We start from the raw sequence: 83,718 nt of genomic DNA on the forward strand, positions 1-83,718 counted from the left end.
ACCGCGGTTGTTGCCGCCGCCGCGTTCCTGCTGTTGCTGCCCGCCGCCCTGGTTGCCGCCCTGGTTGCCGCCACCGCGACTGTTCTGGCCGCCTTCGCGGCCGATGTCAGCCATGTGCTGGCGGTCCTGGCTCACTGCTTCGCCGCCCTTGCGGCCGGCTTCGCGTGCTTCTTCCGAGCTGAATTCGTGGGCGTTGCCTGACTCGTGCGCGGCACGTCCACCCTTGGCGGCGATCTCGCGCTGCTTGTCCTCGTCCATCGAAGCGAAACCGCGGTTGCTGGTGCCCTGGTTCTGGTTCTGGTTGGCCATGGAAGTCTCCTTGGGTTCAGCCGCCTCATTGGCGGCAGCGACCATCTTCCAGATCCGGCGCTAGACGGCGGTGGCATGACCGCCAACGTCGTGTCATCCGGAAGGCTCTGATTCCTCATCCGTCCTCCACGAACATCCCTGCACGCGTGCGCACAGTGGCAGACACACGTTCCGCGGCCCAACCGTGCGTCAACGCGATGCGGAAGGTACACGCCACAGTTCGACGCAGCCTCCACACCGGTCTCACCGCGCGTACGATCGGTGTGGCTAAGGTAGAGCGGTCTGCAACAACCGGTGGTGCCATGCCCTTCAGAGCGATTGCCTATGTAAGTGAAGCCTCCCGCAACCTGACGGAACAGCGGCTGCAGCAACTCGTGGCGGAGGCGGTGCAGTTCAACGAGTCCGCCGATGTCACCGGCACATTGCTGTTCGATGGCTCGCGCTTCCTGCAGTACCTGGAAGGCCCGGACGCAGGGGTCAAGGCGGTGTACACGCGCATTCTGGCTGCAAGCAGCCACAGCGGAATCGTCGAACTGAACCGGGGCAGGGTGGGTCGCCGACAGTTTCCGCGCTGGCGAATGCGCAGCGTGCGGGTGGATGAGCTCGCGCTGGGAAAGATCGCCATTTCCGACTGGACCGGCTTCGTGCGCAGCGCCTCGGCGCTGCAGTCGGGCACCAGCGCCCTGGATCGACTACTGTCGGTCTCGCAATCGCAGACGGAAGCAAGCGCGGGTGGCATCATCGAACCAGACGGGCAGCTGGCACGATGAAGGCCACAGCCGCCCCGGTTGCGTCCGGCCCAGCACGCGTCGGTTGTGCGGGATGGTCGCTGCCGCGGGCGGATCAGGAAGCGTTCGGCGCGGGCGACAGCCTACTGCAGCGCTATGCCACTCGCCTGTCGATGGTGGAGATCAACTCTTCCTTCTATCGATCGCACCAGCCCAGGACTTACGCGCGATGGGCGGCGAGCGTGCCGGAGGGCTTCCGGTTCGCGGTGAAACTGCCGCGAGAGATCAGTCATGAGCGTCGGCTGCGCGACCCAATGCAACCGCTCGAGCGGTTCCTTGAAGGCGTGCTGGAGCTGGGTGAAAAGCTCGGTCCGTTGCTGCTGCAGTTGCCGCCGAGCCTGGTGTACGACACGGCCACGGCCAGCGCATTCCTGCGGGGCCTGCGCGCGCGCACCCAGGCCGATGTGGCGTGCGAGCCGCGCCACCCCAGTTGGTTCACGCCGGAAGTGGATGCGCTTCTGAGCGCGCATGGTGTTGCACGGGTAGCCGCAGATCCGGCACGTGTGCCGGCGGCAGCGGTTCCCGGCGGTGATCGTGCGTGGAGCTACTGGCGCTGGCACGGCCAGCCGCAGATCTATCGCAGTGCGTACAGCGAACAGGCCCTGGCGGAACTGGCGCAAGGGCTGCGGCGCGAAGCTGATGCGCAACGGCCGGCCTGGTTCGTACTGGACAATACAGCACTGGGCCATGCCACCGGCAACGCACTGCGCCTGCAGGCGCTGCTGCAGGAGAACGCCCATGCCTGAAGGTCCTTCCATCTTACTGCTGCGCGAAGCCACTAGCCATTTCAAAGGGCACGTGGTCCGCACCGTCTCCGGAAACAGCCGCATCGACCTGTCGCCGCTGCAGGGCCGAAGGGTCAAGGCGGTCCGCAGTTGGGGCAAGCACTTCCTGCTGGAATTCAGCCGCCACACGCTGCGCATCCACCTGATGATGTTCGGCAGCTGGCGCATCGACGAACGGAAGCCAACCCCGGCGCGTGTATCCCTGCTGTTCGACAATGGCGAGCTGAACTTCTATGCGTGTTCCGTGCGGCTGATCGACGAGCCGTTGGACGATGTCTACGATTGGCGCGCGGACGTCATGAACGATGTCTGGGATCCGAAGTTGGCCCGGCGCAAGCTGAAGGCCCTGCCGGACGTCATGGTCTGTGACGCGCTTCTGGACCAAGCGGTCTTTGCCGGCGTGGGCAACATCATCAAGAACGAGGTGCTGTTCCGGATAGGCGTGCATCCCGCCACCCGCTTGGGCGACCTGCCGCCACGCAGGCTTACCGCGCTGATCGAACAGGCGCGCGCCTACAGCTTCGACTTCCTGGAATGGAAGCGGCGCTTCGAACTGAAGAAGCATTGGCAGGTGCACACGAAGAAGGTCTGTCCCCTGTGCGGTGGCCCAATCAGCAAGCTCTACATGGGGACCACGCGGCGGCGCACGTTCTTCTGCCCCAATGATCAGGTGCTCTACGGGCACTGAGGCCGCCGTCCGTGGCAGCCGGGTTCCAAGGCGCGCCGATCAGGCGGCCTGCGCGGCCTTGGCGTTGCCGCCGCCCTTGGCCAGCAGGGTCAGCTTTTCGTCGGTGGCCTTCTCTTCCTCAAGCGTCTCCAGCAGCAGCGGCAGGGCGTCCTTGTAGCCCAGCTGCTTGGCCAGCGCGGCAATGGTCCCGTAGGACGCAATCTCGTAATGCTCGACCTTCTGCGCGCCGCCGATCAGCGCAGCATCCCGCACCGGGCCCTTGTCGATGCTGTCGATCACTTCCTTGCCTTCCTCCACCAGGCCCTCCATCGCCGCGCACTTGATGCGCTTCAGGCGAATGCCCAGGATCTCGACAACCTGGTCGATGCGTTCGATCTGGCCCTGGGTCTCTTCCAGGTGCGTCTCAAACGCCGTGGCCAGATCCGGATTCTCGGCCGCACGGGCCAGGCGTGGGAGGGCCTTGGTCAGCTGCTTCTCGGCGCTGTAGATATCCGAGAGTTCGTGGATGAACAGGTCTTCCGCCGTCTTGATAGCCATACTGGGCTCCGCAGTGAGTGGAGCGATCAGCGTAGGGTCTTCCCGGTTGCGATCAGGCAGGTGCCAGGTGAAGGCGGCATGTGAAGGTCCACGCGAACCGTGCGCGTGCCCTTCACGATGCGGGATCCGCCACTCGAATTGGCGCCGGTGCCGCTAGGCCTTCGCCATGGCTTCACAATGGCATCGCCTCGTGCCCATGTACCGGCCGGTACGGTCACTTCACGCCCGACCACGCGTGGAGACTCCCATGAGCGATGACAAGCAGAAGACCGGTCGCCCGGACCGGGATCGCATCAACGTCAACGAAGATTACGAGCTGCATTACTGGACCACCACGCTGGGCGTGTCCGCCGAGGAACTTCGTGCTGCTGTGGCGGCGGTAGGACCCACCGCCGTTGCTGTCCGCAAGCATCTGGGAAAATAGCGCGGAGTTGCCCATGTCCCTGGTCGAGTACCGCCGCAAGCGCAGTTTTGACAAGACCAAGGAGCCCGAGCCGGGCAAGGCGCTGCCGAAAGGGCAACGCGCCATTTTCGTGGTGCAGCTGCACCATGCCAGCCGGAGGCACTATGACTTCCGCCTTCAGGTAGGGGACGCGCTGAAGAGTTGGGCCGTGCCCAAGGGGCCCAGTTACGACCCGAAGGTCAAGCGCATGGCGGTGGAGGTGGAAGATCATCCTGTCGACTATGCGGCCTTCGAAGGCGAAATCCCCAAAGGCCAGTACGGCGGTGGCCATGTGGCCCAGTTCGACCATGGCGTGTGGGCGACGCAGGGCGACCCGGAAGCGCAGCTCGCCAAGGGCCATCTGCGATTCGAACTGTTCGGCGCCAAACTGAAGGGCGGATGGCATCTGGTCCGCTCCGGGAAGCCGGCGCGCCAGCCGCAGTGGCTGCTGTTCAAGGACGACGACGAATTTGCCAGCGACATCGAGGCAGATGATCTGCTGGCGGATGTCGCTGAAGCGCCCGCGGAGGATCTGAAGCGGGCCGGGTCAGGCAAGAACGCGAAGAAGCGGCTCACCGCGGTACCCGCCAAGCGTACCCGGCGAACGAACTGGGCGAAGAAGGCGCTGGCGCTCAGCAAGGCAAGAAAGGCCGCAGCGCCGTCCGGTCCATTCGAACCGCAGTTGGCCAAGCTGGGAGACGCGCCGCCCCAGGGCGAGCAGTGGGTCCACGAGATCAAGTGGGACGGGTACCGCATCCTCGCCACGGTCGCCAAGGGCAAGGTGCAGCTGTGGTCCCGGAATGCACTGGAATGGACCGGCAAGATCCCCGAGATACGTGACGCAGTGGCGGCGCTGGGCCTGACTTCAGCCGCACTGGACGGTGAGCTCATCGCCGGCGCCGGCACCAAGGAGGACTTCAACCTGCTGCAGGCCACGCTCTCCGGCGAGCGCCAGGGCGTGCTGACGTATGCCCTGTTTGATCTGCTGCATCTTGATGGCGTGGACGTCGCCGATGCGCCGCTCCTGGAGCGCAAGGCCTTGCTGCAGTCCATGCTGGAAGGGCAGGGCAGCCCGTTGGCGTTCAGTTCCCATGTGCAGGGCGATGGCGACGAGGCCTATCGCCTGGCCGGTGAGCAGCATTTCGAAGGCATCATTTCCAAGCGCGCCGACGGCAGCTACCACAGCGGCCGCAGTGATGACTGGCGCAAGACCAAACAGCTGGCCAGCGACGAGTTTGCGGTGGTGGGCTACACCGCACCCAAAGGCAGCCGTGCCGGCTTCGGCGCGCTGCTGCTGGCCCGTCCAGATGCGGAGCACGGCTGGCTTTACGCCGGCCGGGTGGGGTCCGGGTTCTCGGACGAGCTGATCGGCGACATCAGCAAGCGCATCAAGGGCGGTGGCGGCCGCAAGCCAACCGCGTACGTGCCCACCCAGGACACCGATCTGCGCGCTGCTACCTGGTTCGAGCCGCGATTCGTGGTGGAGGTCTTCTACCGCGGGATCGGCGGGCAGAAGCTGTTGCGCCAGGCGTCGCTGAAGGCGGTGCGCGCGGACAAGGATATCGCCAACCTCGCCGATTCCGATCGCGCTGGAACGGCCCTGGCGGCGGCGCGCACACCGGCACCCCCGCGGCCTGCGCGCAAGACCAGGCTGGCACCGGTGGCGGATCGCGCGCCGCCATCGCTGTCCTCGCCGGGCAAGATCCTGTTCCCCGGCGACGGTTACACCAAGCAGGACGTGTGGGACTACTACACGGCAGTGATGGAGCACCTGCTTCCCGAGGTGATTGACCGCCCGCTCTCGATCATCCGATGCCCCAGTGGCGCCACAAAGCCCTGCTTCTTCCAGAAACACCATACGGCCGGGCTGGAGCTGGTCGACGCAGTAAAGCTCAAGGAAGAAAGCGGGGTGAACGCGCATTACCTGGTGGTGCGTGACCCGGCCAGCCTGCTGGAACTGGTGCAGTTCAACGCATTGGAATTCCACCCGTGGGGCAGCCACGCCGAAACGCCCGACAAGGCCGACCGGGTGGTGTTCGATCTGGATCCAGGAACCGGCGTTCCCTTTGCCGAGGTCAGGAAAGCGGCCACCGACATCCGCAAACTGCTGGCGCAGCTGGAACTGGAGTCGTTCCTGCGGGTATCCGGCGGCAAGGGCCTGCACGTGGTCGTGCCGCTCGATCCGGGATGTGATTGGGACCTGACCAAGCGCTTCGCCAGAGGCTTCGCCGAAGCGCTGGCGCAATCCGAGCCCCAGCGGTTCGTGGCAACGGCCACCAAAAGCCTGCGCAACAAGCGGATCTTCGTCGACTACCTGCGCAACGGGCGCGGTGCAACGGCGGTCGCGTCCTACTCGCTGCGGGCCAGGCCGGGGGCGCCGGTGGCGCTGCCGATTGCATGGAGTGATCTGTCAAAACTCAAGCGCGCCGACGGGTTCACGATCAAGGATGTGCCGGCAAAGCTCAAACGACGCCGCAAGGACCCGTGGGCCGGCATCGGGCAAGTGAAACAGAATCTCGCGCGATGGGCGCAGTCAGACCCGTAGCAAACGGCCAGGGCCTCCATGGCCCGCCGGCCACGGAATCTCTCCGCTGCACAGATGGAGGTGCCCGGTGCGCATCACGCAGTACAGCCGGGCCTCCGGGTCCGCACTGGCAGCAATGTAGTCCAGCGCTTCGGCGAGCATGCGCATGAACTGCTGCTCGGGGTAGAACGCCGCCCATTCCGGCAGCATTTCCTCCATTTGCGCGATGATCAGGTCGAGCTCCAGGTGCGTGCTCACTGCGGGTTCCTCCTTCCGGGCAAGCTGGCAACCGCACCGCAAGGAGGGTGTTGTGGGCCGCACAGCGGACGCAGGCGTGCCGTCTACGCGACGTTCACCACCCCCTGTTCGGCATCGCTACGGCTACGCGTGTGAGGATTTTCTGCACGGACGCACCACGGCTGTTTCACCCCCGGCGGCGTATCAGGGAAGGCTTCCAGCTGACTCTGCAAGGGTGCATTTCATGACCGACCCGTTACCGCGCGCCAGCCTATGGTCCCGTGACAGCGATTCGAACAGCTTTCGCCCACTTGCCGGAACCACGCGGGCGGACGTGCTGGTGGTTGGCGCCGGCATGACCGGCCTGTTGACAGCGGCCCGCCTGGCCGATGCCGGGCTGGATGTGCTGGTGGTCGATGCAGGGCCCATCGGCGGGCGCAATACGGTGATGTCCACGGGCAATCTTTACGCGCCCGTCTCCCGGCTGGCAGAACTGGTCTCGCGCTGGGGCGGCGACACGGCCAGTCGTATCGTGCAGTGGCGGCAGCAGGCGCTGCGCGCCATGGAAACGCTGGTTCATCGCTACGATCTGCGTTGCGGCTTCGAACGCGTGGCCATGCAGTACGGCATGCAGGAGCGCACGCGTGAGGTCACGACGCGATTCGAGCGTGAACTGCAGGCCTATCAGCGCGTCGGCCTGCAGTGCGAACACCAGCAGTCCGGGCTGCCATTCGCATTGGGCCACGCGTTCCGTGTTCCCGATCAGGCGCAGTTGGATCCGTCGGCCTTCTGCAGGGAGCTGGCGCGACACCTAGTGGGCCGGGTGCGCATCCACGACTGGACCCGGATCAACAGCATCGAGGCATCAGCAGGCGTTGCCACCGCCCTTGGCGGCCGCATCCATGCCAGGCACTTCGTGCTCGCCACCCACTCGCCAGCAGGGTTCAACCTGGTGCAGGCCGAGATGGAGGTGTACCGCGAGTACGGCGTGGCGGTACCGGTTGCCAATCCTCCAGCGGCAGGTATTCATTGGATCGCCGATCGGCACCGTTCGCTGCGCGGGGTGCGCGGTACTGATGGCCGCGACTGGCTGGTGCTGGTCGGCGAGACACATCGCACCGGCGAAACCCCGGTGATGGATCCGGCACAGCATCTGGTCGCCGACGCGCGTCGCAACTTCACCGTGCAGGGCGAACCGCTGTGCTGGTCGGCGCAGCAGTTCCGTGCAGCCGACCAGTTGCCCTACATCGGCAGCAGCGCGCACGACAATGTGTGGGTCGCCACCGGCTATGGTCCCGATGGCTTGACCTGGGCGGGCGTGGCCGCTCGTGCGATCACCGAGGGAATCATGGGCACGACCAGCGAGATCGAGAAGCTGCTAAGCCCCATGCGCTTCACGCCAGTGCGCTCGGCGGCCGGCTGGGCCCGTACCAATGGCACGGTTGCACGGCACATGGTGGGAGATCGCCTTGGTGCTGCGCCGTCGCACTCACCCAGCGAGTTAAGCCGTGGCTGTGGCGCACTGCTGGACGTGGATGGAAAGCGGACCGCCGTCTACCGCGATGAGCACGGCCAGCTGCACGCGATGTCGGCGCTGTGCCCACACCTCAAGTGCGTTGTCCAATGGAATGGCCATGAACGCACATGGGATTGCCCATGCCACGGCAGCCGCTTTTCCGCCACCGGGGCGCTGCTGGAAGGCCCCGCCCGGCAGGGCCTCACGCCAGAACCGCTGCAGGCGGAGCAGCCGCTGCAGCGGTGACCCTCAGGCTTCGGCGGCCGCATCCGCCTCGCAGGGCATGCAGCGTTCCTTCTTGGACTTGATGTCTGCAGCGGTCTTCGCCAGTGCCTCGTAACGCTGGCGAATCTCTTCAAGGTGCGCCGGCTCCATCGACTCCAGGTTCAACAACTCCTGGTTGGCGTCCTTGCTGACCCGGATCAGTTCATCCAGCTTGATGTGCAGCGCGGCCGTATCGGCATTCTGCGTATGCTGGATCAGGAACACCATCAGGAAGGTCACGATGGTCGTTCCCGTGTTCACCACCAGCTGCCACGTATCATTGAAGTGGAAGGCCGGCCCGCTGGCGGCCCAGGTGATGATCACCCCCAGCGCCGCGACGAATGCGCCCAGGCTGCCGGACAATCGTGCCGTCGCGGCCGCGACCCGGGCGAAGCCGCGCCGGATCACTCGTCACCTCCCGCGGCCTCCTCATCCGTTCGACGATCTGGCAGCCTGACCCGCTCACCCAGGCGCTTGGCCTGCTCTTCCGGCGTTGGCGCGGCGACGAAGGGGGAGATCGGATCACTGGCAGGGAAGGTTTCCTGCAGCGCTTCGTCATGATTGCGGTGGTTGTGCAGCTTTGCCTGCAGCGGGCTGACAGGATCGGGGCGCTGCGCTTCCGCGTCCGGGTGGGGGAGGTCTTTCTGATCGCGTTGCATGGTGAATCTCCAGGTTGATCACCACCCCTCAGGTGGCGGGCCCAGCATAGGAGTGCGCTGTGAGCGGCCCCATCAAGGGCGGGGCAACGTGGCGTCAAACCTTCAGGCAACACGCGTTAACAATCAGCAGGGTGGAGGAGCCCGGCGTCGGCCGCGGCGGCGCCACGCCATCACCTGGCCCACCACCGCCGTCAACAGCAGCATCGCATTGGTCACCACGAAGACCACGCTCCCCAGCATCGCGCTGTACACCGTGAACAGCGCAGAAGCGGTCATCTGGCCCGCGAACAACCACCTGGATACGGCTTCCGGGTGGGACGACTGCCACTGCTTCACCATCTGCCGGATCAGGGTTGCCATCAGCACCGCCGTGGCGGCCCAGCCAAGTACGTCGGGGTGCATGAGGGCCTCCGATGTGTGGGCACCCCACGCTAGCCCCTGGCTGGGCAACGCCGTACGAAGGGGAGGTGAAGACAACATCCCGCCTCCGGCGCCCTCGCGCCATTCACTCCGCAGCGGCGACAATGGCCCCGCGGGCGCACCATGCGCGATCCGCCCACCGATTGCAGGAATGCTGAGATGTCCAACACCCCCTTTGGCGAGTCGTCATGTGCTGCCGCAGCAAGCGGCCGCATCGAGGTCCGCGGTGCGCGCGAGCACAACCTGAACAATGTCGATGTCTCCATTCCACGCAATGCGCTGGTGGTGTTCTCCGGCGTGTCGGGGTCCGGCAAGTCCTCGTTGGCCTTCGGCACGGTCTTCGCCGAGGCGCAGCGTCGCTATTTCGAATCCGTCGCGCCCTACGCACGCCGGCTGATCGACCAGGCTGGCGTGCCCGATGTGGATGCCATCGACGGGCTGCCACCGGCGGTCGCCCTGCAGCAGCAGCGCGGTGCCAGCAATGCACGCTCATCGGTGGGCAGCGTGACCACCCTGTCCAGCCTGGTGCGCATGATGTACTCGCGGGCGGGAGCCTACCCGGCCCACCAGCCCATGCTGTACGCCGAAGACTTCTCGCCCAACACCCCACAGGGTGCCTGCAGCACCTGCCACGGCCTGGGGCACGTCTATGAGGTGACCGAAGCGCTGATGGTGCCGGACCCATCGCTGAGCATCCGCGAGCGCGCCATCGCCTCCTGGCCACCGGCATGGCATGGCCAGAACCTGCGCGACATTCTGGTCACACTGGGCTACGACATCGATGTGCCGTGGAAGAAGCTCCCGAAGAAGGACCGCGACTGGATCCTGTTCACTGAGGAAACCCCGACCGTGCCGGTCTATGCCGGCTTCACGCCCGCCGAGACCCGCGCCGCGCTCAAGCGCAAGCTGGAGCCCAGCTACATGGGCACGTACACCGGCGCACGCCGCTACGTGCTGCACACCTTTGCCAACACCCAGAGCGCGCTGATGCGCAAGCGTGTGTCGCGCTACATGGAAGGCAGGCTGTGCCCCGCCTGCAACGGAAAGCGCCTGAAACCGGAAGCGCTCTCGGTCACCTTCGCCGGCGTGGACATCGGCGAGTTCCTGCGGCTGCCGCTGGACCAGCTGGCGGCGTTGCTCGAGCCCATCGCGCAGGGCGACTTCAGTGCGCACAGCCACGGCGCGCGTACCAGCAGGCGTGCAACGCCCCGCGATCGCGCCAAGCGGGCAGCAAGTGGCCGCGCGACCCACGAAGGCGCCCCCGACGTGCGCCTGACCTCAGCCTTGTCTGAGGAAAAGCGCCTGGCGGCACAACGCCTGGCGGGTGGGGTCATGGCGCGGGTGGGGCAACTGCGCGCGCTCGGCCTGGGCTATCTCTCGCTGGATCGCGCCACGCCCACGCTTTCGGCCGGCGAGCTGCAGCGCCTGCGGTTGGCCACCCAGCTCAGCTCGTTGCTGTTCGGCGTGCTGTACGTGCTGGATGAACCCTCGGCCGGCCTGCATCCGGCCGACAGCCAGGCGCTGTACGACGCGCTGGAACGGCTGCGCGACGGCGGTAACTCGGTGTTTGTCGTTGAACATGATCTGGAGCTGATACGCCGCGCGCAGTGGCTGGTGGATGTGGGCCCGCAGGCAGGAGAGCATGGCGGACGCGTTCTCTACAGTGGCGAGCCCGATGGCCTGCGCAACGTTCAGGATTCGCGCACGGCGCAGTACCTGTTCGACCGGGTGCCCGCGCCGGCCAGCCGGCAGCGCAGTGCCAACAGCTGGCTGGCGCTGAAAGGCATCCATCGCCACAACCTGCACGGTGTGGATGCGCAGGTGCCGTTGGGATTGCTGACTGCAGTGACCGGCATTTCCGGATCGGGCAAATCCAGCCTGATGGCGCAGGCGCTGCCAGAGCTGATACTGCTGCACCTGGGGCACGAGACGGTAGATGACAGCGCCGACAGCGCGCCCACGGATGGACCCACCGTGATCGAAGCCACGCGCGGCCAGCTGGCCGGCGACGTGGACGCCATCCAGCGCGTGGTGCAGGTGGACCAGAAGCCCATCGGCCGCACGCCACGCTCCAACCTGGCTACGTACACGGGCCTGTTCGACCACGTGCGCAAGCTGTTCGCCGCGACACCCGACGCGCGCCGCCGCCGATTCGATGCGGGCCGCTTTTCGTTCAACGTGGCCAAGGGCCGGTGCGAGACCTGCGAAGGCGAGGGTTTCGTCAGCGTCGAACTGCTGTTCATGCCCAGCGTCTATGCGCCGTGCCCCACCTGCCATGGCGCCCGCTACAACGAAGCCACGCTGAAGGTGCAGTGGAACGGCCGCAACATCGCCGAGGTGCTGCAGATGACGGTGGACCAGGCCCATGGCTTCTTCGCCGAGGAAGAGGCCATCGCCCGCCCGCTGCAGTTGCTGCAGGAGATCGGCCTGGGCTACCTGCGGCTGGGCCAGCCGGCCACGGAGCTTTCAGGGGGTGAGGCGCAACGCATCAAGCTGGCCACAGAGCTGCAGCGCAGCCAGCGCGGGCGCACGCTGTACGTGCTGGACGAGCCCACCACCGGCCTGCATGCATCAGACGCTGACAGGCTGCTGGTGCAGCTTCAGCGGCTGGTGGACGCAGGCAACACGGTAGTGATGATCGAGCACGACATGCGTTCTGTCGCACAGGCGGACTGGGTGATTGATGTCGGGCCTGGCGCAGGCAGCGCGGGCGGCACCATCGTGGCGAAGGGAACACCACAGCAGGTCGCCCGCGCCAAGGGCAGCAGGACCGCGCCGTTCCTTGCGCGCGAGCTGGCTCCACTGTAGAGCCGAGCCATGCTCGGCTAGCGCTCTCCAATACACAGCGCCACATCACCACAATCAGACACCTTGTCAGTGAGCATCTGCGGCACCCGATCCATCCGGCACATCAGCCAGCACCTGTGAGCCTATGGGCAATCAGGACATCCACTGCAGTGCAGGTTGTACTCAACTGGATCGGCAGTGATTCCTGATGCGTCTTTCAGCGTGACCCGCTCCCTCCAGGTGAGAGGCGGCGGTGGGATGACGGGAGGCGGGTAGAGCACGATGGGATAGAAGCAGGTCCATGTGTAGCTGAGCGGGGAGGGCATCTTGTCCGGCAACGTTTCCGTCGCGGGTTCGCAGGGCCCGCTCGGACACACGGGGCGCTCCAGTGTCAACTCTATTGGGAACTTGGGAACCCCCTTGTACGCAACCGGAACGGAAAATGGCCTGAAATAATTCTCTGTACGATCTGCGATGCCGGTAATTTTGAAGGCCTCCGTCAATACGGAAACGCCAAGCACTGAAACCCGCTCGATGGGCATGTAGAACAGGTCATTCTCAAATCCCGTGTCTTCACCGCCCCTGCCGTGAATAACGCCGACCGCCGCATTGTTCGAAAAGACCGGCCCACCGCTGTCACCTTCGACGCTGAGAGGGCCTGGGGAAAGGTTGCGCGCACGGATGTACCTGCCAATGGCTCCATTATGATTGGACCTTGAGTTCATATCTTCAATGGTCCCGCATGCGTAGTGGCCATGAATTCCACTCTTGCAGATCACATCCCCCACATGCATCGAACTGGAGGGGAGCGTGCTGGTTATTTCGAGCGTCTGCGACGGGCCATTGATCAGGGTGATTTCATTTTTCTGTGCGTGGCGTGGGCCTCTGGGCGGCTCCTTGTGCCACTGGACATCGTAGTCGCCTACGTTCTGCTCGCTCTGGAAAACGAGAGGCGCGGTAATGCCCTGATAGGTCAACGTATTGTCACAGTGACCGGCCGTGAGGACGCCGAGCTCGCGATCTGCGTCGAAGACGTTGAAGCCCGTGGTGCAATTGAAAGCAGTACCGGTCAGCTTATGGCCGCCGGAGATGGCGGTAGTGATCGTAAAGCCTTTCACTTGCTTGATCGATATGAAATCAACAGCGCCCAGCAGCGGCCGGAGTGCACGCCTAGCGGCCGCCTCATCCCTCACGTAAAAGGTCACAATGGACCGCTTGATATCGACTCCCGACTCGAACCCAACCTTCTTTGCGAGAAGCTGGGCCTCCGCCTCGGCCTGGGTCGCCAAGAGCATCTCGAACGATTGAGAGGACGTGCGGCCGGTAAAAACAGGATCCTGCGTGTACTTTGCCAGGGTCTCTCTCGGCTTCTTTGTGAACAGCACTACGATTTTGAATTCTGGCTTGTGCTCAACGTACAAGCCACCAAACGTGTCCGGCTCAGACGTCTGAATCCTGGCTTCCAGCGCTGCCGCAGAGATCGATTTCATCGATCTGTATTTTGCTTCGGCCTCAGATACATTGAAAGTTCGCGAGTAGGTGTGTGCCGTGGGGTTGCCAGTTATCGGCTGGCCATGCAGGGAGAACGCGAGCGCACCGAGGGCGGACAGTGCCAGGGCGCGAATGGATTTCGTGCGCAGATGGATCATGGCTGCTCCTTTGCCTGACGCATCAAGTGAATCGTCATGAGTGGGCCCGTGCAGCCGGCCGGGATGCTCGCAGCGAGACTCGAACGGAGCAGTTCGCTGCCATGCCCCCCTCCGAATGGTGCAACGAGCCCGAATTCCATTATTCCGCCAGATCGTACGTCCTGCACCCCTATGGGAGCACCTCCTTTCATGGCCAGCGTGTAGCCATGTGGCCATGCTGCAAGATATGCCGTGCCACCTGGGTCCACGAAGTAGACACAACCATTGATTGGTTTCAGCACCCCCCTGAGCAGTCCCGTTGCAAGGACCCTGCTTTGGGCAGGCGAGAGCGTGACAAGTACCAGTGCTCGGGCATCCTTGGCGCTTGCCGACGGGGCCGCGGATGCGCCGCAGGTAGCCATCAGAAAAAGTAGAGCCGAAAGCATTGCTGAAGAGCTGCCAGAGACCATGCACATCCCCCACCTCCATGTCACAACCGGTAGTTGCACCGCCTGGAATCAAATCGCAGTATCAGCAATTAAGTTGCAGCGGATCTGAAGGTATTGACTTTCCCTGTCATCAACTGTGACCACCTTCACGAACGTGCATTTTCGGGCTGCCCTCTCCATCCCTGTAGCGCGGATTTCTCATGCGAAGCAGGGGTGGGGCATTGCCGGCAGAAACCGAGGTTCTGGCATTACCATTTTCAAGCCCTTGCAGCCGGACCTGGATGAATCCCGCACCTTCCGAATCCGCGCAGGGCTGAGTCTGGCCTGGAACGGGCGCGCGCCAGGGCAGACACTCTGGTATGGGATTGGCTCCGGCGCAGTGCCGGAGCCCCTGCCACTCACTTTTCCTGCAGGAACGTCAGCAGGTTCTGGTTGACCTTGTCCTTGTGGGTGTCGGTCAGGCCATGCGGCGCACCCGGGTAGACAATCAGCCTGGCGCCCTTGATCAGTTTCGCCGACTGGCGGCCTGAGATATCGATCGGCACGATCTGGTCGTCGTCACCGTGGATGACCAGGGTGGGCACATCGAACTTCTTCAGGTCGGCGCGGAAATCGGTGGCCGAAAACGCGGCGATCGAATCGTAGGTGTTCTTGTGGCCGCCCTGCATGCCCTGCGCCCACCACGCATCGATCAGTCCCTGCGACACCTTCGCGCCGGGGCGGTTGAAGCTATAGAACGGGCCCGACGGAATGTCGCGGTACAGCTGCGCGCGGTTCTCCATCTGTGCCTTGCGGATGCCATCGAATACTTCGATCGGCAGGCCGTTGGGGTTGTCGGCGGTCTTCAGCATGAACGGCGGTACCGAGCTGATCAGCACGGCCTTCTTCACCCGCCCGGTGCCATGCCGCCCGATGTAGCGCGCCACTTCGCCGCCACCGGTGGAGAAGCCCACCAGGGTCACATCGTGCAGGTCCAGCGTATTGATCACCGCGGCCAGGTCATCGGCGTAGTGATCCATGTCGTTGCCGTCCCACGGCTGGCTGGAACGGCCGTGGCCGCGACGGTCGTGCGCGATCACGCGGTAGCCATGGTCGGCCAGGAAGATCATCTGCGATTCCCAGCTGTCCGAATTCAACGGCCAGCCATGGCTGAAGGTCACGACCGGGCCGTCCTTCGGGCCCCAGTCCTTGTAGTACAGCTGCACGCCGTCGGCGGTGGTGATGTAGCTGGCGGTGCGCGCGATGGCGGTGACCGGAACCGGCTTGGCCGGTTCGGCGGCCTGCGCGGACAGGCCGGCCTGGACCGAGAGGGCGAGGGCGGCAACCGCCAGCGTACGGGCGAAGGTGTTCATGCGGGAACTCTCATGGGTGGGTGGTGAGACGTACTTTGCGCCTGCAATCAGGAGCCAGGGATATGACAAGTCCGAATTTCTTGATAGATCGTCCTGAGTGCACGGATCCACAGTGGGGTCGACTGGATGATCATCCGAAGCTGCCCGACCTGGGCCTGCGCGCTACCGAACGAGCCAGAGGCGCTTGCAATGGTGGCATTGCAGCCGGTTCCGCATTGCTTCCCGGAACGCAACATGACGTACCCCTTCACGGCGCTACCGCACCTGCGGCGTACTGCCTAGGCTGATCCCACACGGCACCTGCCGTGTTCCGGGCCCATTGCCCGCGCAGTGGCCCGTCTTCCCATGAACTCCGCAGCGCTGGCCTGCCAGGCAACCGTGCCCTGGCGATGTCACTGCCTGCGCCATGGGCAAGCGCCCGGATTCGTTCGCGCCAGCCTTGCATTGCTGCCCGCCAAATGGCTCTTCGTGGAGATCCCTCATGTTCAGTATGGAAAACACCGCCGCGCCCATTGCCCCTGCCCTCGATGAACTGGTGCCCTCGCGCTACGCCCTGAAAGTGGGCGACGTCGAAGTGCTGGTGATCAGCGATGGCGTCCTGCCGTTGCCCACCCAGATGCTCGGCCACAACGTACCGGCGGCCGACCGTGCCGAATGGTTCGAAGAGATGTACCTGCCGCAGGATGCCTTCGACTGGGCATTGAACGTGATGGTGGTGCACAGCGGGGATCGCACCATTCTCATCGATGCCGGCCTGGGCATGGACCCGGACCTGCAGCTGCCGCGCGCCGGCCAGCTGATCCGTCGCCTTGGTGCTGCCGGTATCAACCTGGGCGAAATCACCGATGTGGTGATCACCCACATGCACATGGACCACGTCGGCGGGCTGCTGGTTGAAGGTGTGAAGGAACAGCTGCGCCCGGACCTGAAGATCCACGTGGCCGCAGCGGAGGTGGAGTTCTGGAAGTCGCCGGACTTCAGCCGCACCAACATGCCGCAGGGTTTCCCCGATGCGCTACGCGCCACGGCCAAGCACTTCTGGGCCGAGTACAGCAGCTATGTGCACACCTTCCAGGACGAACAGCAGATCGCCCCTGGCGTGACGGCCCGCCGTACCGGTGGGCATACCCCGGGCCACTGCGTGGTGCGCGTGGCGTCTGCGGAGCACGCCTTGACCTTTGCCGGTGACGCGGTCTTCGCGGTCGGCTTCGACCAGCCGAACTGGCACAACGGTTTTGAGCACGACCCGGAGGAATCCGCACGCGTACGCATCGCTCTGCTGAAGGAACTGGCCGGCACCGGCGAAATGCTGGTGGCTACGCATCTTCCGTTCCCGTCAGTGGGCCGGGTGTCGCTGGAGGGCGAGACGTTCCGCTGGGTGCCGGTGTTCTGGGACTTCTGATCGGATACAGCGCAAGCAGGGGTTTTCGACGGGGCGCATCGGCGCCCCGCTCGAATCCCGCAAGGGCGAGGCCGACAACGGACGCCATCCACACCTGGCGTGGAACTATTGGATGGCGGTAGGGCGAGCCAACCGCTGCAGCTTGTGCGGGTTGCGCTGCACCAGGACCTGCGTGATCCGCTCGCCATCGGTCTCGAAGGCCATCGCCGCCTCCAGAACGCCATCGAAATAGCGCAGCAGTCCCAGCCGTCCGTTGAGCATGGCCGGCACCATCCGCAATTGCGCGCTGCGCCGCAGGTGCGGGGCATACAGCAGCTGGGCAATGCGTGCGCCGCCGAGCATCGGCCCGGGAAAGCTCGTGACGATACCGCCGCCGTCACCCACCAGCTCGGCCGATTCGGCCATCAACGCCTTCATCGTGCGGAAATCTCCACTGGATGCAGCCTCGGCGAAGCGGCGCAGCAGTTTCTGGTGCACGTCCTGCGGGACGTTGTAGCGCGGACGCTCCTGCCTGAGCTGCTGGCGTGCGCGATGCACGATCTGCCGGCAGGCGGCTTCCGTCTTGTCCAGTGTGCGCGCGACCACCGCATAATCCTGATCGAACACATCGTGCAGCAGGAAAGCCGCACGCGCATCCGGGGCCAACCGTTCCAGCACACTGAGGAAAGCGACCGACAGATCGCTGGCGGTTTCCAGCACGTACTCGGGCGTGGCGGTGTCATCGGTCAGCAGCGGCTCGGGCAACCACATGCCCACATAGTGTTCGCGCGCATGCCGGGCCAGGCGCAGGCCATCAATGGCGCGACGGGTGGTGGCCGCCACCAGCCAGGCTTCCGGATTCTCGATCTGTGACTGGTCGGCGCCATGCCAGCGCAGCCAGACATCCTGCACCACGTCTTCGGCTTCGTGCGAAGACCCAAGCATGCGGTAGGCCACGCCGAACAGGCGTGGGCGGAGGCGTGAGAACAGCGCAGTGGATTCGTCCATGCCAGCGTAGACGGGACAGGTCCCCGGATTGTGACACCCGGGAACCTGTCGTTGGTGCCAGCGCCGGACGTGCGATCAGTGCGGCGGCAGCACCGCCGGCTTGCCGATGTCCTTGATCAGGAACACCACGAACTTCGCCGGCTCGGTGGCGCTGGCGTTGCGGCCTACGGTGTGCAGATCGGCCGGGCCCTCATGGAAGGCCTCGCCCGGGCCAAGGGTGACTTCCTTGCCGCCGGCCACACCCATCACGATCCGCCCTTCCAGGACATAGACGAAGCCATGGGCATCGTGGCGGTGGACAGGATCGGCGCCACCCGGCGGGTACTCCACGGTAAGGATCAGCGCTTCCTTGCCGGGCTGCTCCGGCAGGGCGCGGGTCATCACCTCGCGCACCCGGGGCTCGGGCGCTGCAGAGGGTGGGGTGGTGGCAGCGCCGCACAGTGGCAGCAGCGCAAACAGGGCCAGAACAGGACGACGCATGGCAGGTCTCCAAAGCGGTGGAGGAGGGCCGCTGCATGGGGCAGCGGCGGAAGGGTCAGGCCAGGCCGGCCTTGTCCAGGTCAAAGGCCGTATCCAGGGTGCCGGGCGTGGTACGGAAGGCGACATTGGCACGGTTCCAGGCGTTGATCGCCATCACCGCGTGGGTGAGGTCGACCATTTCCTGATCGGACAGCTGGCCGCGCACGCGCGCGTACAGCTCGTCGGGCACACCCTGCGCCGGCAGCTGGGTCAGTACTTCAGTCCAGGCCAGGCAGGCGCGCTCGCGCGGGCTGAACAGCGTTGATTCACGCCATGCCGCCAGGTGATGCAGGCGCAGCGGGCGCTCACCACGCACGGTGGCCTCCTTCACGTGCATGTCCAGGCAGAAGCCACAGCCGTTGAGCTGCGACGCACGGATGTTGACCAGATCGATGATGGCCCCTTCGATCGAGGCGGTGTGGGCGGCATGCGAGTACAGGCCGAGCTTCTTGAACAGTTCGGGGGATTGCGCGGCGTAATCCAGGCGTGCGGTCATGGTGTGTTCCTGTAGCGTGTGAAGGGCACAGCGAGGCTAGGCCTGCATTCGCAATGCCGGTAGGCGGGGGCCGGGCCGCACGCTGTTGCATGAAAAACACCAATGTCCTGTCACAGCGGCCGATGCTCGGCCGTCTGCCGGGCATGGACACCTCATCGCACCTGCGCACCGCATCGCGCCCTGCAAGCGAACAGGTCTGGCAGGCCTTCCTCGCCGCATTGCGCGAACTGCCGCCCGATGCACGTGCGGTGCTGTTGCTGCACGACGTGCTGGGTGCCGGATTCGAGGACATCGTGCCCCTGCTGGGGCTCGATCTTGCCGCGTGCAGGCAACGGTTGGCGCTGGCGCGGAGCCACCTGCACGCACAACGTGCCCGCCTGGAACCAGGCCACCCATGAACGCCCCAACGCCCCGCGCGGCCAGCGACAGCCACGATGCGCTCAATGCGTCCTTCTCCACCAGCTACGCCGGCGTGCTGGCCTTCATTGCAGTGGCCTCCGAGGGCAGTTTCGCGCGCGCGGCCGATCGCCTCGGCATCGGCCGCTCGGCCGTCAGCCGCAGCGTGCAGAAGCTGGAAAGCCAGCTGGGCGTGCGGTTGTTCCTGCGCACCACGCGCTCGACCACGCTGACCCGGGAAGGCGAGCTGTTCCTGGAGGGCTGCAACCCGGGCGTGACCTGCATCCTGCAGGCGCTGGAGGAAATGCGCGACCTGCGCGAGGGTCCGCCGCGCGGGCACCTGCGCATCAGTGCCAGCCACGGCTTCGGCCGGCGGGTGATCGCCCCCTTGCTGGCCGCATTCCGCGCCGAGTACCCGCAGGTCTCTGTAGAACTGCTGCTGGACGAGCAGGCCCCCGACCTGGCCGGTGACCGCATCGACGTGGCGTTTCGCGACGGCCTGCTGGAAGACAGCCAAGTGATCGCCAAGCAGCTGGTGCCGATGCAGCTGGTCGTATGTGTTTCACCAGCGTACGTGCAGGCGTACGGTCTACCGGTGTCGGTGGATGCGCTGTCCACACATGCCTGCATCGGGCGGCGCCTGCCGGGCGGACGCATGCAGCCCTGGGAATTCCGTGTCGACGGTGCCGAAGTGCACCTGCAGCCGCCGGCCACACTGGTGTTCAATGATGCCGACCTGGTCCTGCAGGCCGTCATCGACGGGCTCGGAATCGCCCAGCTGCCCAGCTATCAGGTGCGTGAAGCGCTGTGGGCGGGCAGGGTGGTGACCTGCCTGGATCGGCATGCGCCGCTCGATCGCGGCCACTACCTGTGCTACCTCAGCCGCCGCCAGCTGCCCAAGCGCGTGCGGGCCTTCATCGACTTCAGCACGCAGCGGGTGCGCGCGCTCGAGCTGGATGTGATCTCGCACTGGGAAGCACGCCAGCAGGGCGCCGCTCTAAAGCCAGGCGCACAGCCTGCCTTGGCCTGAGCGTACTGGTGCGTGCCGGGCAACAGTGCGCGGCCCGTCACGTACATACTGCCTCGCGCCCGCGCTACCTACGATGCCTGCACCCGGCCACACCCCAGTAGCCCTTTCACATTCCAGGAGACATGCAATGAAGTTCCTCGTCATCGGTGGTACCGGCCGCATCGGCAGCAGGGTGGTGGAGCGCCTGCGCGTAGCCGGGCATGAGATCGTGGTGGCAGCGCCCTCGACCGGGGTGGATGTGCTGACCGGTGCAGGTCTGGATGCCGCCATGGACGGCGTCGACGTGGTGGTGGACCTGGCCAACTCGCCCTCGTTCGAAGATGCGGCAGTGCTTTCGTTCTTCGTGACCGCTGGCCACAACATACTTGCGGCCGCTATCCGTGCCGGCGTACATCACCACGTTGCGCTTTCCGTCGTAGGCACCGACATGCTGGCAGCCAGTGGCTATTTCCGCGGCAAGATCGCCCAGGAGCGGCTGATCCGCGACTCGGGCCTGCCGTACACCATCATCCATTCCACGCAGTTCTTCGAGTTCTTGCCGGGCATCATCCAGTCCGCCGGCGATGGGGAGACCCTGCGGCTGCCGGCCGCCGACGTGCAGCCGATTGCCGCCGAGGATGTTGCCGAAGCGGTGGCACGCATCGCGCAGCAGCCGCCGGCCAATGGCGTGCTGGAAATCGCCGGGCCGCAGCGTAGCGCGATGGCGGATCTGGCCAGGCAGTATCTGCAAATGACGGGTGATTCCCGGCAGGTCGTTGCGGATGCCCAGGCGCTGTACTTCGGCGCGCCGCTGCAGATCGACACGCTGGTGCCGGTCGGACACGCGTGGCTGGGGCAGGTCGATTTCGACGCCTGGCTGCAGCAGTCCGGGCTGTTGCAGCGGCAGCCTGCCTGAGCGGCGAATCGATCGCCTGCCGCAGCTGCGCCTGATGGAGCCGCGCAATGACCGAGCTGAAGCCTCCTTCGCCCGCCATGCTGGACCGTTACCAGGGCGACGACGTGAAGCCGCTGTACACCGGCCGCGTGCGGGTGAGCGGTGGCCAGGCCCAGCACGGGCGGGCGTCCGGCGTCGTGCGGTCGGACGACGGTGCACTGGCGGTGGACCTGCGCCTGCCGCCGGAACTCGGCGGGCCTGGCGGCGGCGCCAATCCCGAGCAGCTGCTGGCCGCGAGCTACGCCGGCTGCTTTCATGGCGCTCTGGTGCTAGTGGCCGCGCGTGCTGGCCTGCTGCTGCACAACCCCAGCATCGAAGTGGCGGTCACCTTCGCCCGTGATCCGGCAGATGGGCTGTACCTGCTGTCGGCCGAGATCGTGGTACATCTTCCCGGCATGGATGAGAACCTGGCCTGCGAACTCGTTCGCAACACCGAACGCGTCTGCCCATACGCCAAGATGTTCCATCGCGGCGTCAGCCATGTGGTGCATGTTCGGGTCGGCCCGCAGGCTCCGCCTCTGTAGAATCGAGCCACGCTCGACTCCGGGAAGGTCCTGGCCCTGACGATTACACGGCTAGGCCGTATTCCGCCACAACCCAGCTCGGCTACGAGGGTGGCGCCGGCAACCTGGCCGGTGGGGCAGGGGATGCAATGGACATGCAGGCAGGGGGCGAATTCGATCCGTCGGCAAAGACCGATTCGCAGGAACTGACATTCCACTGGCTCTACCAGCGGGTGCAGGGACTGGTTGAGCACAGCATCTACCCCAAGGCGGGCAGGGTGGAGACGTGGGCGTTTCGCATCGGCGTGGGTGCGGCGATCATCGGCATTCTCATGGGTCAGCTTCCGGATCGATGGCTGCCTCTTGGCGTAGTGCTCCAGGTGGTTGTTGCCTGCCTGGCAATCGAAATCGGTGGGTTCATTGTCGGTGGCGTCCTGGCCGCCCGCAGGGGCATTCGCCAGTTCAGCCAGCCGCGGCTCTCGCACGCCCGGGAGATGGATGAAGACTTCGCTCACTGGCAAGCGGTGGTGACCGAGCTTCGCGGATTCCCGCGCGTCCAGCGCGAGCGGCGACTCAAGTTCGTCAGCACATTGCGCACAAACATGATGGAGCGCATGGGCATGATGTATGGGGGCCTGCAGCGGCTTGGGCCATTTCCGCTGCTGATTGCCCTCTACCTGCAGTTCCGCGGATGGAAATGGGGCGACTGGGCGGGCGCTTTTGATGTTGGATTGCTGGGCGCACTACTGATCTTCGCCATGGTGCTGCTGTACGTGCTGGGCTGGATGCTGATCGGCTTGCGTACCCGGCTGGATACCTACGTCGCCCTGCTTGAAGGGTCCATCCACGAACCCGAGCCCGCGCAGCCAACGCCGTTGTAGAGCCGAGCCACGCTTGGCTACTGTGCGCCGGATCGCGCCCCGTCAGGCACCTCACCAGCAACAACCCGCAGCATCCGATCCATCCAGACTCGTCGACTACGTCAACGTTGTCTCCTGGGCCACTTCCTTCCCCTGTTCTTGTTCTGCTTTTCGAGCGCGGTTTAGGAATCGGACGATGCGCTGGTGGTAGTCGCGACGATGGCTGGGTCGGCCTGTGGCTGCCAACGAATGGGTGCCTCCCGGGTATACGACCATCTGCACCGGTTGCCTCGATCTACATGCCAGGCCAGCCATGAGCTCTTCACACTGTCCCGTAGGGCAACGCTGATCTTCCGCTCCGTTGAGCAACAGTACTGGTCCTCTGGCGGACGACACATGGGACAGAGGAGAAAGTCTGCGGTAGCGGTCAGGGCACGCGTCCGGTTGGCCATCCATCGCATACGGGGTGACGTAGTAGCCCGAATCTGAGGTGCCGGCATGTGACTGCATGTTGGCCACGGGCGCGCTGACCACGGCCGCCGAGAAGGTGTCGCTGTGGCATATTGCCCAAGCGCTGAGAAAACCCCCGTAGGATTTCCCTGCACAGGCCACCGTTTCGCCAGCGATCCCCTCCAGGCGCAGCTGCTCAACGATGGATTCGACTTGAGGGAGGTCCAGTTCGCCCCACCGACCGATCAGACGCTTCTCGAAGTCCTTGCCGTATCCGTTTGAACCGACCGGATTGGGCGCCACCACGGTCCAGCCTTCCGCCACTGCCTGATAAACGTAGACGTGCGCAGCGAAGTCCATAAGTGCAACGCTGTGGGGGCCGCCATGGAAATCTACCAAGAGGGGTAACGGGCCCTTCTGCTGCTTTGTAGGCTGTAGAATCCAAGCGTCCACGGACTCCGCCGACCCGTTCCCACTCGGCACCTCAAAGGAGCGCAGGGTGCAGGACACCGGCAGGGTCGCGCTTAACTCTGTATTGAGCGAAGTCAGGCGGCGACGTTCTGCTTCCGGTGCCCACGCTGAGAGGTAGAGTTCGTCCAGCTGTGTGTAGCTAGATGCACCGAGCACCAACGATTCACCGCATGGACGCATCGTTGAAACCTGGTCCTGATGTGCCGGAAGCAAATAGTGTTCTCCGGATTCGAGAGCGACAACGGCCACTTCAAAGCAGCCTCGATGCGTGATCACGGTGGCAATTGATCGGCCATCGGGGGCCCACGCAATCTGCATGCCTTCCAAAGTGAAGGGCAGGACGGGGCCAACCACGCCTTCCTCGTGGGACCAGATGTAGAGAAACGTCGCTGAGTCGCCTTCCCGCTTGTTGCCGGCAAATGCAAGGCGCGACCCATCCGGTGACCAGCACACGCTGGCCACAGTCGCAAAGTCCGCGGTGATCTGCCCATGGTTCGATTCTGGCCCAACCAGCCACAGGTTCACGCGATGACGAAGGCAACCAGAAGATGTTCGTGCATAGGCCAACGTTCGTCCGTCTGGCGACCAAGCTCCCGACCGCACGTCGTAATCTCCTGCTGTCAGGGGAAGCGGCCTCGTGCAGCCTTGTGCGTCCAAGGAGAACAAATGGGTTCGGGTGCCGACTGTATACCCCGTTCCATCCAGCTTGTAGGGCAAGTGGTTGATTACCAGTGGGCGCTGAGCATGCGCGGCATCATCGTCGGGGTCCTCGGCATGGGGAAGGGAGACCAAGGCAAGGAGGCGACGGCCGTCGGGGTGCCATTGCAGGAGACTGGATACATTCAACTCGGACACACCCGCCAGCGCTTGAGCCTCCCCGCCAGTGGTGCGAATCAAATGGGGTTCTGGGCGACCGGCCGAGCCGCGGCTGGATAGGAAGGCGATTGATTGACCGTCGGGGCTTAGCTGCGGGGAGCTGACACCCCCCTGGGACGCCAGCAACACCGGGGCGACTGAACCGGCAGAGGGGGTAAACCAGAGCGAGGACCGATAGTCGTCTGTCCCAGCGTCAGGCGCAGACACTACGTAGGCAAGGCCCGCATTTCGGTGGTGCGAAGACAAAAAAAGCACCTTTCGGTGCTTGAAGAGGCTATCAATCGAGAAGTTCATGGCACCCTCCACCAGATTGGGAAAGGGCGGGTCAGTCGACCCGCCCCCGGCGTAACTCAGCGCTGATTGCGCTCGTTGCGCTGTTCCTGCTGGTTCTGCTCATTGCGCTCGTTGCGCTGTTCCTGCTGATTCTGCTCATTGCGCTCATTGCGCTGATCCTGGTTCTGCTGGTTCTGCTGGTTCTGATTGTTCTGTGCCATGTCGATCTCCGGTAGCACCAAGGAACATCCTCGGCTGCGGGCTCAACATGCGCCGGCGCAGCCTGAAGCGGCGTGTGCCTTCTGTCACCGCAGCGTGACTGACTTGCCCGTCGCTTTGACAAGCTCTAGATGCGGCTGGTGCCAAAGGTCTAGCCCTCAACCCTGTATTTGCTCCTTCCTAATCCCCCATGGCTGGCAATCCCGAGAAGGCACCCCACCCCCGCCAGCTGAGGCTCTCCCGATATGGCGGATTAGCGCCCCGTCCCATGTTCCAAGATCGCTCCATGCCCTGATGATGATTGGTCACAGTGGGACTAGTGGTCAGTACTGATCAGGGATGTTCATCGGGAAAAGGCGGGTGCCGATTTCCAGCCCATACAGGACACTTAAGGGGAACTACACTGCGGCCCGCTTCACCTATCCAGCTTCCACCACGCAACCAGCGCCGCAAATGCCGGCGACGGCTGCCGACGGTTCGGGTAGTAAAGGTGATAGCCGGGGAAGGGGACGCACCACCTGTCCAGCACCGCCACCAACCTGCCTTGCGCGATGTGCTCGGCCACCAGCGGTTCCGGTGCGTATGCCAAGCCCATGCCATCCAGTGCGGCATTGATGACGTGGGTCATGCTGTTGAAGACCAACGGCCCGTCGCCGCGCACGGTGAATTCCTTGCCCTTCTCTTCGAACTCCCACGCATAGATGGCACCGTTCGGGCGATGTCGGATGTGGATGCAGCGATGGTGCGTAATGTCGGCGGGCTTCTTCGGTTTCGGATACTTCTCGAAGTAGTCGGGTGAGCCCACCACGACCAGACGCCAATCAGGGCCAACCCTGACAGCAATCATGTCCTTGCTCAGTGCCTCTCCGAGCCGGATGCCCGCATCGAAGCGCTGCTCCACCACATTGGTGAAGCCGTAATCCACGTAGAACTCAAGCGTAATGTCCGGGTACTCGTCCAGGAATCCGGCAAGCCGCGGACGGATGATGGTCTCCATGGAATCATCCGTGCAGGAGATTCGTAGCGTTCCAGCTGGGCGGTCGCGCAGGTCACCCAGCGCCTCCACGCTGGCACCGATGGCCTCGAAGTGGGGTGCGATGGAACGCATCAGGCGCTCGCCCGCTTCAGTGGGAGAGACATTGCGCGTGGTCCGCGCGAGCAGGCGAATTCCCAGGCGCTCTTCCAGTAGGCGCATCGAATGGCTCAGCGCAGAGGGCGTAACCCCGAGGCGAACGGCGGCCTTGGTGAAGCTCTGCTCCTGCGCCACTACCAGGAACGCTTGCAGATCATGGGTCTTCACGGTGCTCATGGATCAATTGTGAGCGAAACTCAGCAATGCATCAACTTTCAACCGGCTTATCGATGTAGGGGGCGGGGCCTATCGTGGCGACCTGAGTCCCCCCAAACGAGGCCATAAGCCCATGAAACGCACCACGTTGATGCTGGCGCTGCTCGCCAGCCTCTACGTTCCGGCTTCAGCCATGGGCGCTGACACACCGGCGCCAGCCCGGTCCATGGGAGCCGACAACTTCTACCGCAGCCCCACGGTCAAGGGGGAGCGCGTGAGCTTCCACAACCAGTACCAGATGGAGGTGGTGGGTACGCTTTACCGCCCTCAAGGCCTGCCCGACGGCAACCGCGCGCCCGCAGTGGTGGTTGGCCACCCGATGGGCGCAGTGAAGGAGCAGAGTTCCCAGCTCTACGCGCAGAAGCTGGCCGAGCAGGGCTTCGTCACGCTGGCGATCGACCTTTCCTTCTGGGGCGAGAGTGCCGGCGCGCCGCGACACCTGGTGGCGCCGGAAATCTATTCGGACGACATCAGTGCGGCCGTGGATTTCCTGAGCACGCAGTCCTTTGTCGATCCGGACCGCATCGGCGGCCTGGGCATCTGTGGCAGCGGCAGCTTTGTGATCAGCGCCGCCAAGATCGATCCACGCATCAAGGCCATCGCCACGGTCAGCATGTACGACATGGGCGCGGCAGCACGGCAGGGGCTGAACAGTGGCCAGTCGCTGGAGCAGCGCAAGGCGGTGATCCAGGCCGCAACAGACCAGCGTCTGGCCGAATTCAAGGGCGGGCCGCCGGTGTTCGTGCCTGGCACCGTGAACCACCTCGATGCTGACACGCCCGCCATCCAGCGTGAGTTCTTCGACTTCTACCGCACCCCGCGCGGCGCCTATACGCCAAAGGGTGACAAGGCCGAACTGACAACCCAGCCGCTCTTCAGCAGCCTGGTCAAATTCATGAACTTCTATCCCTTCAACGACATTGAGACGATCTCTCCCCGGCCAATGCTCTTCGTCCCCGGCGACGTCGCGCATTCCCGCGAATTCAGTGAAGACGCCTACCGAAGAGCAGGGCAGCCGAAGGAGATCTACTGGGTGAAGGGTGCTGGCCACGTGGATCTGTACGATCGCATCCAGCTGATTCCCTTTGACAAGCTGGCCACGTTCTTCCAGCGCGGCCTGGCCGGAAAATGAGCCACACCGACGCCCTCGCACATCGCGCCAACTGGGGCGGCGTGCTCGCAATGACACTGTGCATCTTCGCGTTGATCGCCTCGGAATTCATGCCGGTGAGCCTGCTCACTCCCTTGGCAGCAGACCTGGACGTGAGCGAAGGCCTTGCCGGCTACGGTATTGCCATTTCGGGTGTATTTGCGGTGTTGACCAGCCTGTCGATCTCGCGATTGGCGGGTAGCGTGAACCGCCGAAAGTTGCTGTTGACCCTCACGGCGTTGATGGCGGTGTCGGGACTGGTGGTGGCGCTGGCCCAGAATTATCCGGTCTACATGACAGGCCGTGCGCTGATCGGCGTAGTGATCGGCGGCTTCTGGTCATTGTCCGCCGCAACCGCGATGCGGCTGGTACCGGAGGCCGAGGTCCCGCGAGCCTTGGCGATATTCAACAGTGGCAACGCCCTTGCAACGGTCGTTGCGGCGCCACTGGGCAGCTATCTCGGCAGCATGATCGGATGGCGCGGCGCATTCCTCTGTCTTCTGCCTGTGGCAGCTGTCGCCCTGGCCTGGCAGTGGGTTTGTCTGCCGTCCATGGAAGCGGAGGAAGGCCGATCACACAGCGGAGTCGTCGTGTTGCTGCGGCGACGCGTGGTGGCACTGGGCATGATGGCCTGCGCTGCGTTCTTCATGGGGCAGTTTGCCCTGTTCACCTACGTGCGGCCGTTCCTGGAGCGGGTCACGCATGCTGGGGTACCTGCTGTTCCGTGGGTTCTGCTGGCGATCGGAGTGAGTGGTTTCGTGGGCACACTTGCCATCGGGGCATTCATCAGGCGCGGACTCTACCGCACGCTGGTGATTGTTCCCGCGCTCATGGCGCTGATTGCCGTCACTCTGGTTCCACTCGGGCCCCATCTTTGGCCGACCGCCGCACTGCTCTCGGCGTGGGGTCTGCTGGCCACGTCCGCACCGGTCGGCTGGTGGAGTTGGCTGGCGCGCACCTTCACCGACAATGCCGAGGCCGGCGGCGGGCTGATGGTTGCGGTGGTGCAGTGCTCCATCGCGCTGGGTGCCACCCTCGGCGGACTGCTGTTCGACAGCCTTGGCTTTGCCAGCACGTTCTTGGCCAGTGCGGGCATCCTGTTGCTTGCCGCGCTGCTTGCCTACGCCACTGCGGCTGATGATGTGCACACGTCAGCCGCGGGGATTGCCACACAGGCCCCGAAGCGATGACACGCCTCACTTCCATAGCGGCGAAGCTGCTCGTGCTCCTTGTTGCTTTTGGGGCGGTAGCAGCTTGCTCAGCCTCGCCCGAACATCCAGCCGTGGCTGCCGCCAGAACTGAGGCCAATCAGGAGATTCATCCCATGAAAATTCGACTGATCATCAATGATCAAGTTCTGTCAGCCACTCTGGAGGACAGCCTTCCTGCACGCGAGTTCATTGCTCAGTTGCCGCTGACCCTACAACTTGAAGACTACGCCGCGACTGAGAAGATTGCGCAGCTGCCGCGCAGTCTGAACGTGGAGGGCGAGCCGGAGGGAATCACGCCCGTGGCAGGTGATATGGCCTTCTATGCGCCTTGGGGAAACCTGGCGATTTTTCACAGGCCTTTTGGCTATTCAAAGGGTCTCGTAAGGCTGGGTCGCATCGAAGGAGGGCTGCAGCTCCTTCGCAAGACCGGGGCCGTAGAGGTCCGCATTGAGTCGTTCTAGAGGCTGGCTGCCCATCTTGGCGCCCAGCCTTCTTGCCAATCTGCTGGGCGCGGCGACCTTGCTGCCGTTCCTGGTCAGATGGCTTTCGCACACGAAGGAATAGCGATGCACACCAAATCAAATCAAGCCCCCACAACTGAACTGGATCCGCGCCGGAAAGCCATCATTCCGATCGGCGCCTTCGCAGCGGCCGGCGACTTGGATGGCCTTCGTCAGGCGTTGAACCAGGGCCTGGACGCGGGATTGAGTTTGGCCGAAACGCGAGAGCTCCTGATGCAGCTCTACGCTTATGCGGGGTTTCCTCGGAGCCTGAACGCGTTGAGCGAACTGATGAAGGTGGCGGATGCGCGTAGACAGCAGGGCATCCAGGATCACGCCGGCCGCGAGCCCCGCAAGCCGATTCCCACAGGCGATGCCTTGCTCGCTGCAGGCACGGCAAACCAGACCAGGCTGGCCGGCGCTCCTGTCTCAGGGCCTTTGTTCGATTTTGCCCCGCAAGCAAATCAATACCTCCGTACGCACCTCTTCGGCGACATCTTCGAGCGCGACAATCTTGATTGGCAAAGCCGCGAATTGGCTACGGTCAGCATGCTGGCCGCCATGTACGGGGTGGAGCCCCAATTGCAGTCCCACATTGGAATTAGCATGAACATCGGCCTGCGGCCGGGGCAGCTATACGATCTGGCCGATGTGCTTGAGGAGCGCGTCAGCCTCGAGGCTGCCGAACGTGTTCGCGTCGCGATTCAACGTCAGCTTGAGGTTCGAAAAGAATGATGGTCGGGAAAGTGCTCCTTCGGCTGCCTTCGAGTTTTGAGATTAGGGATGTTTAACGGGTCGGGTAGTAGAGCTGGTAGCCGAGGAAGGCCAGTAGGCTCGGCCGATGATGCCGGCGCGCCTCCGACCGACTTCACAGACCTGTACCCCGCAGATGGGCATAGTGGCCCTTGGGTAGTGTGAGCGCGTCCATCCAGCCACGGGATTTTCCCGAACGCCAGGAGGTCACTGTGCCAAGTTGTGATGAAGGAATGAAGTTGACGCGTCGCCAGGTGATCGCCGGCGGCGTCACGACCGTGGCAATGTCCGCCGCACCGGGGGCGTCATCGCTCGCCGCCGAACTGGCGACGCCACCGCCGCCCAGGCCGCCGGTCATCAACACGGTGGCCTTCACCATCAACGGCAAGCGGCGGGAGCTTGAACTCGACACCCGGACCACGCTGCTCGATGCCCTGCGCGAACATCTGAAGCTGACCGGGACCAAGAAGGGCTGCGATCACGGTCAATGCGGTGCCTGTACCGTGCTGGTCAACGGTGAGCGCATCAACGCTTGCCTCAGCTTGGCGGTGCAGCACCAGGGCGATGCCATCACCACCATCGAAGGCCTCGGCACCCCCGATGACCTGCATCCGATGCAGGCCGCCTTCATCAAGCATGACGGCTACCAGTGCGGGTATTGCACGCCGGGGCAGATCTGCTCGGCGGTGGCGGTACTGGACGAGATCAAGCGGGGTGTCCCCAGCCATGTACAGGCAGACGTCAGTGCACGGCCCCGGGCCACCAACATGGAGATGCGCGAACGCATGAGCGGCAACCTCTGCCGCTGCGGAGCCTATTCCAACATTGCCGAGGCGATGGAAGAGGTTGCTGGCGTGACCTCTGCAGGGAGGCGCGCATGAGGGCCTTCAGTTACGAACGCGCGAAATCCCCGGCCGAGGCCGCCAAGGCCGTCGCCGGTACCGAGGGCGCGAAGTTCCTGGCCGGAGGGACCAACCTGCTCGACCTGATGAAGCTGGAGGTCGAGACGCCAGCGCATCTGGTCGATGTGCAGGACATCGGCCTGGACAGGATTGAACCCACCGACGAGGGCGGCCTGCGCATCGGCACGCTGGTCACCAATACCGCGCTGGCCTCGCATGAGCGCGTGCGCCGCGACTACGCGGTGCTGACCCGCGCGATCGTGGCAGGCGCCTCCGGGCAGTTGCGCAACAAAGCCACCACCGGCGGCAACCTGCTGCAGCGCACGCGCTGCCCGTACTTCTACGACCCCAATCTGCCCTGCAACAAGCGCCTGCCCGGATCCGGCTGCGGCGCACTCGAGGGGTTCTCCCGGCAGATGGGCGTGATCGGCACCTCGGACAGCTGCATCGCGACCTATCCGGGCGACATGGCGGTGGCCCTGCGGGTGCTGGACGCCTCGATCCAGACCGTCAGCGGTGACGGCAGTACGCGCAGCATCCCGATTGCCGATTTCCATCGTTCCCCCGGCGACAGGCCGCAGCAGGACAACGTGCTGCAGCGCGGTGAGCTGATCACCCACGTCACGCTGCCGAAGCCCCTGGGCGGTCGGCACGTGTACCACAAGGTACGGGACCGCGCGTCCTATGCGTTCGCACTGGTGTCGGTCGCCGCAGTCGTGCAGCGTGACGGCTCGGCGCGGTTCGCCTTCGGTGGGGTCGCGCCGAAGCCGTGGCGCGTCGAGGCAGCCGAACCGCTGCTGCGCGACGGCGTAAAGGTCGCGACCCGGCAGGTGTTCTCCGGCGCCCGTCCGACGCCGGAGAACGCGTTCAAGATCGCGCTCGCCGAGCGCACCCTCGCGGCCGTGCTGGTGGAAGGAGAGCGCTGATGCCCCTTGAGTTCAACGCCCCCGCCGGCGACAACCTGTTCGACAAGGCCAAGGTCGTCGGCAAGTCGACGCCGCGCATCGACGGTCCACGCAAGACCACCGGCACCGCCCCCTATGCCTACGAGCGCCATGACGTGGCGCCGAACCAGGTCTACGGCTTCATCGTCGGTGCGGGCATCGGCAAGGGGCGCATCATTTTGATGGATGCCTCCCGCGCACGTGCCGCGCCCGGCGTACTGGCGGTCATCACCGCACCGGAAACCAAGCCGGTCGGCACATCGAACTGGAACAATGCACCGCTGTTCGGCGGGCCCGAAGTAGCCCACTACCACCAGGCCATCGCCTGCGTGGTGGCAGAGACCTTCGAGCAGGCCCGCGCCGCCGCGGCGCTGATCCGCACCCGCTACGAGCGCGGCAAGGGCCGCTTCGATTTCCCCGCCCTGGCGCCGTCCGCGCCGCTGGCAAAGGGGCGCGGTGGCAAGCCCGACCGGCAGACGCTCGGCGATTTCGACACCGCCTACGCGAGCGCCGCGGTCAAGCTCGACCAGACTTATCACACCTCCGACGAAAGTCATTCGATGATGGAGCCGCACGCCACCATCGCCGCCTGGGAGGGCGACACGCTCACGCTGTGGACGGCGAACCAGATGATCGACTGGGCCAGGCAGGGCATGGCGGCGATCCTCGGCATCGATCCTGCCAAGGTGCGCGTGGACTCGCCCTATATCGGCGGCGGCTTTGGCGGCAAGCTGTTCATCCGTGCCGACGCGGTGCTGGCCGCGTTGGCGGCCAAGCAGGTCGGGCGACCGGTGAAGATCGCGCTGCAACGCCCGTTGATGCCCAACAACACCACGCACCGGCACGCCACCCTCCAGCGCGTGCGGATCGGCTGCGGAAAGGATGGCCGGATCTCCGCCATCGCCCACGAGAACTGGTCGGGCAACATCAACGGCGAGGACGGCGAGAACGGCACCCTGCAGACGCCCAAGCTCTATGCAGGCGCCAACCGCCTGGTGGCCAACTACATCGCCACGCTCGACATGCCCGAAGGCAATGCGATGCGCGCACCGGGCGAAGCACCGGGCCACATGGCGCTGGAAGTGGCGATGGACGAAATGGCCGAGAAGCTGGGTCTCGACCCGATCGCGTTCCGCATCCTCAACGAACCCGAGGTCGTGCCCGGCGATCCGTCCAGGAAGTTCTCCGACCGCAACCTGGTGCGCTGCCTGCGCGAAGGCGCGGAGCGCTTCAACTGGAACAAGCGCAACGCCAGGCCGGCGCAGGTCAGGGAAGGGCATTGGCTGGTCGGCATGGGCGTGTCTGCGGGCTATCGCGGCGCACCGACGATGAAGTCGGCGGCGCGGGTCCGGCTTGACGGCCAGGGCGGGGTGATTGTCGAGACCGACATGACCGACATCGGCACCGGCTCCTACACGATCATCGCGCAGACGGCAGCCGAGACCATGGGCGTGCCGCTGGACCGGGTCCAGGTGACCCTCGGTGACTCCCGTCATCCCGCCTCCGCCGGTTCCGGCGGCCAGTGGGGCGCGGCAAGCTCCACCGCGGGCGTGTACGCGGCGTGCGTCAGCCTGCGCCGCAAGGTGGGCGAGAAACTGGGCTTCGACGGCGACACCGCAGACTTCGCCAATGGCCGCATCCAGGCGGGTGGGCGGACGATCAAGCTGGCGGAGGCGGGGACACTGTCGGCGGAGGACGGCATTGCCTTCGGCGACTTCAAGCAAGGCTACGACGTCGGCACCTATGCAGGGCATTTCTGCGAGGTCGCCGTGCATGCCTACACTGGAGAGACGCGCATCCGCCGCATGCTTGCCGTATGCGATGGCGGCCGGATTCTCAATCCGCTGTCCGCACGCAGCCAGGTCATCGGCGGGATGGTGATGGGTGCGGGCGCGACCCTGATGGAGGAGCTGGTGGTCGACAAACGGCTGGGCTTGTTCATCAACCACGACCTGGCCGGCTACGAGGTTCCCGTGCATGCCGACATCCCGTACCAGGAAGTGGTCTTCCTCGACACGCTGGATCCGGTGATCTCGCCGATGAAGGCCAAGGGTGTGGGCGAACTGGGCATCTGCGGGGTTGGCGCCGCGATCGCCAATGCGATCTACAACGCAACCGGCGTGCGCGTGCGCAACTATCCCATTACCCTGGACAAGCTGTTGCCCGGCTTGCCCGACGTGGGCTGATCCTTGCGCATGGACCGACCCGCAGCCTCGCCCACTCTGGAGGCCTCCGCCGCAGGCGGAGGGGAGCCCGGCGATCTTGCCGGGGACCTGTCCGCAGCGCCGGGCTTCCTCGCCGAAGGCAGCCCGCGCGGCGTGCTCGAGACGGCCTTGACGCGCGTGCGCGCGGGGGAGCACGCCGTGCTCGCGCTGGTTCTGGAAACCGATGGCTCCACCTACGCCGGTGCCGGCGACATGGTGCTGTTCTGCAACGGCAGCCAGGTCGGCTGGCTGAGCGGCGGATGCCTGGAGCCCGAGCTCGCGCGACGCGCGGAGCAGGTGAGCGCGGCAGGGCAGGTCGACTGGATCGAAATCGACACCCGCAGTGACGACGACCTGTTGAGTGGGTCCGCCCTCGGGTGCCGCGGCCGGCTGCGGATTGCGCTCCTGCCGTTGCGTGCCATGGCCGGCATCGACGACGTCATCGAGGCCTGGCTCCGCGAGGGCGTGTCACTCCAGCGCCACCTTCGCACGTCGGGGCAGGTCGTTTTCCGCGCCGGCCATCGCGAGCAGGCGTGGCAGCTGCATCCGATGGAGGGTACGCAGTCCTTTGGCGAGGGTGCGTGGCGTTTGCCGTTGCTCCGGCTTCCGCGGGCCCTGGTGTTGGGGGGCGGCCCCGAAACGCCCTTCCTGGTTCCGTTGCTGCGCGGCCTGGGGTGGCGGGTCAGCGTGGCCGAACGGCGAGCGCGCTGGGCCTCAGCCGGGCAGTGCGCGGATGCGCATCTTCAGACCAACCCTGCCGAAGCCCTTCATGGCGACCCGTGCGACGCGGCACTGGTGATGCATCACGATTTCGAACTGGACCGGGAGACGCTGGTGGCCCTGGCTGATACCGAAGTCGCGTTCATTGGGCTGCTGGGTCCGCGGCGAAGGCGCAAGGACCTGTTCAAGCTGCTGACACCGGATCAGCGCCACCGCCTTTCCCCGAGACTTCGGTCACCGGTCGGCCTGAACATCGGCGGCCGAGGGCCAGAGGCGATTTCGCTCAGCATCGCCGCGCAGCTGCAGCAATGGCGAAGCGCGCACGGCAGGTGACTGACGCGCATGCGGTCGTCGTGCTGGCTGCCGGCGGGAGCACCCGACTTGGCCAGCCCAAGCAGCTTCTGACCCGGCAGGGCGAGACCCTGGTGCATCGCGTGGTGCGGTTGGCGCGGGAGCTCGCGCCAGCGCAGGTACTGGTCGTGGTGGGCGCGAACGCACAGGCGGTGACATCCAGCATTGCCGGGCTGGATGCCACCCCGGTAACCAACCACCATTGGGAACGCGGCCTGGCGAGCAGTCTGCAGGTCGCCGGCGCACACCTGCTGCCCACGGTGACCGCGGTGATGGTCGTGGCATGCGACCAGCCCGCAATCGAGCGCTCCCATCTGCAGGCGCTGCTCTCGGGTGCCCGCGCCGCAGCGTCAACGTGCGCGGGCACCCGCCACGGAAATGCGCTTGGCGTTCCCGCAGTCGTGCCGCGCGCCTGGTTCACCGCTGTCGGTGCAGCCGGTGACCGCGGATTCGGAGCGCGCCTGCGGCAACTTCCTGTCGATACGGTGCATGTCCTGCAGGCGCCTGAACTGGCCCTGGATATCGATACGCCAGAAGATCTTGCGCGTGCGCGCGATGCGGGCTGGATCGATGCCGGGAGGTGACCCGCATGATCACTGGACCAATGCCTGTCGCGCACGTGACGAGCGGAAGGACTGGAGCCCGAACCCTCGCTGCCCGCAGCCCTGTAGAGTCGAGCCACGCTCGACTACGGCACGCCACATCGCGCCCCGTCAGGCACATCACTGGCAAGAATCTCCAGCACCCGATCGAACAGAACAGGCTCCGGCACGCCAGCCAGTACCTGCTCCAGGTAATCCAACGGCTCCAACTGCCATTGGAGGAGCGCCCGCAACCGCACAACAGCAGGCGCCCGCTGCTTCGCGTCCAGTGAGGCCTGCAACAGCAGATGGTGCGAGCGCCTCTCCAGCCACAGCACTGGAACGCCTCCACAGTGAATCTGGAATCCGGCGTTTTGATGCCGCTCGACGAGCTGGAAGCCCTGTCGTGGCCGAGCCTCCACGAACTGCACGGCTTGGCGGCGCAGTTGTGAGAATCGATGGTCGTTGATGCTTTGGAACGCGACAGGCGAGTGCACCGGCGGCGCCGGCCACAGCGTCTGTGCCGCAACCACCACCACAAGACAGAGCGCGGTGGCCGCCCAGCGCCACCAGGCCACTCAACCCTCCGGATGCAGTCGGGTACTGGCGTGTGCGGTAAGGCCGATTCCGGCCATGATCAGCCCTTCCATCACGCGCGGGCCAACGTACTGCTCCAGCTCGCCATTCTCGCGGGCGCGCTGCGCGGCCAGCAGAATCTCCAGGACCACGCGAAGCCCGGCCAGCGAGCAATCGGTATCCGCCAAGGCGATGCGCCGGCCGGGCATCTGATGGCGCTCAGGCCAGGGCTGGCCATCGGAGGCGGCGCCGGCGCCGATGCTGTGCAGCAGGGCGATGAGGGTGTTCGGGTCCAGCGCCGGGCCGTAGGCAGGCGCGTCGTGGATGGGGTGCGGGGCAGGGGAGTGGGGCTGGGTCATGGCTGGGCTCCTTGCGTGCATGCAGAAGCCGCCACCGATAAAGGTGGCGGACGGTGCGAGGTTCGAAACCCGGTGTGCAATCAGACCGGCGGGCGCAAGGCCCCCACGCACCGCCCGCCATAGCCGGCTGACGGATTGCCAGTCGGCACCACGCGGAGCGGTGCCGACTGGCAAGCGCTTTTTACGATTGCACAACCTGGGTTTCGAAGCCCGGCCACCTGTTCAAGGTGGCACAGCAAGGAATACGCCCGGTTGTGCGCGATGCCAATGCAGTAGGGCTGATGACGTCACTACTTTCAACATTTTCAGAATCATTGCATATGGCGCAATGAGGCTGGAGCGTTGCGCTGCAATGCTATCGACCATGTCGGTGGTGCAGCTCTGCGCGCTGTCGGCATCCGCCCGGCGGGGCTGTGAGCGAGGCAAATGCGACAGACCTGTCCAGCAATGCGCTGCCGACTGCGTGTGACGCGTCACGTTAATAGGTGAAATCTGCGAAGCAACGCGCTGCATGTCACCATGTGGCGGGGCGAATCATCTGCAGAATGCCCCTTGGTAGCTAATGGACGCATCCGCCCAAGAGGGTTTTCATGTCTGGCATGACTGACGGGCAGCAACTACGCAACGCGCAATGGGGCAAGGTGTCGCGCCTGTTCAAGCCTGCGATGATCATTAGCGCGGCGCTGACGGCAAGCGCAGAAACGTTCTATCGCACAGGGGCGTACCCGCGAGCCATCTTCGAGGCGGGCAGCGCTGATGCTCGAACCTGGTTGTATGTGGCATTGATGTACCTGATCGCCTTTCCAGTACTGTTTCTTTGGATGAGGCGACTGCTCGCAGGCTACCCCATGCCATGGAACCCGCCACTCAAGCGCTGGTTCCTGGGCGCGTTCTCCCTGATCCTCTGCAGCGGAATGATCATGCTGCCGGTCATCGTGCTGACTGTTGGGGGCAGCGCTGCAGGTCGCGGCAAAGGGCTGTATCAGCTGTTCACCGGCAGCCTCTTCGGCACATTCCTTGTGGGTACGGTGCTCGCCTACGCAGCGGCCCTGGGTGCATGGCTGCTGTTTATCGGAACCCCCAAGCTGCTCTTCCCCAAGCCGGGCTCCCGCTAGGCCGGCTGCGATAGTTTCCTGGAAGTGCAGGTGTTCGAGCCCGCCACCCGCTGCCGGGTCGTCAGTAGCCCTTCAACGCCGCCTTGGTTCGCTCCAGCCATGCGGCATTGTGGCTGCGCGCATGGCGCGACCAGTGCTGGGCATCATCGATGATGCTGGCGAACAGGCTGCGGGCTTGCTCGCGATCGTCGGGTTGCGGCTGCGCCATCAGCCATTCGGCGTACAGGCAGCGGGCGGCCGCATCGTTTCCGCATTCCACGGCGCGCTCGAATGCGGCGCGGGTGCCGGGCGCCTGGGTAGCTGCCAGTGCCTGCGCGTAAAGCAGGGTCTGTTCCGGTTTGCGGCGCACATCCGGATGGCGGGCGAACAGGCCGTCCAGCGTCTCCGCCGCAAGCGCGGGCTGCCCGGACTCAAGGCGAGCGCGGGCGAGGCCGGTCAGGATGTAGGGATCGTCGCCCAGCGGCGAGCTGGCCGCCTGCTCGAGCAGGGTTCTGGCTTCCTCGGCCTGGCCTGCATCCAGCAGCGTCATGCCCAGGCGAACCCGGTTCTGCACGGTGGGCGTTCGCGCCAGTTCGGCGCGGGCGTTGCGCAGGTCCTGGCCCGGGTCCATGAGCTGCTTGGCGGAGCGGATGGCCTGACGCGCGCCGCGCGAGTTGCGGGCTTCCGGGAAGTAGATCGCCAGGAAGTAGACGATGCTGCCGAGCAGTGGGAACGAGAAGAGCAGGATGAGCCAATAGAGGCTCTGGCCCGAGCGGATGGCGTGCACCGCGAAGTAGATGGCCGCCAGTACGTGGAGTCCGATTCCGATATAGGGCATGTGTGCCGCCTCGTCCTTGTGAGGGGTGGAACTATAGTGGGGGAGGGGTGGGGCGCCAATGGGGTGGTGGTCGGGCGTGACGCGTCACGTTAATAGGGTGGATTCTGCAGGACGGAGCGCTGCATGCCACTATGTGGCGGGGCTGCATCGATGGAAGGGGGATACATGGAGCGTACGAAAAAGACACTGACGATGGCCGATGTCGCTGGATGGGGTTCGGCGCTCGTCACGTTCGGATTGATTCAAGGGGCCTTGTATCTGAAGGCGTATTGGGGGCACTTCGGCCTGGATCCTTTTCAGTTTGTTGCGGTGAGTGAGCTTGCACTGGCAGGGCTTGCGGGGATCGGCATGGTGTTGTTCTTCATACTGATTGCGCTGCTGCTCGGAGGATGGGTCGAGGGGAAGGTGACAACGACGCCGTCCCAAGCCAATCTGCTGATGTGGCTGACCCTGGCTCTTTGTCTTGTTGGAATGGGTGCCTTGCTTTGGTGGTCCAATGCCTGGCCCGTTTTGATAGGTGTGGCGCTGACGGGCATATGTGCAATGGCAGTACGCCTGTCCCCAGTGTTGCCGGCCGCCGTGAAGGACTCGCCGTGGCTGGTCTATGCGCTCGTGATGATTGTTTATGTCCCGATCTCGTCAAACTGGCTTGGCTTCGAGCGCGCCAAGGCGATTACTTCTGGCGGCAGCAAGTACACGGTCAATGTGACTATTGATGAGAAGGTGCAAGGCGGCCTGGGCCTAGTGGGGCGTTTGGGTGATAGCTATGTACTTTGGGACCCGGTACAGAAAGCTGCAGTTCTTGTGCCAGTGGACAACGTGAGTAGGCTGGAGATTGCGCAAAAATCCGTTCTGCCTGCCAAACCAGTTCAGTCGCGATAAGGGCTCGTTATCGCTGACAGCCGCAATGCGGCTGTTTGCCCCGATCATTGGCTCTCACTGGTTATTGCGGCGAGCCGGCTCGTTCGGCAACACGTGATGACATTCATCGAGCCGAGCATTGCTGACCGCCTGTCGCGCGCCACAATGATCACAGGTGAGAACCGTGCCGCCGGGCATCTTTCTCAGGACATCCCCGCTGAGGTCGGTAATCCCGCCGCAGGCTGTGCAACGAATAGAGATGTGTCGCACGTGGACGATGTTGCCGTGCTCATCCCGGACAGGGTCTAGCGCAAGCACATAAAATTGACCGGTGTTGGGCATGTCCATGGTTCGATAGCGTTGACGATGCCATGGTTGCTGCATTTGCTGGCTTCAGAGCGTGACGTGGCGTAGCGATCTGCGCGCACATTGCTGAACACGTCAGGATCGGGGTCTCACTTCGGAACAATCGAGAAAACTTTAGTATTCATATTTGCTAAGGTGCTTCGACAATATAAAGAAGGGGCGCGCGATGCCCATTAGGGCGGTGGTGTATGTCAGCGAAGCTTCGGATCTTCTGATGGGAGACAAGCTGGGGTTGCGGGGGAGCAAGCTGGACGATCTCGTGGACGACGCAGCCCGCTTTAACCGAGACGCCGGCGTCAGCGGCATTCTTCTTTTTGACGGCGAGCGCTTCCTTCAATACTTAGAAGGGCCGTCAGACGGACTAGATGTTGCATATTCGCGCGTCCTTGGTGCCTCTAGCCACCATCACGTCCTAGAGCTCCAGAGAAGCACGGTCTCTGATCGCCGGCTTCCATTCTGGCCGATGAAATGGCTCCCCGTAGAGCCAAGCGAGCTGACTTCAACCGCGCTCGGCGATTGGGCCGGATTCAAGATGCGAGGCGACGGCGAGGCCATGAACGCGACAGCGATGGATCGGTTGCTCCTGTTGGTCTCCCGAGGCGCTGCGCTTGACGCAAGCTACGGCGTGCGGCACTCATCCTAGGTCCCCCGGCGGCAATCCACTTGCTCATGAATGGCCGTGGTGAGCTGGCGAAATCGGTAGGGCTTGGGAAGAAAACGGACGTTTTCAGGAAGCACCGGCAACTGAGACCGCTGAAGCCCTGACGAAATCACTACCTTCGCCAGCGGTTGGGACAAAGCCGCTTCAACCGCCACGTCCAAGCCGGTCGCAGAGCCTGGCATGCTGTAGTCCGTCACAACGATGGTGAACTTCCCCTCGCCGCGAAGGTATGCAATTGCCTCAATTCCCGTGCTGGCGATGGTGACATCGAAACCCTGGGCACTGAGGGCGTCGGCAACCACTGCGCGGAGATCTTCTTCATCTTCTACGAAAAGAACGTGGATCGGCATTTCAGTGGACTCGAATAGGGAAAAAAAGACTAACCCGGGTTCCTTTCCCGACTTCGCTGATCAATTCGGTGTAGCCCCCCGACTGGCTCGTGAACCCAAATACTTGGCTTAGCCCCAATCCACTTCCTTTGCCGATGGACTTGGTGGTGAAGAACGGCTCGAAAACCCGTTCCTGCAATTCCTTTGGAATGCCCTCGCCATCGTCACAGACCGTGATGCAGGCGTAATCTAACGGGCCATTCGTTGAGCTGGATGGGCTCTGTAGAGAGCGGACTGCCGCTGACACAGTGATTTGTCCACCTTGAGGCATGGCATCGCGGCTGTTGCATACCAAGTTTAGGATGGCGGCCTCCAGCTGGGCCCTATCAAGCTCAATCTCCACATCGTCCTCGGGCCATTGGATGGCCACGTCAACGTGGTCGCCAGCCGCGCGTTTAAGCATGCCCTCGAACTCATGCAGAAGGCTTCGCAGCCGGACCTTCTCCGGGACCAGGGTCTGCCCCTTGCCAAAGGTCAGCAGCTGACGCGTCAATAGTGTTCCCCGTTCGCCTGCACGCTGGGCGGTGTCAATGAGCGCCGCGGCTGCAGGGTTATCCACGTGGATACTGACCATGTCCAGACAATTGGCGATGATCGTGAGTAAGTTGTTGAAGTCGTGCGCCAGCCCCAGCGTGAATTTGCCAATAGCCTCCATCTTTTGCGCTTGAAACAGTTCGCGCTGCGCCTCAAGCAGTTGCTCTTGAGCCTGGTGGAGTTCGGTAATGTCACGGGTGATCTTGGCGAATCCGACGAGATCACCGTCAACCCAAATCGGATCGATGACCACACTCGCGCGAAACGGTGTTCCATCTTGGCGCAAGCGCCAGCCTTCGCAGGCGTATCGTCCTTCTTCAGCTGCAACGCGCAAATTGCGTTGTGGAAACCCCGCTTCCGCCTCCTCTGGAAGATAGAACCTAGAGAAGTGGGACCCTACAACATCAGCTGCGGTATAGCCCTTGATCCGCTGCCCTCCGGTGTTCCACGTCCGGATGAAGCCGGCGGTGTCCAGCATATAAATCGCGTAGTCCGTGACCGAATTCACCAGAAGGCTGAATTGCCTGGACTCATCGCTAAGAGCATCTGTGGAGCGTTGCTGGCTAATCATGGGTCATCCTCGTGGCGAGCCACCGGAGGCGACAGGTGGGGCAGTGTAGGGAGGGTCCACCGTTTGGGCGTTACGAAACCTTCACGTCCGCTGCGCGGGGCCGTCGAGACTCGCTAATGCAGACGATGTGGCTTGTTTAGCAAGGGTGGGCGATGGTGGGAGGGACGCGAGCGATGCAGGTCATGGAGCAAAGATTGATGACGCTGGGATATCAAGATAGCGTAGCGCTGGAGAGCATTCAGGGTGAGGCACGCCGGATCAAGGACCAGAGAATGTGCTGCATGTGGGGTCAGGACTCGCGTCGACCGTATTGCCGTCCCCAGTATGCTTCGCTACTGCTTGGGTGTAGGCATCCCGTGCGCATCACGCAGTGCGTCCTAGCGTCGGGGTCTGCGCTGACCGCGATGTAGCTCAATGCCTCAGCGAGCATCCGAAGAAACTGCCCTTCGGAGTAGAGCGCTGCCCATTCCGGTAGCTTCTCCTCAAGCTGAGCGATCATCAAATCGATTTCGAGACGGGTACTCATGTGGGTTGCCCTCCTGTATCCCACAATAAGAACCATCGCATTGCGTCCGGTGTCCAAGTTAAGGTCCCGGTCCCACGCCGGCTCTACTCTGCGCTCACGAGTTTTTTGCGAACCCAGTGGGAGGGGACTGAAGGTAAGCTGCGCGCGCCCGACGCCGTGAAAGCCCTTTTCGCTCCGTCGCCACTCGTTCTACACGGGCAGCCGACAGTGTAAGCGTCAGATAAGGGCACCTGAAACGACAGATAGATGTCCATGACAAACGACGCCGTTGCTCCCAATCCTGTAGACGCCGTCGTGATCGGTGGAAGCTACGCTGGCATGTCCGCCGCGCTTCAGCTTGCTCGGGCCTGTCGATCAGTGGTGATCATTGATCATGGGCTGCCAAGGAACCGCACCGCCAGCCGAGCCCATGGCTGCCTCGGTTGGGATGGCTGCGCCCCGGCCGATCTTTTGACAACCGCTCGGCGGCAACTTCAAGCCTACAGCCACGTGCGCTGGATCGCCGCCGAGGCGGTGGGTGCGCAGCGCTCTGCCCGGACCGGGTTCAAGGTCACCTGTGCCTCTGGGAGCACAGTGTCCGCACATCGATTGGTGCTGGCCCATGGGGTCGCGGACCAGCTCCCCGAAGTCCCCGGCTTGGAAGAGCGCTGGGGGAAAAGTGTCCTCCATTGCCCTTACTGCCACGGCTACGAGATCTGCGGAGGGTCGCTTGGGCTTCTGGTCGCCGCGGACGATGATGTGTTGGCGCATGCCAAGGCATTGCAGCAATGGGGGAAAATCATGATCTTCCACCGCGGAGATCGGACGGAGCAGGCATTGAACGCTCTGGAGAATCAGCTTAACGGCATTGATGCGGCCTTGGAGCGAACACCGTTGGTCGGCGTTTCTGAAGAAGCCACGGCGGACTTGGCCGACGGACGCCGGCTAGAGCTACGGGCCCTCTTTTTACACCCCGAAACGAAACTATGCTCCCCGATCGCACACCAACTCGGGTGTGAAACCGAATCCGTTGGCTGCATTTCAACGGACTCGGCGAAGCAGACCACCGTGGAAGGAGTGTTCGCCTGCGGGGATGCAGCCCGGTTCGCAGGCAACATCGCCCTGGCCATCGGAGAAGGCGCGCTCGCTGGTGTGGCTGTGCATCGCTCGTTGTTGGGGCTGCTTGACTAAGCAAGCACGGGCGTTCGCCATGCCTTCACGGTGGCATCGCCTTGCTGCCATGGGCGCCTCGTTAGGGTGGAGGTCCATTCCCTGACGGACACCACCATGGCAGAGCTCAAAGAGAACCTGTTGGATTGGCTGCGCGACGCACACGCGATGGAGCAGCAGGCGGAAACCATGCTCAAGGGCCAGGCTTCCCGGATCGAGCACTATCCGGTGCTGAAGGCTCGCATTGAAGAACACATCCAGGAGACCATCGGCCAGCGCGAACTGCTGGAAGGCTGCATCAAGCGGCTGGGCGGTTCCCCGTCGACCCTGAAGGATGTGATGGGCAAGATGGCCGCCTTCGGTCAGGCCGTCGGCGGCATGACGGCTTCTGATGAGATCGTCAAAGGCGCCATGGCCGGCTACGTCTTCGAGCACTTTGAAATCGCGTCCTACACGGCGCTTATCGCTGCTGCCAAGACCGCCGGTGATGCGGAAACCGTGAGGGTCTGTGAAGAGATTCTGGTTCAGGAAGAGGCCATGGCCGACTGGCTGGCGGCCCATCTGCCCGAGGTCACCGAAGAATTCATGGTCCGCGACGCCACCCCTGGCGTTGAAGCAAAGAAGTAAGCCACTGAGTCTCGTCGGCTGGGTTCACGCCCGGCCGACGGGGCCGGGCCTACAACGAAAGGCCCTTGGATAGGAGGCGGCTGGCATGCCCAGGCCCATCTGGAGCGGATCCCTGTCGTTCGGTCTGCTCAATGTCCCAGTTTCACTGATGTCCGGCGAGCGACGCATGGACCTCAGTTTCCGAATGTTGGACGCTCGCAACAAGAAGCCCATCCGATACGAGCGCGTCAATGCTGAGACCGGCGAAGAGGTGCCGTGGAAGGACATCGTCAAAGCCTTCGAATATGACAAGGGAAGCTACGTAGTCATAGAAAAGGAAGACATCGCTGCAGCCGCACCCGAGACTCACGAATCCATCGACGTAGAGGCGTTTGTCGACGCCAAGAGCATTGGCCTGCGGTTCTTCGAAAAGCCCTACATCCTGGTGCCAGGAAAGAAGGCGGAAAAAGGCTATGTGCTTCTGCGAGAGACCCTGAAGGAAACGGGCAAGGTCGGCATCGCCAGGGTAGTCATCCGCACCCGCGAATACATCTGTGCGGTGATGCCCGAGGACGATGCGCTGGTGATGATTCTGCTGCGCTATCCGCAGGAGCTGGTGTCGCCGGACGAATACAAGTTGCCTCAAGGCCAAGCATCCGACTACCGGGTGGCTCCCAAAGAACTGGAGATGGCCAAGCAGCTCATTGAGAGCATGACGTCGGAATGGCAACCGGACAGCTACCAGGACGAGTTCCGCGAGCGCCTGTCGGACATCATCAAAAAGCGGGTGAAGCAGGCCGGCGCCACGACCACCTTTGAGGAGCCCGAGCACCGCGAGGATTCGGCGACCAACGTGGTGGACTTCATGGCCTTGCTCCAGAAGAGCCTGGAAACCAACAAGCGCACCCCGGCGAAGGCAACCCCGGTGAAGACCGCCTCCAAGCCGTCTGCCAAAGACAGCAAGTCTGCCAAGAAGGCCACCCCCAGAAAGGCCCCGACGAAAAAAGCGGCGAAGAAGACTCCCACCAAGAAGGCTCGAAAGAGCGCCTGATCAGACTAGGAGAATCTCATGAGCGACGACAAGAAGAACACTGGCAGCCCAGACCGCGACCGCATCAATGTCAACGAGGATTACGAGCTGCAGTATTGGACCAAGGCTTTGGGTGTGTCCGCCGACGAGCTCCGGGCCGCAGTCAAAGCCGTGGGTCCTACCTCCGCAGCGGTTCGCAAGCACCTGGGCAAGTAACGGGGAGCCGTCATGTCCTTGGTCGAATACCGCCGCAAGCGCCGCTTTGATCAGACCAAGGAACCACGCGACCGATCTGGGTTGCCCGATGGATGGATCGGGCGTTCGCGCGCCAGCAGGCGCGTCAGAAGAACTAAACGCTCACGGGCAGGTTTCGCCCGGGATGTTCTCCCAGCCGCCCGGAATGCGCCGGAACGCAACACCTCCTATGCAGCGGATCTCTTCCCGGCGCTGCTTGACCTCTCGTTCTGCCTGTTCTCGGCGTGCGCGGATCTCCGCCAACGCTGCTTTTCGGTACGTGACTGGCTCGAGCTGGGGAGCCGGGTTGGCGCTGGCTGACTGAGCTGGCATAGGTTCGGCTTGGAAGCGCGCATTCCAAGCGTCGCCGGTCCGCAGATGCAGCCAGATTCCAGCACCGGCCATACCCAGTAGGATCACGGCCCACAGGCCGAGCCACGGAAATTCCCAGCGCGAGCGTGGGATGGGTTGCAGGTACTCCGGTCGTTCGCGTTCCATACGGCCCCCAAGGCGTCCTGCGCGCATTCTAGCCGGGGTGTAGGGGCAGCGCCCCTACGGCAGCGCCTCACACGCGCTGGCGAGGCCTCGGTCCTGGCACCGGCAGGCCAATGGATGACGGGATAGAATCGGACGAAATGGACCGCAAGAGGGGGGCGTAATGGACGACGTATCCATGATTTTTGGAGCAATGTGGGCAGGGCTGGAGGCCATCATCGGCAGCCCGTTGGTACAGACAATTGCAGGTGGCTTGATCGGTGCGGTCGCGGCTACAAAGGCCGTCGATCGCCAGATATCTGCTGACAGGGTCGCTGAAGCGAAATCGGACGAGGCAGCTATCGCTCGGCTGAAACTGGGTCTTCGCGTAGAAATGGAAGCGGTCCTGAAGATGGCGGAGCAATCACTAGGCCCTGAAATCGCCAAATGGAAGGCAGCGGGTGGGCGGGGGGTTTGGGTCCGTTTTTCCCCTTCAAAGCGAATACTTCACTTTGTTTGCGAAGAATGCGGACCAGTTGGGCTTGGTTGATGAGCGCACGGCGACCCTCGTTATCCAGGGATACATTGACCTCAAGGGTTCGGTGGACAGTTTTCTCTACAACAACCGTCTTCTTGAGGAATTCGAACAGGCTCGGCTTAAGCTTGGAGCGTCGACGGACAGTTCGTGGGTAGTCGAGCACATAGAGAGCATCGAAGATCAATTGCGCAGGTATGGTGCGCCGTTGATCCAGAATTACGATAAGGCGGTAGCGTCCGTAGGCGCCGCGCTGAAGAGCCTTAAGACTTGATGTCGGGGTGTAGGGGCAGCGCCCCTACGGAAGCGCCTCACACGCGCTGGCGAGGCCTCGGCCCCGATACAGGCAGGACTGCCGCTGGTGGCTCGGCGTCAGGGCCAGCCATCGCCACCGCCGAACGCTGTTTGCGCCGGCACACCACGTCCCGCAGATTGACGACAGTGGCAGGATGATGGCGAATGCCGGCGTCGCGATTGCTCACATTTTTGGAACTGTCGATCGACGGTACCGAGCGTGCAGCTTCCATCATGCGGCGCCATTCCTGCGCTTGGCAGGCGGTGAGCGACAGCCACGCCAGGTCTTCAGGCAGCAGCTCGCGACCTTCAGGCGTGATCAGGCGGTCACCGAGGAAAGAAAAACCGGCCCAAGGGCCGGTCGGGTCAATACGGTGGTGCGGGTCAAACCCAATCATGCCGCGATCTCATCCTTGGCCGGGGACTGAGGGCGCAGGCAAGAGCCGAGCCAGAGGCCCAGCCATTGCCACGCCGAGGACACGAACGCGGCCGTAGCCCGATACAGCATTTCGCATAATGTATATTATGTTCTCACTAGACTGACCAAGGCGAACGCCGCCCGGGCCCAACCCACGCTGCACGCTCCCCGTTCAAATGGCCGCCCAACATCCGCAGAACCGCGCCCCGCAGGCCGAGCCTTCTCACCCGGCATCCAAACGCCCTCGTGTAGGCTCGACGCACCACTTAAGGACGGGTTTGGCGATGCGCCTGGCTGATTTTATCGAACGGAATGCGCGGGAAATCCTCGAAGACGCGGTGGCATTCGCCGAAACGCAGGCGCCCGATACCGTCGAGTTCAGCGCAAAGCAACTTCGGAATCATCTTCCCCAGATTCTTCAGGCGGTCATAGACGATCTCAGATCGCCGCAGACAGACTCCCAGCAGCTCGCAAAGTCCCACGGGCTTGCACCGTTGAAACCCGGCCCCGAGTCCGCCGCGTCCTATCATGGCCGAACCCGCGCCATCGCTGGCTTTGGCCTCAACCAGATGGTGGCTGAGTATCGAGCGCTTCGGGCCTCAGTACTTCGGCGATGGGCATCCGACCAGCGGCTGGTCACTTCATCGATCGATGACATCCTTCGTTTCAATGAGGCCATCGACCAGGCGGTGGCCGAATCCCTTGCTCAGTTCTCTGCCGAGGTCGAATCTTGGCGGCAGATCTTCCTCGCGGCGCTCGGGCATGATCTCCGAGGCCCCTTGGCAGCGATCATCTTCTCGGCAGACACTCTGGCCAGTGGGCTGCAGGACCCAGCTTTAGCCAAGCAGGCCGAGCGGATCATCAACGGCAGCATGCGCATGAAGAAGCTGCTCGACGACCTGCTGGCTTACAGTCGCAGCAAGCTGGGCGATGGGATGGCCATTCATCCGGTGGACTGCGATCTTGCACAATCGCTTGGCGAAGAAGTCGAATTGCTTCGCGCTGCCATGCCCCACGTCCCCATCACGTATGAGGCTGAAGGCGATAGCCGCGGTTGCCTCGATGCCTCTTCGTTGCGCGAGGCGGTTCACAACCTCACGACCAACGCTGCAAAGTACGGCGAACACGGCACCGATGTGCGGATCAGCCTTGAGGGCCTCGCCGACCAGATCCTGATCACGGTGAGCAACACGGGGGCCGAACTGTCGGACGAAGTGTTCAACAGCCTGTTTGATCCCTTGCGCCGAGGCTCGCACAACGCGTCACAGGGGGAACACGCGAGCCTTGGCCTCGGCCTGTTCCTGGTGCGGGAAATCTGCCACTCGCACCGCGGCACTGTCCGTGGGCGGTGGCGTGATGGCCGCACCTCATTCGTCATAACGCTCCCGAAGAATGCTGATTGAGGCGACCGCCCTTGCGGCGGGACTACAGGAACCTGTGCATCACGAAGACATCGACCAACCCGCGCTGGCCATGCCGGAAGGCCTCTGGCAGCGTTCCAACCACCGCAAACCCCAGCTTCCGGTACAGCGCCACCGCCGGGCCGTTGGTGCTGACCACGTAATTGAACTGCATGGCCAGGAACCCTTCCGCCCTCGCCCGCTCCAGGCTGTGCTCCACCAGCGCCCGGCCCACGCCTTGCCCTTGTGCCGGCGCGTCCACCACATACGTGGCGCTGGCCACATGCGCCCCAAGGTCAGGGAAATTCGGGCCCATCTTGTACATGCCCACAACCCGGCCCTCCAGCACAGCTACATGAGGTGCCTGGGCCTGGAACCAATGCGCGCGAAACGTCTCGACAGCGAAAGAGCCAGCAAAAGGCAGCGCATCCTGCGTCGCAATGGCTTGCTTGAACATGCCCCACATCGCGTCGAAATCGCCTGCACGGGCGGGCCGGATATCCATGCGACTCCTGCAGATCTGTGGCCATGACCAGGCCGGACACTACCAGAATCCAGCCCCTGCCCCGTAGCTGCTTCACGCGCCACCACCATCGGCTCCGCAATAGTTGCAGATATTCCGGCCTTCAGAGCAGTAGATGCCCCCTGTTTCCGCGCACATCCCGCACCGGCTTCGACGGTGGAGGGTCCCTGCCTACGTTCTGCTGGGCATCTACCTGCTGTACCTGCTGGCCGGCAACATCTTCCTCAACACACCGCTGTTCGACCAGGTCACCAACCGCAAGCCGCACAAGTTCGTAATGACCACTGGGCCGGCCATTACGCTGTTGCCCGGCCATGTGATCGCCTGGAACGTGCACATGCGCGGCCACGTGAACCACACCGTCTACGTGTTGCATGCAGACCGCGCCAGCGCCCGATTGGCGGTGCTGCCCCTGTTCCAGCGCGAGGTGCGGGTGCCAAGGCTGCAGGCCACCGGAGTTTCCGCCGAGATCAGCCGCGTCGAAGAAGCCATCCCTTCACCGCCGCGCAACGACCAGGGCTGGACCTTGCGTTTCGACGCCATCCACAGCGACAGCATCCGCAGCGCACGCTTCGGCAAGCTGCTGATCATCGGCAAGGGTCAGGGCACCGTGGGGTTCCTGAAGCAGCTGCGTGGCGGCCCATCCGAACTGTTCGATTCCGAGGTCTCGTTCAGCAAGGCAGACACCAGCTATGACGGCGTGCAGCTGTTGGGCGACATGGATCTCACCGCGCGCTTCAGCTATCCGCGCCATTATCGGGACCAGGCGCCCGGCCTGGCCAAGTTGAAGCTGCTGCATGCCCAACTCGAGGTCGATGCCCGCAGCCAGGGCCTGCGCATGGACACCAATGCCACAACGCCGAAGATCTCCAGCGCACCAGTGCCTGGACGGCTGCAGGCGGCACTCCACCTGATCGATGGCCAACTGCAGCCCGGCGACCACGCGCTGTGGCATTTGCCGCTCTATCTGGGCGATGGCGCCCCCGGTCGCGGCATGCTGGCACTGCAGCTCAATGTAGCCAAGGACCTGCGCCTGCAGGCCCGCCTGCCGCCAAAGCCCGGTTCAGGCAGCGAGGTGGATGCCGATCTGCATATCAGTGGCCGGGACATTCCCTTCCAACAGCCCGCACAGCTGCTGGAACGCAGCTCTGGCACAGTACGCGGCGAATGGACGTTCACTTCGCTCAACTGGATCCCTGCCCTGTTCGTTCGCAAGCCGTGGCTGCAACTGGACGGTGGCGGCTCGCTGAAGGCGGACCTGCGTCTTCGCAACGGCGAACTGACCGAAGGCAGCACCGTGGACATTCCTGCGGCCGAAGCCGTGGCCGAGGTGGCGGGTGTGCGCCTGGCGGGCACGGCCAGTGCGCACGGCGAACTGAAGGCCGGCACGCCCAGCCAGGCGCGGCTGGCCGTCCGCTTGCCCCGCTTCACTGCGCGACCAAGCGATGCCGACAACGTCCGCCTGTTCGATGGTCGGGATCTGGCCTTGGACCTGACCGGCGATGGCCGCCTGCAGGAACTGCGCAAAGGCGTCCGCGCGCAGCTACGCTTCAGTGAAGCCACCATCCCGGATCTGACCGCCTACAACCGCTACCTGGGCTCGCCCCAGGTGCGACTGCTCCGTGGCACCGGCACCGTCAGCGGTGACGCGACCCTCGATACCGACGGGCGCGTCGGCCATGGCACGGCCCGGCTGTTGGGGCGCAACGCCAGTGCAAAGGTGGCAGGGCTGGACATGGGCGGCGATATCGACGTGAACGCAACACTGCGCCGGGGAGACTTCAATCAGCGTCATTTCGATCTGTCCGGCACCACGGTCGAGCTGCGCAACGTGCAGGTGGCGGGCACGCGGGGCTCGACGGCATGGAAAGGCCGCGTGGCCTTCAAGCGTGGGCGCATCGATGCGCAGTCGCCGTTCCAGGTGGATGCCACCACGGACCTCGATCTCAGCGATGCGCGACCGTTGCTTGCACTGTTCGCAGAGCGTACCGACTACCCGCGCTGGACCCTGTCGCTGCTGGATTCCGGCCAGGTGCAGGCACAGGCGACGCTGCGCTGGCGCCCGGGCCATCTGATCATCGATGGACTGCAGGCCGAGAATGATCGCCTTTCGGTACGCGCGCGGTTGGATCTGCTCGACCAGCGCAAGCGCGGTGATCTCTACCTGCGCTGGGGGCTGCTGGGTGCGGGCATCGAGCTGGACGGTGACCAGCGCCAATGGCACCTGGCGAAGGCAAGGGAGTGGTTTGACCAGCAACCTTCCCTGTTGCCAGCGAGCCAGGGAGCCGGTGCCGTCGGCTCTTCAGACTGAAGGCCGGCAGCCTGCATCCATTCGCTGCCCCTGTGCGTAGACAGGCAGCACAGGTATCAAGGAGCTGCACGGTATGAAGCGGAGTTCACAGGTTTCCGGGCTTCTGGGATGGGTGGCAATCACCTTCGTTGCCGCCACCCTGGGGGCGTGGGCGTCCACGTCCGCGGCAAGCTTCTACGCCACCCTCACGCTTCCGGCATGGGCGCCACCGGCCAGCGTCTTTGGTCCGGTGTGGACGATCCTCTACGCGATGATGGCGGTTGCCGCGTGGCTGGTCTGGCGCGAACGCGGTTGGCGCGACGCTCGGCCCGCGCTGCTGCTCTATCTGGTGCAGCTGGCCGTCAACGCGCTGTGGAGCTGGCTGTTCTTCGGCTGGAAGCTGGGCGCGCTTGCCTTCGCCGACATTCTTGTGTTGATCGTGTTGGTGTGCGCGACGATCGTCAGGTTCGCGCGCATCCGCCGGGTTGCGGCGGTCCTGCTGCTTCCTTACCTTGCTTGGATTTCATTCGCCTCGGCGCTCAACTTCGCCGTCTGGCGGGCTAATCCCGGGCTGCTGTGACAAGGTTCCCTGCCGCTCAGGCCTGGGCCACGGCCTGCGGGCGCCAGGTTCGCAGCAGGGCCGGCTTGAACGCCTGCTGCCCGCAACCGGTGGGGCATCGCACCACCCGCGCCGCAGTATGGCTGACCAGGCCCTGCCCTTCCTCTGCCTTGAAGATCGTCTCGCAGGACAGGCATCGGGCCACCAGCGAGTACAGATGCAGCAGCCGGCCACTGGCAGGGTCCTGCAGCGCATCCACATCCAGCAGTTCGAACTGGCAGCTGTCAGGCAGCATGCGATACGGGGGCAAGGGCACGCTCTGCAGATTCACGGGGCGGTCGCTCAGGGAAGTGGGTCCACCCTAGGCAATGACCTGTCGAGCTGATGTGCAGCGCAGATGTACTCTTCGCGAAAACTGCAAGTGCTCGACCTGGTCCTTACATGAAGAATTCAGCTTGGACAGAAACACGCTTCACACGCACACACTGGTAGGCGGATGCACGATTTTGCTTCACCATTGAAGGATACGGATGTATCACTGGCCTTTCCAGCCATCCACGAATCATGAGTCCCGCCCTTGATGCCTTCTGCTGAGCCCACGCACGACGCTGCCCTGTCGCGTTGCGCGCGCGAACCGATCCACACCCCCGGCGCGATCCAACCCTACGGTGTGCTTCTGGTCGTTGAACCGCAGTCCCTGCAGGTACGCGAGCGCGCCATCAGCCATCCGGGGCTGCTGAAGCAGTTCGGCGAACCGTTGATGCAGCACGTCACTGAGGTGCTGGGCGGCGTACTGGCGCCGTTCCAGGGCGTGTTGCAACAGGCGACGGTGGGCAGCAGCGCGCATGTCGGTGCCGTGCACCTGGATGGGCACGGCCGCCATCAGCTGCTGGTGCACCGCTCCGCCACGGACCTTCTGGTTGAGCTGGAAGCACCGGTTCCCGGCCAGCCCGGCTCGCTGGAAGAACTGTATCCAGCCATCCGCGAGCTGATGACCGGCATTGAATCGGCAGCGACGGTGGAAGACCTGTGCAGGCTTGCGGCCGCGCACATGCGCCGGCTGACCGGCTTTGACCGCACCCTGGTCTATCAGTTCGATGCCGGCTGGAATGGCATCGTGGTGGCCGAGGATGGCAACGGCCTGTTGCCATCCTACCTGGACCTGCGCTTCCCCGAATCTGACATTCCTGCGCAGGCCCGCGAACTCTACCGCCGCAACCGGGTGCGCCTGATCGCGGACAACAACTACACCCCCGCGCCGTTGATGCGGGCCGACGACCATCGCGACGCACCAGCCACCGACCTGAGCCTGGCCGTGCTGCGCAGCGTCTCGCCGGTCCACCTGCAGTACATGCGCAACATGGGGACCGGCGCGTCGATGTCGGTATCGCTGGTGCATGAAGGCCGCTTGTGGGGCCTGGTGTCCTGCCACACCGTGCAGCCACGCCGCCTGCCCTACCACGTGCGCACTGCCTGCGAGTTCATGGGCCAGATCCTGTCGCTGCAGATCGCGTTGAAGGAGCGCGCGCGTGCGATCGAAGAGCGCGTTGCCCGTCGTTCCATACTGGTCAAGCTGCTGGGTCGCATGGCCGGCGACGAGGACTTCATGGCGGCCCTGCGCCAGGACGAGGCCAGCCTGCTGTCGCTGACCGGCGCGGCCGGCGCGGCGATCGTGCACAAGGGCGATTGCCTGCGTGTTGGCCAGTGCCCTTCCGCCAGCGACGTGCTGGCCCTGGCGAACTGGCTGGCCACGCAGCAGGCCGGCCAGGAAGCCTACTGCACCGATCACCTGGCAGCCGACTGGTCGCCTGCCGCGCACCTGGCCGACGTAGCCAGCGGCCTGCTGGCGGTGTCCATTTCGCAGCTGCATGACAGTTACCTGATGTGGTTCCGCCCGGAAGTGGTGCGCACCGTGCGCTGGGGTGGCGATCCCCGCAAGGAAGCAGCACCGGGCGTGGCGCTGTCCCCGCGCAGCTCGTTCGAGGCCTGGAAGGAGACCGTGCAGCAGCGCAGCCTGCCGTGGAGCGACGCTGACTGCGACGCCGCACACGAGATGCGCACGGCCATCGTCGATATCGTGTTGCGCAAGGCCGAGGAAATGGCCGAACTGAACGAGCAGCTGCTCCGCAGCAACAAGGAACTGGAAGCCTTCTCCTATTCGGTCAGCCACGACCTGCGCGCTCCGTTCCGTCACATTGTCGGCTATTCCGAGCTGCTGGGCAGCTCGGCGGGCGAACGCCTGAACGATACCGAGCGCCGCTTCCTGGACACGATCGTGGAATCGGCCAAGTCCGCCGGAACACTGGTGGATGACCTTCTCAGCTTCTCGCAGATGGGGCGCTCCACGCTGGGGCGTGTACGGCTGGACATGACCGCGCTGGCCGAGGACGTGCGCCGGAGCCTGGCCTTGGACTACACCGGCCGCGACGTGCAGTGGACGCTCGCACCGCTGCCGGAGGTCGAGGCCGATCCGACGATGCTGCGCCTGGTATGGCAGAACCTGCTGGGCAACGCGATCAAGTTCACCCGCGAGCGCGAACACGCGGTGATCGAGGTTGGTCACGAGCGAAACGACGACGAAGACCACTTCTTCGTGCGCGACAACGGCTGCGGCTTCGACATGCGCTACGTGGACAAGCTGTTCGGCGTGTTCCAGCGCCTGCACCACGTCGAAGAGTTCGAAGGCACCGGCATCGGCCTGGCCAATGTCCGCCGCATCATCGGCCGCCATGGCGGCCGTACCTGGGCCGAGGGCGAGCCCGGCAAGGGCGCCACAATCCATTTCACCCTACCCCGCTTCACAGGAGAACACCCATGAGGGACCTGCGGCCGATCCTCCTGGTAGAGGACAGCCCCAAGGATGCAGAGCTGACGATGGCCGCGCTTGCGCGCTGCCAGCTGTTGAACGATGTCATCCATGTACGCGACGGCGCCGAAGCGTTGGATTACCTGCGCTGCGAAGGCAAGTTCGCCGGCGCCATGCACGGCGGCCCAGTGGTGGTGCTGCTGGACCTGAAGCTGCCCAAGGTCAACGGCCTGGAGGTGCTGGAACAGGTGCGTGGCGACCCGCAGCTGAGCAGCACGCCGGTGGTGATGTTGACCTCCTCGCGCGAAGAACAGGATCTCGTGCGCAGTTACGAACTGGGCGTGAACGCGTTCGTGGTCAAGCCGGTCGACTTCAAGGAATTCTTCGACGCCATTCAGGGGCTGGGCATGTTCTGGGGCATCACCAACCAGCCGCCACCGCATCGGCCCAATGGCTCGGGGCAGCACAACAATGCGTGATGGATCGCGCCGCAGCGAGCGCCTGCGCATCCTCATGCTGGAGGACAGCGCGCTTGATGCGGAGCTGATCACCGCACAGCTGCGGCGTGCCGGCCTGGAGTTCGAGGTCGAGCGCCTGTGGACGCGCAATGCGTTCATCGAGGCCATCGACAACCGTGCGTTCGACGTGATCCTGGCCGACCATGTGCTGCCCGGATTCGATGGCGATGCGGCCCTCGCGCTGGCGCGCGAGCGGATTCCACAGACCCCTTTCATCTTCGTCTCCGGCACACTGACGGAAGAGCTGGCCGTACAGGCGCTGACCCGTGGCGCGCGCGATTACGTCGTCAAGCAGCGCCTGCAACGCCTGCCGGATGCGATCCGCCGCGCTCGCCAGGAAGCCCATGAACGCGCCCAGCTGATGCATGCCCAGGCGGCGCTGAACGAGAGCCAGGCGCAGCTGCAGCAGGTCACCGATGCCGTACCCGCGCTGATCGCCCAGCTCGACAACGCGCATCGTTACCGGTTCGCCAACAAGGCGTTCCTGGACTGGCATGGATTCAGCCTGGCCGAGCTGCTGGGCCGGACCGCGCGCGATGTCAGCGGCATATCCGCTTTCGAACACGCCTTGCCCAGCCTTGAACGGGTACTGCAGGGCGAACGCACGAGCTTCCAGGTCGAGCTCGTCCATCGCAGTGGCGAGTCGCGTTTCGTACAGATGGAATGCGTGCCGGAGCATGCCGCCGATGGCAGCGTGGCCGGCTACATCTGCCTGGGTAGCGACGTCTCGCAGCTCAAGCAGGCCGAGCTGGCCCTGCGTGAGGACAACCAGCTGCTCGAGCAGCAGGTGCAGGCGCGCACGGCCGAGCTGCGCGCCAGCAAGCGCCGCCTGCAGGCGATCTTCGAGTCCAGCTTCCAGCATCAGGTGCTGCTGGATCTGCGCGGATGCGTGGTCGATGCCAATGACGCTTCCTTGGCCGCTGTACTGGTAGACAAAAAGGACATTGTTGGCCAGCGCTTCGCCGAATCGGTCTGGTTCGCCACCACCGAGGGCATGGGCGCAGCGATCGACCGCGCCGTAGGAGACGCGGCGCAGGGCCGCAGTTCACTGCATGCGCTGGAGCTGGAGCTCCCGACCGGCCGCCGCAGCTTCGACTTCTCGTTCCGTCCGCTGCTCGACGCCGAAGGGGCGGTCACCGCCGTTGTCTCCGAGGCCGTTGAAACCACCGCACGCCTGCAGGCCGAGCACGCGCTCCGCCAGTCACAGAAGATCGAGGCGGTCGGTCAGCTCACCGGCGGCATCGCGCATGATTTCAACAACATCCTGACCGTCATTTCCGGCAACGTCGAGCACGCCATGCTGCTCAGCGAAAGGGCTGGCGAGGCCGGTGCGCTGGTAGGCCGTGCGCTGGACAATGCGCTGAAGGGGGTGGGCCGTGCCGCCAGCCTGACCCAGCGCCTGCTGGCGTTTGCCCGCCGCCAGCCGCTGCGCAGCCAGGCCGCTGACCTCAATGTCCGCCTGCTGGACATGCACGACATGCTGCAGCGTGCACTGGGTGAACTGGTGCAGCTGGAGATCCGCAGCGCGGAGGATATCTGGTGCGTGGAGATCGACATCAGCCAACTGGAGGCCTCCGTACTGAACCTGGCGGTCAACGCCCGCGATGCGATGCCGCGTGGCGGGCGGCTGGTGATTGAAGTCGACAACAGCCACCTGGACCACGACTATGCCGCGCTGTTCCCGGATGCAACGCCGGGCGAATACGTGATGCTGCGGGTGCGCGACAACGGCCACGGCATGGATGCGGCGACGCTCGCCCGGGTCTTCGAACCCTTCTTCACCACCAAGCAGGTTGGCCGTGGCACCGGCCTGGGCCTGTCGATGGTGCACGGGTTCGTCAAGCAGTCAGGCGGCCACGTGCTGATCGATTCGGTGGAAGGCGGCGGCACCAGCATCACCATGATGTTCCCGCGTTCACTGCTGCCGTTGCCCAGCGAAGCGCGCACTCCGCAGACCGGCCTGGCAGGCTATTCGCCGCGCGAGGAAACCATCCTGGTGACCGAGGACAACGACGATGTCCGTGCCCACACGGTGGATGCACTGCGGCTGCTGGGCTACCGGGTATTGGAAGCCCACGACGGCCCTTCCGCACTGCGGCTGCTGGAACGCCCGGATACCAGGGTGGACCTGCTGTTCTCGGACGTGGTGATGCCCGGCATGTCGGGCTGGGAGCTGGTGCGGGAAGTCCGTGAACGCTGGCCGGAGGTCGCCGTACTGTTCACGTCGGGCTATCCCCGTGACCACGACCAGGTGGGCAGCCAAGGGCGGGCCGTTGCGCTGCTGCCAAAGCCGTTCACCCGAAGTGATCTGGCGACGGCCGTGCGCACCGCGCTGGAGGCAGCGCCACACTGAGGTCAGCACGCCGGATCGCGCCCACCGGCCGCGATCCGGTTGATGTCCGCGCACTCCACCGTCGCCGGCGGATGCTCCCTGGCGGCCAAGGCAATCATCGCCTGGCCCAGTGCCAGATTGCTGGTCATCAGCGATGGCGCAATCGCGCTGGCCAGCTTCATCAACGGCGCACCGCCCCAGTAAAGGGGCTTCAACAGGGCATGACGGGTGCCGGTGCCCGGGACCGGCCTGACACCGCCCGGGCGCAGCATCACGGTGCGCACCGGCAGGCCCTGCAATGCGACTTCGGTCTCGCCCTTGATCCTCAACGGCATCAGCCGGCTCCGAGGGTCCGCGCCGGCACCGGATACATACAGAAAGCACCCTTCGGGATTCGCAGCCGCCCAGGCAAGGGCCACCGCCAGAGTGGTGTCCAGGGTCACGCGTCGGTACTCGGCCTCTGCCGTGCCAACCGGTGGCGCCCCGGCACAGTAGAAGCAGGCATCGAACCCGGCCAGTTCATCCGACCGGTCCTGGATACGCAGGAAGTCCGGAACGATCAGTTCGCTGCCGGCGCCGCTCAGACTTCCCGGATGGCGGACCAGCGCTGTCAGGCCGGACACCTGTGGTGAGCGTTGGCAGGCCAGCGCCACACCTTGCCCGACCAGGCCTGCGGCACCGGTCAACAGAATCCGTAATGCGCCCGTCCCGGCCATCGTCATCCCCGCTAGAGTTTCACGAAACGCTGGATCTTCCGCGCCAGCCAGCCACTGAACACCAGCGGCGCATCCAGCGCTGACACGCAGATGCAGGGGACACCGGGCGCGGTCACCGGTTGATGCTCCACGTCTTCGTCCAGATCTGCCACGTCACCCGGCGCAAACAACCCCAGCGCATCGTTGTACGAACCCCGCAGGATCTGGGTCAGTTCGCTGCGGCCATGGCTGTGCATGGGCAGGCACTTGCCCGGGGCAATCTTCAGCATGATCAGCGAGGGCATCTGCTCGGCACGGATGCAATGCACGCCGGGCGCCATCCAGCGCCAACGCAGCTCGCTGAGCGATGCGCCGAAGTACGGGTGCAGTGATGCAGGAAGGTGGTCGGGGTCGGCCTCGGGCCGCTCCCTCGGCACAGGGCGCCTAGTTCCGGCGATGGCGCTCGGCGCCTCCGAGGCCAGCTGCATCAGCATGGCCTCGCGCAACTGCTCGCGACGCCCGTCGGCAGCGGGCGGTTGGGTCTGCTCCAGCAGCACCGAGCCGATTGCCTCGGCATCGCGCAGGCGCTGGCGGCAGTGGGGGCACTGCTCAAGGTGGGCACCGGCCACGATGCTCAACGGCGCCGGCAGCGCGCCGGCGGCATAGCTCATCAGCGTGGATTCGTGCAGGTGGTGGTGCGGATTCACAGCGCACCCCCCACTTTGGCCTGCAGCTGCAGGAACGCACGTCGCAGGTGTGACTTTACCGTCCCCAGTGGCATGCCCAGCGCCTGGGCAATCTCGCTGTGGCTCTTCGCCTCGAAATAGGACATCCGCACCAGCCTCGCCTGCACGGCGGGCAGCTCGTTGATGCGCTGGCGAAGGCGCGCCTGGTCGGCGAACTGCTCGGCACTGCTGCGCTCGATCACGTCCACGGCCGCGGCGTCTTCCACCGCTGCCTGCACCTGCATCCAGCTGCGCTCGCGACGGATGCGGTCGATCTGCAGGTTTCGCGCGATCCGGTACAGCCAGGTACTCAGCGCGCCCTGGGCCGCATCATACTCGGCCGCCCGCAACCACAGGCGCAGCAGGCACTCCTGCGCCATTTCCTCGGCCACGGCGTCGGGTGCCCCCAGGCCACGCAGATACACGCACAGCCGCGGCATGAAGTAGTCATAGATCCGCATGAAGCAGTCGCGGTCGCGCAGCCGCGCCACACTGTCCATGTCATCGGCCCAGTTCGTCGGCTCGCTGCTCGGCTGCTGGGAACTGGACACGGTGCGTGCGGTATCGAAGTTGAGGAGGGTGCTGGCGGCGTCAGGGTACATCTGCGTGAGCGGCGGGCAGGTGAAGGTCTGTCCTCTCTACGCGCAGGGGCGGCCATTGGATGCAGCAGGCACTGCGCATCCAAGCAGCCACGGCCACCGTATGACCTGAGCCTCCCTACCGGACGAATACCATGCGCACTGCCTGGCTGCTGCTATGCCTGCCCCATGCCGCGCTGGCGGCGCCCTGGCTGCGCAACGAAGGCGTGGCCACCTCGGCGCAGGGCGACCTGCTCTATCGTGAAGTGCACTGGCGGCGCGGCCCATCGGAGGGTGCCGAACGCTGGGTGCTCTATCAGTGCCCGGATGGCCGCCCCTTCGCCCGCAAGCATCTGCCGGCCAGCGCCCGCCCGCAGGCCCGGGGTTATTCGCTGCAGGACAGCCGTAGCGGGCAAACCGCTGAAGTCGACGCCAGTGGCGAATCGGTGTCCATCGCCTGGAAAGAAGATGCCGCCAGTGAGCTGCGTCAGCGTCGGCTTGAACTGGCACCGGATGCGGTGATCGACACGGGCTTCGACGCCGCGGTGCGCCTGCATTGGCCAGCGCTGCTGCGGGGTGAACGCATCAGCCTGCCCTTCCTGGTGCCGGGGCGGCAGCGCTTCTTCCCGGTGCAGGTGCGGCGCACCGAACCTGTTCGGTGGCAGGGCATCGACGCCCAAGCCATCGAGGTCAGTCTGGACACCTGGTACGGCGGCATCGCACCGCGCCTGTCGCTGGTCTATGCCAGCGCCGACCGCCGCCTGCTGGAGTTCCGCGGCACCAGCAACCTGCGCGATGCCCGCGGCACCTACCCACAGGTCACGGTGCGCTTCAGCTCGCCGGTTGCCGAGCGGTCCGCCAGCGAATGGCAACAGGCCTGGACGCAACCCCTGGTGGGGCGCTGCAGCGTGATGCCCAAGTGAAGCCGAAATTCCCCACAGCCGGCCGCATCCATTGCGCGCACTGCTGCGTAGAGGAAGACACGACACCCGCCGAGATCCGCCATGGCCTCTGTAGCGCCCCTCCCCCGCCGACCTTGGCGCCTGCTGCGCACCCTGAAGCGATGGGTCGACACCGGCAGCGCTGCAGACCACGCCGCTGGCGAGCCCGGACGCACCGACTGGCTGCGCGCCGTACCGTTCGCGTTGATGCACCTGGCGTGCATCGCGGTGATCTGGGCAGGTATCTCGTGGACCGCAGTGATCGTCGCCGCAGCCCTCTACGCAGTGCGCATGTTTGCGATCACCGCCTTTTACCACCGCTACTTCTCGCACCGGACGTTCCAGGCATCGCGAACGGTGCAGTTCGTGTTCGCGGTGATCGGCGCGTCCAGCGTGCAACGTGGGCCGCTGTGGTGGGCCGCCCACCATCGCCATCACCATCGGCATGCCGACCAGCCGCTGGACCCGCACTCGCCGCGCGAAGGCGGCTTCTGGCGCAGCCACATGGGCTGGTTCCTGACCCGTGAGGCATTCGCCACGGATCTATCGCGCGTGCCTGACCTGGCGCGGTTCCCCGAGCTGCGCTGGCTGGACCGCTTTGATACGGCGGTACCGGTACTGCTGGCTGCTGCGCTGTACGCACTCGGCGCCGGCCTGGAGCGCTGGGCGCCCGGACTGCACACCTCTGGCCCGCAGTTGCTGGTGTGGGGCTTCTTCATTTCCACCGTGGTGTTGTTCCACGCCACCGTCACCATCAACTCACTGGCCCACCGTTTTGGCCGGCGGCGCTTCGAGACCCGTGACGACAGCCGCAACAACCTCTGGCTGGCGCTGCTTACCTTCGGCGAAGGCTGGCACAACAACCACCATTTCTTTCCTGGCACCGTCCGCCAGGGGTTCCGCTGGTGGGAGATCGACCTGACCTGGTACGGGCTGCGCGCAATGGCGGCCTTCGGCCTGGTGAGGGGGCTCAAGCCCATCCCCGAGTGGGTACTGGCCAAGGCGAGGTACTGACATGCGCATCGCGATCATCGGCTCCGGCATCGCTGGCCTGGCCAGCGCCTGGTGGCTGGACGGCGAACACGAAGTGACGCTGTTCGAGGCCAACGATTACCTGGGCGGGCATACCCACACCCATGACGTGCAGGTGGCCGGCACGCGCATGGCGGTGGATACCGGTTTCATCGTCTTCAACCCCCTGCACTACCCGCTGCTGACGGCACTGTTTGAAGAACTGGGCGTGGCCTCGCAGCCGACCACCATGAGCTTCTCAATGCACAGCGAGCGCAGTGGCGTCGAGTACAACGCCACGTCGCTGGATGGCCTGTTCTGCCAGCGCCGCAACCTGGTTTCGCCACGCTTCTGGGGAATGCTGGCCGACCTGCGCCGGTTCTACCGGGATGCACCGCTGCTGCTTGCCGAAGGCGAAGGCCCGACACTGGGCCAGTACCTGCACAGCCAGCGCTACGGTGCTGCGTTCATCGACGAGCACCTGCTGCCGATGGCTTCAGCGCTGTGGTCGTCACCGACCGACACGGTCATGCAGTTCCCGGCCCGCTACCTGGCCCAGTTCATGGCCAACCACCAGATGCTGCAGATGACCGGGCGCGCACCTTGGCGGGTAGTCAGCGGTGGCTCGGCACGCTATGTCGATGCCCTGCGTGCCCGCTGGCGGGTACGCGAGCGGCTGGAATGTCCGGTCCATTCGGTCGAGCGCATGCCGTGGGGCGCGCGCGTGCACAGCGCGGCCGGCGTGGAGGGCTTTGACGAGGTCATCCTGGCGTGCCACAGCGACCAGGCGCTGGCCCTGCTGCGTGACGCCGATCCGGTCGAACGCGACGTGCTCGGCGCCATCCGCTACCAGGCCAACGAAGCAGTACTGCATACCGACGCATCGCTGCTGCCGCGCAACCGCAAGGCATGGGCCGCATGGAATGCACACGTTCCCAAGGAGCCAGGCGCGCCCTGTACGGTCAGCTATTGCATGAACCTCCTGCAGGGCCTGCCCGGTGACACCCCGCTGGTCGTGACCCTCAACCGCAGCGAGGCGATCGACCCGGCCAAGGTGCTGCGCAGGCTGCACTATGCCCATCCGGTCCACGACCACGCAGCGGTACGCGCGCAGCAGCGCTGGGCTGAGCTGCAGGGCCGCCGCCGCACTTGGTTCGCGGGCGCGTACTGGGGCTGGGGTTTCCACGAAGACGGCATCCGCAGCGCCCGCCGCGTGGTGGACGCGATGCGCGAGTGCACCCCGCACCGCGACACCATCGCATCCGGCGAGGTGGCAGCGTGAGTGCCAGCGCACTCTACTTCGGGCAGGTGATGCACCGACGGCATCATCCGCAGCCCCACGCGTTCCGCTATCCGATCGCGCAGCTGCTGCTCGATCTGGACGAGCTGGAGACCGTGTTCGCCGGGCGCTGGCTGTGGTCGGTCAATCGCCGCAACCTGGCCGAGTTCCGCCGCAGTGACTACTTCGGCAACCCTGCGCAACCGCTGGCCGATGCGGTGCGCGACCATGCCACGGCTACCCTGGGTTATCGGCCCACCGGCCCGGTGCGCCTGCTCACCCATCTTCGCTTCGCCGGGCACGTATTCAATCCGGTCAGCTTCTACTACTGCTACCGGGCCGATGGCAGCACCCTGGACTGCATCGTCGCCGAGATCACCAATACCCCGTGGAAGGAGCGGCACGCCTATGTGCTGCCGGTAGCTGCGGCCACCGGCGACGGGGCATCACTGCGCTGGACATTCGACAAATCCTTCCACGTCTCACCCTTCATGCCGATGGACTGCCGCTACGACTGGCGGTTCAACGCACCTGGTGATGATCTTCGCGTACACATGCAGGTCTGGCGCGACGGCGTTCGGCAGTTCGACGCCACCCAGTCCATGCAGCGAAGGGTGCTGGACGGCCCTGGGCTGGCCCGGGTACTGGCCTGCTACCCCCTGATGACCACGCAGGTGGTGGCCGCCATCCACTGGCACGCGCTGCGGCTTTGGCTGAAGCGCAACCCCGTGCACGACCACCCTGCTCTTGCCGAGAAACCACGATGAATTCGATGACTCCCCTGGTCGCCTTGCCACGTCCCGGCGCCCTGGATGCATTCCTGCGCCGACGCCTGCTGGCCCAGCTTGCCCCCATGCGCGACGGCCGCCTGTGCGTGCGTGATGCACTCGGCGAAGTCTGGCTGGGCGATGCGCATGGCGAACTGCATGTCACCGTCACCATCGATGACCCGGCGTTCTACCGCAAGGTTGCAGCGCAGGGCAGTGTGGGTGCAGGTGAAAGCTACATACAGGGCGAATGGCACTGCGATGACCTGGTGGCGCTGATTCGGCTGCTGGTACGCAATCGCGACCTGCTCGACGGCATGGAGCGTGGCCCGGCCCGCCTGGGCGGCTGGCTGTTGCGGGGCTGGAACCGCCTGCGCCGCAACAGCCGCGAGGGCAGCAGCCGCAACATAGCCGCGCACTATGACCTGGGCAACGACTTCTTTGCCCTGTTCCTGTCGCCGGACCTGATGTATTCCTCAGCCCTGTTCGACAAAGAAGACGAGTCGCTGGAATCCGCCTCCCGGCGCAAGCTGGACCGCATCTGCCAGCAGCTGAAGCTCAAACCGGGCGACCGCGTGGTGGAGATCGGCACCGGCTGGGGTGGTTTTGCGCTGCACGCCGCGCAGCACTACGGCTGCCACGTCACCACCACCACCATCTCCGCAGAACAGCATGCGCTGGCGGCAGAGCGCGTGCGCGCCGCAGGCCTGCAAGGCCAGGTCACGCTGCTGATGCAGGACTACCGCGACCTGCAGGGCCAGTTCGACAAGCTGGTGTCGATCGAGATGATCGAGGCCATCGGCGCCGAATACCTGGACACCTACATGGCGACGTTGCAGCGCCTGTTGAAGCCTGATGGCGTTGCCCTGCTGCAGGCCATCACCATCGAGGACCATCGCTACGAGCAGGCCCGGCGCAGCGTCGACTACATCAAGCGCTATGTGTTCCCCGGCAGCTTCATTCCGTCGATCAACGCGATCATGGTCGCCAAAACGCGGTCCAGCGACCTGCAGCTGATCGCCCAGCAGGACTTCGGCCACTCCTACGCGCTGACCCTGCGCGCCTGGCGCCAGCGCTTCCTCGTCCGGTTGCCCGACGTGCAGGCGCAGGGCTTCGATACGCGCTTCTGCCGCCTGTGGGAGTTCTACCTGGCCTATTGCGAGGGCGGCTTCCTGGAGCGCTCGATCGGGGTCTCCCATCTGCTGATGGCACGCCCGGGGCATCGCCCGGGCGCCTCATCGGGCCAAGGCAGTTGAGATGCGCCGGTTCTGGGCCAATCTGCTTGGCAACCAGCTGGTCTGGCTGTGCGCCGTGGCCGGCGCCGGGCGCGGCTGGCAGTGGCCGGCGTTGCTGGCAGCCTCTCTCTACATCGGCAGCCAGCTGCTGACGTCGCCGCAACCACGGCTGGACCTTCGGTTGATGGCGCTGGCGCTGGCCTGCGCCTGGCTGGTCGATGCCAGCGCCGCTGCGACCGGCACCGTTCGTTACGCCGCCGCCCCGCTCGCCTGGGCGCCTCCGCCGTGGATCATGGCGCTGTGGGCCGCGTTCGCGATGACGCTGACGACCTCGATGCGCTTCCTGCTGCGCCACCGTGCCCTGCCGGCGCTGTTCGGCCTGCTGCTGGCACCGCTGGCCTATCTGTCCGCGGCACGTGGCTTTGATGCAGTGCGGTTTGCTACGCCGGCATGGCAGGGCCTGCTGGTACTGGGTGCGGGCTGGTGCATCGCGCTTTCACTGCTGTGCCACTGCGCCCGTCGCGGCTCACGAGCCAGCTCGCCGCCCCTGGCTGGAGTTCCTTCATGAGCCATCTCCTGTGGGTCCTGCTGTACACCTTGCTGATGATGAGTTGGGGCTGGGCCTGGCAGCGCCGCCACCAGAACATCGGCGTGGTCGATGTGCTCTGGGCCAAGGGCGTCGGTGCATCGGCCCTGTTGCTGGCGCTGCTCGGCGACGGCGCGACGGTGCCGCGGATCGCGCTGGGCGTGCTCGGCGGCCTCTGGGGCAGCCGTTTGGCCCTGCACCTCTGGCACCGGGTCCGTAGCGAACCGGAAGACGGGCGCTACCGCTATCTGCGCGAACACTGGCAGGGCCACCAGGGCAAGATCTTTGGCTTCTTCATGGCGCAGGCATTGCTGGTGCTGCTGTTTGCCCTGCCCTTTGTCGCAGTGGCTGCCAACCCGAGCAGTCGCATGACGTGGTGGCCCGTGGCCGCCGCGCTGGTGTGGCTGCTGAGCGTCGGCGGCGAAGCACTGGCCGACCGGCAGCTGGCCCGGTTCCGCGCCGACCCGGCAAACAAGGGCCGCACCTGCCGCGAAGGGCTCTGGCGCTATTCCCGCCACCCCAACTATTTCTTCGAGTGGCTGCACTGGTTCACTTATGTGCTGCTCGCGGTCGGTTCGCCACTGTGGTGGCTGGCGTGGGCCGGCCCATTGCTGATGTACGTGTTCCTGCGCTACCTCAGCGGCATTCCATTCACCGAGAAACAGGCGCTGCGCAGCCGTGGTGACGACTACCGCGCCTACCAGCGCAACACACCGATGTTCTTTCCCTGGTTCCCCCGTTCTTCCAAGGAGCATTCCGCATGAGCGCGATCCCGTCACTGAATCCTGCCGAAGACGCGGAAACCGGGCTGATCGCCTGGGCTGAACGCGGGCTGGTCCCCGATGCGGCGGTGCGTGCGGGCATCCGCCGCTTGTGCGCACAACGCCTGCATGAGGAAAGCGAGGGTGGCATCGAAGGCCAGTCGGCGCGCTTCAGCCGGCGCATCGCCGAGCTGGCCGACAGCCCACTCGCATTGCACACCGACGCAGCCAACCGACAGCACTATGAAGTGCCAGCTGCCTTTTTCCAGGCCTGCCTGGGCAAGCGACTGAAGTACAGCAGCTGCTACTACCCCACCGGGCGCGAAACGCTGGACCAGGCCGAGGACGCGATGCTGGAACTGTACGGCCAGCGCGCAGGCCTGGTCGATGGCCAGCAGATTCTCGAACTGGGATGCGGCTGGGGCTCACTGACCCTGTGGATGGCAGAACGCTACCCGCAGGCCATCATCACCGCCGTTTCCAATTCGCACAGCCAACGCCAGCACATCATGGCGCAGTGTGAAGCCAGGGGGCTGCACAACGTCGAGGTGATCACCCGCGATGTCAACCAGCTTGAGCTGCCTGCGGCACGCTTCGACCGCTGCGTGTCGGTGGAGATGTTCGAACACGTGCGCAACTACGAGCGCCTGCTGGCGGGCATCGCTCGGTGGTTGAAGCCGGACGGCGCGCTGTTCGTGCACATCTTCGCCCATCGCACATTGATGTATCCGTTCGAGACAGACGGCGGCGACAACTGGATGGGGCGGCACTTCTTCACCGGCGGGCTGATGCCGGCAGCTGACACCCTGCTGCATTTCCAGCGCGACCTGCGGCTCGACCAGCGCTGGCTGCTGGACGGCACCCACTACCAGCGCACCGCCGACCACTGGCTGGCCAACCAGGATGCGGCCCGCCAGCAGGTGATTCCGGTGTTGATCGCAACCTATGGCCAGGCTGCAGCGAAGGTCTGGTGGCAGCGCTGGCGGATGTTCTGGATGGCCTGTGCCGAGTTGTTTGGCTATGACGACGGCCAGCAGTGGCTGGTGGCCCACTATCTGTTCCGACCCCGCTGAGGTGCAACATGAGCATGTTCTCGCTGCTTCCCCTGATCGCGGTCGGCCTGTTCGGTTCCGGCTGCAGTTCCAGCGACACCCGCCCGCTGCCGCGCCCGCCATCCGTGGATGTGCCGCGCTTCATGGGCGATTGGTATGTGATCGCGCATATCCCGTCGCGCCCCGAACGGGAGGCCTTCGACGCGGTGGAGAGTTACGCACTTCGTCCCGACGGGCGCATCCAGACCACCTTCACCTACCGCAAGGGCAGCTTCGATGCGCCGCAGAAGTCGATGCATCCCATCGGTCGTGTGGAGAAGGAAGGCAATGGCGCGATCTGGGGCATGCAGTTCATCTGGCCAATCCAGGCCGAGTACGTGATTGCCTGGCTCGACGAGAGCTACCGCCAGACCATCGTGGCGCGCAGCAAGCGCGACTACGTCTGGTACATGGCCCGCACACCACAGGTGTCCGAGCATGACTATGAGCAGGCGGTCGCACGGATTGCGGCCATGGGTTATGACACCCGCAAGCTCAGACGCGTGCCGCAGTCGGTCCGATGACACGCCACGACCCTTTGCGCTGGGCGGCATCGCCCGCCAACTTCTGAAGGGCCTGGATTCGGGCGTGGCGATCCATTACATCAATTAACACCCCTGGATTGATGGTTCGCGCACATTGACTCTTAGGAATAATCGCAAAAATCCAGCAAATTCGGTGCCCGGCGCGGCAGCAGCGCCAGAATGGTCGCCACGCCCTCCCGGGCGCCGATCACCTCCCAGCGCATGAATGGATACCCTGCACCGCGCCGTCTGCGGCTCGCACTGCTAGACGATCACGAAGTCGTCCGCCGCGGCACCGCCTTGCACCTGTGCCGCGACGTCCGCTTCAACATTGTCGCCAGCCACACCCACAGCGATGCGTTCATCGGCTGCCTGCGCAAGCTGGCAGTGGATGTCGCCATCATCGATCTCACCCTGGCGCCTGGCGACCGCAGCAGTGATGAGCTGGTTCCCCTGCTGCGGGAGCGCTTTCCTCATGTGCCCCTGCTGGCCTTCGCCACGCTGACGCCAACAACCCGCGTGGACCACCTTCTGGCGGCCGGCATCAGCGGCATTGTCAGCAAATCCGAGCCGCTGGAGATGCTGTCCGAGGCCATCGTGCGTGTGTCGCAGGGATTGTGCCGCCTGCCGGCCGATTGCCTGGTCCCGGCCTGCCGCGACGAACTCAGTCGCAATGAACGCGAAGTGCTGGACCTGCTCCTGTCCGGCCTGACCGTATCGGAGATCGCATTGCGCCGCCACCGCAGCGTCAAGACGGTCAGCACCCAGAAGGTGGCCGCCCTGCGCAAGCTCGGGCTGCGCAATGACGTGGAGATCTATGCGCTGCGAGAGCAGCGGAACCTCCGATGAGGCGCCGTGTTCGCCTCCGGTTGCATACCTTTGTGACCTCGTTGATGGTCCTGATCCTGCTGCCAGCAGCCTCGGCCGAGGATGCACATCTGCAGGCGTGGCCGGCGGGTCGCGAAGTGCGGGTCGCCACCGCGCCATCATTGCGCCCGCTGCCTGCACCACTGGCGGACTCGATCCCGCTCCCGACCCTCGCCCACGGCTATGCGCAGCTCGTGGCTGACCATTCCGGACTGCGCTTCCGTGACATCGCCTACACCAGCACGAGGGCAGCGGTCACTGCCGTCTGCCGGCACGAGGCCGATCTGGTGCTGGTGATGGGCGGCCCGGCGCATCGCCCACGGCCCTGCCCCGGCCTGATGGCATCCGGCGCCTTCGATGGCGGCAAGACGGTCCTGGCCGTGCGTAAAGGCGAGCACGCGCCACGTGACGTCGGCAGCGTGAAGGCGCAGGTGCTGGCCGTGATTCGCGGAGGCCCTTATGCCAGCTGGCTGGCAACCCACCATCCGCAGGTCCGCCTGCTGCACTTGCCCGATCGGCATGCAGCCCTGGCCGCCGTGGACAACGGCATCGCCGATGCTGCGATCGGCCTGGAAGCTACACTGCACGCGATGATCCGGCGGCACTTCGCGGGCAAACTGCAGCTTCTACCGTTCGAGAGCGACTTCTCCACCGATCTGCACCTGCTCGTGCGCCGCGAGGACCAGCAGCTGCTGACGCGCATCGACCAGGCACTGCACGACATCACGCTCGAAGAGCACGCGGGCCTGCTGGCATTGTGGGCGCAGCAGATGCTGCCCGCCTCCATCGAGAACGCGCTTGACCGGGTGCGCGCCCTGCACCTGCCCTGGCTGCTGTATGTGGCCGCAATACTCATCGGCCTGACCGTGTTCTGGCAGGCACTACGTTGGCGAATCGGTCGCACGGAACAACGCCTTGGGCGCGCGGCAGGAATGATCAGCCACGAAGTGCGCAATTCCGCGCAGACGATACTGGCTTCGATCGACCTGCTGAGCCAGTCGCGCCTGTCCAGGAGAGAGCGCGACCTGCTAGCGGCCGCGCGTGCCGCCGGCCACGCGCTGCGCAGGCTGCTCGACCGCTCGCTCGCGTTCTCGCGTCTGGCCAGCGGCAGCTTCAGGCCCCACGTCGTACCTTGCGACGTCGGCCAGCTCTGTGCCCATGCACTGGACGCGATCCGGCCGGAGGCACTGCGCAGGGGATTGTCCCTCAAGCTTGATTGCACGCCCGACCCCGCGCCGACGGTCGCACTCGATGCTGACGGGCTGCGCCAGATTGTCGACAACCTGCTGGGCAACGCGTTGAAGTTCACTGATGCCGGTGGCATCGAAGTGCGCCTGCAGCTGTCACCCATCCCGTCTGCCAGGGAGCTGTTGCTGGATGTGATCGACAGCGGCATCGGTATCGCCCCCGCGCAACTGCCGCTACTGTTCCGCCCGTTCCAGCAGGGAGAGGATGGCCAGAAGCGCGGCGGCACTGGCCTGGGCCTGACGATTGCGCGCGAGCTGGCCATTGCCATGGGCGGCAACCTGGCCGCGTACAGCGTACATGGGCGCGGCAGTCGCTTCACCCTGCGACTGCCGGCCCGCGCTGTCCCTCGCGATCCGCCCCCCATCGAGCGCCCGCAGCAGGCGCCGTTGACGGGCACAGAGCTGCTCCTGGTCGAGGACCATGCACTCAGCCGGCGCGTCGTGGCAGAGCAACTGCGTCGGCTGGGTGCCGATGTGTGCGCGGTTGCCGATGCGGAAACCGCGTTGGCCGAACAGACGCTGCGACCGCGCGGCACGGTGGTGCTGGATATCGGGCTCCACGGACGGGACGGCTACGGCTTGGCACAGCAGCTGCGCGCGCGGGCAAAGGCGCCCCTGCGAGTGATTGCCCTGTCCGCCCGCATGGGGCGCCGGCACGTGGCGCGCTGTCGCCGGGCCGGATTCGACGCCGTCCTGGTCAAGCCGCTGCAGGTGGCAGACTTGCTGCAGGCGCTGGGCCTTCCGCCTTCGGCGCACGCTGCCGCGCCTTGTAGCGCGCCGGGCGCCGACCCGGATTTCGCTGCGGATATCGCCCATGAGCTGGCCGGGATCGAACAGTCCCTGCAGGACGCCGATGCCGCGACATTGCGCCATCATGCGCACCGCCTGCAGGGCACGTTGCAGATGTGCCGGGCAATCGACCAGGCCGGCACCGCGGCCGCCCTGTGGGAGTTGGGGCAGCAGGCCACGCCCGACTGGGGCGAGGCATGGCGACTGCTGCAGGGATTGCAGCAGTGGCACGGCTCCCGCAAGGCGGAAGCCGTGCCTTCAAGCTGATCAGGCCGCCAGGCGCTCGACCTGGCGACGGGTCAGGTCGTTGAATCGTCCCAGCGACATCAGGTGCTGGTGGATCAGTGCCAGCCAGCCACTGCGGTGCCACTCGACCACGGTTGCTTCCGGCAGCGCGACGAACTTCTCGACGTCCACGACCAGGAAGCCGTTGAGATTGAACTCGCGGCCATCCGGAGTGCGCACGGTGGCGTTGCGCTCGACCAGCAGGCCGTTGTCGATCAGGGCCTTGGAGAAGGCCTGGGTCTGTTCGTGCTCGCGGGTGTACTGGCCGCAGAACTCCAGCGCCTGCTGCACCATGTCGGTGGCCTTGCCGTCCACGAACAGCGGCTGGCCTTCGTCACCCCCCTTGACCACGCGCGAGCTCTCTTCGTCGATGCCCAGCAGGAAGTCGTTGTCCGCACCGGTGTCGATGAAAATGAAGGGGTGGCGACGCAGGTAGGCCGGAATGTAGGCCTCGTCTTCCCACAGGCCGTCCTTGATGAACAGGTTCTGGTCGGACACACCGACGGCCGCCATCGGCACGGCGGTCGGGCCAGCAAACAGAATCGGGAAGTGGTGCAGGGCCAGCGAGAACTCGCCCAGCACCAGCGGAATGGCGTTGTTGCCGGCCGCAAACTCGAGCCTGCCCGGCAGGATGCGCAGATCGGCGTGCACATCGGCCTGCAGCGGCACCGGACGGGTATAGAACAGGGGAGCGCCGCTCGGCGCCGCTTCGGTGGTGGTGTCGCTGGTGGTGGTCATCTTGGGAACCGTTCAATCATGCGCGCCTGCCATCCCGGGCGCGCCAGCGGGAACAACCTGAATCCCGCATTATCAACAAGCTCGATGACAACGGCCACCCCACCGACGGCCTATTTCAGCTGCAAGGGGTAGCGCTGCCAGAGCACGTGCACCAGGAACCCGGCCAGCTCGGTGTCGCGCGCGCTCACCGCGGCACGGATCTTGTCCAGCAGCACCATGTCGCTGCAGGAACGCACGTCGGCATGGTTGGCCTGCCCCGCCCTGCGCGCACGATAGCGCGCCGCCCGTTGCGCATCGCTCATCGCGTACCCGAACTTGGGCGGACGGCCGCGCTTGCGCGGCAGGGTCAGCTCCAGGGTTCCGGGGTCTTTGTCATCACGCATGAGAGGGGTGCGGGCGGCGGCGAGCAACGGGGGGCGCAATTTATCGTGAGGCATCACTTTAATCCAGCTTTTTCTGCACTTTTGTTGCGATGCAGCGCCAATGTTGCCGTGTCGGTGCGGATCCATCCACGCATGGCGTGGATCTACTGCAGAGCTCGCGACCCGGTCACCCGCTAGATCCACGCCATGCGTGGATGCGGAAACCCGAACAAAAAAGTGGGAGCCCGCGAACGGGCTCCCCTCGTCTTCCTCATGCAGCGCGTACCGGTTCATAGCCGTGCAGGTGCGCTTCGCTGCTGGCCCGTCCCTGGCTGAGCGACCGCAGCGCGGTGGTGTACCCCACCAGCTGCGCCAGTGGCGCGAAGCCACTGACCTCGGCACGACCGTCCTGGTCGTCGATGCGGGCGATGCGGCCGTGGCGCCGGTTGAGGTCGCCGACTACATCACCGACCGACGCCGAAGGCGAATGCACCGTCACCGCCATCACCGGCTCCAGCAGCTGCGTGCCACCCTCGGCCAGCGCCGCCTTGATCGCCTCGGCGCCCGCACGGTGGAACGCCATCTCCGATGAGTCCTTGGCATGGGTCTGGCCATCGACAAGACTGACCTCGATGCCGACCACCGGATGACCCTGCGGCCCTTCCGACAGTGCGGCACGCACGCCCTTTTCCACCGCCGCGATGAAGCTGCGCGGCACCACGCCACCGACGATGCGGTCCTTGAACACCACCTGGTCGTCCTCACGCGGCGCCACGTCCAGCACCACGTGCGCGAACTGGCCCTGGCCACCGGTCTGCTTGACCAGCCGCCCAACGACACCCGTCATCGCGCGCATCGGCGTCTCCTGGTAGGCCACGCGCGGTGCACCTACGCCCACGTCGACGTTCCACTCGCTGCGCAGGCGCTCGACCATCACTTCCAGGTGCAGTTCGCCCATACCCCAGACCAGGGTCTCCGCCGTATCGCGATCGGTTTCAACGCGGAACGACGGATCTTCCTGGGCCAGGCTCGCCAGTCCCTGCGCCATCCGGATCAGGTCGGCCGCACGCGCCGGTTCCAACCGCCAGGCCAGCACCGGCGCCTGCGCCTGTATGTTCTCCAGGCGCAACGGCAGCGCACGGCCGCTCAGCGTTTCACCGCTGACCGCATCCTTCCAGCCCAGCACCGCGACGATGTCACCGGCCACGGCCTGTTCAATGTCGTGGGTCTGGTCGGCCTGCACCCGCACCAGCCGGCTGACCCGCCGTCCCTGCGGATGCTGCGAACTGGCCACCGCGTCGCCCACCTTCAAGGTGCCCGAGTACAGCCGCACGAAGCTGAGTGCACCGTGCTGCTGGTGGGTAATCTTGAACAGCAGCCCCGCCAGCGGGCCATCAGGATCCGGCGGCAAGACCACCTCGCCCTCATCGCTTTCGGCGCTGACGGCAGGGCGATCCAGCGGCGACGGCAGGTAATCGACCACGGCATCCAGCAGCGTCTCGATGCCCTTGTCCTTGAACGCAGCACCGGCCAGCACGGGCACGCCCGCACCCGCCAGCGTCGCCCGGCGGATCGCCGCGCGCAGCGCCCCGGCATCGATCACCCGACCTTCCAGCCAGGCATCGGCCAGTTCTTCGTCATGATCGGCCACGGCTTCGACCAGAGCATCGCGCTGGGCTCGCCACTGGACACGTGCCGCGTCGTCCCACGGTCTGATGGTCGTCGCACCGTCGCGCCACTGCAGCACGCGCTCATCGACCAGGTCGACCCAGCCGTTGAAGTCGCTCTCGCTGCCCAACGGCACGCCCAGCGCCCACGGCCGCGCCTGAAGCTTGTCCTGAAGCTGCTCCAGTACGCGCTCGAACGACGCGCCGACGCGGTCCATCTTGTTGATGAAGGCGATCAGCGGCACGCGATGACGGCGCGCCTGGCGCCACACCGTCTCGGACTGCGGCTGCACGCCATCCACGGCCGAGAACACGGCCACGGCGCCGTCGAGCACGCGCAGCGAACGTTCGACTTCGATGGCGAAGTCGATGTGGCCAGGAGTGTCGATCAGGGTCAGCCGATGCGGCGGCAGGTCACGCGGTGCCCACTGCGCCTGCACGGCGGCCGCGCCGATGGTGATGCCCCGTTCGCGCTCGATTGCCGAGAAATCGGTGGTCGCATTGCCGTCGTGCACTTCGCCGACGCGATGGATCTCGCCGCTTTTCCACAGCAAGCGTTCGGTCAACGTGGTTTTGCCGGCGTCGATGTGGGCAATGATGCCAAGGTTGCGACGACGGGAAAGGACTTGGGTGTTCATGAGAAAGGTTCCTGCAAAGCCAACTTCGGGGGCCGCGCACCCCGGTTGGCGACAGGGTGCGCGGCTAGCGTTCGGTCTCGGCGATCTGGTGCATGGCACGTTCTCCTTTGCAGTACTGGGTAGCGTCGAGTACGTAGAGTCGACTGGGTAGCGTCGACTGTTAGTCGACTCACAAAAAACAAAAACGAAAAGAGCGCCCCGGAGGGCGCTCTGTCGAAGGTCCAGCGATGGCCGTTTCAACGGTCTCGTGGGGCTCCAGGCAGACACGCCCGTTCCGCGCTGGCGCGGGTCAGGGTGAAAAACTTCAGGAGCGGCATCCGATTCATGGGGCGCATTCTAGACCTGCCAATCTGGCGCGCAAGTGAATATTGAACGCATAAATGGAACGATGCACACCACAGTAGAACCACCCCGCGGGTGGCTGTGATGAGTGCCTGACGCCTTACTTGCACCCATGCAGCGTGCGGGCATCCGCCACGGTCGCTGCCTGGTCATCCCCCATCGAAATCCACCCCTTCAACGACATCGCCGGATCCACATGCGGCTGCCGTGCGCCACCGTGGACCACCACTTCGGTCCAGCTGCCCACCGGCGCCAGTTCGGACAAGCGCGCCGCCTGGTCGTCCTCGGTGCTGAACATGTCGTCCGGACCCGCCGGCGGCGTGGCATTCACGGTTTCCGTCTTGCGGGTCCGGACCCGAAGTGCACCGTCCGGCAGCCGCTGGGTGATCACTTCGTATCGCTCAACACCATACGCCCAGCTATTTTCGCCAACGCTGCGGGTCTCGATGCCATCATCCGCCACAGCCACCCTCTCCCCTGCCGGCCCGACAACGCCCGCGACAGCCGCCAGGCCGGACATCAATGCCTGATAGACGATCATCTGCCGCTGCTCGGTGGTCAACGCTCCGGCCTTGAGCTTGGCCGCAGGAATCTTCAGATACGCCGTCTCCCTGCACAGCACCAGCACCTGCTGGTCGTCCCAACTCACCGACATTTCCTCGTTGGCGAAGTACTGCGTCTTCATCGACGTCACAGCGGCGCCCTCGCCACTGGAATGCCGGGTTTCTATCAGCGAGGCGTTCTCGGCCGCGTCGGTCAGCGAAACCTGGGAGGTCGAAGCTGCATGGGCTGCGCAAACGGAACCAATCATCGTGGCAAGCAGCACACTGCGCGTGGCGGTACGGAACATGGCATCAGCCCATTGAAGAAAACGAAGCAACCATGATACCCGGAGCAACCCGGCGGCCTTCGTTCAGGTCACCACAACCAGCGGCACCCCACGACGCGGATGCTCCAGCACCACCACATCCTGCTGGTAGACACGCTGCAGGTTGTCTTCGGTGAGCACCTGCAGCGGCGTACCATCGGCCGCCACCCTGCCCTGTTCCAGCAGCACGACGCGATCGGCGTAGCCAGCCGCCAGGTTCAGATCGTGCAGCACCACGATCACGCACGCACCGGCCTCGGCGCAGGCACGCACGCTACGCAATGTGCGCTCCTGGTGACGCAGGTCCAGCGCGGCGGTCGGCTCATCGAGCAGCAGCAGCGGCGTATCCTGCGCCAGCACACGCGCGAACGTGGTCCGGGCGGACTCGCCACCGGAGAGCTGCTGCACCTCGCGCAGGCGCAGCGCCTGCAGTTCGGCGGCATCGATGGCCGCTTCCACCCGGGCATCGTCCGTGACCGGGTCCGGCGGGTGTGGCAACCGGCCCATCGCCACCACCTCCTCTACGCTGAAGGCGAAACGAACGCCGTGCTCCTGCGGCATCACCGCGCGCTCGCGCGCCAGCGGCCCGGCCTTGTAGCTGGCCAGCGGTTTGCCCAACAGGCGCACCTCGCCCGCATCGGCGCGCAGGTCGCCGGCCGCTACCGCCAGCAACGTGGACTTGCCCGCGCCGTTCGGGCCAACCAGCGCGGTCACCGTACCCGGCTCGAACGCCAGCGAGATGCCATGCAGGATCTCGCGCTGCTGGCGACGCACCACCACCTCGTGCAGCTTCAACAGCACGCTCATGGGGCCGCCTTGCGGCGCTGCTGCAGCACCAGCCAGAGGAAGAACGGCGCGCCCAGCGCGGCCGAGAACAAGCCCAGCGGAATCTCCGCGGGCGGATCGAGCGTGCGGGCCGCGGTGTCGGCCACCACGATCAGCAGCGCACCGAGCAGCCCGGACAACGGCAGCAACCAGCGATGACCCGGGCCGACCAGCAGGCGTGCCACGTGCGGCACTACCAGGCCAACGAAACTGATCGAACCGGCAAACGCCACCGCCGCGCCCACCAGCAGCGCACTGAACGCCACCAGACGACGCCGCGTGCGGGTCACGTCCAGCCCCAGATGCTGCGCCTGGCGTTCGCCCAGCGCCAGCATGTCCAGCGGCGTGGCCAACCGCTGCAACGCGAACGCGCCGATCGCAAACAGGGGCACCACCGCCGCCACATCGGCCCAGTTGGCACGCGCCAGCGAGCCCATCTGCCAGAACACCAGCGACTGCAGTTCGCTTTCGCTGGCGATGTACGTGAGGAAACCGATCAGCGCGGAGCAGAACGCGGCCATCGCGATGCCGACCAGCAGCAGCGTGGCGTTGCCACTGCCTTTGCCGGGCCGCGCCAGCGCGTAGGTCAGGCCGATCGCCAACGCACCGCCAGCGAACGCCGCCACCGGCACCAGCCAGCCCGCTGCGCCCGCAGCGCCGAGAACAATGGCAGCCACCGCACCCAGCGCAGCACCCTGGCTGACACCGACGATGCCGGGGTCGGCCAGCGGATTGCCGAACAGGCCCTGCAGGCTGGCACCGGCCATCGCCAGCGATGCACCCACCATCGCGCCTAGCAAGGCACGCGGAATGCGCAGCTGCCAGACCACGGCGAGGTCGCGGCTACTGACCGCCTGCGGATCGAGCAGACCCAGCTTCACCGCCAACGCCTGCATCACCTCCAGCGGTGGCAGCCGCAGCGGGCCCACAGCGAACGAGGCCAGCACCGCACCCAGCAGTGCCAGCAACGCCACCAGCAACATCGTCCGCCCGCGACGGCGGCGCCGATCCGCCGGACTCATGCCTTCGGCAACGCCGCCAGGGCCTTGGCCAGCGCCAGCGCGCCAGCACCGGAACCGACACTGGTGTACTTCAGCTGCACGTCCGGCATCACCCAGACCCGATTGGCCTGCCCGGCCGGGGTCTGCTTCAGCGTCGGGTACGCCTTCCACAGGCCCTCGGCACCACCGAACAGCTGCAGGTCATGCTCGGTCACCAGGATCACCTCGGGCGCTGCGGCGACCACGCCTTCATTGCTCAGCTGCGAGTAGTTCTTCACTCCCGCCTCGGTGCCGATGTTGACGCCGCCAGCCAGCGCGATCAGCTGCGCCGAGGCGCTGTCGGCACCGGCAACAGTCGGTGAGCCGCCAGCGCCGGTGGCCGAGACGTGGATCAGTCGTGGCGCATGGCCCAGGCCCTTGCCAATCGCTGCAGCCTCGTCGAGCTGACGCTGCACCTGCGTGGCCAGTGCTTGCCCTGCCTCGGCCAGCCCTAGTGCCGCGGCGACCTTGCGCACCTTGTCCGGCGCTGGCTGCAGGTCATCGATGACCACCGCCGGCTCGCCCACTTCGCGCAGTTTCCTGGCCAGCTCGGTATGGCGGCGCAGGCTGTTGCCGAGGAACAGCGAGCCCTGCAGGCTCAGCACGCCCTCCACGCCAGTGGTCCGGTTGAACAGGAACTGGTGCGGCGCGGCCAGGCCGGCCTGGGTGGTGGTGTTGGTCGGCGCGGCAAATACCTGCTTGCCCAGCCCCAGTGCTTCGATCACCGCGATGACGTCGTCGCCACCGGCGATGATCCGGCTGGTATCGGCCACTTCGATATCGGCGCCATCATCGGAATGCACCTTGGCCGGCAGCACCGCCTTCTGGCCGTGCACGGCCGGCATTTCGGCTCCTGCCACGCGCTGCCAGCCTGCCGGCAGCGCGGTTTCCGCAGCGGCCGCCGTTGCTGCGGGCGACTCGGCAGGCGTATTGGCATCAGAGGGAGCCGACGAGCCACCACAGGCAGCCAGCGCCAGCGAAACAGCCAACGGAAGCGCACACAGGCGCAGACGGGACGCGATGTTCATGCACAATCTCCTTGCTGGCAGGGCGACGCGCACGCCGCCCCACCGTGTGACTTACTGCTTCGGGGTGATGCGGGTGATGCGGTCACCCTTCGGGTCTTCGCCGCCGCGCGACTTGTTCACCGCGAACACGTTGCCCTTGCCATCGGCGCGGACGTGGTTCGGCAGCGTGCCGCCATCAAGATTGGCGACCACCTTGCCGTCACCGTTCACCACGGTGACCGTGCCAGCGCCACGGTTGCTGACGTAGGCCAGGCCAGAGGCATCATCGAAGGCGACGTTCAGCGCGCCGGCGCCGACCGGCACATCGTGCAGCACCTTGCCGGCGGCCACGTCGACGATCAGCAGGTTGTCGGTGCCCTGCGAGGCCACGTACAGGCGGTTGCGCGCCGCGTCGTAGGCCACGCCCGAGGCACTGATCGAATTGCCCAGATCGATGACCTTCTCGACCTTGCCGCTGGCCACATCGATCACCGCCGCTTCCGGGGTGCCGATGCTGACGGTGAACAGCTTGCCGCCCTTCTCGTCCAGCACCAGGCTCATCGGGGTGAACGTGCCGTCGTCCACGCCGGATTCCAGCGTCACCTGCGGCAGTTCCTTGAAGGTCTTCGCATCGAACACCGACAGGTGGTCCTCGCCGGTGGCAGAAGCGAACACCTTGCCGCGCGTGCCGTCGACCACCACGTCGCGCGCGTGCGGCACGGTGTCGACGGGGAACTGGTGGACCAGCGACAGGTCCTTCTGGCGATAGACGGCGATCGAGTTCTGGCGGGTGTTGGTGACCCAGACATTGCCGTGGGTGTCATCCACGCCCACGCCGTAGACCGCGTACACCGCACCATTGGTGCTGCCCGGCACCTGCGCCGGGGTGATCGCCTTGGTCACCTTCAGCGACGTCGGGTCCAGCTTCAGCAGCTGCGACTGGGTCACCGGCGGGCGACCCACCGCCGAGGTCACGAACACCGCGTTGCTGGCGGCGCTGTAGGCGGACTGGTACAGGCCCGGCACCAGCTTGTTGGACTGGGTGGCGAACTGCGCCTGGCCGGACAGTGGCAGCTGCGGCGAGACGCGCAGCTTCAGGACGGTGGCCGCAGCCGGTTGGCTGGCGCGCACCACCACCGGATGGGTGCCCGGCACCGCGTCGGCCGGAATGCTCAACTGGGCCTTGAAGTTGCCATCCGCGTCGACCACCAGCGGCTGCGCGTTGAGCACGCTGTCACCGCGCAGCAGGCTGACCTTCTGGCACGGCACGAACCCACGGCCGACCACGTCGGCAGTGCTGCCGGGAACCACGTTCTCACCGCGTGAGACGACTTCACCCTTGAAGGTGGCGTTGGCCGGCTGGTCGAACACCGGCTGCGCGGTGGCGGTCACCGCCAGCAAGAGGCCGGCGGCGAGAGAGGTGAGACGGAAAGACGGACGGAACGACATGGAAGGCTCCTTGCACACGTAGGCCGCGCCACGCGGCGCGGGAGTCATCGGTTGCCTGGGCCGCTGCACGCCGGCAGCCTCGCCTGGGTAGTGGGGTCGCACGGCATCGCGTGCGAAGGCATTCATTCGGCGGCGTTGTCCCCGCCCCTGGGCGCGCCATCGCCGGCGCTGCGGTCGGTCACGCCGTACAGTTCATGCAGCGCGGCATGGAACGAGGCCGGCAGCATCGGGCCGTGTCCCAGCCCCGGGAACTCGCGGTACTGCACGCTCAGGCCCTCCACCTTGGCCAGCCGCTCGGACAACTGCATCGCCGCATCCGGCGTGGCACCGCCAATGCGGCGCAGGTGCGCGACCACCCGTGGATTGCTCAGGTCGCGCTTGCCACGATCACCAACACGCTCGGCACCGCCCAGCATCAGCCACAGCTTTGCCGGCTGGCCATGCACGTTCTGCACGAACTGCTGTTCCGGATCACCCAGCGCCGCGCCCTGGCTCCACCACAGCGAGGGACTGGCCGCCAGATAGGACTGGAAGGCGGCGGGGCGGGTGTAGAGCGCATTGAGCACGAACAGCCCGCCCAACGAGTGCCCCCACAGTGCTTGCTGCTGCGTATCGATGTGTGCGCGTCGCTCGACTTCCGGCTTGATGCGGCGTTCGATCACATCCAGGAAAACCGCAGCACCACCGCCAGCTGCCTGGGTCGTACCGCTCTCGTCATCGGCACGGTCGATCCACGCGGTGTAGTCGCGGGTGCGCGCCCTGGAATCGATGCGCAGGTCGTTGTCGTAGCCGATCAGCACCAGCACCGGCGGCGCCTTGCGCGCGGCCAGCTCGGCCAGCAACGGCTGATCTAGGACCATGGCGACGGCGTTGCCGTCCAGCGCGTACAGCACCGGAGAGGGCACCTTGCTGGCCTTGACCGGGATCGCCAGGTTCACCCGCCAACGGCGCTGCTGGTCCGGGCTGTCCAACACGAAATGCTCGAAGCGATAGCTGGCCGCCGGCTCGTCGAGCACGGTGTGGCCGATCTTCTGCAGCGGATTGCGCTGCTGCGCATGGGCGTACGGGGTGGCCAGGAGCAGACCCATCATCAAGGCGGCCATGCCGCGGGCCAGTGGACCACGGCGCAAAGGCGGGACGAAATGCTTCATCAGCGGCGGCACGAGCGGCCGATGGCCGCCGGTTCACAGGGGACCGCAGTCTACCTTAAACGCGAATGATTATCACATCGATCAAATGTCACACTGTGTCTCACGCGCGCGATGCGTTCATTTTCCCGGTTGCGCCGGAAACACCGAATCCACTATTTTGCCGGGCAGCGGGGCGCAGGAGCGCCCTTCCCTCGCAGGGCTGCGGATGGATGGGCAATCGAGCCATCGGCCGCGCCCTGTCCCTTGCCAAACCCATCCACGCATGGCGTGGATCTGTTCACCACCACCCACGGGAATGGATCCCGTGACTGCGAGAACATCTTGAAGCGCACCGCCCTGATCGCCCTTTCCCTCGGCCTGCTTGCACCGCTGGCCGCCCATGCCGCACAGGACCTGCCAACGCTCTACCAGGCCTTTGAAGAAGCCGGCAATTCTTCACTGGGCATGGACGAACTCAACCAGACGGTGACATTCACTGCCGTGGCACTGAGCGTTTCCAGCAACCTGGCGGGCGAACCGCTGATCGAGGCCGGCGATGACCAGGGCAATGTCCTGGCCCGGCTGACCAGCGACGATGAGCAGCAGGCGGCCAAGCTGGGCGCGCTGGAAGAAGGCGCGACCTTCACCGCCAGCTGCACGCTGCAGTTCAGCTCGGGCACCGATTACCTGTCCTTCGGCGATTGCACCATCAAGTAAAGATGAAGCCGGCAAAATGCCGGCTTCATTTCTTTGCCTCTGTAGCGTCGAGCCATGCTCGACTCATGCATCATCACGGCCCCGCAGGCACCGGACCATAAACGTTCTCCTGCGGCGTGCCCGGCAGCAGCGAGAAGATCATGATCACGATCCCGCCCCCCGGCACCAGCGCCAGCGTCAGCGTCAGCGTCAGCGTCAGCGTCAGCAGGAACAGCCAGCCCGACTGGTTGCAGTCATGTCAACGCCATTTGACCAGCTCAGCAACATCACTACGCTAGGCAAATGAAGAGCATCTTTATCGCGTTACTCCTGACGTCCACACCGCCCTCAGCAGAACCCGGACACATAGAGCCCGGCTACATAATGGGCAGCCTCAAGGCAAACCCGTCTCCGATGCCTGCCGCGCTCAAAGCAATGGATGCGAAATGGGAAATGGACTACAAAACGCTGCGCCGTTTCCTGTTAAAGGCTGGATGGGTCGCGACGCCACGCGAGTATTCTCACCCTACCGTCTACGGATTTCCCGAGGTCAATTGTGGCCAAGGTTGGCAGGCGGCCTGCTCGTCCGGCTTTCACAAAGGCAAGCAGGAAGTCTTTCTCTGGCTTCATCCAACAGACACCAACCTGATCCTAATCGGCGCAGATTGACGTATCCGCCACATGCACGGGCTCAGCGACCCTTCGCGGCCCGCGCCGCCTCACGCTCGGCGCGCAGCCGATCCAGCTTTTCCTTCAACTTGATTTCCAGCCCGCGCGGCACCGGGTTGTAATACACGCGCTCACCCATCGCATCCGGGAAACCCGTCTGGTCCAGCGCGATGCCCCCTTCGGCGTCGTGGTCGTACTGGTACTCGGCGCCGTAGCCCAGCTCCTTCATCAGCTTGGTCGGCGCATTGCGCAGGTGCAGCGGCACCTCTTCGGTACCACTCTGGCGCACGTCGGCCTTGGCCTGGTTGAACGCGGCGTAGCCCGCGTTCGACTTGGCGGTGCTGGCCAGGTACAGCACCAACTGGGCGAACGCGAGCTCGCCTTCCGGGCTGCCGAGCCGCTCGTAGATGTCCCAGGCTTCCAGCGCCATGCTCTGCGCGCGCGGATCGGCCAGGCCGATGTCCTCGATCGCCATGCGGGTCAGCCGGCGCGCGAGATAGGACGGATCGCAACCGCCGTCCAGCATGCGGGTCAGCCAGTACAGCGCAGCATCGGGGTTGGAGCTGCGCACGGACTTGTGCAGCGCCGAAATCTGGTCGTAGAACTGCTCGCCGCCCTTGTCGAAGCGGCGGGTACGATCGGCCAGCACCTGGGTCAGGGTCTGTGGCGTGATGCGCCCCCCCTCCCCGCCCGCCAGTTCGGCGGCGATTTCCAGCAGCGTCAGCGCACGACGCACATCACCGTCGGCGGCGGTCGCAATTTCCAGCAGCAGCTCGGGAGCGACCTCGATGTGCTCTTCACCCAGGCCGCGCTCACGATCACCCAGCGCACGCTCCAGCGCCTCGACGATGTCGGTCGGCGAAACGCCTTCCAGCACATGCACGCGGCAACGCGACAGCAGCGCCGAATTCAGCTCGAACGATGGATTCTCGGTGGTGGCACCGACGAACAGGATGGTGCCGCGCTCGATATGCGGCAGGAACGCGTCCTGCTGCGCCTTGTTGAAGCGATGTACCTCATCCACGAACAGCACGGTGCGGCGGCCTTCGGCGAAGCGTTGCGCGGCCTCGGCCAGCACCTGGCGCACCTCCGGCAGGCCGGACAGCACGGCAGAGATGGCGCGGAATTCCGCATCGGCGTACTCGGCCAGCAGCAGCGCCAGCGTGGTCTTGCCGCAGCCCGGCGGCCCCCACAGGATCATCGAATGCACGCGACCGGATTCGACCGCGCGGCGCAGCGCACTGTCCGGCGCCAGCAGGCGCTTCTGCCCGACCATTTCGTCCAGGGTGCGGGGGCGCATGCGCTCGGCCAGCGGGCGCATGTGTTCCCGATCGACGCTCAGCAGATCGGGTCCGGGGAATGAAGTGGAGCGATGTCTTGGCACCCGGTCATTGTACCGCGCCACCCAACGGTAGCGCCGAGCCGTGTCCGGCGGGCGGGACGCGATGTCTGGTAGTGCCGACCGCTGGCCGGCAGATCAACAGCATGTCAATCAAGG

At 65.0% G+C, this 83,718-nt stretch carries 86 protein-coding genes and 1 pseudogene; 49 read left to right on the forward strand and 38 right to left on the reverse strand.

Annotated elements, in window-relative coordinates; genetic code table 11:
* A partial coding sequence (locus N5C25_RS04850; RefSeq protein WP_279936531.1) for a KGG domain-containing protein occupies positions 1-309 on the reverse strand: 309 nt, incomplete at its 3' end.
* A 302-nt stretch (positions 310-611) separates the two neighbouring features.
* Here N5C25_RS04850 and N5C25_RS04855 point away from each other — a divergent pair.
* Genes N5C25_RS04855 through N5C25_RS04865 form a run of 3 tightly spaced genes read left to right on the forward strand, consistent with a single transcriptional unit; the run spans position 612 to position 2,570 of the window.
* Positions 612-1,079, forward strand: coding sequence for a BLUF domain-containing protein (locus N5C25_RS04855; protein ID WP_345781912.1), 468 nt, complete (start codon positions 612-614; stop codon positions 1,077-1,079).
* Positions 1,076-1,843: a DUF72 domain-containing protein gene (locus N5C25_RS04860; RefSeq protein ID WP_262213674.1), complete on the forward strand. Its 768-nt coding sequence runs from the start codon at positions 1,076-1,078 to the stop codon at positions 1,841-1,843. The genes N5C25_RS04855 and N5C25_RS04860 overlap by 4 nt, the downstream gene beginning before the upstream one ends.
* On the forward strand, positions 1,836-2,570 hold the full coding sequence (locus N5C25_RS04865) for a DNA-formamidopyrimidine glycosylase family protein (protein WP_262213673.1): 735 nt from the start codon (positions 1,836-1,838) through the stop codon (positions 2,568-2,570). Before N5C25_RS04860 ends, N5C25_RS04865 begins: the two co-directional genes overlap by 8 nt.
* 39 nt (positions 2,571-2,609) lie before the next feature.
* Here the strand turns inward: N5C25_RS04865 and N5C25_RS04870 are convergent, their stop codons facing one another.
* A complete protein-coding gene (locus N5C25_RS04870) occupies positions 2,610-3,107 on the reverse strand; it encodes a DUF892 family protein (RefSeq protein WP_019659711.1) in 498 nt (165 codons plus the stop codon).
* A 247-nt stretch (positions 3,108-3,354) separates the two neighbouring features.
* Between N5C25_RS04870 and N5C25_RS04875 the strand changes: the two genes are divergently transcribed.
* Together N5C25_RS04875 and ligD are read left to right on the forward strand one after the other, a co-directional pair.
* Complete coding sequence (locus tag N5C25_RS04875) at positions 3,355-3,531, forward strand: DUF3606 domain-containing protein (RefSeq protein WP_251101843.1); 177 nt, start codon at positions 3,355-3,357, stop codon at positions 3,529-3,531.
* Positions 3,532-3,544: 13 nt separating this feature from the next.
* Positions 3,545-6,094 (forward strand): DNA ligase D, encoded by a 2,550-nt coding sequence (gene ligD, locus N5C25_RS04880; protein ID WP_279936533.1) that lies wholly within the window; start codon positions 3,545-3,547, stop codon positions 6,092-6,094.
* On the opposite strand, the gene N5C25_RS04885 is transcribed toward ligD, so the two are convergent.
* Complete coding sequence (locus tag N5C25_RS04885) at positions 6,083-6,331, reverse strand: hypothetical protein (RefSeq protein WP_279936534.1); 249 nt, start codon at positions 6,329-6,331, stop codon at positions 6,083-6,085. The two genes, ligD and N5C25_RS04885, sit on opposite strands and share 12 nt — an antisense overlap.
* 223 nt (positions 6,332-6,554) lie before the next feature.
* Here N5C25_RS04885 and N5C25_RS04890 point away from each other — a divergent pair, with 223 nt between their 5' ends.
* Positions 6,555-8,072 (forward strand): FAD-dependent oxidoreductase, encoded by a 1,518-nt coding sequence (locus N5C25_RS04890; RefSeq protein ID WP_345781913.1) that lies wholly within the window; start codon positions 6,555-6,557, stop codon positions 8,070-8,072.
* 3 nt (positions 8,073-8,075) lie between these two features.
* On the opposite strand, the gene N5C25_RS04895 is transcribed toward N5C25_RS04890, so the two are convergent.
* From N5C25_RS04895 to N5C25_RS04905, 3 genes are all read right to left on the reverse strand, one after another.
* Positions 8,076-8,498: a low affinity iron permease family protein gene (locus N5C25_RS04895; RefSeq protein WP_005409684.1), complete on the reverse strand. Its 423-nt coding sequence runs from the start codon at positions 8,496-8,498 to the stop codon at positions 8,076-8,078.
* A complete protein-coding gene (locus N5C25_RS04900) occupies positions 8,495-8,749 on the reverse strand; it encodes a hypothetical protein (protein WP_005409683.1) in 255 nt (84 codons plus the stop codon). Before N5C25_RS04900 ends, N5C25_RS04895 begins: the two co-directional genes overlap by 4 nt.
* Before the next feature lie 123 nt (positions 8,750-8,872).
* Entirely contained in the window at positions 8,873-9,151 is a 279-nt protein-coding gene (locus N5C25_RS04905) for a hypothetical protein (protein ID WP_021202427.1), read from the reverse strand.
* Positions 9,152-9,328: 177 nt separating this feature from the next.
* Here N5C25_RS04905 and N5C25_RS04910 point away from each other — a divergent pair, with 177 nt between their 5' ends.
* Complete coding sequence (locus N5C25_RS04910; RefSeq protein ID WP_279936536.1) at positions 9,329-11,977, forward strand: excinuclease ABC subunit UvrA; 2,649 nt, start codon at positions 9,329-9,331, stop codon at positions 11,975-11,977.
* 122 nt (positions 11,978-12,099) lie between these two features.
* Here the strand turns inward: N5C25_RS04910 and N5C25_RS04915 are convergent, their stop codons facing one another.
* Together N5C25_RS04915 and N5C25_RS04920 are read right to left on the reverse strand one after the other, a co-directional pair.
* The gene (locus N5C25_RS04915) at positions 12,100-13,605 is read right to left on the reverse strand and encodes a S1 family peptidase (protein ID WP_279936537.1); all 1,506 of its coding nucleotides are present in this window, start codon (positions 13,603-13,605) and stop codon (positions 12,100-12,102) included.
* Between the two features lie 826 nt (positions 13,606-14,431).
* The gene (locus N5C25_RS04920; RefSeq protein WP_251101837.1) at positions 14,432-15,385 is read right to left on the reverse strand and encodes an alpha/beta hydrolase; all 954 of its coding nucleotides are present in this window, start codon (positions 15,383-15,385) and stop codon (positions 14,432-14,434) included.
* Positions 15,386-15,866: 481 nt separating this feature from the next.
* Between N5C25_RS04920 and N5C25_RS04925 the strand changes: the two genes are divergently transcribed.
* A complete protein-coding gene (locus N5C25_RS04925; protein ID WP_251101836.1) occupies positions 15,867-16,787 on the forward strand; it encodes an MBL fold metallo-hydrolase in 921 nt (306 codons plus the stop codon).
* A gap of 105 nt (positions 16,788-16,892) precedes the next feature.
* On the opposite strand, the gene N5C25_RS04930 is transcribed toward N5C25_RS04925, so the two are convergent.
* From N5C25_RS04930 to N5C25_RS04940, 3 genes are all read right to left on the reverse strand, one after another.
* Positions 16,893-17,774, reverse strand: a complete 882-nt coding sequence (locus N5C25_RS04930; protein ID WP_058983002.1) for an RNA polymerase sigma-70 factor — start codon at positions 17,772-17,774, stop codon at positions 16,893-16,895.
* A gap of 75 nt (positions 17,775-17,849) precedes the next feature.
* Complete coding sequence (locus tag N5C25_RS04935) at positions 17,850-18,254, reverse strand: cupin domain-containing protein (protein WP_058983004.1); 405 nt, start codon at positions 18,252-18,254, stop codon at positions 17,850-17,852.
* A gap of 55 nt (positions 18,255-18,309) precedes the next feature.
* Positions 18,310-18,789: a carboxymuconolactone decarboxylase family protein gene (locus tag N5C25_RS04940; protein WP_279936538.1), complete on the reverse strand. Its 480-nt coding sequence runs from the start codon at positions 18,787-18,789 to the stop codon at positions 18,310-18,312.
* An 89-nt stretch (positions 18,790-18,878) separates the two neighbouring features.
* Between N5C25_RS04940 and N5C25_RS04945 the strand changes: the two genes are divergently transcribed.
* The 5 genes from N5C25_RS04945 (at position 18,879) to N5C25_RS04965 (ending at position 22,533) form a co-directional block, all read left to right on the forward strand.
* Positions 18,879-19,187 carry a sigma factor-like helix-turn-helix DNA-binding protein gene (locus tag N5C25_RS04945; protein WP_058983009.1) on the forward strand — a complete coding sequence of 103 codons (309 nt, stop codon included), beginning with the start codon at positions 18,879-18,881 and terminating at the stop codon, positions 19,185-19,187.
* The gene (locus tag N5C25_RS04950; protein WP_058983010.1) at positions 19,184-20,215 is read left to right on the forward strand and encodes a LysR family transcriptional regulator; all 1,032 of its coding nucleotides are present in this window, start codon (positions 19,184-19,186) and stop codon (positions 20,213-20,215) included. The genes N5C25_RS04945 and N5C25_RS04950 overlap by 4 nt, the downstream gene beginning before the upstream one ends.
* 127 nt (positions 20,216-20,342) lie before the next feature.
* Positions 20,343-21,110 carry an SDR family oxidoreductase gene (locus N5C25_RS04955; protein ID WP_279936539.1) on the forward strand — a complete coding sequence of 256 codons (768 nt, stop codon included), beginning with the start codon at positions 20,343-20,345 and terminating at the stop codon, positions 21,108-21,110.
* A 47-nt stretch (positions 21,111-21,157) separates the two neighbouring features.
* Complete coding sequence (locus N5C25_RS04960; RefSeq protein WP_057494771.1) at positions 21,158-21,673, forward strand: Ohr family peroxiredoxin; 516 nt, start codon at positions 21,158-21,160, stop codon at positions 21,671-21,673.
* 128 nt (positions 21,674-21,801) lie between these two features.
* The gene (locus N5C25_RS04965; RefSeq protein WP_058983014.1) at positions 21,802-22,533 is read left to right on the forward strand and encodes a hypothetical protein; all 732 of its coding nucleotides are present in this window, start codon (positions 21,802-21,804) and stop codon (positions 22,531-22,533) included.
* Between the two features lie 96 nt (positions 22,534-22,629).
* Here the strand turns inward: N5C25_RS04965 and N5C25_RS04970 are convergent, their stop codons facing one another.
* The 3 genes from N5C25_RS04970 to N5C25_RS04980 all read right to left on the reverse strand — a co-directional run bounded on the left by N5C25_RS04970 (position 22,630) and on the right by N5C25_RS04980 (position 26,110).
* A complete protein-coding gene (locus tag N5C25_RS04970) occupies positions 22,630-23,958 on the reverse strand; it encodes a prolyl oligopeptidase family serine peptidase (protein WP_058983017.1) in 1,329 nt (442 codons plus the stop codon).
* Between the two features lie 701 nt (positions 23,959-24,659).
* Positions 24,660-24,803 (reverse strand): hypothetical protein, encoded by a 144-nt coding sequence (locus N5C25_RS04975; RefSeq protein WP_181452215.1) that lies wholly within the window; start codon positions 24,801-24,803, stop codon positions 24,660-24,662.
* 413 nt (positions 24,804-25,216) lie between these two features.
* A complete protein-coding gene (locus N5C25_RS04980) occupies positions 25,217-26,110 on the reverse strand; it encodes a LysR family transcriptional regulator (RefSeq protein WP_251101834.1) in 894 nt (297 codons plus the stop codon).
* Between the two features lie 112 nt (positions 26,111-26,222).
* Between N5C25_RS04980 and N5C25_RS04985 the strand changes: the two genes are divergently transcribed.
* The 9 genes from N5C25_RS04985 (at position 26,223) to N5C25_RS05025 (ending at position 35,468) form a co-directional block, all read left to right on the forward strand.
* Positions 26,223-27,281 (forward strand): alpha/beta hydrolase, encoded by a 1,059-nt coding sequence (locus tag N5C25_RS04985; RefSeq protein ID WP_279936540.1) that lies wholly within the window; start codon positions 26,223-26,225, stop codon positions 27,279-27,281.
* Entirely contained in the window at positions 27,278-28,489 is a 1,212-nt protein-coding gene (locus N5C25_RS04990) for an MFS transporter (RefSeq protein ID WP_251101832.1), read from the forward strand. The genes N5C25_RS04985 and N5C25_RS04990 overlap by 4 nt, the downstream gene beginning before the upstream one ends.
* 134 nt (positions 28,490-28,623) lie before the next feature.
* On the forward strand, positions 28,624-28,971 hold the full coding sequence (locus N5C25_RS04995; protein ID WP_058983026.1) for a cyclophilin-like fold protein: 348 nt from the start codon (positions 28,624-28,626) through the stop codon (positions 28,969-28,971).
* Between the two features lie 105 nt (positions 28,972-29,076).
* A complete protein-coding gene (locus N5C25_RS05000) occupies positions 29,077-29,745 on the forward strand; it encodes a carboxymuconolactone decarboxylase family protein (RefSeq protein WP_058983028.1) in 669 nt (222 codons plus the stop codon).
* 251 nt (positions 29,746-29,996) lie between these two features.
* On the forward strand, positions 29,997-30,644 hold the full coding sequence (paoA, locus tag N5C25_RS05005) for an aldehyde dehydrogenase iron-sulfur subunit PaoA (protein ID WP_279936565.1): 648 nt from the start codon (positions 29,997-29,999) through the stop codon (positions 30,642-30,644).
* Positions 30,641-31,591, forward strand: a complete 951-nt coding sequence (locus N5C25_RS05010) for a xanthine dehydrogenase family protein subunit M (protein ID WP_279936541.1) — start codon at positions 30,641-30,643, stop codon at positions 31,589-31,591. The genes paoA and N5C25_RS05010 overlap by 4 nt, the downstream gene beginning before the upstream one ends.
* Positions 31,591-33,795, forward strand: a complete 2,205-nt coding sequence (paoC, locus tag N5C25_RS05015; RefSeq protein WP_279936542.1) for an aldehyde oxidoreductase molybdenum-binding subunit PaoC — start codon at positions 31,591-31,593, stop codon at positions 33,793-33,795. The genes N5C25_RS05010 and paoC overlap by 1 nt, the downstream gene beginning before the upstream one ends.
* A 9-nt stretch (positions 33,796-33,804) precedes the next feature.
* A complete protein-coding gene (locus N5C25_RS05020; protein ID WP_279936543.1) occupies positions 33,805-34,866 on the forward strand; it encodes an XdhC/CoxI family protein in 1,062 nt (353 codons plus the stop codon).
* Positions 34,842-35,468 carry a nucleotidyltransferase family protein gene (locus N5C25_RS05025; protein WP_279936544.1) on the forward strand — a complete coding sequence of 209 codons (627 nt, stop codon included), beginning with the start codon at positions 34,842-34,844 and terminating at the stop codon, positions 35,466-35,468. Before N5C25_RS05020 ends, N5C25_RS05025 begins: the two co-directional genes overlap by 25 nt.
* A 104-nt stretch (positions 35,469-35,572) precedes the next feature.
* Here N5C25_RS05025 and N5C25_RS05030 read toward each other — a convergent pair whose 3' ends face one another.
* Entirely contained in the window at positions 35,573-36,043 is a 471-nt protein-coding gene (locus tag N5C25_RS05030; RefSeq protein WP_279936545.1) for a hypothetical protein, read from the reverse strand.
* Entirely contained in the window at positions 36,044-36,400 is a 357-nt protein-coding gene (locus tag N5C25_RS05035; RefSeq protein ID WP_279936546.1) for a hypothetical protein, read from the reverse strand.
* 590 nt (positions 36,401-36,990) lie between these two features.
* Here N5C25_RS05035 and N5C25_RS05040 point away from each other — a divergent pair.
* Positions 36,991-37,515, forward strand: a complete 525-nt coding sequence (locus N5C25_RS05040; protein WP_262213658.1) for a transporter — start codon at positions 36,991-36,993, stop codon at positions 37,513-37,515.
* A 61-nt stretch (positions 37,516-37,576) separates the two neighbouring features.
* On the opposite strand, the gene N5C25_RS05045 is transcribed toward N5C25_RS05040, so the two are convergent.
* Complete coding sequence (locus N5C25_RS05045; RefSeq protein ID WP_279936547.1) at positions 37,577-38,332, reverse strand: tetratricopeptide repeat protein; 756 nt, start codon at positions 38,330-38,332, stop codon at positions 37,577-37,579.
* A gap of 165 nt (positions 38,333-38,497) precedes the next feature.
* On the opposite strand from N5C25_RS05045, the gene N5C25_RS05050 reads away from it, so the two are divergent.
* A complete protein-coding gene (locus N5C25_RS05050) occupies positions 38,498-39,214 on the forward strand; it encodes a hypothetical protein (RefSeq protein WP_058983045.1) in 717 nt (238 codons plus the stop codon).
* Positions 39,215-39,268: 54 nt separating this feature from the next.
* On the opposite strand, the gene N5C25_RS05055 is transcribed toward N5C25_RS05050, so the two are convergent.
* Entirely contained in the window at positions 39,269-39,541 is a 273-nt protein-coding gene (locus tag N5C25_RS05055) for a hypothetical protein (protein WP_251101825.1), read from the reverse strand.
* A gap of 184 nt (positions 39,542-39,725) precedes the next feature.
* On the opposite strand from N5C25_RS05055, the gene N5C25_RS05060 reads away from it, so the two are divergent.
* Positions 39,726-40,202 (forward strand): BLUF domain-containing protein, encoded by a 477-nt coding sequence (locus N5C25_RS05060; protein WP_197575989.1) that lies wholly within the window; start codon positions 39,726-39,728, stop codon positions 40,200-40,202.
* Here N5C25_RS05060 and N5C25_RS05065 read toward each other — a convergent pair.
* Together N5C25_RS05065 and N5C25_RS05070 are read right to left on the reverse strand one after the other, a co-directional pair.
* Positions 40,199-40,570 carry a response regulator gene (locus N5C25_RS05065; protein ID WP_058983046.1) on the reverse strand — a complete coding sequence of 124 codons (372 nt, stop codon included), beginning with the start codon at positions 40,568-40,570 and terminating at the stop codon, positions 40,199-40,201. The genes N5C25_RS05060 and N5C25_RS05065 overlap by 4 nt on opposite strands.
* Before the next feature lies 1 nt (position 40,571).
* Complete coding sequence (locus tag N5C25_RS05070; protein ID WP_279936548.1) at positions 40,572-41,714, reverse strand: ATP-binding protein; 1,143 nt, start codon at positions 41,712-41,714, stop codon at positions 40,572-40,574.
* A 778-nt stretch (positions 41,715-42,492) separates the two neighbouring features.
* Here N5C25_RS05070 and N5C25_RS05075 point away from each other — a divergent pair.
* From N5C25_RS05075 to N5C25_RS05090, 4 genes are all read left to right on the forward strand, one after another.
* Complete coding sequence (locus N5C25_RS05075) at positions 42,493-43,410, forward strand: NAD(P)/FAD-dependent oxidoreductase (protein WP_058983075.1); 918 nt, start codon at positions 42,493-42,495, stop codon at positions 43,408-43,410.
* Between the two features lie 96 nt (positions 43,411-43,506).
* On the forward strand, positions 43,507-44,016 hold the full coding sequence (locus tag N5C25_RS05080) for a DUF892 family protein (RefSeq protein ID WP_049417379.1): 510 nt from the start codon (positions 43,507-43,509) through the stop codon (positions 44,014-44,016).
* A gap of 85 nt (positions 44,017-44,101) precedes the next feature.
* Positions 44,102-45,046, forward strand: a complete 945-nt coding sequence (locus tag N5C25_RS05085) for a Ku protein (protein ID WP_111190377.1) — start codon at positions 44,102-44,104, stop codon at positions 45,044-45,046.
* An 18-nt stretch (positions 45,047-45,064) separates the two neighbouring features.
* A complete protein-coding gene (locus N5C25_RS05090; protein WP_065426569.1) occupies positions 45,065-45,241 on the forward strand; it encodes a DUF3606 domain-containing protein in 177 nt (58 codons plus the stop codon).
* 141 nt (positions 45,242-45,382) lie between these two features.
* On the opposite strand, the gene N5C25_RS05095 is transcribed toward N5C25_RS05090, so the two are convergent.
* On the reverse strand, positions 45,383-45,757 hold the full coding sequence (locus tag N5C25_RS05095; RefSeq protein WP_144435359.1) for a hypothetical protein: 375 nt from the start codon (positions 45,755-45,757) through the stop codon (positions 45,383-45,385).
* 160 nt (positions 45,758-45,917) lie between these two features.
* Here N5C25_RS05095 and N5C25_RS05100 point away from each other — a divergent pair, with 160 nt between their 5' ends.
* Positions 45,918-46,283, forward strand: coding sequence for a hypothetical protein (locus tag N5C25_RS05100; protein WP_279936549.1), 366 nt, complete (start codon positions 45,918-45,920; stop codon positions 46,281-46,283).
* Positions 46,284-46,579: 296 nt separating this feature from the next.
* Here N5C25_RS05100 and N5C25_RS05105 read toward each other — a convergent pair whose 3' ends face one another.
* Positions 46,580-46,960, reverse strand: coding sequence for a DUF3653 domain-containing protein (locus tag N5C25_RS05105; RefSeq protein ID WP_251101820.1), 381 nt, complete (start codon positions 46,958-46,960; stop codon positions 46,580-46,582).
* A gap of 304 nt (positions 46,961-47,264) precedes the next feature.
* On the opposite strand from N5C25_RS05105, the gene N5C25_RS05110 reads away from it, so the two are divergent.
* Positions 47,265-48,383, forward strand: coding sequence for a sensor histidine kinase (locus tag N5C25_RS05110; protein WP_279936550.1), 1,119 nt, complete (start codon positions 47,265-47,267; stop codon positions 48,381-48,383).
* Positions 48,384-48,405: 22 nt separating this feature from the next.
* On the opposite strand, the gene N5C25_RS05115 is transcribed toward N5C25_RS05110, so the two are convergent.
* On the reverse strand, positions 48,406-48,885 hold the full coding sequence (locus N5C25_RS05115; protein WP_262213648.1) for a GNAT family N-acetyltransferase: 480 nt from the start codon (positions 48,883-48,885) through the stop codon (positions 48,406-48,408).
* Between the two features lie 133 nt (positions 48,886-49,018).
* Here N5C25_RS05115 and N5C25_RS05120 point away from each other — a divergent pair, with 133 nt between their 5' ends.
* Complete coding sequence (locus tag N5C25_RS05120; RefSeq protein ID WP_279936551.1) at positions 49,019-51,214, forward strand: hypothetical protein; 2,196 nt, start codon at positions 49,019-49,021, stop codon at positions 51,212-51,214.
* A 73-nt stretch (positions 51,215-51,287) separates the two neighbouring features.
* Positions 51,288-51,773, forward strand: a complete 486-nt coding sequence (locus tag N5C25_RS05125) for a tryptophan-rich sensory protein (RefSeq protein ID WP_279936552.1) — start codon at positions 51,288-51,290, stop codon at positions 51,771-51,773.
* 16 nt (positions 51,774-51,789) lie between these two features.
* Here the strand turns inward: N5C25_RS05125 and N5C25_RS05130 are convergent, their stop codons facing one another.
* Complete coding sequence (locus tag N5C25_RS05130) at positions 51,790-52,083, reverse strand: hypothetical protein (protein WP_058981661.1); 294 nt, start codon at positions 52,081-52,083, stop codon at positions 51,790-51,792.
* 249 nt (positions 52,084-52,332) lie between these two features.
* Here N5C25_RS05130 and N5C25_RS05135 point away from each other — a divergent pair, with 249 nt between their 5' ends.
* From N5C25_RS05135 to N5C25_RS05145, 3 genes are read left to right on the forward strand one after another with little or no spacing between them, the layout of a single operon-like run.
* Complete coding sequence (locus tag N5C25_RS05135) at positions 52,333-54,570, forward strand: ATP-binding protein (protein ID WP_058981663.1); 2,238 nt, start codon at positions 52,333-52,335, stop codon at positions 54,568-54,570.
* Entirely contained in the window at positions 54,567-55,037 is a 471-nt protein-coding gene (locus tag N5C25_RS05140; RefSeq protein WP_005409633.1) for a response regulator, read from the forward strand. Before N5C25_RS05135 ends, N5C25_RS05140 begins: the two co-directional genes overlap by 4 nt.
* A complete protein-coding gene (locus tag N5C25_RS05145; protein WP_251102022.1) occupies positions 55,030-57,429 on the forward strand; it encodes a hybrid sensor histidine kinase/response regulator in 2,400 nt (799 codons plus the stop codon). The genes N5C25_RS05140 and N5C25_RS05145 overlap by 8 nt, the downstream gene beginning before the upstream one ends.
* A gap of 2 nt (positions 57,430-57,431) precedes the next feature.
* Here N5C25_RS05145 and N5C25_RS05150 read toward each other — a convergent pair whose 3' ends face one another.
* From N5C25_RS05150 to N5C25_RS05160, 3 genes are read right to left on the reverse strand one after another with little or no spacing between them, the layout of a single operon-like run.
* Positions 57,432-58,124 (reverse strand): oxidoreductase, encoded by a 693-nt coding sequence (locus tag N5C25_RS05150; RefSeq protein ID WP_058981686.1) that lies wholly within the window; start codon positions 58,122-58,124, stop codon positions 57,432-57,434.
* Positions 58,125-58,135: 11 nt separating this feature from the next.
* Positions 58,136-58,810, reverse strand: a complete 675-nt coding sequence (locus N5C25_RS05155) for a ChrR family anti-sigma-E factor (RefSeq protein ID WP_155029522.1) — start codon at positions 58,808-58,810, stop codon at positions 58,136-58,138.
* Complete coding sequence (locus N5C25_RS05160; protein WP_058981669.1) at positions 58,807-59,430, reverse strand: sigma-70 family RNA polymerase sigma factor; 624 nt, start codon at positions 59,428-59,430, stop codon at positions 58,807-58,809. Before N5C25_RS05160 ends, N5C25_RS05155 begins: the two co-directional genes overlap by 4 nt.
* Before the next feature lie 131 nt (positions 59,431-59,561).
* Here N5C25_RS05160 and N5C25_RS05165 point away from each other — a divergent pair, with 131 nt between their 5' ends.
* The 11 genes from N5C25_RS05165 to N5C25_RS05215 all read left to right on the forward strand — a co-directional run bounded on the left by N5C25_RS05165 (position 59,562) and on the right by N5C25_RS05215 (position 70,771).
* On the forward strand, positions 59,562-60,329 hold the full coding sequence (locus N5C25_RS05165) for a hypothetical protein (RefSeq protein WP_058981671.1): 768 nt from the start codon (positions 59,562-59,564) through the stop codon (positions 60,327-60,329).
* Positions 60,330-60,410: 81 nt separating this feature from the next.
* A complete protein-coding gene (locus N5C25_RS05170) occupies positions 60,411-61,361 on the forward strand; it encodes an acyl-CoA desaturase (RefSeq protein WP_279936553.1) in 951 nt (316 codons plus the stop codon).
* A gap of 1 nt (position 61,362) precedes the next feature.
* Positions 61,363-62,640 (forward strand): FAD-dependent oxidoreductase, encoded by a 1,278-nt coding sequence (locus tag N5C25_RS05175; protein ID WP_251102025.1) that lies wholly within the window; start codon positions 61,363-61,365, stop codon positions 62,638-62,640.
* Positions 62,637-63,404: a DUF1365 domain-containing protein gene (locus N5C25_RS05180; protein WP_058981676.1), complete on the forward strand. Its 768-nt coding sequence runs from the start codon at positions 62,637-62,639 to the stop codon at positions 63,402-63,404. Before N5C25_RS05175 ends, N5C25_RS05180 begins: the two co-directional genes overlap by 4 nt.
* On the forward strand, positions 63,401-64,660 hold the full coding sequence (locus N5C25_RS05185; RefSeq protein ID WP_279936554.1) for a cyclopropane-fatty-acyl-phospholipid synthase: 1,260 nt from the start codon (positions 63,401-63,403) through the stop codon (positions 64,658-64,660). Before N5C25_RS05180 ends, N5C25_RS05185 begins: the two co-directional genes overlap by 4 nt.
* Position 64,661: 1 nt before the next feature.
* Positions 64,662-65,207, forward strand: coding sequence for a DUF2878 domain-containing protein (locus N5C25_RS05190; protein ID WP_262213642.1), 546 nt, complete (start codon positions 64,662-64,664; stop codon positions 65,205-65,207).
* Positions 65,204-65,989 (forward strand): DUF1295 domain-containing protein, encoded by a 786-nt coding sequence (locus tag N5C25_RS05195; RefSeq protein ID WP_279936555.1) that lies wholly within the window; start codon positions 65,204-65,206, stop codon positions 65,987-65,989. Before N5C25_RS05190 ends, N5C25_RS05195 begins: the two co-directional genes overlap by 4 nt.
* The gene (locus N5C25_RS05200) at positions 65,986-67,059 is read left to right on the forward strand and encodes a class I SAM-dependent methyltransferase (protein ID WP_279936556.1); all 1,074 of its coding nucleotides are present in this window, start codon (positions 65,986-65,988) and stop codon (positions 67,057-67,059) included. Before N5C25_RS05195 ends, N5C25_RS05200 begins: the two co-directional genes overlap by 4 nt.
* Positions 67,060-67,067: 8 nt before the next feature.
* Entirely contained in the window at positions 67,068-67,601 is a 534-nt protein-coding gene (locus N5C25_RS05205; RefSeq protein WP_279936557.1) for a lipocalin family protein, read from the forward strand.
* A gap of 180 nt (positions 67,602-67,781) precedes the next feature.
* The gene (locus tag N5C25_RS05210) at positions 67,782-68,450 is read left to right on the forward strand and encodes a response regulator transcription factor (protein ID WP_227844946.1); all 669 of its coding nucleotides are present in this window, start codon (positions 67,782-67,784) and stop codon (positions 68,448-68,450) included.
* Positions 68,447-70,771 (forward strand): ATP-binding protein, encoded by a 2,325-nt coding sequence (locus N5C25_RS05215; RefSeq protein ID WP_279936558.1) that lies wholly within the window; start codon positions 68,447-68,449, stop codon positions 70,769-70,771. Before N5C25_RS05210 ends, N5C25_RS05215 begins: the two co-directional genes overlap by 4 nt.
* On the opposite strand, the gene N5C25_RS05220 is transcribed toward N5C25_RS05215, so the two are convergent.
* From N5C25_RS05220 to N5C25_RS05260, 9 genes are all read right to left on the reverse strand, one after another.
* A complete protein-coding gene (locus N5C25_RS05220; RefSeq protein ID WP_019659662.1) occupies positions 70,772-71,527 on the reverse strand; it encodes a SapC family protein in 756 nt (251 codons plus the stop codon). It abuts the gene before it with no gap.
* Between the two features lie 110 nt (positions 71,528-71,637).
* Entirely contained in the window at positions 71,638-71,910 is a 273-nt protein-coding gene (locus N5C25_RS05225) for a hypothetical protein (RefSeq protein WP_005409616.1), read from the reverse strand.
* A gap of 250 nt (positions 71,911-72,160) precedes the next feature.
* Positions 72,161-74,194 (reverse strand): elongation factor G, encoded by a 2,034-nt coding sequence (fusA, locus tag N5C25_RS05230; RefSeq protein WP_279936559.1) that lies wholly within the window; start codon positions 74,192-74,194, stop codon positions 72,161-72,163.
* A 442-nt stretch (positions 74,195-74,636) separates the two neighbouring features.
* Positions 74,637-75,386, reverse strand: a complete 750-nt coding sequence (locus N5C25_RS05235; protein WP_279936560.1) for a hypothetical protein — start codon at positions 75,384-75,386, stop codon at positions 74,637-74,639.
* Between the two features lie 63 nt (positions 75,387-75,449).
* The gene (locus N5C25_RS05240; protein WP_279936561.1) at positions 75,450-76,211 is read right to left on the reverse strand and encodes a heme ABC transporter ATP-binding protein; all 762 of its coding nucleotides are present in this window, start codon (positions 76,209-76,211) and stop codon (positions 75,450-75,452) included.
* Positions 76,208-77,251, reverse strand: coding sequence for an iron ABC transporter permease (locus N5C25_RS05245; protein WP_279936562.1), 1,044 nt, complete (start codon positions 77,249-77,251; stop codon positions 76,208-76,210). The genes N5C25_RS05240 and N5C25_RS05245 overlap by 4 nt, the downstream gene beginning before the upstream one ends.
* The gene (locus tag N5C25_RS05250) at positions 77,248-78,297 is read right to left on the reverse strand and encodes an ABC transporter substrate-binding protein (protein ID WP_099473133.1); all 1,050 of its coding nucleotides are present in this window, start codon (positions 78,295-78,297) and stop codon (positions 77,248-77,250) included. The genes N5C25_RS05245 and N5C25_RS05250 overlap by 4 nt, the downstream gene beginning before the upstream one ends.
* Positions 78,298-78,348: 51 nt before the next feature.
* Positions 78,349-79,725 carry an ATP-binding protein gene (locus tag N5C25_RS05255; protein ID WP_279936563.1) on the reverse strand — a complete coding sequence of 459 codons (1,377 nt, stop codon included), beginning with the start codon at positions 79,723-79,725 and terminating at the stop codon, positions 78,349-78,351.
* Between the two features lie 122 nt (positions 79,726-79,847).
* Positions 79,848-80,876 (reverse strand): alpha/beta hydrolase-fold protein, encoded by a 1,029-nt coding sequence (locus tag N5C25_RS05260; protein ID WP_251102035.1) that lies wholly within the window; start codon positions 80,874-80,876, stop codon positions 79,848-79,850.
* Positions 80,877-81,197: 321 nt separating this feature from the next.
* Here N5C25_RS05260 and N5C25_RS05265 point away from each other — a divergent pair, with 321 nt between their 5' ends.
* The gene (locus N5C25_RS05265; RefSeq protein ID WP_180877454.1) at positions 81,198-81,572 is read left to right on the forward strand and encodes a hypothetical protein; all 375 of its coding nucleotides are present in this window, start codon (positions 81,198-81,200) and stop codon (positions 81,570-81,572) included.
* A 73-nt stretch (positions 81,573-81,645) separates the two neighbouring features.
* Here N5C25_RS05265 and N5C25_RS05270 read toward each other — a convergent pair.
* Positions 81,646-81,837: pseudogene (locus tag N5C25_RS05270) on the reverse strand (DUF805 domain-containing protein); the annotation flags it as partial.
* Between the two features lie 98 nt (positions 81,838-81,935).
* On the opposite strand from N5C25_RS05270, the gene N5C25_RS05275 reads away from it, so the two are divergent.
* Entirely contained in the window at positions 81,936-82,220 is a 285-nt protein-coding gene (locus N5C25_RS05275) for a hypothetical protein (protein ID WP_279936564.1), read from the forward strand.
* Between the two features lie 22 nt (positions 82,221-82,242).
* On the opposite strand, the gene N5C25_RS05280 is transcribed toward N5C25_RS05275, so the two are convergent.
* A complete protein-coding gene (locus N5C25_RS05280) occupies positions 82,243-83,541 on the reverse strand; it encodes a replication-associated recombination protein A (RefSeq protein WP_251102037.1) in 1,299 nt (432 codons plus the stop codon).
* Between the last annotated feature and the right edge of the window lie 177 nt (positions 83,542-83,718).

Source organism: Stenotrophomonas sp. GD03958, assembly GCF_029839005.1.
Taxonomy (GTDB): domain Bacteria; phylum Pseudomonadota; class Gammaproteobacteria; order Xanthomonadales; family Xanthomonadaceae; genus Stenotrophomonas; species Stenotrophomonas hibiscicola.

Excerpts from the sequence above, each read along its gene's own strand:
- N5C25_RS05045 (WP_279936547.1), bottom strand. The coding sequence starts at position 38,332 with ATGCCCTATATCGGAATCGGACTCCACGTACTGGCGGCCATCTACTTC.
- N5C25_RS04990 (WP_251101832.1), top strand. The coding sequence starts at position 27,278 with ATGAGCCACACCGACGCCCTCGCACATCGCGCCAACTGGGGCGGCGTG.
- N5C25_RS05105 (WP_251101820.1), bottom strand. The coding sequence starts at position 46,960 with ATGATTGGGTTTGACCCGCACCACCGTATTGACCCGACCGGCCCTTGG.
- N5C25_RS05150 (WP_058981686.1), bottom strand. The coding sequence starts at position 58,124 with ATGGCCGGGACGGGCGCATTACGGATTCTGTTGACCGGTGCCGCAGGC.
- paoA (WP_279936565.1), top strand. The coding sequence starts at position 29,997 with ATGAAGTTGACGCGTCGCCAGGTGATCGCCGGCGGCGTCACGACCGTG.
- N5C25_RS04975 (WP_181452215.1), bottom strand. The coding sequence starts at position 24,803 with ATGGCACAGAACAATCAGAACCAGCAGAACCAGCAGAACCAGGATCAG.
- N5C25_RS05065 (WP_058983046.1), bottom strand. The coding sequence starts at position 40,570 with ATGCCGATCCACGTTCTTTTCGTAGAAGATGAAGAAGATCTCCGCGCA.
- N5C25_RS04910 (WP_279936536.1), top strand. The coding sequence starts at position 9,329 with ATGTCCAACACCCCCTTTGGCGAGTCGTCATGTGCTGCCGCAGCAAGC.
- N5C25_RS05020 (WP_279936543.1), top strand. The coding sequence starts at position 33,805 with ATGGACCGACCCGCAGCCTCGCCCACTCTGGAGGCCTCCGCCGCAGGC.
- N5C25_RS05220 (WP_019659662.1), bottom strand. The coding sequence starts at position 71,527 with ATGACCACCACCAGCGACACCACCACCGAAGCGGCGCCGAGCGGCGCT.
- N5C25_RS04930 (WP_058983002.1), bottom strand. The coding sequence starts at position 17,774 with ATGGACGAATCCACTGCGCTGTTCTCACGCCTCCGCCCACGCCTGTTC.
- N5C25_RS05055 (WP_251101825.1), bottom strand. The coding sequence starts at position 39,541 with ATGGACATGCCCAACACCGGTCAATTTTATGTGCTTGCGCTAGACCCT.
- N5C25_RS05035 (WP_279936546.1), bottom strand. The coding sequence starts at position 36,400 with ATGACCCAGCCCCACTCCCCTGCCCCGCACCCCATCCACGACGCGCCT.
- N5C25_RS05280 (WP_251102037.1), bottom strand. The coding sequence starts at position 83,541 with ATGCGCCCGCTGGCCGAGCGCATGCGCCCCCGCACCCTGGACGAAATG.
- N5C25_RS05240 (WP_279936561.1), bottom strand. The coding sequence starts at position 76,211 with ATGAGCGTGCTGTTGAAGCTGCACGAGGTGGTGGTGCGTCGCCAGCAG.
- N5C25_RS04955 (WP_279936539.1), top strand. The coding sequence starts at position 20,343 with ATGAAGTTCCTCGTCATCGGTGGTACCGGCCGCATCGGCAGCAGGGTG.
- N5C25_RS05145 (WP_251102022.1), top strand. The coding sequence starts at position 55,030 with ATGCGTGATGGATCGCGCCGCAGCGAGCGCCTGCGCATCCTCATGCTG.
- N5C25_RS05135 (WP_058981663.1), top strand. The coding sequence starts at position 52,333 with ATGCCTTCTGCTGAGCCCACGCACGACGCTGCCCTGTCGCGTTGCGCG.
- N5C25_RS05260 (WP_251102035.1), bottom strand. The coding sequence starts at position 80,876 with ATGAAGCATTTCGTCCCGCCTTTGCGCCGTGGTCCACTGGCCCGCGGC.
- N5C25_RS05040 (WP_262213658.1), top strand. The coding sequence starts at position 36,991 with ATGTCTGGCATGACTGACGGGCAGCAACTACGCAACGCGCAATGGGGC.
- N5C25_RS05245 (WP_279936562.1), bottom strand. The coding sequence starts at position 77,251 with ATGAGTCCGGCGGATCGGCGCCGCCGTCGCGGGCGGACGATGTTGCTG.
- N5C25_RS05100 (WP_279936549.1), top strand. The coding sequence starts at position 45,918 with ATGGACGACGTATCCATGATTTTTGGAGCAATGTGGGCAGGGCTGGAG.
- N5C25_RS04985 (WP_279936540.1), top strand. The coding sequence starts at position 26,223 with ATGAAACGCACCACGTTGATGCTGGCGCTGCTCGCCAGCCTCTACGTT.
- N5C25_RS04960 (WP_057494771.1), top strand. The coding sequence starts at position 21,158 with ATGACCGAGCTGAAGCCTCCTTCGCCCGCCATGCTGGACCGTTACCAG.
- N5C25_RS04890 (WP_345781913.1), top strand. The coding sequence starts at position 6,555 with ATGACCGACCCGTTACCGCGCGCCAGCCTATGGTCCCGTGACAGCGAT.
- N5C25_RS05090 (WP_065426569.1), top strand. The coding sequence starts at position 45,065 with ATGAGCGACGACAAGAAGAACACTGGCAGCCCAGACCGCGACCGCATC.
- N5C25_RS05010 (WP_279936541.1), top strand. The coding sequence starts at position 30,641 with ATGAGGGCCTTCAGTTACGAACGCGCGAAATCCCCGGCCGAGGCCGCC.
- N5C25_RS05225 (WP_005409616.1), bottom strand. The coding sequence starts at position 71,910 with ATGCGTGATGACAAAGACCCCGGAACCCTGGAGCTGACCCTGCCGCGC.
- N5C25_RS05125 (WP_279936552.1), top strand. The coding sequence starts at position 51,288 with ATGAAGCGGAGTTCACAGGTTTCCGGGCTTCTGGGATGGGTGGCAATC.
- N5C25_RS04920 (WP_251101837.1), bottom strand. The coding sequence starts at position 15,385 with ATGAACACCTTCGCCCGTACGCTGGCGGTTGCCGCCCTCGCCCTCTCG.
- N5C25_RS04935 (WP_058983004.1), bottom strand. The coding sequence starts at position 18,254 with ATGCGTCGTCCTGTTCTGGCCCTGTTTGCGCTGCTGCCACTGTGCGGC.
- N5C25_RS05185 (WP_279936554.1), top strand. The coding sequence starts at position 63,401 with ATGAATTCGATGACTCCCCTGGTCGCCTTGCCACGTCCCGGCGCCCTG.
- N5C25_RS04995 (WP_058983026.1), top strand. The coding sequence starts at position 28,624 with ATGAAAATTCGACTGATCATCAATGATCAAGTTCTGTCAGCCACTCTG.
- N5C25_RS05215 (WP_279936558.1), top strand. The coding sequence starts at position 68,447 with ATGAGGCGCCGTGTTCGCCTCCGGTTGCATACCTTTGTGACCTCGTTG.
- N5C25_RS05000 (WP_058983028.1), top strand. The coding sequence starts at position 29,077 with ATGCACACCAAATCAAATCAAGCCCCCACAACTGAACTGGATCCGCGC.
- fusA (WP_279936559.1), bottom strand. The coding sequence starts at position 74,194 with ATGAACACCCAAGTCCTTTCCCGTCGTCGCAACCTTGGCATCATTGCC.
- N5C25_RS05200 (WP_279936556.1), top strand. The coding sequence starts at position 65,986 with ATGAGCGCGATCCCGTCACTGAATCCTGCCGAAGACGCGGAAACCGGG.
- N5C25_RS05095 (WP_144435359.1), bottom strand. The coding sequence starts at position 45,757 with ATGGAACGCGAACGACCGGAGTACCTGCAACCCATCCCACGCTCGCGC.
- N5C25_RS05080 (WP_049417379.1), top strand. The coding sequence starts at position 43,507 with ATGGCAGAGCTCAAAGAGAACCTGTTGGATTGGCTGCGCGACGCACAC.
- N5C25_RS05160 (WP_058981669.1), bottom strand. The coding sequence starts at position 59,430 with ATGTACCCTGACGCCGCCAGCACCCTCCTCAACTTCGATACCGCACGC.
- N5C25_RS05060 (WP_197575989.1), top strand. The coding sequence starts at position 39,726 with ATGCCCATTAGGGCGGTGGTGTATGTCAGCGAAGCTTCGGATCTTCTG.
- N5C25_RS05115 (WP_262213648.1), bottom strand. The coding sequence starts at position 48,885 with ATGGATATCCGGCCCGCCCGTGCAGGCGATTTCGACGCGATGTGGGGC.
- N5C25_RS04870 (WP_019659711.1), bottom strand. The coding sequence starts at position 3,107 with ATGGCTATCAAGACGGCGGAAGACCTGTTCATCCACGAACTCTCGGAT.
- N5C25_RS04925 (WP_251101836.1), top strand. The coding sequence starts at position 15,867 with ATGTTCAGTATGGAAAACACCGCCGCGCCCATTGCCCCTGCCCTCGAT.
- paoC (WP_279936542.1), top strand. The coding sequence starts at position 31,591 with ATGCCCCTTGAGTTCAACGCCCCCGCCGGCGACAACCTGTTCGACAAG.
- N5C25_RS05085 (WP_111190377.1), top strand. The coding sequence starts at position 44,102 with ATGCCCAGGCCCATCTGGAGCGGATCCCTGTCGTTCGGTCTGCTCAAT.
- N5C25_RS05140 (WP_005409633.1), top strand. The coding sequence starts at position 54,567 with ATGAGGGACCTGCGGCCGATCCTCCTGGTAGAGGACAGCCCCAAGGAT.
- N5C25_RS05050 (WP_058983045.1), top strand. The coding sequence starts at position 38,498 with ATGGAGCGTACGAAAAAGACACTGACGATGGCCGATGTCGCTGGATGG.
- N5C25_RS04900 (WP_005409683.1), bottom strand. The coding sequence starts at position 8,749 with ATGCAACGCGATCAGAAAGACCTCCCCCACCCGGACGCGGAAGCGCAG.
- N5C25_RS05110 (WP_279936550.1), top strand. The coding sequence starts at position 47,265 with ATGCGCCTGGCTGATTTTATCGAACGGAATGCGCGGGAAATCCTCGAA.
- N5C25_RS04865 (WP_262213673.1), top strand. The coding sequence starts at position 1,836 with ATGCCTGAAGGTCCTTCCATCTTACTGCTGCGCGAAGCCACTAGCCAT.
- N5C25_RS05195 (WP_279936555.1), top strand. The coding sequence starts at position 65,204 with ATGAGCCATCTCCTGTGGGTCCTGCTGTACACCTTGCTGATGATGAGT.
- N5C25_RS04860 (WP_262213674.1), top strand. The coding sequence starts at position 1,076 with ATGAAGGCCACAGCCGCCCCGGTTGCGTCCGGCCCAGCACGCGTCGGT.
- N5C25_RS04905 (WP_021202427.1), bottom strand. The coding sequence starts at position 9,151 with ATGCACCCCGACGTACTTGGCTGGGCCGCCACGGCGGTGCTGATGGCA.
- N5C25_RS05250 (WP_099473133.1), bottom strand. The coding sequence starts at position 78,297 with ATGAACATCGCGTCCCGTCTGCGCCTGTGTGCGCTTCCGTTGGCTGTT.
- N5C25_RS05070 (WP_279936548.1), bottom strand. The coding sequence starts at position 41,714 with ATGATTAGCCAGCAACGCTCCACAGATGCTCTTAGCGATGAGTCCAGG.
- N5C25_RS05255 (WP_279936563.1), bottom strand. The coding sequence starts at position 79,725 with ATGTCGTTCCGTCCGTCTTTCCGTCTCACCTCTCTCGCCGCCGGCCTC.
- N5C25_RS04950 (WP_058983010.1), top strand. The coding sequence starts at position 19,184 with ATGAACGCCCCAACGCCCCGCGCGGCCAGCGACAGCCACGATGCGCTC.
- N5C25_RS05120 (WP_279936551.1), top strand. The coding sequence starts at position 49,019 with ATGCCCCCTGTTTCCGCGCACATCCCGCACCGGCTTCGACGGTGGAGG.
- N5C25_RS04965 (WP_058983014.1), top strand. The coding sequence starts at position 21,802 with ATGGACATGCAGGCAGGGGGCGAATTCGATCCGTCGGCAAAGACCGAT.
- N5C25_RS04855 (WP_345781912.1), top strand. The coding sequence starts at position 612 with ATGCCCTTCAGAGCGATTGCCTATGTAAGTGAAGCCTCCCGCAACCTG.
- N5C25_RS05170 (WP_279936553.1), top strand. The coding sequence starts at position 60,411 with ATGGCCTCTGTAGCGCCCCTCCCCCGCCGACCTTGGCGCCTGCTGCGC.
- N5C25_RS05275 (WP_279936564.1), top strand. The coding sequence starts at position 81,936 with ATGGGCAGCCTCAAGGCAAACCCGTCTCCGATGCCTGCCGCGCTCAAA.
- N5C25_RS04980 (WP_251101834.1), bottom strand. The coding sequence starts at position 26,110 with ATGAGCACCGTGAAGACCCATGATCTGCAAGCGTTCCTGGTAGTGGCG.
- N5C25_RS05175 (WP_251102025.1), top strand. The coding sequence starts at position 61,363 with ATGCGCATCGCGATCATCGGCTCCGGCATCGCTGGCCTGGCCAGCGCC.
- N5C25_RS05165 (WP_058981671.1), top strand. The coding sequence starts at position 59,562 with ATGCGCACTGCCTGGCTGCTGCTATGCCTGCCCCATGCCGCGCTGGCG.
- N5C25_RS04915 (WP_279936537.1), bottom strand. The coding sequence starts at position 13,605 with ATGATCCATCTGCGCACGAAATCCATTCGCGCCCTGGCACTGTCCGCC.
- N5C25_RS05210 (WP_227844946.1), top strand. The coding sequence starts at position 67,782 with ATGGTCGCCACGCCCTCCCGGGCGCCGATCACCTCCCAGCGCATGAAT.
- N5C25_RS04875 (WP_251101843.1), top strand. The coding sequence starts at position 3,355 with ATGAGCGATGACAAGCAGAAGACCGGTCGCCCGGACCGGGATCGCATC.
- N5C25_RS05075 (WP_058983075.1), top strand. The coding sequence starts at position 42,493 with ATGACAAACGACGCCGTTGCTCCCAATCCTGTAGACGCCGTCGTGATC.
- N5C25_RS05235 (WP_279936560.1), bottom strand. The coding sequence starts at position 75,386 with ATGTTCCGTACCGCCACGCGCAGTGTGCTGCTTGCCACGATGATTGGT.
- ligD (WP_279936533.1), top strand. The coding sequence starts at position 3,545 with ATGTCCCTGGTCGAGTACCGCCGCAAGCGCAGTTTTGACAAGACCAAG.
- N5C25_RS04945 (WP_058983009.1), top strand. The coding sequence starts at position 18,879 with ATGAAAAACACCAATGTCCTGTCACAGCGGCCGATGCTCGGCCGTCTG.
- N5C25_RS05190 (WP_262213642.1), top strand. The coding sequence starts at position 64,662 with ATGCGCCGGTTCTGGGCCAATCTGCTTGGCAACCAGCTGGTCTGGCTG.
- N5C25_RS05025 (WP_279936544.1), top strand. The coding sequence starts at position 34,842 with ATGGCGAAGCGCGCACGGCAGGTGACTGACGCGCATGCGGTCGTCGTG.
- N5C25_RS04940 (WP_279936538.1), bottom strand. The coding sequence starts at position 18,789 with ATGACCGCACGCCTGGATTACGCCGCGCAATCCCCCGAACTGTTCAAG.
- N5C25_RS05205 (WP_279936557.1), top strand. The coding sequence starts at position 67,068 with ATGAGCATGTTCTCGCTGCTTCCCCTGATCGCGGTCGGCCTGTTCGGT.